General features: G+C 73.1%; 89 protein-coding genes, 1 pseudogene and 1 riboswitch (1 of these 91 running past the window's edge). Of the genes and pseudogenes, 57 read left to right on the plus strand and 33 right to left on the minus strand.

What is annotated here, in order from left to right:
- Positions 1 to 228: 228 nt before the first annotated feature.
- Together OG310_RS20190 and OG310_RS20195 are read left to right on the plus strand one after the other, a co-directional pair.
- On the plus strand, positions 229 to 657 hold the full coding sequence (locus OG310_RS20190) for an ArsR/SmtB family transcription factor (RefSeq protein ID WP_329457273.1): 429 nt from the start codon (positions 229 to 231) through the stop codon (positions 655 to 657).
- Complete coding sequence (locus tag OG310_RS20195) at positions 650 to 1,495, plus strand: hypothetical protein (RefSeq protein WP_329457274.1); 846 nt, start codon at positions 650 to 652, stop codon at positions 1,493 to 1,495. The genes OG310_RS20190 and OG310_RS20195 overlap by 8 nt, the downstream gene beginning before the upstream one ends.
- A 414-nt stretch (positions 1,496 to 1,909) precedes the next feature.
- Here OG310_RS20195 and OG310_RS20200 read toward each other — a convergent pair whose 3' ends face one another.
- Positions 1,910 to 2,749 (minus strand): GDSL-type esterase/lipase family protein, encoded by an 840-nt coding sequence (locus OG310_RS20200; RefSeq protein ID WP_329457275.1) that lies wholly within the window; start codon positions 2,747 to 2,749, stop codon positions 1,910 to 1,912.
- Between the two features lie 220 nt (positions 2,750 to 2,969).
- Between OG310_RS20200 and OG310_RS20205 the strand changes: the two genes are divergently transcribed.
- Positions 2,970 to 4,049, plus strand: a complete 1,080-nt coding sequence (locus tag OG310_RS20205; RefSeq protein ID WP_329457276.1) for a WD40 repeat domain-containing protein — start codon at positions 2,970 to 2,972, stop codon at positions 4,047 to 4,049.
- Positions 4,050 to 4,216: 167 nt separating this feature from the next.
- Here OG310_RS20205 and serC read toward each other — a convergent pair whose 3' ends face one another.
- A complete protein-coding gene (serC, locus tag OG310_RS20210; RefSeq protein WP_329457277.1) occupies positions 4,217 to 5,335 on the minus strand; it encodes a phosphoserine transaminase in 1,119 nt (372 codons plus the stop codon).
- A gap of 390 nt (positions 5,336 to 5,725) precedes the next feature.
- On the opposite strand from serC, the gene OG310_RS20215 reads away from it, so the two are divergent.
- Positions 5,726 to 6,619, plus strand: a complete 894-nt coding sequence (locus OG310_RS20215; RefSeq protein ID WP_329460274.1) for an EamA family transporter — start codon at positions 5,726 to 5,728, stop codon at positions 6,617 to 6,619.
- A 1,306-nt stretch (positions 6,620 to 7,925) separates the two neighbouring features.
- Entirely contained in the window at positions 7,926 to 9,095 is a 1,170-nt protein-coding gene (locus OG310_RS20220) for a hypothetical protein (RefSeq protein WP_329457278.1), read from the plus strand.
- A gap of 53 nt (positions 9,096 to 9,148) precedes the next feature.
- Here the strand turns inward: OG310_RS20220 and OG310_RS20225 are convergent, their stop codons facing one another.
- Positions 9,149 to 9,892: a TetR/AcrR family transcriptional regulator gene (locus OG310_RS20225; protein ID WP_329457279.1), complete on the minus strand. Its 744-nt coding sequence runs from the start codon at positions 9,890 to 9,892 to the stop codon at positions 9,149 to 9,151.
- A gap of 121 nt (positions 9,893 to 10,013) precedes the next feature.
- Between OG310_RS20225 and OG310_RS20230 the strand changes: the two genes are divergently transcribed.
- The 10 genes from OG310_RS20230 (at position 10,014) to OG310_RS20275 (ending at position 24,587) form a co-directional block, all read left to right on the plus strand.
- The gene (locus OG310_RS20230) at positions 10,014 to 11,018 is read left to right on the plus strand and encodes an aldo/keto reductase (protein WP_329457280.1); all 1,005 of its coding nucleotides are present in this window, start codon (positions 10,014 to 10,016) and stop codon (positions 11,016 to 11,018) included.
- A 339-nt stretch (positions 11,019 to 11,357) separates the two neighbouring features.
- A complete protein-coding gene (locus OG310_RS20235) occupies positions 11,358 to 13,052 on the plus strand; it encodes an acyclic terpene utilization AtuA family protein (protein ID WP_329457281.1) in 1,695 nt (564 codons plus the stop codon).
- Complete coding sequence (locus OG310_RS20240) at positions 13,049 to 14,659, plus strand: acyl-CoA carboxylase subunit beta (RefSeq protein ID WP_329457282.1); 1,611 nt, start codon at positions 13,049 to 13,051, stop codon at positions 14,657 to 14,659. The genes OG310_RS20235 and OG310_RS20240 overlap by 4 nt, the downstream gene beginning before the upstream one ends.
- Positions 14,660 to 14,768: 109 nt before the next feature.
- The gene (locus OG310_RS20245; protein ID WP_329457283.1) at positions 14,769 to 16,979 is read left to right on the plus strand and encodes an ATP-binding protein; all 2,211 of its coding nucleotides are present in this window, start codon (positions 14,769 to 14,771) and stop codon (positions 16,977 to 16,979) included.
- The gene (locus OG310_RS20250) at positions 16,976 to 18,133 is read left to right on the plus strand and encodes an acyl-CoA dehydrogenase family protein (RefSeq protein WP_329457284.1); all 1,158 of its coding nucleotides are present in this window, start codon (positions 16,976 to 16,978) and stop codon (positions 18,131 to 18,133) included. The genes OG310_RS20245 and OG310_RS20250 overlap by 4 nt, the downstream gene beginning before the upstream one ends.
- A gap of 267 nt (positions 18,134 to 18,400) precedes the next feature.
- Entirely contained in the window at positions 18,401 to 19,102 is a 702-nt protein-coding gene (locus tag OG310_RS20255; protein WP_329460275.1) for an enoyl-CoA hydratase family protein, read from the plus strand.
- Positions 19,103 to 19,224: 122 nt separating this feature from the next.
- On the plus strand, positions 19,225 to 19,767 hold the full coding sequence (locus OG310_RS20260) for a TetR/AcrR family transcriptional regulator (RefSeq protein WP_329460276.1): 543 nt from the start codon (positions 19,225 to 19,227) through the stop codon (positions 19,765 to 19,767).
- Positions 19,768 to 19,979: 212 nt separating this feature from the next.
- Entirely contained in the window at positions 19,980 to 20,603 is a 624-nt protein-coding gene (gene pdxH, locus OG310_RS20265) for a pyridoxamine 5'-phosphate oxidase (protein WP_329460277.1), read from the plus strand.
- An 84-nt stretch (positions 20,604 to 20,687) separates the two neighbouring features.
- Positions 20,688 to 22,604: an SMI1/KNR4 family protein gene (locus tag OG310_RS20270; protein ID WP_329457285.1), complete on the plus strand. Its 1,917-nt coding sequence runs from the start codon at positions 20,688 to 20,690 to the stop codon at positions 22,602 to 22,604.
- Positions 22,605 to 23,132: 528 nt separating this feature from the next.
- A complete protein-coding gene (locus OG310_RS20275; protein WP_329457286.1) occupies positions 23,133 to 24,587 on the plus strand; it encodes a PAS domain-containing protein in 1,455 nt (484 codons plus the stop codon).
- Between the two features lie 201 nt (positions 24,588 to 24,788).
- Here the strand turns inward: OG310_RS20275 and OG310_RS20280 are convergent, their stop codons facing one another.
- Positions 24,789 to 25,541: an SIS domain-containing protein gene (locus OG310_RS20280; protein ID WP_329457287.1), complete on the minus strand. Its 753-nt coding sequence runs from the start codon at positions 25,539 to 25,541 to the stop codon at positions 24,789 to 24,791.
- A 243-nt stretch (positions 25,542 to 25,784) separates the two neighbouring features.
- Here OG310_RS20280 and OG310_RS20285 point away from each other — a divergent pair, with 243 nt between their 5' ends.
- Together OG310_RS20285 and OG310_RS20290 are read left to right on the plus strand one after the other, a co-directional pair.
- Positions 25,785 to 26,366 (plus strand): hypothetical protein, encoded by a 582-nt coding sequence (locus OG310_RS20285; protein WP_329457288.1) that lies wholly within the window; start codon positions 25,785 to 25,787, stop codon positions 26,364 to 26,366.
- 587 nt (positions 26,367 to 26,953) lie between these two features.
- Positions 26,954 to 29,635, plus strand: coding sequence for an alpha-L-rhamnosidase-related protein (locus tag OG310_RS20290; protein WP_329457289.1), 2,682 nt, complete (start codon positions 26,954 to 26,956; stop codon positions 29,633 to 29,635).
- A 205-nt stretch (positions 29,636 to 29,840) separates the two neighbouring features.
- Here OG310_RS20290 and OG310_RS20295 read toward each other — a convergent pair whose 3' ends face one another.
- Positions 29,841 to 30,629: an SDR family oxidoreductase gene (locus OG310_RS20295; protein ID WP_329457290.1), complete on the minus strand. Its 789-nt coding sequence runs from the start codon at positions 30,627 to 30,629 to the stop codon at positions 29,841 to 29,843.
- Between the two features lie 119 nt (positions 30,630 to 30,748).
- Here OG310_RS20295 and OG310_RS20300 point away from each other — a divergent pair, with 119 nt between their 5' ends.
- The 6 genes from OG310_RS20300 (at position 30,749) to OG310_RS20325 (ending at position 35,137) form a co-directional block, all read left to right on the plus strand.
- Positions 30,749 to 31,480 (plus strand): helix-turn-helix domain-containing protein, encoded by a 732-nt coding sequence (locus OG310_RS20300; RefSeq protein WP_329457291.1) that lies wholly within the window; start codon positions 30,749 to 30,751, stop codon positions 31,478 to 31,480.
- A complete protein-coding gene (locus OG310_RS20305) occupies positions 31,477 to 31,659 on the plus strand; it encodes a DUF397 domain-containing protein (RefSeq protein ID WP_329457292.1) in 183 nt (60 codons plus the stop codon). The genes OG310_RS20300 and OG310_RS20305 overlap by 4 nt, the downstream gene beginning before the upstream one ends.
- Positions 31,659 to 31,910, plus strand: a complete 252-nt coding sequence (locus OG310_RS20310) for a DUF397 domain-containing protein (RefSeq protein WP_329457293.1) — start codon at positions 31,659 to 31,661, stop codon at positions 31,908 to 31,910. Before OG310_RS20305 ends, OG310_RS20310 begins: the two co-directional genes overlap by 1 nt.
- A 107-nt stretch (positions 31,911 to 32,017) precedes the next feature.
- On the plus strand, positions 32,018 to 32,797 hold the full coding sequence (locus OG310_RS20315; protein ID WP_329457294.1) for an SDR family NAD(P)-dependent oxidoreductase: 780 nt from the start codon (positions 32,018 to 32,020) through the stop codon (positions 32,795 to 32,797).
- A gap of 150 nt (positions 32,798 to 32,947) precedes the next feature.
- On the plus strand, positions 32,948 to 33,640 hold the full coding sequence (locus tag OG310_RS20320) for a metal-dependent transcriptional regulator (RefSeq protein WP_329457295.1): 693 nt from the start codon (positions 32,948 to 32,950) through the stop codon (positions 33,638 to 33,640).
- Between the two features lie 576 nt (positions 33,641 to 34,216).
- Positions 34,217 to 35,137, plus strand: a complete 921-nt coding sequence (locus tag OG310_RS20325; RefSeq protein ID WP_329457296.1) for an alpha/beta fold hydrolase — start codon at positions 34,217 to 34,219, stop codon at positions 35,135 to 35,137.
- A gap of 184 nt (positions 35,138 to 35,321) precedes the next feature.
- On the opposite strand, the gene OG310_RS20330 is transcribed toward OG310_RS20325, so the two are convergent.
- Positions 35,322 to 36,020, minus strand: coding sequence for a TetR/AcrR family transcriptional regulator (locus OG310_RS20330; protein WP_329457297.1), 699 nt, complete (start codon positions 36,018 to 36,020; stop codon positions 35,322 to 35,324).
- A 161-nt stretch (positions 36,021 to 36,181) separates the two neighbouring features.
- On the opposite strand from OG310_RS20330, the gene OG310_RS20335 reads away from it, so the two are divergent.
- Together OG310_RS20335 and OG310_RS20340 are read left to right on the plus strand one after the other, a co-directional pair.
- Positions 36,182 to 36,946 carry an SDR family oxidoreductase gene (locus OG310_RS20335; RefSeq protein WP_329457298.1) on the plus strand — a complete coding sequence of 255 codons (765 nt, stop codon included), beginning with the start codon at positions 36,182 to 36,184 and terminating at the stop codon, positions 36,944 to 36,946.
- 261 nt (positions 36,947 to 37,207) lie between these two features.
- Positions 37,208 to 38,113, plus strand: coding sequence for an SDR family NAD(P)-dependent oxidoreductase (locus OG310_RS20340; protein WP_329457299.1), 906 nt, complete (start codon positions 37,208 to 37,210; stop codon positions 38,111 to 38,113).
- A gap of 89 nt (positions 38,114 to 38,202) precedes the next feature.
- Here the strand turns inward: OG310_RS20340 and OG310_RS20345 are convergent, their stop codons facing one another.
- Together OG310_RS20345 and OG310_RS20350 are read right to left on the minus strand one after the other, a co-directional pair.
- Positions 38,203 to 39,852: a transporter gene (locus tag OG310_RS20345; RefSeq protein ID WP_329457300.1), complete on the minus strand. Its 1,650-nt coding sequence runs from the start codon at positions 39,850 to 39,852 to the stop codon at positions 38,203 to 38,205.
- Positions 39,849 to 40,829: an ABC transporter ATP-binding protein gene (locus OG310_RS20350; protein ID WP_329457301.1), complete on the minus strand. Its 981-nt coding sequence runs from the start codon at positions 40,827 to 40,829 to the stop codon at positions 39,849 to 39,851. Before OG310_RS20350 ends, OG310_RS20345 begins: the two co-directional genes overlap by 4 nt.
- Positions 40,830 to 41,123: 294 nt before the next feature.
- On the opposite strand from OG310_RS20350, the gene OG310_RS20355 reads away from it, so the two are divergent.
- From OG310_RS20355 to OG310_RS20370, 4 genes are all read left to right on the plus strand, one after another.
- Positions 41,124 to 41,729: a DUF1453 domain-containing protein gene (locus OG310_RS20355; protein ID WP_329457302.1), complete on the plus strand. Its 606-nt coding sequence runs from the start codon at positions 41,124 to 41,126 to the stop codon at positions 41,727 to 41,729.
- Positions 41,730 to 41,748: 19 nt separating this feature from the next.
- Complete coding sequence (locus OG310_RS20360) at positions 41,749 to 42,918, plus strand: sensor histidine kinase (RefSeq protein ID WP_329457303.1); 1,170 nt, start codon at positions 41,749 to 41,751, stop codon at positions 42,916 to 42,918.
- Positions 42,915 to 43,574 carry a response regulator transcription factor gene (locus tag OG310_RS20365; RefSeq protein WP_329457304.1) on the plus strand — a complete coding sequence of 220 codons (660 nt, stop codon included), beginning with the start codon at positions 42,915 to 42,917 and terminating at the stop codon, positions 43,572 to 43,574. The genes OG310_RS20360 and OG310_RS20365 overlap by 4 nt, the downstream gene beginning before the upstream one ends.
- 506 nt (positions 43,575 to 44,080) lie before the next feature.
- Positions 44,081 to 47,530 (plus strand): glycosyl hydrolase, encoded by a 3,450-nt coding sequence (locus OG310_RS20370; protein ID WP_329457305.1) that lies wholly within the window; start codon positions 44,081 to 44,083, stop codon positions 47,528 to 47,530.
- Positions 47,531 to 47,627: 97 nt separating this feature from the next.
- Here OG310_RS20370 and OG310_RS20375 read toward each other — a convergent pair whose 3' ends face one another.
- Entirely contained in the window at positions 47,628 to 48,320 is a 693-nt protein-coding gene (locus OG310_RS20375; protein WP_329457306.1) for a bifunctional DNA primase/polymerase, read from the minus strand.
- 337 nt (positions 48,321 to 48,657) lie between these two features.
- Here OG310_RS20375 and OG310_RS20380 point away from each other — a divergent pair, with 337 nt between their 5' ends.
- Positions 48,658 to 50,052, plus strand: coding sequence for a transcriptional regulator (locus OG310_RS20380; protein ID WP_329457307.1), 1,395 nt, complete (start codon positions 48,658 to 48,660; stop codon positions 50,050 to 50,052).
- Positions 50,053 to 50,237: 185 nt separating this feature from the next.
- Positions 50,238 to 51,791 carry a hypothetical protein gene (locus tag OG310_RS20385; protein WP_329457308.1) on the plus strand — a complete coding sequence of 518 codons (1,554 nt, stop codon included), beginning with the start codon at positions 50,238 to 50,240 and terminating at the stop codon, positions 51,789 to 51,791.
- 301 nt (positions 51,792 to 52,092) lie between these two features.
- On the opposite strand, the gene OG310_RS20390 is transcribed toward OG310_RS20385, so the two are convergent.
- Positions 52,093 to 52,476, minus strand: coding sequence for a hypothetical protein (locus tag OG310_RS20390; protein WP_329457309.1), 384 nt, complete (start codon positions 52,474 to 52,476; stop codon positions 52,093 to 52,095).
- 116 nt (positions 52,477 to 52,592) lie between these two features.
- The gene (locus OG310_RS20395; protein ID WP_329457310.1) at positions 52,593 to 55,967 is read right to left on the minus strand and encodes an ALF repeat-containing protein; all 3,375 of its coding nucleotides are present in this window, start codon (positions 55,965 to 55,967) and stop codon (positions 52,593 to 52,595) included.
- A gap of 522 nt (positions 55,968 to 56,489) precedes the next feature.
- Here OG310_RS20395 and OG310_RS20400 point away from each other — a divergent pair.
- Entirely contained in the window at positions 56,490 to 57,002 is a 513-nt protein-coding gene (locus tag OG310_RS20400; protein WP_329457311.1) for a hypothetical protein, read from the plus strand.
- Between the two features lie 76 nt (positions 57,003 to 57,078).
- On the plus strand, positions 57,079 to 59,283 hold the full coding sequence (locus OG310_RS20405) for a trypsin-like serine protease (protein WP_443078701.1): 2,205 nt from the start codon (positions 57,079 to 57,081) through the stop codon (positions 59,281 to 59,283).
- A 171-nt stretch (positions 59,284 to 59,454) separates the two neighbouring features.
- Here OG310_RS20405 and OG310_RS20410 read toward each other — a convergent pair whose 3' ends face one another.
- Entirely contained in the window at positions 59,455 to 60,747 is a 1,293-nt protein-coding gene (locus OG310_RS20410) for an ABC transporter substrate-binding protein (RefSeq protein ID WP_329457312.1), read from the minus strand.
- A gap of 184 nt (positions 60,748 to 60,931) precedes the next feature.
- On the opposite strand from OG310_RS20410, the gene OG310_RS20415 reads away from it, so the two are divergent.
- Both OG310_RS20415 and purU read left to right on the plus strand, forming a co-directional pair.
- Positions 60,932 to 61,378, plus strand: coding sequence for an SCO4402 family protein (locus OG310_RS20415; protein ID WP_329460279.1), 447 nt, complete (start codon positions 60,932 to 60,934; stop codon positions 61,376 to 61,378).
- 235 nt (positions 61,379 to 61,613) lie between these two features.
- On the plus strand, positions 61,614 to 62,588 hold the full coding sequence (purU, locus tag OG310_RS20420; protein ID WP_329457313.1) for a formyltetrahydrofolate deformylase: 975 nt from the start codon (positions 61,614 to 61,616) through the stop codon (positions 62,586 to 62,588).
- 81 nt (positions 62,589 to 62,669) lie between these two features.
- Here the strand turns inward: purU and OG310_RS20425 are convergent, their stop codons facing one another.
- Positions 62,670 to 64,031 (minus strand): MDMPI N domain containing protein, encoded by a 1,362-nt coding sequence (locus OG310_RS20425; RefSeq protein ID WP_329457314.1) that lies wholly within the window; start codon positions 64,029 to 64,031, stop codon positions 62,670 to 62,672.
- Entirely contained in the window at positions 64,028 to 64,546 is a 519-nt protein-coding gene (locus OG310_RS20430) for a sigma factor (protein WP_329457315.1), read from the minus strand. The genes OG310_RS20425 and OG310_RS20430 overlap by 4 nt, the downstream gene beginning before the upstream one ends.
- Positions 64,547 to 64,777: 231 nt before the next feature.
- Between OG310_RS20430 and OG310_RS20435 the strand changes: the two genes are divergently transcribed.
- The 3 genes from OG310_RS20435 (at position 64,778) to OG310_RS20445 (ending at position 66,923) form a co-directional block, all read left to right on the plus strand.
- Entirely contained in the window at positions 64,778 to 65,152 is a 375-nt protein-coding gene (locus tag OG310_RS20435; protein WP_329457316.1) for an STAS domain-containing protein, read from the plus strand.
- A 287-nt stretch (positions 65,153 to 65,439) separates the two neighbouring features.
- The gene (locus tag OG310_RS20440; protein ID WP_329457317.1) at positions 65,440 to 65,952 is read left to right on the plus strand and encodes an EF-hand domain-containing protein; all 513 of its coding nucleotides are present in this window, start codon (positions 65,440 to 65,442) and stop codon (positions 65,950 to 65,952) included.
- 455 nt (positions 65,953 to 66,407) lie between these two features.
- Positions 66,408 to 66,923: an ATP-binding protein gene (locus tag OG310_RS20445; RefSeq protein ID WP_329457318.1), complete on the plus strand. Its 516-nt coding sequence runs from the start codon at positions 66,408 to 66,410 to the stop codon at positions 66,921 to 66,923.
- A gap of 95 nt (positions 66,924 to 67,018) precedes the next feature.
- Here OG310_RS20445 and OG310_RS20450 read toward each other — a convergent pair whose 3' ends face one another.
- Positions 67,019 to 68,140: a GlxA family transcriptional regulator gene (locus OG310_RS20450; protein ID WP_329457319.1), complete on the minus strand. Its 1,122-nt coding sequence runs from the start codon at positions 68,138 to 68,140 to the stop codon at positions 67,019 to 67,021.
- A 233-nt stretch (positions 68,141 to 68,373) separates the two neighbouring features.
- Here OG310_RS20450 and OG310_RS20455 point away from each other — a divergent pair, with 233 nt between their 5' ends.
- Positions 68,374 to 69,675 (plus strand): MFS transporter, encoded by a 1,302-nt coding sequence (locus OG310_RS20455; protein ID WP_329460280.1) that lies wholly within the window; start codon positions 68,374 to 68,376, stop codon positions 69,673 to 69,675.
- Positions 69,676 to 69,866: 191 nt separating this feature from the next.
- Here OG310_RS20455 and OG310_RS20460 read toward each other — a convergent pair whose 3' ends face one another.
- Positions 69,867 to 71,072 (minus strand): flavin-containing monooxygenase, encoded by a 1,206-nt coding sequence (locus tag OG310_RS20460; protein WP_329457320.1) that lies wholly within the window; start codon positions 71,070 to 71,072, stop codon positions 69,867 to 69,869.
- A 115-nt stretch (positions 71,073 to 71,187) separates the two neighbouring features.
- Between OG310_RS20460 and OG310_RS20465 the strand changes: the two genes are divergently transcribed.
- Positions 71,188 to 71,919 (plus strand): GNAT family N-acetyltransferase, encoded by a 732-nt coding sequence (locus tag OG310_RS20465; RefSeq protein WP_329457321.1) that lies wholly within the window; start codon positions 71,188 to 71,190, stop codon positions 71,917 to 71,919.
- 97 nt (positions 71,920 to 72,016) lie between these two features.
- Here the strand turns inward: OG310_RS20465 and OG310_RS20470 are convergent, their stop codons facing one another.
- Positions 72,017 to 72,850, minus strand: a complete 834-nt coding sequence (locus OG310_RS20470; protein ID WP_443078874.1) for a pyridoxine/pyridoxamine 5'-phosphate oxidase — start codon at positions 72,848 to 72,850, stop codon at positions 72,017 to 72,019.
- A gap of 186 nt (positions 72,851 to 73,036) precedes the next feature.
- Positions 73,037 to 73,684, minus strand: a complete 648-nt coding sequence (locus OG310_RS20475; RefSeq protein WP_329457323.1) for a TetR family transcriptional regulator — start codon at positions 73,682 to 73,684, stop codon at positions 73,037 to 73,039.
- 360 nt (positions 73,685 to 74,044) lie between these two features.
- Here OG310_RS20475 and OG310_RS20480 point away from each other — a divergent pair, with 360 nt between their 5' ends.
- Both OG310_RS20480 and OG310_RS20485 read left to right on the plus strand, forming a co-directional pair.
- Complete coding sequence (locus OG310_RS20480) at positions 74,045 to 75,151, plus strand: VOC family protein (RefSeq protein ID WP_329457324.1); 1,107 nt, start codon at positions 74,045 to 74,047, stop codon at positions 75,149 to 75,151.
- 357 nt (positions 75,152 to 75,508) lie between these two features.
- Positions 75,509 to 78,124: an outer membrane protein assembly factor BamB family protein gene (locus OG310_RS20485; protein ID WP_329457325.1), complete on the plus strand. Its 2,616-nt coding sequence runs from the start codon at positions 75,509 to 75,511 to the stop codon at positions 78,122 to 78,124.
- An 87-nt stretch (positions 78,125 to 78,211) separates the two neighbouring features.
- Here the strand turns inward: OG310_RS20485 and OG310_RS20490 are convergent, their stop codons facing one another.
- Positions 78,212 to 78,805 (minus strand): hypothetical protein, encoded by a 594-nt coding sequence (locus tag OG310_RS20490; protein ID WP_329457326.1) that lies wholly within the window; start codon positions 78,803 to 78,805, stop codon positions 78,212 to 78,214.
- Positions 78,806 to 78,962: 157 nt separating this feature from the next.
- Between OG310_RS20490 and OG310_RS20495 the strand changes: the two genes are divergently transcribed.
- Entirely contained in the window at positions 78,963 to 79,601 is a 639-nt protein-coding gene (locus tag OG310_RS20495) for a hypothetical protein (RefSeq protein ID WP_329457327.1), read from the plus strand.
- A 568-nt stretch (positions 79,602 to 80,169) separates the two neighbouring features.
- Here the strand turns inward: OG310_RS20495 and OG310_RS20500 are convergent.
- The 3 genes from OG310_RS20500 to OG310_RS20510 all read right to left on the minus strand — a co-directional run bounded on the left by OG310_RS20500 (position 80,170) and on the right by OG310_RS20510 (position 85,245).
- Positions 80,170 to 80,343, minus strand: a complete 174-nt coding sequence (locus OG310_RS20500) for a hypothetical protein (protein ID WP_329457328.1) — start codon at positions 80,341 to 80,343, stop codon at positions 80,170 to 80,172.
- 189 nt (positions 80,344 to 80,532) lie between these two features.
- Complete coding sequence (locus tag OG310_RS20505; RefSeq protein WP_329457329.1) at positions 80,533 to 83,499, minus strand: AfsR/SARP family transcriptional regulator; 2,967 nt, start codon at positions 83,497 to 83,499, stop codon at positions 80,533 to 80,535.
- A gap of 339 nt (positions 83,500 to 83,838) precedes the next feature.
- Positions 83,839 to 85,245: an alkaline phosphatase family protein gene (locus OG310_RS20510; protein WP_329460281.1), complete on the minus strand. Its 1,407-nt coding sequence runs from the start codon at positions 85,243 to 85,245 to the stop codon at positions 83,839 to 83,841.
- A 603-nt stretch (positions 85,246 to 85,848) separates the two neighbouring features.
- Between OG310_RS20510 and OG310_RS20515 the strand changes: the two genes are divergently transcribed.
- Positions 85,849 to 86,742, plus strand: coding sequence for a L,D-transpeptidase family protein (locus OG310_RS20515; protein WP_329457330.1), 894 nt, complete (start codon positions 85,849 to 85,851; stop codon positions 86,740 to 86,742).
- A gap of 58 nt (positions 86,743 to 86,800) precedes the next feature.
- Here the strand turns inward: OG310_RS20515 and OG310_RS20520 are convergent, their stop codons facing one another.
- Entirely contained in the window at positions 86,801 to 87,205 is a 405-nt protein-coding gene (locus OG310_RS20520) for a signal peptidase I (RefSeq protein ID WP_329460282.1), read from the minus strand.
- A gap of 320 nt (positions 87,206 to 87,525) precedes the next feature.
- Positions 87,526 to 87,813, minus strand: coding sequence for a hypothetical protein (locus OG310_RS20525; protein WP_329457331.1), 288 nt, complete (start codon positions 87,811 to 87,813; stop codon positions 87,526 to 87,528).
- A gap of 123 nt (positions 87,814 to 87,936) precedes the next feature.
- Between OG310_RS20525 and OG310_RS20530 the strand changes: the two genes are divergently transcribed.
- From OG310_RS20530 to OG310_RS20540, 3 genes are read left to right on the plus strand one after another with little or no spacing between them, the layout of a single operon-like run.
- Entirely contained in the window at positions 87,937 to 88,758 is an 822-nt protein-coding gene (locus tag OG310_RS20530; protein WP_329457332.1) for a helix-turn-helix domain-containing protein, read from the plus strand.
- Positions 88,755 to 88,958, plus strand: coding sequence for a DUF397 domain-containing protein (locus OG310_RS20535; RefSeq protein WP_329457333.1), 204 nt, complete (start codon positions 88,755 to 88,757; stop codon positions 88,956 to 88,958). Before OG310_RS20530 ends, OG310_RS20535 begins: the two co-directional genes overlap by 4 nt.
- The gene (locus tag OG310_RS20540; RefSeq protein WP_329457334.1) at positions 88,958 to 89,125 is read left to right on the plus strand and encodes a DUF397 domain-containing protein; all 168 of its coding nucleotides are present in this window, start codon (positions 88,958 to 88,960) and stop codon (positions 89,123 to 89,125) included. Before OG310_RS20535 ends, OG310_RS20540 begins: the two co-directional genes overlap by 1 nt.
- Before the next feature lie 300 nt (positions 89,126 to 89,425).
- On the opposite strand, the gene OG310_RS20545 is transcribed toward OG310_RS20540, so the two are convergent.
- Together OG310_RS20545 and OG310_RS20550 are read right to left on the minus strand one after the other, a co-directional pair.
- Positions 89,426 to 89,974, minus strand: coding sequence for a hypothetical protein (locus OG310_RS20545; protein ID WP_329457335.1), 549 nt, complete (start codon positions 89,972 to 89,974; stop codon positions 89,426 to 89,428).
- Positions 89,975 to 90,100: 126 nt separating this feature from the next.
- Entirely contained in the window at positions 90,101 to 91,630 is a 1,530-nt protein-coding gene (locus OG310_RS20550; protein ID WP_443078702.1) for a CehA/McbA family metallohydrolase, read from the minus strand.
- Positions 91,631 to 92,070: 440 nt separating this feature from the next.
- Between OG310_RS20550 and OG310_RS20555 the strand changes: the two genes are divergently transcribed.
- From OG310_RS20555 to OG310_RS20570, 4 genes are all read left to right on the plus strand, one after another.
- Positions 92,071 to 94,671, plus strand: coding sequence for a bifunctional FO biosynthesis protein CofGH (locus OG310_RS20555; protein ID WP_329457337.1), 2,601 nt, complete (start codon positions 92,071 to 92,073; stop codon positions 94,669 to 94,671).
- Positions 94,672 to 94,898: 227 nt separating this feature from the next.
- Entirely contained in the window at positions 94,899 to 95,987 is a 1,089-nt protein-coding gene (locus tag OG310_RS20560) for an ADP-ribosylglycohydrolase family protein (RefSeq protein ID WP_329457338.1), read from the plus strand.
- 260 nt (positions 95,988 to 96,247) lie between these two features.
- Positions 96,248 to 96,667, plus strand: a complete 420-nt coding sequence (locus OG310_RS20565; RefSeq protein WP_329457339.1) for a YciI family protein — start codon at positions 96,248 to 96,250, stop codon at positions 96,665 to 96,667.
- Complete coding sequence (locus tag OG310_RS20570; protein ID WP_329460283.1) at positions 96,640 to 97,983, plus strand: RNA polymerase sigma factor; 1,344 nt, start codon at positions 96,640 to 96,642, stop codon at positions 97,981 to 97,983. Before OG310_RS20565 ends, OG310_RS20570 begins: the two co-directional genes overlap by 28 nt.
- Before the next feature lie 182 nt (positions 97,984 to 98,165).
- Here OG310_RS20570 and OG310_RS20575 read toward each other — a convergent pair whose 3' ends face one another.
- The 4 genes from OG310_RS20575 to OG310_RS20590 form a co-directional block, all read right to left on the minus strand.
- Positions 98,166 to 99,779 (minus strand): sodium:solute symporter family protein, encoded by a 1,614-nt coding sequence (locus tag OG310_RS20575; RefSeq protein WP_329457340.1) that lies wholly within the window; start codon positions 99,777 to 99,779, stop codon positions 98,166 to 98,168.
- A gap of 595 nt (positions 99,780 to 100,374) precedes the next feature.
- Positions 100,375 to 100,584, minus strand: a complete 210-nt coding sequence (locus OG310_RS20580) for a DUF397 domain-containing protein (protein ID WP_329457341.1) — start codon at positions 100,582 to 100,584, stop codon at positions 100,375 to 100,377.
- 195 nt (positions 100,585 to 100,779) lie between these two features.
- Positions 100,780 to 101,640, minus strand: coding sequence for a helix-turn-helix domain-containing protein (locus OG310_RS20585; RefSeq protein ID WP_329457342.1), 861 nt, complete (start codon positions 101,638 to 101,640; stop codon positions 100,780 to 100,782).
- Positions 101,641 to 102,232: 592 nt separating this feature from the next.
- Positions 102,233 to 102,982 carry a GOLPH3/VPS74 family protein gene (locus tag OG310_RS20590; RefSeq protein WP_329457343.1) on the minus strand — a complete coding sequence of 250 codons (750 nt, stop codon included), beginning with the start codon at positions 102,980 to 102,982 and terminating at the stop codon, positions 102,233 to 102,235.
- Positions 102,983 to 103,191: 209 nt separating this feature from the next.
- On the opposite strand from OG310_RS20590, the gene OG310_RS20595 reads away from it, so the two are divergent.
- The 4 genes from OG310_RS20595 (at position 103,192) to sigJ (ending at position 110,545) form a co-directional block, all read left to right on the plus strand.
- Complete coding sequence (locus OG310_RS20595) at positions 103,192 to 105,969, plus strand: D-alanyl-D-alanine carboxypeptidase family protein (RefSeq protein WP_329457344.1); 2,778 nt, start codon at positions 103,192 to 103,194, stop codon at positions 105,967 to 105,969.
- 504 nt (positions 105,970 to 106,473) lie between these two features.
- Positions 106,474 to 108,306 (plus strand): MFS transporter, encoded by a 1,833-nt coding sequence (locus tag OG310_RS20600; RefSeq protein WP_329457345.1) that lies wholly within the window; start codon positions 106,474 to 106,476, stop codon positions 108,304 to 108,306.
- 407 nt (positions 108,307 to 108,713) lie between these two features.
- Positions 108,714 to 109,310, plus strand: coding sequence for a hypothetical protein (locus OG310_RS20605; protein ID WP_329457346.1), 597 nt, complete (start codon positions 108,714 to 108,716; stop codon positions 109,308 to 109,310).
- A gap of 227 nt (positions 109,311 to 109,537) precedes the next feature.
- Positions 109,538 to 110,545, plus strand: coding sequence for an RNA polymerase sigma factor SigJ (gene sigJ, locus OG310_RS20610; RefSeq protein WP_329457347.1), 1,008 nt, complete (start codon positions 109,538 to 109,540; stop codon positions 110,543 to 110,545).
- A gap of 369 nt (positions 110,546 to 110,914) precedes the next feature.
- On the opposite strand, the gene OG310_RS20615 is transcribed toward sigJ, so the two are convergent.
- Positions 110,915 to 112,066 carry a HoxN/HupN/NixA family nickel/cobalt transporter gene (locus OG310_RS20615; RefSeq protein ID WP_329460284.1) on the minus strand — a complete coding sequence of 384 codons (1,152 nt, stop codon included), beginning with the start codon at positions 112,064 to 112,066 and terminating at the stop codon, positions 110,915 to 110,917.
- Positions 112,067 to 112,113: 47 nt separating this feature from the next.
- Positions 112,114 to 112,345: riboswitch (cobalamin riboswitch) on the minus strand.
- 97 nt (positions 112,346 to 112,442) lie between these two features.
- On the opposite strand from OG310_RS20615, the pseudogene OG310_RS20620 reads away from it, so the two are divergent.
- Positions 112,443 to 112,784, plus strand: a pseudogene (locus OG310_RS20620) (ArsR/SmtB family transcription factor); the annotation flags it as partial.
- A 209-nt stretch (positions 112,785 to 112,993) separates the two neighbouring features.
- On the opposite strand, the gene OG310_RS20625 reads toward OG310_RS20620, so the two are convergent.
- On the minus strand, positions 112,994 to 113,707 hold the full coding sequence (locus OG310_RS20625; RefSeq protein ID WP_329457348.1) for an SDR family NAD(P)-dependent oxidoreductase: 714 nt from the start codon (positions 113,705 to 113,707) through the stop codon (positions 112,994 to 112,996).
- 119 nt (positions 113,708 to 113,826) lie between these two features.
- On the opposite strand from OG310_RS20625, the gene OG310_RS20630 reads away from it, so the two are divergent.
- Positions 113,827 to 114,729 carry a helix-turn-helix domain-containing protein gene (locus tag OG310_RS20630; RefSeq protein WP_329457349.1) on the plus strand — a complete coding sequence of 301 codons (903 nt, stop codon included), beginning with the start codon at positions 113,827 to 113,829 and terminating at the stop codon, positions 114,727 to 114,729.
- 89 nt (positions 114,730 to 114,818) lie between these two features.
- Here the strand turns inward: OG310_RS20630 and OG310_RS20635 are convergent, their stop codons facing one another.
- A protein-coding gene (locus OG310_RS20635; protein ID WP_329457350.1) for a chorismate mutase crosses the window boundary here: on the minus strand, positions 114,819 to 115,343 show its 3' portion. 150 nt of this gene lie beyond the right edge of the window; 525 of the gene's 675 nt are visible here — the last part of the coding sequence; the start codon falls outside the window, past its right edge; the stop codon is at positions 114,819 to 114,821.

Here is a 115,343-nt window from a genome sequence, read left to right on the forward strand (position 1 = left end):
GTCCGGAGGGCTCCGGCCGCAGAAGCGGCCGCCGAGGGCGGTGAGCCCGCGTGCATGCTGGAGCTGGTCTGCCCGGAGTGCGGACAGGTGCGTGGTGACACGGGCGCGACACGATCCTGCGCCCTGTGCGAGGCGGGCGGTTCGCTGCCTCGGTGATGACGGCAATTGGTTCAGTCTTCACTGTATTAACCAGCGACTGAATACAGCGTTGGCTTTACTATTTGGCCCATGGACATCCCCTCACCGGCGGTCGCGATCGACGTGGCCGCCCTTGAACGCATCGGTCTGGCACTGGCCGACGGCACCCGCAGACGGCTGCTGCTGAGGCTTCTGGAAGGCCCGGCCTATCCGGCCGACCTCGCCGACCAGCTGGAACTCACCCGGGGCAATGTCTCCAACCACCTCGGGTGCCTGCGCGGATGCGGGCTGGTGCGCAGTGAAGCGGTCGGGCGCCGTGCGCTGTACCGGATCTCCGATCCCCGCCTCGCCCACGCACTGGCCGAACTCGCCGCCCTCGTCCTGCTGGTGGAGCACGACACCGGCACGGAGCCCGCCGCTCCGGCGGCCGGGACCGCGGGCGACTGCGTCATCGGTTCGGGCTGCTGCCCGCCCGCGCCGGACGCCACCGATCACGACGAGGAAGCGACCCGTGGCTGAGCGGAGCGGCTCCGACGTCCTGCTGCCCTCGGCCCGCGCCGGCGCCGGGACCCCGTCGCCCGACGCCTGCGCGGACGGCTGCCGCACGCCGTCACCGACCGGCACCGGCACCGGCACCAGTACCGGTACCGGGACCGATACCGGGACCGGAACCGCACCCGTCGCGGTCGACACCTGCTGCGCCCGGGTCGCTCCCGGCGGGGGGACGGACGAGCGCGGTGCCCCCGAGCCCGTCCGGGACGCCGTGTGGCTGCGCGACGCCCGCCTTGCGAGGGTGCTGGCCTGGGCGAGCCTGATCTGGATGACGCTCGAAGGCGCGCTCGGCCTGGTCGCCGGTATCCGGGCAGGGTCCATCGGACTGGTCGGCTGGGCGTTGTCGTCGGTCGTCGAAGGACTCGCGAGCGTCATCGTCGTGTGGCGTTTCACCGGGGCGCGCGTCCACTCCGCGCACGCCGAGGCAACGGCGCGGCGAGCGGTGGCGGTCAGCTTCTGGCTGCTGGCTCCCTATGTCGGGGTGCGGTCCTTCGTCGATCTGGTCGGCGGCAGCCACTCGTCGACGTCCTCGCTGGGCATCGCGCTGACGCTCTCCAGCGTCGTCCTCATGCCCGCGCTCGGTGGCGCCAAGCGCCGGCTCGGCGCCCGCCTGGACTCCGGGGCGACTGCCGGTGAGGGCGCCCAGAACCTCCTGTGCGCCTACCTCGCGGCCGGCGTGCTGGTGGGCCTGCTGGCCGACACGGCGCTCGGCTGGTGGTGGGTCGACCCCCTCGCAGGACTCGCCGTCGCGGGCATGGCCCTCCGAGACGGCCGCCGCGCCTGGCGCGGCGAGGACTGCTGCTGACACGCAGGTCCTTTCGCCGGCACCTGGCCGATCCGCCGGGGCCTGCGAGGGCCGGCCGACGGGGACGGCGGCTTGCGGGAACTCCTCGCGCTGTTCGGTGCCGCGACGCTCGACCCGGTCGCCCGGGAGTCGTCGTCCTGAACGTCGCGTCGCGCCGCGGCTGCGGGGTCTGCGTGGCCCCGCTCACCGCCCGGCTGCGCGCGCTGCACGCCGACGAGGGGCTGATCCGCCGCTGCGGAGAGGGCAGCCCCTGGCGGACGGACGGCCGGAGGCCGTCCGGCGGTTCGCGTCGGCCGGTTCGTGTGTCGGCCGTACTCACGACGGCGGGGACACCGGAGGTGACGCGCTCGCCGACTCCCGCTCGTGCGGCTGCACGGAACGCGAGGCCCTCGAAGTCGCCCTCGGCATTGGCGCCTACACGCTCTCCACGCTCGCCAACAGACTCACCGGCGCGCCCGTCGACCCCGGACCGGCCATGGCAGCCGCGGGAAGGGCGGGCGGCGACGGGGCGGTCGGGTCAGGTGGCGCGTGGAGGGCGTGGGCGAAGGCCGCCGCGAGCTTGCGCGCGCCCGAGGGCGACGGATGCGTGCCGTCGTACGTGTCGGACGCGATGCCGTACGAGACGGGCGGCGCGGTCGGCGACGGTGCGAGCGTCAGCGGTGAACCGGGCAGGGTGAGGCCCGCCAGGGTCCGTGCCAGCAGCCCGTTGAAACGCTCGACCTCGGCGGCGAAGGGGGCGTCGGTCGTGGCCCGTACGTTCGGCACGACGGGCAGGACCACGGCGCGTATCCGGGGCCCGGCGGCGCGGGCCTCGGCGAAGAACCGGCGCACGTTGGCGTCGGTCCCCGCGCTGTCCGTGTAGAACCCCAGGTCGATCAGGCCGAGGGAGACGAGCAGGACGTCGGGGCGGTGGTCGCTCACGGCGGCGCCTATGCGGGACGCCATGTGGAGCCAGCCCTCGCCCCAGGCGGCGAGATGACGGTGACGGCCGGCGGACGCGTCACCGGCTTCCCTGCCGCTGTCCTCCCTGCCGGTTCCGGCCGTACCTGTCACTGCCGTGCCGGTCCCGCTGCCGGCTCCGGTGGAGTCACCGTCGGCGTACTGATGGGTCCAGGGCCCGACCACGGAGGCGGGGCCGCCGCCCGGGCGCACGCACGCGGGGCAGCCGCGCAGGTGCCGGGCCATCCAGTACCGCCACGTCTCCTCCCCGTTGCGGCCGATGGTCATGGAGTCGCCGACGAACAGAAAACGCATCCGGTCATCATCCCGAAGACCGCGCGGGCCCGGCGGACCGGGGCGGACGGCCCCCGCGCCGGGCGCCCTCGTCCGTCCCTCCGGCAAGGGAGCGGTGCGGGACGGCGCGGGACGACAAGGACCCGCAGGGGACGGCCCGATGCCGGCGGGGCGCGGCCGGTGACGGCCGGGAGGCGACCGTCATCGCCCCGCCCGTGACGCGGGATGGCAAGGTGGGGTGATGCGTCCCCCTCGCCCGCAGCCGCCGTCGCGGCCCCACCGCGCCGCCGCCAGAGCCGGGGCCGCGGCGGTCGCCGCCGTCCTCGCACTGGTGGCCGCGGCGCTCGTACTGCCGTGCGCCGCCCCGGCGTTCGCCGACGGTGGTGCCGACCAGAGCTTCACCATCACGGACCCGCGCATCACCGAGTCCAGCGGCCTCGCCGCGAGCCATCTCCACCCCGGCATCTACTGGACCCACAACGACAGCGGTGACGGCCCTTACGTCTACGCCGTCGACTCCCGGACCGGCCGGACCCTCGCGCGGGTCACCCTGCGGGGCGTCGGGGCGCCCCGCGATGTCGAGGCGATCTCGATCGGCCCGGACGGCGACCTGTACGTCGGCGACATCGGGGACAACCTGAACGGCGCCTGGGACCACGTGTGGATCTACCGCTTCCCCGAGCCGAAGCAGTTGCGCGACCAGAGCGTCGACGCGACGCAGTTCACGGTGAAGTACGCGGACGGGCCGCGCAACGCCGAGTCGCTCATGGTCGATCCGACGACCGGCCGCGTCTACATCGCCTCGAAGAACGAGGACGGCGGCGGGCTCTACGAGGGGCCCGCGCATCTCACACCGACCGGGACGAACGTCTTCCGCAGGATCGGCGCCGTGCCCTGGGTGACGGACGGCGCGTTCTCGCCGGACGGGAAGCAGCTGGTGCTGCGCTCGTACCTCGGCGCGTACGGATACGCCTGGAAGGACGGGCACTTGGGGAAGACCTTCCCGGTGAGCGCCCCGTTCCAGCCGCAGGCCGAGTCGGTGACGTACACGCGGGACGGGAAGGCCCTGATGTTCGGCTCGGAGGGCAAGGACAGCCAGGTCAAGCGCGTCGACCTGAACGGGGCGGGTTCCGGGCCCGGTTCGGGTTCCGGTTCGGGCGCCGCGGCCGGTTCCGGGTCGGGGGCTTCGCACCAGGGCGGTGCGGGGCAGGGGTCCTCGTCGTCCGGGTCGAAGGGCAACGTGACGGCGGGCGCGGTGGTGGTCCTGCTGGTGGTGCTGCTGGTGTTCGGCGCGAGGAAGCGGTCACGGCGCTCGTCCTGACGCGGTGGGGCCGGGTACGGCCAGGGCCCGGCTCCGGCGGATGATCCGCCGGGGGCCGGGCCCTGGCCGTATGCCGACGCCGCGTGCGGCGGCCCGCGCCTCCCGCGGCCGGACGGGCCGAGGAGCGACGAGGGGTGCCTACGGGCGGTCGCGCGCGCGGTACGTGCTCAGAGGTGCTCGATGACGTAGTCGACGCAGGCGGTCAGCGCCTCGACGTCCGCCGGGTCGACGGCCGGGTACATCGCCACGCGCAGCTGGTTGCGCCCGAGCTTGCGGTACGGCTCGGTGTCCACGATCCCGTTGGCGCGCAGCACCTTGGCCACGGCCGCCGCGTCGATCTCGTCGGAGAAGTCGATGGTGCCCACGACCGCCGAGCGCTTGGCCGGGTCCGTGACGAACGGGGTCGCGTGCTTGGAGGCGTCGGCCCAGCCGTACAGGGCGCGCGCCGACGCGGCCGATCGGCCGGTGGAGAAGCTCAGGCCACCCTGTCCGTTGATCCACTTCAGCTGCTCGTTCAGCAGGAAGAAGGTCGCGAGGGCCGGGGTGTTGTACGTCTGGTTCTTCACCGAGTTGTCGATCGCCGTCGGCAGCGAGAAGAACTCCGGCACGTGGCGGCCGGACGCGTGCACCCGCGCGGCCCGCTCCAGGGCGGCCGGCGAGAACACCGCGATCCACAGTCCGCCGTCGGACGCGAACGCCTTCTGCGGGGCGAAGTAGTAGACGTCGGTCTCGGCGATGTCCACCGGCAGTCCCGCGGCACCCGAGGTGGCGTCCACGAGGACGAGCGCACCGTCGTCGGCGCCGGGCACCCGGCTGATCGGCGCCGCGACACCGGTCGAGGTCTCGTTGTGCGTCAGGGCGTAGACGTCGACGCCCGGTTCGCCCTTCGCCTCCGGGTGCGAACCCGGGTCGGCGGACAGGACGGTGGGCTCGGCCAGCCACGGGGCGAGCTTGGACGCCTTGGCGAACTTGGACGAGAACTCGCCGAACGTCAGGTGCTGGGACTTGTTCTCGATGAGCCCGTGGGTCGCGATGTCCCAGAAGGCGGTGGAGCCGCCGTTGCCGAGGACGACCTCGTAACCGTCGGGAAGCGAGAAGAGGTTCCGGATGCCGTCGCGGACCTCACCGACGAGGTTCTTGACGGGGGCCTGGCGGTGGGACGTACCGAGAAGGGACGTGCCGGTCGCGGCCAGCGCGTCGACCGCTTCCGTCCGCACCTTGGAGGGGCCCGAGCCGAACCGGCCGTCGGAGGGCTTGATGTCAGCGGGAATCTGAATATCGGCCACGGGGCGGAGCGTAGTCCTTCGGGCAAACCCCGAGGAAACGTGTCCGTCGGATGAGACGAGGAGGCGCCGGGATGTGATAAGCGGACTCCGGTGCTGCGTCCGGTGCTGCTGCGGGTGATAGGGGCCCCGTGCGGCGCTGCGGCGGTGGGCGGACGGGCGCTCGGTCGATCCGTCCGTCGGTCGGCCGGTGGATCGCTCGGTTGATCGCTCGGTCGGTCGGGGAACAGCCCCCGTTCACCCGCCGGGAGGCGCGGTTCGCACGTATGTGTGCTGGGTTGCCCTGTGCAGTACATTGGACTTCTTGTCCAGTGCAATGTACTGCGTTCGCGTTCGGAGGTTCGGGTGAGCTCGGGTTCGTCGTCGTCACCGGTGGCGGCCACCGCCACGACCGTGTCGCGAGGCCGCTCCGGTCCGGGCGGCGGCACGCCCGAGCGGTCCTACGGCGCGCTCGGGCTGGTGCTGTCGGGCTGTGTGTCCGTGCAGTTCGGCGGTGCTCTCGCGGTGTCGCTGATGCCGCGCGCGGGCGTGCTCGGCATCGTCGCCCTGCGTCTGGTGCTCGCCGCTCTCGTGCTGCTCGTCGTCTGCCGGCCCGCACTGCGCGCTCACTCGCGTGCCGACTGGGTCACCGTCCTCGTCTTCGGCACGGTCATGGCCGCCATGAACGGCTTCTTCTACGAGGCCGTCGACCGCATCCCCCTCGGCGCCGGCGTGACCCTGGAGGTGCTGGGCCCCCTCGCGCTGTCCGTGATCGCCTCCCGGCGGCTCATCAACTTCGTGTGGGCCGGCTGTGCGCTCGCCGGTGTCTTCCTGCTGAGCGGGCTCGGGGGCGGTGGCATCGGCGGACTCGACCCGGTCGGGGTCGCGTTCGGGCTGGCGGCCGCCGTCATGTGGGCCACGTACATCCTCTTCAGCGCGCGTACCGGCCGCCGCTTCCCGCAGGCGGACGGACTCGCCCTCGCGATGGCGTTCGGCGCGCTCCTCGCGCTGCCGTTCGGCATCGTGGACAGCGGTCCCGCCATGCTCGCGCCGTCCACCGTCGGACTCGCCCTCGGCGTCGCCGTGATGTCGTCCGTTCTGCCGTACACCTTCGAACTGCTCGCGCTGCGGCGCCTGCCGGCCGCCACCTTCGCCGTCCTGATGAGCCTCGAACCGGCCATCGCGGCGACCGCCGGGTTCCTCATCCTCGACCAGGCGGTGACGGCGGTGGACGCGGTCGCGATCGCCCTGGTGATCGGCGCCAGCATCGGCGCCATCCGCACCCAGTTCAAGGCGCTCGGCAACTAGCACGGGAGTCGGCGCCCGTCACTTCGCGACTCCAGGACCACCGGGTTCACCCTGCGGCCCGTACCTCGCGTCCCGGCCTGCCACGGGGGTGGACTCGCACCGACCGGGCCCATGCGCCGGCTCACCCTCCGCGCGGAAGGCGGCGGGGGCCTGCCCGGTTCACTCCGCGCGGACCGCGCTCTCCCCACGATCTCTGGAGAGGCGATAAACACCGCAATCGCCTCTAAAAGATGATGTGTGATCTTTTAGGAATATGTGAGCGGGGGTATCCGGGGAGACCATGGAGTCCAATGAGGCGGCCGCGAGTGGACAGCCCGTCGAGATGCGCGAAGTCGCCGGCACGGCGGTGGCGATGCTGGGCCCGCGCGGGGAGGTGGCGGCGTGGAACTCCGGTGTCCAGCAGCTTCTGGGATACACGGCGGACGAGACGGTGGGACGGCCCGCGGAGGGCTGCTGGACGCGTCGGTTCCGGCGGCGACGCGTCGGGGACTGCTGGGGGCCGAGGAGGGCGCCGCACGGACCGTGCTGCTCCGGGCGCGGGACGGGCGTCCCGTCGAGGCGGCACTGGTCGTGCAGCCGTGGACCGACAGCGACGGCGCATCGCACAGGCCGTGGGTGGCCACCGGCTCGTCGAGCACCGACTCCCCGCGCCCCGCAGCGCGCCCGGTTCGCGCGTGAGCGGTCGGACGGACCCCGCCCCTGCGGCTCGACGTCCAGAGGAGCACCGGGCGTCCGCCCGTGGTGGGCGCAGTTCGGCGCCGGGTCGGCCAGGGAAGTGAGGGGGACCGGTCGGTGGTGAAGGACCGGCGCGCACCTCACCCCCGCCCGGCCGGGCCATGTCGCGTGCGCGGGCGGCGGCGGGCGGTCCGTGAATCCCGGTGGGTCACAGGCCGGGAGGGCGCCGCGGGGCAAGGGCCCACGGCCGATCCCGCCGGAGTCCGGGGACGGCTTAGACTGTTTCGCCGCGGGGCTTCCGGGGGTGACTTCCCGGAGTTTTGATGATCAGGGGGAGTTCGCTTTCCCTCACGGAATCCGCCGGTCGAAACGTCCGTCAGGAATCGAAAGGACCCTCGAAGAGGGCGGCGGAAAGTTCGACGGGAAAGACCGACCGGAAAGAAAAACCGGAGAGGGACCGGAGAGGGACCGGAGAGGGACCGGAGAGGGACCGGAAGAAAGGCTCCATTTCCGCTTTCTGCGGCGGGAAGACGACACACGGGGTGACCGCGGCGAGGCTCCGTCGGCACGCGCAACCGGGACCGGGGCCTCGCCGTCTCTGCCGTGCACGTCGAGGGAAAAGCGGTCGATCATGCTGCCCAGGGTGGAGCCTGCGGGCGACAGCGCGCCCGTGGTCCCGGCCGGGGTGCCGGTCCGTCCGCCGTTCCCCGCCAGGGGCCTGCTGGCCGGCGTCCTGTGCTACGCGGCGGTAAGGGCCTTCGGCGTGCTGGTGCTCGCGATCTGGTCGGCCGCCGACGGCAAGAGCGCGCACACCCTCCTCGCCGCCCGCTGGGACTCGCTCTGGTACGAGCGTGTCATCGGGCAGGGCTACGAGTTCACGCTCAGCGCGCCGGGCGGGCGGACGCTCTCCGACATGGCGTTCTTCCCGCTCCTGCCGTGGCTCGAAGGGCTGGTGTCGGCGCTCACGGGCCTTGGCCACGGCGACGCGGGCCTCTTCGTCAGCTCGGTGTCGTCCCTGGTCGCGGCGGCCGGCATCTTCGCGACGGTGCATGCCTTCGGGGGTGGGCGGTCCGCGTTCCTCTGCGTCGTCCTGTGGGCCGCGCTGCCGGTCGGCATCGTCCAGTCGATGGCGTACAGCGAGTCGTTGTTCATGGCGCTCGCCGCGTGGGCGCTGTACTGCACGCTCAAGGAGAGATGGGTTCTCGCCGGGGTGCTGGCCTCGTGCGCGGGGCTCACCCGCCCGATAGGACTCGCTGTCGCCTGCGCCGTTCTGGCGGGGGCGATGGGCAGGGCGAGTCGGAGCAGGCCCGGGGCCGATGTCGTCCTGGGCGTCGCCATCGCGCCGTTGGGCGCCTGCGCCTACGTGTTGTGGGTCGGTGCGAGAACCAATGACCTCTTCGGATATCTCCGCGTGCAACGCGGATGGGGCAACGGATTCGACGGGGGACTCGCCTTCGCCGCCTTCGTCCGCTCGCTCCTGCACGGTCCGGCGGCCCTGGCCGCGATCGCGCTCGTCCTCGGCGTCGGTCTGTTGATCTACGCCTATTGCCTCGGCTTCAGGGAGAAGTATCCGCCGCCCGTGCAGGTCTACTCCGGGATCGTTCTGCTGCTCGCCCTGTGCACGTCCGGGTATTTCGGTTCCAAACCGCGACTGCTCATGCCCGCGTTCACGGTTCTTGTGCCGCTCTCGACGCTGCTGGCGAGATGCGGCAGGCGTACCGTGACGGCGGTCTCCGTGACCGTCGTGCTCGGCTCCGCGCTCTACGGCGCCTTCTGGCTGAACGGCTCGGGTCCGCCGTGACGTGACCGGGCCCCGCACGGCGGGACGCGCGGTCACCCGCGCGGAGCAAGCCCCTACTCGTGGGCCTGCTCGGGGCTGCGTCCCGAAGCCTGGGCGGGGCTCTGTCCGGGTGTCGCCGACAGCGCGTCGAGCGCGGCCTCCAGGTACGGCGCGAGGCGGGTCAGGTCGTCGGCGCCGAGGGCCGTGCTGCCCATCACGTCCCGCATGAGCTGCACGCCCGAGCAGACGGCGATCAGCAGGGCGGCCCGGCCGGCCACGTCCGAGCCGGACAGGCCGTCCGCGACCCGCCGCTCGTAGTCGCTCTCCAACTGGGCGCGCATGATCGCGGCCGCGCGCTCGTTGGAGGCCGAGCGCAGGGCCAGCAGCATGCCCTCGGCGGGCGCGGGCCGCCCCGCGAGCAGCGTCATCGACGCGGCGCGGTTGTGGCCGGGGCCCATCATCATCGTCTTCTCGAACGTGACGGCGACGACCTCGGCGAACAGCTTCTCCTTGGACCCGAAGTAGCGGCCGATCAGGCGCCCGTCGACCCCGGCGCGGGCGCCGATGTCGCGGATCCCCGCCCGGTCGTAGCCGACCTCGGTGAACACCTCGATGCCGGCGCGCAGGACGGCCTCCCGGGTGGCAGCGGCGTCGCGCCGCCTGCGCGGGCCCGGATCGGACGCCGGGCCCGGAGCGGATCCCGGACCTGAAGCGGACGCCGGGCCCGGAAGGGCTCCCGCACCCGGATCCGAGGCCGGAGCCGATCGGTCGGCGCTGGTCGCTTCAGTGGTCCGTTCACTGGCCCGTTCGCTGCTCACAGAGGCCAGGATACGGGTCCCGGCCCGGGGGTGTTTGCGATGTCCTCGACTGAGGACTAACGTTGTCCTCAGTCGAGGACTTTCCGTCCCCCGACCTACCCCGCCCGGTGAAAGGCACGTGATGACCATCCCCACCCGCACTCTCGGCGGCCACGTCGACGTGGGAGCCGTCGGCTTCGGCGCCATGAGCTACGCGATGCCGTACGGGCAGAAGCCGTCCGACACGAAGGACACCCCCGAGGGGCTGATCGACCGGGCGCTGGAGCTCGGCGTCACCCTCGTCGACACCGCCGACCGCTACGGCGACAGCGAGAGCATCGTCGGCCGGGCGATCGGCGGCCGCCGCGAACGGATCGTGCTCGCGACCAAGTTCGGCATCGTCGCAGGACCCACGGAGGGGCGCCCCGCCGTGCTGAACGGCACACCCGCCTACGCGCGTGAGCGGATCGAGCGCTCGCTGTCCCTGCTCGGCACGGACCACGTGGATCTGTACTACCTGCACCGCGTCGACCCCGCCGTGCCGATCGAGGAGACCGTCGGCGCGATGGCGGAGCTGGTGAAGGAGGGCAAGGTGCGTTTCCTCGGCCTGTCCGAGGCCGCGCCCGACACCATTCGCAGGGCGCACGCCGTCCACCCGATCACGGCCCTGCAGACCGAGTGGTCGCTGTGGTCGCGGGAGATCGAGGCGGAGATCTTCCCGCTCTGCCGCGAACTGGGCATCAGCGTCGTCCCGTTCAGCCCGCTGGGCCGGGGTGCGCTGACCGGCACCATCGCCTCGCGCGACGACCTGCCGGCGAACGACTACCGGCGCGGCATGCCCCGCTACGCCGAAGGCGCCCTCGACGCCAACCTCGCCACCTTGGAGGTCGTCCGGGACATCGCCGCCGCCCATGGCGCCACCCCCGGCCAGGTCTCGCTGGCCTGGCTGCTCGCGAAGGCCCCCGACGTCGTGCCCATCCCGGGCACCCGGCGCGCGGCCTACCTCGAACAGAACGCGCTGGCCGCCGAGGTCACCCTCACCGGGGCGGACGTGGAGCGACTGGACGCCGTCACGGTCGTCGGCGAGCGGGAGACGGTCCTTGAGGGCAACTGGACCGACGGGGTCACTCCCGCTCAGGTGGGCTGAGGGGACGGTTGACCGACGGGGTCACTCCCGCTCGGGCGGGCTGACGGGACGGTTGACCGGTGGGGTCACTCCCGCTCGGGCGGGCTGAGGGGACGGTTGGCCGGCGGGGCCACTCCTGCTCGGGCGGGCTGAGGGGACGGTTGGCCGGCGGGGCCGCTCCCGCTCAGCCACTCTCCCCGGTGGCCTCCTCGGCGGCCTCCCCGGCAACGTCCGCAGTGCCGCGTCCCGTTGCCGGCAGCCGTCGAGGACCGTCGACGACCGGTCGGCCGGAGGCAAACAAGCACGCATGCTTGTTTCGCGCCAGTGTCACTGCCATGCTCCCGGGGGAAGGGAGCCCCCATGCCAGCGACCGCGCCCGTCCTCCGCGTCGGCAACGCATCCGGCTTCTACGGCGACCGGTTCGACGCCCTCAGATCCATGCTCACCGGCGGCGAACTCGACGTCCTGACCGGTGACTACCTCGCCGAGCTGACCATGCTGATCCTCGGCCGGGACCGCCTGAAGGACCCCTCGGCCGGCTACGCGCGCACGTTCTTGCGGCAGTTGGAGGACACTCTCGGCCTCGCCCACGACAAAGGCGTCCGCATCGTCACCAACGCCGGCGGTCTCCATCCGGCCGGACTGGCGGACGCCGTGCGGAAGTTGGCGGACCGGCTCGGCGTTCCGGCGCGCGTGGCACATGTGGAGGGCGACGAACTCGCCGGTCACGAAGGGACACTGACCGCCCACGCCTACCTCGGTGGCGCGGGGATCACCGCCTGTCTGCGCGCGGGCGCGGACATCGTCGTCACCGGCCGCGTCACGGACGCCGCCCTCGTCACCGGTCCGGCCGCCGCGCACTTCGGCTGGGACGTGACGGATCCCGGTGATCTCGACGCCTTCGCGGGCGCCGTCGTCGCCGGGCACCTCCTGGAGTGCGGCGCCCAGGTCACCGGCGGCAACTACGCGTTCTTCGCGGACCACGACGTGCGGCGGCCCGGCTTCCCGCTCGCCGAGATCAGCGCCGACGGATCCGCCGTGATCACCAAGCACCCGGGCACCGGCGGTGTCGTCGACGTGGGGACGGTCACCGCTCAACTCCTCTACGAGACCGCCGGCGCCCGGTACGCGGGACCCGATGTGACCGCGCGGCTCGACACCGTACGGCTGCGCGGCCAGGGACCCGACCGGGTCGCCGTCAGCGGGACCCGCGGAGAGCCGCCACCGCCCACGCTCAAGGCCGGACTGACCCGGATCGGCGGCTGGCGCAACGAGGTGGTGTTCGTCCTCACGGGCCTCGACGTCGACGCCAAGGCCGCGCTCGTACGCGGGCAGGTGGAGGACGCCCTCGCCGGGCGCCGTCCGGCTGGCGTCCGCTGGGAGCTGGCCCGTACAGACCACCAGGACGCGGACACCGAGGAGGCCGCGAGCGCGCTGCTGCGGCTCGTCGTGCGCGACAGCGACCCCGAGGCCGTGGGCCGCGCCGTCACGGGGGCCGCCGTCGAGCTGGCGCTCGCCTCGTACCCCGGGTTCCATGTCACCGCCCCGCCGGGGAAGGGGTCGCCGTACGGGGTGTTCGAGGCGGTGGGCGTGGCCCGCGGGACGGTGCGCCATCTCGCGGTACTGCCGGACGGCGAGCGCGTACGAGTGCCGGAGCCGGTGGACTTCCTGGAGCTCGCGGACGTCGCGGCGCCGGCGTTGCCCTCTCCACCGCCCGCCGGTCCCACGCGCCGGGCCCCGCTCGGCCGGGTCGTCGGCGCGCGCAGCGGCGACAAGGGCGGCGACGCCAATCTGGGGGTGTGGGCGCGCGACGACGAGGCGTGGCGGTGGCTCGCCCACACGCTGACCACCGAGGCGCTGCGCACTCTCCTGCCGGAGACGGCAGGCCTGCGCGTCGAGCGGCATGTCCTGCCCGGCCTGCGCGCCCTGAACTTCACCCTCCACGGACTCCTCGGCGAGGGCGCCGCCTCGGCCGCGCGCTTCGATCCGCAGGCCAAGGCCCTGGGGGAGTGGCTGCGTTCGCGCCACACGGACATACCGGAGGTGCTGCTGTGACCACCGAGACCGACCCCCCGGGCACGACCCCCCACGAGCCGCCGGCACCCCCCGTCCCGCCCCGCGGCGCCATGCTCGACAAGCTTGCCGAACTGGCCGCCGAGCACGGCAAGGCACTGGCGGGCGGCGGCGAGCGCTATGTCGAGCGCCACCGCCGCCGGGGCAAGCTCCTCGCCCGCGAACGCGTCGAGCTGCTGCTCGACCCGGACACTCCGTTCCTCGAACTCTCCCCGCTCGCCGCGTGGGGCAGCGACTATCCGGTGGGCGCCTCCCTGGTGACCGGCATCGGCGTCGTGTCCGGCGTCGAATGCGTGATCAGCGCCAACGACCCGACCGTGCGTGGCGGCGCGTCCAACCCGTGGACACTGAAGAAGGCCCTGCGGGCGGGCGAGATCGCGTACACCAACCGGCTCCCGCTGATCAGCCTGGTCGAGTCGGGCGGTGCCGATCTCCCGTCGCAGAAGGAGATCTTCGTCCCGGGCGGCGCGCTGTTCCGCGACCTGACCCGGCTGTCCGCCGCCGGAATCCCCACGGTGGCCGTCGTGTTCGGCAACTCCACCGCGGGCGGCGCGTACGTGCCCGGCACGTCCGACCACACCGTCATGATCCGCGAGAGGTCCAAGGTGTTCCTGGGCGGGCCGCCGCTCGTGAAGATGGCGACCGGCGAGGAGAGCGATGACGAATCCCTCGGCGGCGCCGCCATGCACGCCCGCACGTCCGGGCTCGCGGACCACTTCGCCGAGGACGAGCAGGACGCGCTGCGGCAGGCGCGGCGGATCGTCGCGCGCTTCAACCACCGTAAGCCGGGCGGCGATCCGGGTCCTGCCGCGCCGCCCGCGTACGACGCGGAGGAACTGCTCGACATCGTCCCCGCCGACCTGCGCACGCCCTTCGATCCGCGGGAGGTCGTGGTGCGGATCGTGGACGGTTCGGTCTTCGACGAGTTCAAGCCGCTCTACGGGCCGAGCCTGGTGACCGGCTGGGCCGAACTGCACGGCTATCCGGTCGGCGTCCTCGCCAACGCGCAGGGGGTGCTGTTCTCCGCCGAGTCGCAGAAGGCGGCCCAGTTCATCCAGTTGGCGAACCAGCGCGACATCCCCCTGGTGTTCCTGCACAACACCACCGGCTACATGGTCGGCACGGAGTACGAGCAGGGCGGCATCATCAAGCACGGCGCCATGATGATCAACGCCGTCGCCAACTCGACGGTCCCGCACCTGTCCGTGCTCCTCGGCGCCTCCTACGGCGCCGGGCACTACGGCATGTGCGGGCGGGCCTACGACCCGCGCTTCCTGTTCTCCTGGCCGAGCGCCAAGTCCGCCGTGATGGGCCCCCAGCAGCTCGCGGGTGTGCTCTCGATCGTCGCCCGCGCCGCCGCGCAGGCCCGCGGCCAGGCGTACGACGAGGAGGGCGACGCGGCGCTGCGGGCCGCCGTCGAGGCGCAGATCGAGGCCGAGTCGCTGCCGGTGTTCCTGTCGGGGCGGCTGTACGACGACGGTGTCATCGACCCGCGCGACACGAGGACCGTGCTCGGTCTGTGCCTGTCGGCGGTGCACAACGCGCCGGTGCGGGGGGTGCGGGGCGGGTTCGGTGTGTTCCGGATGTGAGCGCGCGCAGTGCTTCGGTGGGCGGCGGGCCCACGGGCGCCGGCGATCCGCCCGCGGGCGGCGAAGCCGGGGGAGAAGTCAGTGGTGGAAGAGGGCGAGAGGTCCGGCGATGATCACATCCGTTCTGGTGGCCAACCGCGGCGAGATCGCGTGCCGCGTGTTCCGCACCTGCCGTGCGCTCGGCATCGCGACCGTCGCCGTGTACTCCGACGCCGACGCGGGGGCCCTGCACGTACGCGACGCGGACTGCGCCGTACGGCTGCCGGGCACGGCGTCCGCCGACACGTACCTGCGGGGCGCCGCGATCGTGCGCGCGGCCCTTTCGGCGGGTGCCGACGCCGTCCACCCGGGCTACGGATTCCTGTCCGAGAGCGCCGCGTTCGCCCGTGCCGTCGAGGACGCGGGGCTGTGCTGGATCGGGCCGCCGCCCTCGGCCGTCGAGGAGATGGCGTCCAAGACGCGTGCGAAGAAGCTGATGGCCGCCGCCGGGGTGCCGCTGCTCGCCCCTGTCGATCCGGCGCGGGCGAGCGCCGCCGATCTCCCGCTGCTGGTCAAGGCCGCGGCCGGGGGCGGCGGGCGCGGCATGCGGATCGTCCGGGACCTCGGTGTGCTGCCCGGCGAACTGGCGGCGGCCCGGGCCGAGGCGCAGGCGGCGTTCGGGGACGGCGAGGTCTTCGTCGAGCCGTACGTGGAGCGCGGCCGGCATGTCGAGGTGCAGGTGCTCGCCGACGCGCACGGCACGGTGTGGACGCTCGGCACCCGGGACTGCTCGCTCCAGCGGCGCCATCAGAAGGTGATCGAGGAGGCGCCGGCACCGGGCCTCACGCCGGAGCTGACCGGGGCGCTGTACGAGGCGTCCGTGGCCGCGGCGCGCGCGGTCGGCTACCGGGGTGCGGGGACCGTGGAGTTCCTTCTCGCACCGGACGGGCGGCCGTACTTCCTGGAGATGAACACCCGCCTCCAGGTGGAACACCCGGTCACGGAGGAGGTGTTCGGGACGGACCTGGTGGCCTGGCAGCTCGCGGTGGCGGAGGGCGCCGCGCTGCCGCCCGAAGCGCCGTCGCCGTCGGGTCACGCGGTCGAGGCGCGGCTGTACGCGGAGGACCCGGCGCGCGGCTGGGCGCCCGGGACGGGGCGGATCGAGGCCCTGGACGTCCTGGCAGGACCGGCCGGGGCGGGGGCGGCCCCCGGGACGCGGGTACGGGTCGACGCCGGGTACGCGGCGGGTGACACCGTCGGTGTGCACTACGACGCGCTGCTGGCGAAGGTCGTCGCCCGGGCGCCCACCCGCGCCGCGGCGATCCGGGCTCTCGCACAGGCGTTGCGGCGGGCCCGGTTGCACGGGCCGGCCACCAACCGGGACCTGCTCGTGGGCTCGCTCTCGCATCCGGACTTCACCGGCGCGGACCGGCTCGACACCGGTTTCTACGACCGCAACCTCGCCGGACTCACCGCTCCGCCGGCCGGGCCGGGCGCCCGCTGCGCGGCCCTCGCCGCGGCCCTCGCGGACGCGGCGGCCCGCAGGGCGGCACCGGGTGCGGGAGCCGGGGTGCCGGCGCGGATCGGCGGCTGGCGCAATGTGCCCTCACGCCCGCAGAGCAAGACGTACGAGGTGTCCTGGCCCTCCGGGGCGGGCGGCGGCGTGCCGTTGGAGGTGCGCTACCGCACGGGCCGCGACGGGTACGCAGTCGATTCCGGGCCGGGCGGGGAGAGCGAGGGCGGTGGCATCCGGGTCGTCGCGGTGTCTCCCGCCCGGGTGAGTCTCGAAGTCGACGGCCTGGTACGGCACTTCGACGTCGCGAGCTACCCGGCCGACGGCACCGGCACCGGCGTCGGCCGTGGTGGCCCCCGGGGCGCCGGGAGCGATTCCGGCACCGGCGAGCACGCGGTGTATGTCGACAGCGCGGGCCTCGGCTCGTACCGCCTGCGGGCGCTGCCGCGCTTCACCGACCCGGGCGGGCCCACCGAGGCGGGCTCCCTGCTCGCGCCGATGCCGGGCACCGTCGTGCGGGTCGCCGACGGCCTGGCGGAGGGCGTCTCGGTGGAGGCGGGTACGCCGCTGGTGTGGCTGGAGGCCATGAAGATGGAGCACCGCGTCACCGCTCCGGCCGCCGGGACGGTCGCGGCGCTGCACGCGGTGCCGGGCCGGCAGGTCGAGATGGGGGCGCTCCTCGCCGTCATCACGCCCCGGGCGCCGAAGACGCCGGACGAGGCGGGCGCCGCCCCCGCACAGCACCGCACGCAGGGCACAGCACCGCACCCCACAGCACACGACGCGGCACCACGAGGCCAGGGAAGCGAACCGGAGGAGACGCCATGAGCGGCGGGAACGGCACGGCGAGCACCGTCATCGAGACGACGGAACAACGCGACCTGCGGGCCGCCGTCGCCCGGCTCGGCGCCCGGCACGGCGCGGGCTACGACCGGGAAGCGCTCTGGTCCGAGGCGGGCAAGCTCGGCTACCTCGGTGTGAACCTGCCCCAGGAGCACGGCGGCGGAGGCCGGGGCGTCGAGGAACTGTCCATAGTCCTTGAGGAGTTGGGTGCCCAGGGCTGCCCGCTCCTGCTGCTGATCGTGTCGCCCGCGATCTGCGGCACCGTGATCGCCCGGTTCGGTTCGAAGGAGCAGAAGCGGCGGTGGCTGCCGGGGCTCGCCGACGGCACGCTCACCATGGCGTTCGGCATCACCGAGCCGGACGCGGGCTCCAACTCGCACCGCATCACCACCACCGCGCGCAGGGCCGAGGACGGCGGCTGGATCCTGACCGGCCGCAAGGTGTTCGTCTCGGGCGTCGACATCGCGGACGCGACGCTGATCGTCGGCCGTACCCAGGACGCGCGCACGGGGAAGCTGAAGCCGTGCCTGTTCATCGTCCCGCGCGACGCGGAGGGGTTCCGGCGGACCCCCATCGAGATGGAACTGCGGGCGGTGGAGAAGCAGTTCGAGCTGCTGCTCGACGACGTGCGGCTGCCCGCCGACGCGCTCGTCGGGGACGAGGACGCGGGGCTGCTCCAGCTGTTCGCCGGACTCAACCCGGAACGCGTCATGACGGCCGCCTTCGCGATCGGCATGGGCAGGTACGCACTGGGCAAGGCCGTCGCCTACGCGAAGGAACGCACGGTGTGGGGCACCCCCATCGGTGCGCACCAGGCCCTCGCGCACCCCCTGGCCCAGGCGCACATCGAACTCGAACTCGCCCGGTTGATGATGCAGAAGGCGGCCCGGCTGTACGACGCGGGCGATGACGTCGCGGCGGGCGAGGCAGCCAACATGGCGAAGTACGCGGCGGGCGAGGCGTGCGTCAAGGCCGTCGACCAGGCGGTCCAGACCCTCGGCGGCAACGGCCTCACCCGCGAGTACGGGCTCGGGCAGCTGATCACAGCGTCACGCGTGGCCCGGATCGCGCCGGTGAGCAGGGAGATGATCCTGAACTACGTCTCGCACCAGTCGCTGGGTCTGCCCAAGTCGTACTGACCCGACGCCGCCGGTCCCGGATCCGACGCGGCCGGTCCCTCCGGGGCAAACGCCGAACCCTTCAGGGAAAGGGGGCAGGAGGGCGTACATTGTCCGTTTCCCCGGAGGCCCGCAGGGGCTCCGCCCGGCGGCACGGGCCCCGGGCCGACCGATCGACACGAAGGAAGATGCTGTGTGACGGGACATTCGGCAGCGCAGGGCACAGGCGCCGGGCCGGCGGGCACCGGCCCCGGGGCTCCCGTCGTACGCTCCGCGCACGAGCGCGGGATCACGACGCTCACTCTCGACTCGCCCGCGAACCGCAACGCCCTCTCGGCGCGCCTGGTACGGGAGTTGAGCGAGGAACTCGCGCGCTGCGCGCAGGACCGGGCGGTACGGGCGGTGGTGCTGACGCACACCGGCACGACGTTCAGCGCGGGAGCGGACCTGAAGTCCCCCGCCAACCCGTACACGTTCGTCGGCCTGATGCGGCAGATCATCGAACTCCCGAAACCGGTGGTGGCGCGGGTCAGCGGCCACGTCAGGGCGGGCGGCCTCGGGCTCGTCGGTGCGTGCGACATGGCGGTGGCGGACCGCACGTCCGACTTCGCGTTCACGGAGGTACGGATCGGGGTCGCGCCGGCGGTGATCTCGATGCCGCTCCTGCCGCGCATCGACCCGCGCGCGGCGTCCCGCTACTACCTGACAGGTGAGTTGTTCGACGCGACGGCCGCCGAGGCGGCGGGGCTCCTCACGGCGGCGGCCGATGATGTCGACGCGGCGCTGTCCGGCCTGCTCGACGGGCTGCGCAGGGCGTCGCCGCAGGGGCTCGCGGAGGCGAAGAAGCTCCTGACACTCGATGTGCTGGAGGCCTTCGACCGGCACGCGGAGGACCTCGTGCAGCGGTCCGCCTCGTACTTCATCACGCCGGAGGCGCGGGAGGGCATCGCGGCGTTCATGGAGCGGCGGGACCCGGCGTGGGTGAGGTAGACGCGCACCGCGGGGAGCCGGCCGGCGCCCCGCCGGCGGCCACGGGAACGCCCCCGGGCGGCCCTGCCGCGACGGTCCCCGGGGAGCCGAAGCAGGACCGCAGCCGGGCCACCCGGCGGCGGCTGCTGGCGGCGGCCGTCAGCTGCCTCGCCGAACGCGGCTGGGCAGGGTCCACGGTCATGGTCGTCGCCGAACGCGCGGGCGTCTCGCGCGGTGCCGCCCAGCACCATTTCCCCACCCGCGAGGACCTGTTCGTGGCGGCCGTCGAGTACATGGCCGAGGAACGCTCCCGTGCGCTCAGGGCGCTTCTCCCGCCGGGCCCCAGCCACCGGGCCGAAGCCGTCGAGGGCCTGGTCGGGCTCTACACGGGCCCGCTGTTCCGGGCGGCCCTGCACCTGTGGGTGGCGGCGGCCGACGAGGAGTACGGCGACCTGCTGCGCCCCCGGGTCGTCGAACTGGAGGCCCGGGTGGGCCGCGAGGCGCACCGCGTCGCCGTGGCACTGCTGGCGGCCGACGAGTCCCGCCCCGGCGTGCGGGAGACGGTCCAGGGGCTGCTGGACATGGCCAGGGGCCTCGGCCTCGCCACCCTCCTCAGCGACGACACGGCGCGCCGCTCCCGCGTCGTCGGCCAGTGGTCGGCGCTGGTGAGCCGCGCCCTGGCCTGAAGGCAACGCGCGACGGGCGGCGGTGAAGGCGGCGCGGCACCGCCGGAAGACGGGGCAGGGGCGCCGCCACGGCCCGGTCTCCGGTGCTGCCGGGCCCCGGATTCCCTGGGCGATCGCGGCCCCGGCGGGGCCCGTTGCAGGTCGGCGCGCGGCGCGGGCCGGGCCTGGGGCAGGATGGTGCCGTGTCTGACGAGAGTCCCGCCCCCGCCACCATGCGCGAGCAGTACCGGTCCACGCCGCTCCTGGAGTCCGACGTGGCCGCCACGCCCATGGACCAGTTCGCCCGGTGGTTCAAGGCCACCGCCGAGTACGGGCTGCCCGAGCCCAACGCCATGGTCGTCTCCACCGCCGACCCGCGCGGGCGCCCGTCGTCCCGTACGGTCCTGCTGAAGCAGTACGACGACCGGGGATTCGTCTTCTACACCAACTACACCTCCCGCAAGGGCGTCGAGATCACCGCGAACCCCTATGTCTCGGTGCTCTTCCCCTGGCACCGGATCGCCCGCCAGGTCATCGTCACCGGGACCGCCGCGCGCGTGGGACGTGACGAGACCGCCGCGTACTTCCGTACCAGGCCCCACGGTTCGCAGTTGGGCGCGTGGGCGAGCGAGCAGTCGGCCGCCATCGCGTCCCGGGAGGAACTGCTGGAGCGCTACGCGCTGCTCGCCGCGCGCTACCCGGAGGGCGAGCAGGTGCCGGTGCCGCCGCAGTGGGGAGGCTTCCGTGTGACGCCCGGGACCGTCGAGTTCTGGCAGGGCCACGAGAACCGGCTGCACGACCGGCTGCGGTACGTGCGGGAGGGCGAGGCCTGGCGGGTGGAACGGCTCTGCCCGTAGCGGGCCGCACGGCGGCCGCGCACGGCGCCCGAACACCCGCCGCCTCAAGGGCCGTTGTCAGTGTCCGCTGGCAGGATCGCCCGCATGACGCAGACGATCGACGACTGGCGTCCCTTCCTGGAGCGGTGGAGCCGGGAATGGGCGGACGTGCGGGCCCCGGGGCTGCGGGAGGACCACCGTGGCCTGGAGGACGAGGAGCCCCGCCGGGCGGATCGGCTGGGGTTCCCGCCCGCGTCCGAGGAGCGGATCGGCGCGGCGGAGGAGCGGCTCGGGCGCCGGCTGCCGCCGTCCTACCGGACCTTCCTGAAAGTCAGTGACGGATGGCGGCACGCGGGCGGCTTCGTGTACCTGCTCGCCGGCGCCGAAGCGGCCCGGTGGTTCGAGGGCGGCGCGGGCCGGGCCGCGTACTACCCGGGGGAACTGCACGAGAACTCCTCTCCCGAGGACGTGTTGCTCGCCGGGATGTGGGGGCGCTCGCTCCAACTGGCCGTGGAGTCGGACATGGCCGACGTCCTGCTGGACCCGGGGGACGTGGGGGACGACGGTGAGTGGGCCGTGTACAGCCACGCGTCGTGGCGCGCGAGTCCACCCAAGCGGTATGCGTCCTTCCGCCTGTTCATGGAGGACATGTACCGGGAGTTCCACCGCCTGACGGCGAACGAGTCGGTGCGCACGGCGGTCGCGTTCGCCAACGCGACCACGCGGGCCCAGGACGCTTCCGTGGAGGCCGCCCGGCTGGACGCGCTGGCCGGGCGGCACGAGCGGGCCTCGGCGGGCCTCGCGCAGGCGGTGTCGTACGGCAGACCCCGGGCCCAGGGCCTGCTGGACCAGATCCACCGGCTGCTCGGGAAGACCTACATGGTGTATTTCCCCGGCCTTGCGGTCGATCCGCTGTACGCGCCGGAGGTGGTGCCCCTGTTGGCGGCAGAGCACGTGCGCAGCAGCCATCTTGACGACAGTGCATGGGGACATCGCCTGCGGGGCGCCACGGACCCGCTGCGGGAAGCGGCGGACGGGATCCTGCGGCAGGTGCGGGGCGGAGCGTTCCGCTACACCGCCGAGGGACCCTTCGGGCGGGCCGTCGAAAAAGCGCGGGAGCAGGCGCTCTGGGGCGGGACGGACGAGGCCTGGGCCACGCTGCGTGCCGCACTGCCCGCGTGGCGGCCGCTCGGCCCCGACCACCTCGCCCCGGTGGGCCTGTGCGCCGACCCCCTCCTCGGACCGCTGATCACACCGGAGCGCGGCGCCGAACTCCTGGCCACGCCCCGGGCGGGCGAGCCGGGTGAGACCCCGGTACCCGCGCCCGACGCCGATCCTCCGGGGCTTGCGTGGCTGGCGGAGTCCGGTGGCGACAGCATGCGGGCGGCGTACCGCTTCGTCCTCGTGGAGGGGGTCGAACCGGCCGAACTGCCCGGCCGTCTCGGCGCCGACGGGACCGCCGCCGTCCTGGAGGGGCCGATGACCCGGTGGGAATCGCGCCGGCAGGGCAGGAGCAGCCCGGGATCCTCGACCTGGCGGGACGAGGGGAACGCGATGGTCGGCCGGGCGGGCCCCGGATGGAGTTTCGCGTTCGAGGCCGAGACCGAGGGCTTCGTCGAGCAGTGGATGGTCTCTCCGGGTACGGCCGCCTCGCACGGCACCCGGGCGGTGACGGTGTGGCGGCAGCCCGCGTCGGGGCAGCACCCGGCTGTCTTCCATCTCTCCTGCGCGGTGGACGGGGAGGAGCGGTACGCGTTCACCGTGCGGGGTACGGACGTCGGCCTGCGGGGCCCGGTGCCGGACGCCCTGGATCCGGAGCGCCTCTTCGCCCGGGACGATCAGGGAGTCAGGCGGGACGAGCGGGACGCGCTGGAGGCCGTCGCGGCCGAGTTCGGCGTCCGGCTGCCCCGGTTCGCCCTGGAGCGCGGGCGCCTGCACGTCCTCCGTACCGGGCCCTGGCGCAGGCTCCCGCGCGAGGGCGAGAGGTACGCGACCCTCAGCTGGAGGCGGCAGCGGCCGTAGACCGCTCTCCCGCAGTGCTCCTGACGCGCAGCGCGCGCCCGGCTCGGATCGCGGGCCCGACGCGGAGCGCGGCCCGGCGCGCGGTACGGGCCCAGGGAACGCAGAGACCCGCGAGCTCGGGTTCCCTCCGGGGAGGGAGCCGGCCGGACGTACCGGCGAGCTCGCGGGTCGGTGACTGCTGGGATTGGCCGGCGGAAGCCGGCACCGCACAGAGTGCGACGAACGGGCCGCTAGCCCGCAGCCACCTCACGCGTCCGGTTGCCATACATCTGACGAACCACCTCCCTTCTCGTGTACCCACACCCTAAAAAACCGCGTGGAGGACGACAAGCGAATTACCTGGATATTGACGCGGGCACCCCGTGGCGCCGCCCGATCCGGCCCCGGCGCGTGCGGCCCGCACGCCCGCTCACCCGCCGCGATACGATTTTCGGGAACCTTGTGTGTGCCGCGTCACGTTCAGTGGAATGATCGCAGTGAGTGGACGTGTGCGGAACAGGCGCGGACGTCCCGCATGGGGGTGGCAGGATGAGTGCTTCCCGGAGTGAGACCACCGACGCGGCGGGACCCGACGAGCCGGGATCGGATCTGCTCGCGGCTCTGCTCGACGGCATGGACGCCGCTCTCTGCGCCTTCGACGCCGGGGGCGTCGTCACGCACTGGAACCGCGAGGCCGAGCGGATACTCGGCTGGAGCGCAGCCGAGGCGGTGGGGCGGCACGGGTTCGCGGGCTGGGCCGCCCGTTCGGCCGACGCCGACGAGGTGCTGGCCCGCCTGATGGCCACCATGGACGGCGAGGGACGGCAGGTCCACGAGTTCGCGATGCTGCGCAAGGACGGCGGCCGGGTGCTCGTACGGACCCAGTCGGCGGGCGTGCGCGGCGCCGACGGGAAGCCCGCAGGGGTGTACTGCGCGTTCAGCGAGGTGCACGCGCAGATCGACCTGGAGCGCTCCATAGCGCTGAGCGAGGCGTTGTTCGCGGACGCGTCCTGGGGTGTGGTCCTGGTCGACGTCGACCTGCGGCCCACGGTGATCAACGCGCACGCGGCACGGGCGCTCGGCTCCGGCCGTACGACGGTGCTCGGCAGGCCGCTGGGCGAACTCGTCGTGCAGGGGTCCGAGGAGCTGGAGGCGGCCCTCCACCACGTCCTCGCGGAGGGCGCGCCGACCGGCCTCACCGAACTGTGGGTCACGGTCCGTACGGCCGAGGGTGAGCGGCGCCGCTGCTGGCGCAGCGGATTCCTGCGGCTCGCCTCGCCACTCGCGGAGGAGCCGGTGCCGCTCGGCGTGGGCTGGCTGTTCACGGACGTGACGGACGCGCGGCTGACGGCGCAGGAGGCGGACCGGCTGCGGTTCCGCTCCAACCAGCTGCACCGCGCCGCACGCTCCGCCGCCGAGTGCGAGGACCCGATGGAGGCCGCCACCACCTACCTGGACTTCGCGCTCGCGGGCTTCGCGGACCACGCGCTGATCGATCTGGTGGCCGGTCCCTCGGGACGCCGGGGCGGCGGGGCGTACGACGCCACCGACCCGGACGCGCCGGTACGGCTGGTCCGCACGGCCGCGACGCCGACCGGCGCCTCGGGGCCGGTCGGCCGGGTCGCGGGCGGCGGCATCCCGGTGGGCTACCTCGACGGCCATCCCGCGCTGCGGGCGATGGAGCGGGCCGGATCGGTGCGGGCGAGCGCCCCGGCGCCGGGACGGAGCGCGCCGGGCACGTCGGCACGGGAGCCGTCCCAGGCGGCCCCGTCACCGGTCCCGGCCCCGCAGACATGGGCCGCCGCGCGGCAGTGGCCCACGGACTCGGTCCACGCGCTGTGCACGGTGCTGCGCAGCCGGGGCCGCTCACTCGGAGTCGTGACGTTCCTGCGGTGCGGCGGGCGGGCGGCCTTCGAGCGGCCGGACGCGCTGTACGCGGAGGACGTGACGGTCAGGATGGCGGCGGCGCTCGACCTGGCGGAGGTCCTGCGCCCGCAGCCGTGAGCCCGGGCCCCGGGCTCTCCTGCGGGAGGCGTGCGACACACGCGCTCCCTACCCGGGGGTAGGCGCGGTGCGTTCCCAGGGACCCGGTGCGCCCTCCGGGACACGGTGCACCTCCGGGACATGGTGCGTCGCCCCGGGACACGGTGCGTTTTCTGCGGGACTCGCTGCGTCGCCGCCGGGGCGCATGGTCCCCGTACGGGGCTAGTGCCAGAAGATCCGGTCGGCGTTCTCCTCGATCACGCGCACGTTCCACTCGGTGCCGCCGTCGATGTTGCCGGACCGCAGCAGCGGCGGCTCGATGCCCCGTGCCGCGAGGTCGGAGGCGGCGGTCGCCATCACGGCCTGCATGAGCGCGCTGGTGACGACGGTGGACGCGGGTGCGAACGGCGCGGCGACGCCCTCGGCGGTCAGTTCGGCGTCCCCGATGGCGATCTTGTTGTCGAGGACGATGTCGCAGTGGTCCTTGAGGAAGGTGCCGCTCGCGTTCCTGGGCGTGGTGCCGGTCGCGTACGCCACGGACGTCACGCCGATCACGGTGAGTCCCCGCTCGCGGGCGTGCCGCGCCATCTCCACGGGCAGGGTGTTGCGGCCGGACAGCGAGATGATCACGAGGATGTCGCCGGCGGTGGCGGGGGAGGTGTCCAGCACGGTGCTTGCCAGCCCCTCGACCCGCTCCAGCGCGGAACCGAGCGTCGCGGGCCGTACGTCGACACCGGTCATGCCGGGCACGGTGAGCAGGTTCATCACGGCGAGTCCGCCCGCCCGGTAGACGGTGTCCTGCGCGGGCAGCGACGAGTGCCCGGCCCCGAACGCGAACAGCCGCCGGCCCCCCGCGACGGCGTCGGCGATCGCGGCCCCGGCGGCGGCGATGCTCGCGGCCTCCTCGTCCCGTACGCGGCCCAGGAGCCCGGCGGCGGCGTCGAAGAACCGGTCTGCGGGGCTGCGGTCGTCCATGAGGGGCCTTCCGTGGGGACGGTCAGTGCGCTGTCTCTGCGGCAGCCTCTGTGCCGGTGCCGCGGATCACCCTCCGGTCGGGAGCGTCCCGGTGTCAACACGACATCGGCACCGGGTGCCGGCCCGCCCGTCACACGACCGGGTGCGCTTTCGGCGGTTCACGTGACCGGGCATGCTCGGCGGTGCCACGATTCCCGGGTGAACGCGCCATCCGCCTGGGCGAGTTCGGACAGGAGCGCGCTCATGACCAGCACTCAGGGAGCGGCCCGTACGGCCGGGATCTCCGTCGCGCTCGCCGTTCTCGCCGCCGTTTTCCTGATCTCCGGCGCGCGTGCCGCGCGGGCGGATACGACGGACCCGGCCTCGGAGTTGGCCCCCGCGCAGGTGCGGGCCGCGGAGCGGTTCGCGGGCCACGACGGGCTTTACGCCCCGCGCGGTCTCCTGGTGGAACACCACAGGACCGGGAAGCTGGAGCGGATCGTCCTGCTGCTCGGCCGCCGGACCGATGGCGCCACCGTGCTGGCCGACCCGACCGGGCGCCTCTACACCGGCGGACTGGACGACTTCCGGGCGCACAACCACCTGCTGACCCCTGACGACACGATGGTGACGTACCGCGACATCACGGCCGTCGCGCCGCACGAGACGGTCACCGTTTCAGGCCACACCCGGCCGGACCGCACGCCCTGGACGGTGGCCGGGATCTCGGCCGGGGCGGCGGTACTCCTGGGCGGTGCCGTCCTCCTCGTCCGCCGGGCACGGCGCGCACGGGGCGGCGCGCAGGGCGAGGAGACGGCGGCGGACGGCGGCGCTGCGGCGCACTGAGGTGTGCGGGCGGCCCGCCGTCCATGGGCCGCCCCGGCCATGGGCCGCCCCGTCCACGGGCTGCCCCGTGCGCGCGGGCCGTCGGCCGTACATGCGGGCCTCTCGCCACGCGGGCCGCCCGCCGTACATGCGGGCCGTCCGCCGTACCGCCGCCCGCCGTCCACGCGGGCCGCGCCGTCCACGTGGGCCGTCCGCCGTACGTAACGGCCACCGGCCGTACGCGTGGCCCCACTTCCCGATGAACCCCCGCGGCGGGTGGGGGCGTTCGCTGACCTGGTGCTCTCCGGTCGCGTGCCGCGTCCCGGCCAGGTCGCCGATGGCAGGCGGGGCGCTCGACCCGTGCGGGGACTCCCGGCCCGCCGGCGAGCGCGGCTGATGCGACGAGTCCTGTGCCATGGGTTGACGCACTCACAGCTTCTGCATACCTTGCGTCTTGCCGCATCGAACTGAAACGTTTCAACCAATGAGCCGTCACGTACCTGATCCGTACCGCCCGGCCCATACCGCTCGTTCATCGGCGGAGCACCGTCGCGCCGGGTCGTCAGTCGTCAGTCGTCAGGGGAAGTACCCACAACCTCGGAGTCCGCATGATCGTTCACGGCAGAAGACGTCCACGCCGCAGGCTCGGTTCGGCGGGCGCGGCCCTCTCACTGGGCCTTGCCCTGCTCCTCGCCCTGCTCGCCCAGCCGACGGCATCGTCCGCCGCGACGCCGGCTCTCGTCTCCGCGCGGTCCACGGCCCCCCGGGCCGCGAGCGACTGGCACACGTACGTACGGGCACCGAAGAGTTCCGACGTGTGCCCGGTGTCCGTGGTCAGTACCTCGGGCGCGGTCGAAGGGGCCCGGAACCTCGTGTGCGGCGGATCGGGCGGGGTGACGCTCACCTACGCGGACGGCGGAGCGGCACCCACCATCCTGCTCGACTACGGCCAGGAGACGGGCGGGCTGCCCTACTTCACCGTCTCCGCCCAGTCGGGGTCGCCGACCCTGAAGGCCGCGTACAGCGAGGGGCTGCAGTACATGAGCCCCACCGGTGACGGGTCGCCGCCCTGGGCCGACGGCGACAGTTCCCGGTCCGACGGCTACCCGGTGTCGGGGCCGGGCACGATCACCAACAGTTCCACGCAGGGTGGCGAGCGGTACGAGCAGATCACGCTCTCGACGCCGGGCCGTCTCACCCTGAGCAAGGTGGGAATCGACTACATCGCCGACCGCACCCAGGCGGCCGGGTACGGGGGCCACTTCCTGTCGAGTTCGAACGAGTTGAACAAGATCTGGTACGCCGGTGCCTACACCTTGCAGACCGATCTCGCTCCGGCCGACTCCCTCCCCGGGACGTGGTCCATCCAGGGCGGCGGCCTGCAAGCCGACGGCTCGAAGATCAATGACGGTGCCGGGGTGCTGCGTCGCGGATCCTCCTGGAGCGACAGCACGACGACCTTCAGGACCAGCATCCTGCACGACCAGGCCGGGTGGATGGTACGCGCGCAGAACGCGCAGAACGGCTACCTGTTCATCCTCGACGACAGCACCGACAGCGGCGGTGCCCCGAACACGCTGCAGAAGTTCGACGTCCAGGACGGCGCCTACACCAGCCTCGGCTCCGTGGCGCTGCCGTCCCCCGTGGACGAGGGCACCTGGCACACCGTGGCCACCACGGTGTCCGGGACGAGCGTGACGATCTCGCTGGACGGCAGCCGGATCGACCGCTTCGACACGACGGCCCTGCCCGCCGGCGCCGTCGCCCGGCCCGCCGGCACCATCGGATTCCGTGAGTTCGGCGACGAGAAGGCGGCCTTCAAGGACCTCACCGTCGTCAGCGGTACGGGCAAGAAGCTCTACGGCAACGCGCTGAGCGGGCCCGCCACGCTCGCCGACTTCACTCCGCCCGGGTCCAACGCGCTGCCGTCGGTCCTCGACGGGGCCAGGCGCGACCGCGCGATCTGGAGCGGCGACATCCTCGTGGAGGGCCTCACCGACTACTACTCGGTGAACAACCCGGAGTACATCAAGCAGTCCCTGAACCTGCTGGGCAGCCGGCAGCTCTCCAGCGGATTCGTGCCGGGCGCCCTCCACCCGGCGAGCGTGCCGCACCTCGGACCGCTCACCCCCGGCGACACGACCACCTACTCGGCCACGTACTCCATGTACTTCGTCGCGGGCCTGGCGAGTTACTACCTCCACACCGGCGACAAGGCTTTCGTCGCGAAGGAGTGGCCCGTCGTCCAGCGCCAACTGGCCTGGAACGCCACGCGGCTCGACGGGAACGGGCTCTTCTCGACCAGGGCCGGGGTCGACGGCGCCGACTGGGACTTCTACGACAGCGACAAGGGCGGCGAGGTCGCCGCCTACAACATCCTCTACTACAAGGCACTCCTCGACGGAGCGGGGCTGGCCACCGCCGCGGGAGAGGCCTCGCAAGCCGCTGCCTACCGGGCGGACGCGCAGGCGTTGAAGGCGCGCATCAACGAACGCCTCTACGACCCGGAGAGCGGCCTCTACAAGATCAGCGACACCCAGTCCGGTGTCGCGCAGGACGCCAACGCCCTGGCCGTCCTGTACGGAGTCGCGCCGTCCTCGAAGCAGGCGGAGATCCTGGGCAAGCTCAAGTCGGCCCTGTGGACCACCCCTTACGGACCGCTTCCCTTCTCCTCCGGCGCCGGCGACAGGGACCTGGTCAGCCCCTTCGTCAGTGGGTTCGAACTCCAGGCGCGCCTGGCGGCCGGTGACACCGCGAACGCACAGGAGCTCTTGCACGATGTGTGGGGCCACATGATCGCTCCGGGCCCGGACCAGACCGGGACCATGTGGGAGAACATCTCCGGAAGCGACGGCACACCCGGCCTGGGGGCGGGGGCGAGTCTGTCCCACGGGTGGTCCACGGCCCCGACCTCCGCGCTGTCCGGGTACGTCCTGGGCGTTCTCCCGGACACGGCGGGATACGCCACCTGGACGGTCCAGCCCCATCCGGGAGACCTCGCCTGGACGCAGGGAAGTGTCCCCACCCCGCACGGTGACATCGACGTCCACTGGACCGCGAAGACCGGCGCCGACCGGTTCAGCCTGACCGTCGACGCCCCCAAGGGCACCAGCGGCACCATCGCCATCCCGGTCTCCGGCCGGGCCCGCACGGTCACCGTCAACGGCAAGGTGGTGTGGCGCCACGGGGACTTCACCGCCGGGGCCGGTGTCACCGGTGGCCACTTCGCGTCCGGCTACGTCTACCTGAAGGTGAAGCAGCACGGCAGCTACCGCGTCACCGCGCGCTAGTTGCCGCCTCGGGCGATACGCGCGCGCCCGGTGACACCACAGTCCGGATGCCGGCGGGCTGATGTCAGCACACGGGGGTGCCTGCCACGGTGGACGGTGGCAGGCACCATCGCGTTCACACCCCCGCAGAGGGTCCGGGGGGAAGATCCGCGTCCACCCCCCGGGACCCGGGACCGGAGCGGGGCGAGGCGAAATCGCGTGGGGCTCAGGTCAACCCGCCATTGCTGACCAGCAGTTGTCCGTTGACCCACTGCCCCTCGGACGAGCAGAGGAAGTCGACAAGGCGGGCGGGGTCCTGCGGGGTGCCGAGGCGGGCCAGCGGGGTGCGGTCCACGACCGTGGCCCGCAGGCGCTCGTCCATCCAACCCGTGTCCACCGGGCCCGGGTTGACGGCGTTCGCGGTGACGCCGAGATGTGCGAGCTCCTGGGCAGCCGCCAGGGTGATGCGGTCCAGGGCGCCCTTGCTCGCGCCGTACGGGAGGTTGCCGACGGTGTGGTCGCTGGTGAGCGCGACGATCCGGCCGGTGCCGAAATCACCGCCGAAGCGGCGGCCGAACTCGCGGATCAGCAGCCAGCTTGCCCGGGTGTTGACGGCGAAGTGCCGGTCGAAGCTCTCGACGGTCGTGTCGAGCAGGCCCGAGTCGACGGACTCGCAGTGGCACATCACCAGCGCGCTCACGCCGCCGCGCGCGGTCTCGACCGCGTCGAAGATCCGCGCGGGAGTGCCGGGATCGGCCAGGTCCGCCTCGACCGCGAAGGCGGTGGCGCCGGCCTCCACGAGCCCGTCGGACACTGCCGCCTCCGCGCCCGGCTCGACGCCCCACGCCATCCGTTCGTCGTACGGGGTCCAGTAGGTGAAGGCAATGTCCCAGCCGGACGCGGCGAGCTGCCGGGCGATCGCGGCGCCGATGCCGACGCTGCGGCCGACCCCCGTGACGAGCGCCAGGGGACGGGGGCTGCCGGACAGGATCCGCTCTTCTTCGCTGAAGGTCACGGGAGGGGATCGTCGGGCACGAACGGGCCCGGTGCAAGCGCATTTCGCCGCGTCCGCCCCCGTCTGCCCCGCCTCACCCATCGGCGCGCGTCCCGACGACGTACTCCGCCCACACCGTCTTGCCCGAGGGACTCGGCAAGCTCGTTGGCTACTCGCCGTCCAGCATCGCGTCGTTCGAGCAGGGGCGGCGCATCCCGACCCCGGCGGCCATCGACAAGGCGGACGAGGTCCTCGGCGCGGGCGGGCTCCTGATCGCGCTGAAGGAAGAGGTCGCGAAGGCGCAGTACCCGGCGTTCTTCAGGGACATGGCGGGGCTGGAGGCGAAGGCGGTCGGCTTGTGCGAGTACGCGGTACAGGTCGTGCCGGGTCTGCTCCAGACCGACGCCTACGCACGGGCGGTTCTGCGGATGCGCCGCCCGGTCCTGGACGACGAGATCATCGAGCAGCGCGTCGTGGCGCGCCTGGCACGGCAAGTCATCTACGCGCGGCGTCCGGCGCCGCTGCTCAGCTTCCTGATCGAGGAGGTGGTGCTGCACCGGCCGATCGGCGGGCGGGAGGTCCTGCGGGGACAGTTGGAGCAGATCCTGGTCCTCGCGGGCGACAGGAACGTCGATGTCCAGATCATGCCGACTGATCGCGAGGAACACGTAGGCCTCGACGGGGCGTTCACTATGATTGACCTGGCCAAGGGCGAGCGTCTGGCGTATGCGGCGGCGCAGGGCGACAGCCGCCTGTACAGCGACCATACAAAGGTCCACGAACTTGGTTCGCGGTATGGGATTCTCCGAGCACAGGCGCTCACTCCGCGTGAGTCGTTGGCCCGCATCGAGGGACTCCTGGGAGAGACATGACCAAGCTGGCCTGGTTCAAGAGCAGTTACAGCGGCGGCGAGGGTGGCGAGTGTGTCGAGGTCGCTGCCTGCGACAGCGCCACCGCCGTGCGTGTCCGGGACTCGAAGCGGGCGAGCGGCCCCGTGCTGACGGTGGCGCCGGCCGCGTGGGAGAGCTTCGTCACCCTCGTGCGGAGCTGATGTCCGTGACCGAACCGGCCTGGTTCAAGAGCAGTCACGGCGACAGTGGCGGCGGTCAGTGCGTCGAGATCGCCTGGTCCAAGAACAGTTACCGCAGCGGCGAGGGTGGCGAGAGTGGCGAGTGTGTCGGGGTCGCCGCCTGCGACAGCGCCACCGCCGTGCGTGTCCGGGACTCGAAGCGGGCGAGCGGCCCCGTGCTGACGGTGGTGCCGGCCGCGTGGGAGAGCTTCGTCACCCTCGTGCGGGGATGATCCCGGCGCAGGTATGACCCGGGGGCCGTCGTACGTTCACGTACGGCGGCCCCCGCGTGCGTACGGCCGCGTACAACGACACAGACGCGGAGCGACAGGGAGCCCCCATGGATCTTCAGTTGGCCGGACGCAACGCCCTCGTGACCGGCGGCAGCCGGGGCATAGGTCTCGCGATCGGGCGGGCGCTGGCTCGCGAGGGCGCCGGCGTGGCGCTCGTGGGCCGTGACCCGGTCACCGTGAAGGAGCGGGCCGACGAGCTGGCGGGGGAGACCGGGGCCCGGGTCGTCGGGATCGCGGCGGACACCGGGGACGACGCTTCCGTCGCCGCCATGGCCGCCGAGGCCGGGCGGCTGCTCGGAGGTGTGGACATCCTCGTGAACAACGCAGCGACGTCCAGCCCCGGCGCGTTCCCCGAGGACGCGCTGGAGGAGCAGATCAACGTCAAGGTCCGGGGCTATCTGCGCACCACGCGCGCGCTCACGCCGGCGATGGCCGAGCGGGGCTGGGGCCGGGTCATCAACATCGCGGGGCTCGCGGCGCGGGGGACGGGTTCGGTCGTGGGGTCCGTACGTAACGTCGCTGTGGCGGCGATGAGCAAGAATCTGGCCGACGAGCTCGGCGCGCGGGGGATCAACGTGACGGTGGTGCATCCTGGAATGACGCGCACGGAGACCCAGCGGGCGAGCATCGCCCGGCAGGCCGCCGCGCGGGGAGTCAGTTCCGAGCAGGTGGAACGGGAGTTCGCGGCCTCCGTGTCCATCGGCAGGATCGTGGAGGCCGACGAGGTCGCCTCGGTGGTCGCCTTCCTCGCGAGCCCGCTGAGTGTCGCCATGAACGGCGACCCGGTGATCGTGTCCGGAGGCGCGCGGGGAGCGATCCACTACTGAGGTGACCCAGCGTCCCCGGGCGAGCGCGTCCGGTCGCCACCCGTCCTGTCCGTTCGCCCAGTCTTCAGGGGTTGGACGGGCACGGCACGGTTGTCGGTGGGATGCGTCAGAATTGAAGCCAGGGCCGCACCGATTCCACAAGGGGCACGTATGTCCGGACTGATCGACACGACGGAGATGTATCTCCGCACCATCCTCGAACTGGAAGAGGAAGGTGTGGTCCCCATGCGCGCCCGGATCGCCGAGCGGCTCGACCAGAGCGGCCCGACGGTGAGCCAGACGGTGGCGCGGATGGAGCGCGACGGCCTGGTCCAGGTCGCGGGCGACCGGCACCTGGAGCTGACGGACGAGGGCCGCATGCTCGCCACGCGCGTCATGCGCAAGCACCGGCTCGCCGAGTGCCTGCTCGTCGATGTGATCGGCCTGGAGTGGGAGCACGTCCACGCGGAGGCCTGCCGCTGGGAGCACGTGATGAGCGAGGCGGTGGAGCGGCGCGTGCTCGACCTGCTGCGCCACCCCACGGAGTCGCCGTACGGGAACCCGATCCCCGGGCTCGACGAGCTGGGGGAGCCGTCGGCGGTGGACCCGTTCCTCGACGCGGGGCTGGTGAGCCTCGCCGACCTCGACGCCGGCGGGGACGGCAAGACGGTCGTCGTCCGGCGTATCGGCGAGCCGATCCAGACGGACGCGCAGTTGATGTACACGCTGCGGCGGGCGGGCGTGCAGCCGGGCTCCGTCGTGAGCGTGACGAAGTCGCCGGCGGGCGTGCTCGTCGGCAGCAGCGGGGAGGCGGCGGAGCTGGGGGCCGAGGTCGCCTCGCACGTGTTCGTGGCCAAGCGCTGAGCGGCCCCTCGGTGGGGGCCGAGCGCGAAGCGGGCGGAAGAAGGCGGTGCCGGGGTGGAGCGGAGCCGTCGCGTGGGGGGTGCGGCGAAGGACACCGCGGGGGACGGGATGTGCTCCCGGTGCAGGTCACGGGGTGTGGAACGGATGAGGGCCCCGGCGCCTCGCGGCACCGGGGCCCGTCCTCCCCTTTGCTGACCCGGAGCCCCGAGCTCCCAGGGTCAATCCCCTCGGACCGTCATCCCCGAGCGGTCCGCCTCCCGGAGAAAGATCTCCCCTCGGCGGGAGCGGTCAATCCTGCGGGGTGGTCACTCGAATGAGCGATGTTGGGCCGGAGAGGCCCGTGTTCGAATAATCGTTCGATAAGATCCCATGGGAACCGACACAGGTTCGACGGCATGTGCGACCGGTCGCGGGGGCGGGGTCGTGGAGCCGTCCGGAACACGGGACAGTGGGGGCGTGAGGAGCGCGGCAGCCTTCGGGAGGCCGTCGGCCCCACGGTCCCCGGCCGTCATCACCACGCGACGGCCACGACGGAATCTGACTCGACCATCAGAACCGAGGGGGGTGCCAGGACACATGCTGGAGAACGACACGGAGCACGCGGCGCGGCGCACCGATGTGATCGGTGCCGACGGGGTACGCCTCGCGGCCTGGGAGTACGGACGCGGTGGCGGGCCCGAGAGCCTGGCGCCCGCCGGGGGCGGCCCCCAGGGAGCGGGCGCCGCCGAGCCGGGAGTGCTGCTGCTGCACGGGCTGATGGGCCGGGCGTCGCACTGGGCCGGTACGGCGCGCTGGCTGGCCGAGCGGCACCGGGTCGTCGCGTTCGACCAGCGGGGGCACGGTGACAGCGAGCGCCCCGCGGACGGACTGCTGACGCGCGAGGCGTACGTGGCGGACGCGGAGGCGGTGGTCGAGGCCCTGGGGCTCGGACCCGTCACGCTCGTCGGCCATGCCATGGGTGCGCTCACGGCCTGGCAGCTCGCGGCGCGCAGGCCCGACCTGGTGCGCGCGCTGGTGATCTTCGACATGCGCGCCTCGGCGCTCGGAGCCGCGTCACAGCGCCGGTGGGAGGACTGGTTCCGTACGTGGCCGGTGCCCTTCCCGTCGCTCGGTGAGGCGCGCCGGTGGTTCGCCGAGGAGGATCCGTGGCTCGCGGGCGGCCGGGCGTCGGCGCGCGGTGACTTCCACGCGGAGATGCTGGCGCGGCGGGAGGACGGCTGGCGGCCGGTCTTCTCGCGCCGTCAGATGCTGCGCACGCGTGAGACATGGGTGCTGGACGCGCACTGGGACGAGCTGGCCCAGGTGGGCTGCCCGACGCTGGTGGTGCGCGGGATGGACGGCGAACTCGGCCGCGCCGAGGCGATGGAGATGGTGCGGGTGCTGCCGCGCGGGGAGTACGCGGAGATCCCCGACGCGGGCCACCTCGTCCACTACGCGGACCCGGACGCCTGGCGCACGGCGACGGAACCGTTCCTGAACGGGGTTCTGACCGGCTGACGCCGAGGGGAAGCCCTATCGGGCGAGCGTGCGTACGGGGCCGCGGGGCAAGTCGCGGGGGATTGGGGTCGCGTGCCTGGTCGCGCGCAGGCGGGGGCCCGGCCGCGCACCTGCCTGCCCGTGCGCCCGCCTGCCTGCCTCGTGCGTACGCGCGTGCCCGGCCGCCGGCCCGCGGCGGGCGACGTCAACTCCGGTCGGCGGTCAGCTTCGCGAGCCACTGCAGGAGCAGCGCCGTCTCGGCCGCCGTCAGGCGGTCCTGTTCGGTGGAGTCCAGCAGGGCCCGCAACTGCCTCGCCGCCGCCGAGGTCGCGTTCGGACCCGGGGTCGGCACGGTCGCCGGATGGTCCCGCAGCAGGGTCGAGTGCACCGCGTCCCGGACCCGGACGGACAGGCCGGAATCGGTGTAGACCTCGGGCTGGGTCACGAGGTTGAGGGACACCCCGATGTTCGCGGACATGATCGCCTGCGCGGCCTGTTCCGGGTCGGTCGTGAGCAGACCTGCCGCCGCACAGCGGACCAGCACCTCACGCAGCAGGCCGAGTGCCTCGCCCGCCGCGCTCGGGACCTCGGCGAATCCGGGTGAGTACATCAGCCGGTAGACCGCCGGGTGTGCGAGTGCGAACGCCACATGCGTGTCCCAGCCCGTGCGCAGGTCGGCCACGGGGTCGCTGGAGGACCGCGCCTGGCGCTTGGTGGCGAGGTAGCGGTCGAATCCGTGGTCCACCACGGCCTTGAGCAGGCCGTTCTTGTCACCGAAGAGCCGGTAGAGCACCGGGGCCCCGACGCCCACCGCGTCACAGACGGCACGCGTCGCGATGTCCCGGGTCGGGGACTCGTCGAGCAGTTTCTCCGCGGCTTCGAGCATCTGGGTCCGTACGTCCATGAGTGCACGGTAACACCCGGCGTAGCCGCGTTATGAACCCTGATACGAGAAAGGGGTAGCGCTGCTACGCGTGATCGGGTAACTTCGTTCTGGCCGGAGCGAAACACCGTTACGGCGTCCGACGCGGTGGCCGCTGCCGCGCTTGAAGACCGGAGAAAACCATGACCACGTCACTCACCACCCCCGGGGCCACCCCGGTCGCGGACCGTGTCGCCCTCGTCACCGGTGGTTCGGGAGGCATGGGCCGCACCGTCGCCGAACGCCTTGCGGCCGACGGCATGAAGGTCCTCGTGCACTACGCAGGGAGCCGGGCGAGGGCGGAGGAGACGGTGCGGACGATCACCGAGGCGGGCGGCACCGCCACCGCCGTCAGCGCGGACGTCGCCGACGAGGCCGAGGTCGCCGCGATGTTCGACACGGCGGAGGAGCTCTACGGCGGCCTCGACGTGGTCGTGCACACCGCCGGGATCATGCTGCTCTCGCCCCTGGTCGACCAGGACCTGGACGTCCTCGACCGCATGCACCGCACGAACATCCGGGGCACCTTCGTCGTCGACCAGCAGGCGGCCCGCCGCCTGCGCGCCGGCGGCGCACTCATCAACTTCTCCTCGTCCGTCGTGAAGATCGGGCTCACCGGTTACACGGCCTACGCCGCAACCAAGGGCGCCGTGGACGCGATCACGCTGATCCTCGCGAGGGAACTGCGCGGCCGTGACATCACCGTCAACGCCGTCGCTCCCGGCCCCACCGCCACCCCGCTCTTCCTGGACGGCAAGGAGCAGGCCGTCGTCGACCGCCTCGCCAACATGGCGCCGTTGGAGCGGCTCGGCACCCCGGACGACATAGCCGAGGCTGTCGCGTTCCTCGCCGGACCCGCCCGCTGGATCAACGGCCAGATCCTCTACGCGAACGGCGGGGTCATCTGACCCGGGAGCGCCCCTGCCGCCCCGCCCGTCACCAGGTCCCCGGACCGCCGCGTCCGCCTCCTCGCCGCGTTCTGTCCGTCGCGCTGCCGCCCGGTGGCTCCACCGCACCGCCGCCACCGGGCCGTTCTCCGTCGTCCCGTGGTCCCGTGGTCCCGTCGTCGCATATCACCGGCCCGCTGGACCCGCCCGCCTGGCGGCAGCTCTCCGCCCCCACGGCACATCGCCCGCCCGCCTCGTACGTCACACCGCAGGAGCCCCTTCATGAACAAGACGATCGTCATCACCGGTGCCGGTTCCGGATTCGGTGCCCTGGCCGCACGCGCACTCGCCCGTGCCGGCCACACCGTTTACGCCGCGATGCGTGACACCGCCGGCCGCAACGCCGGACGCGTCGCCGACGCCGACGCCTACGCCGCGCAGCACGACGTGGACCTCCGCACGGTCGAACTCGACGTCCTCTCGCAGGAGTCGGCCGATCGCGCCATCGCCACCATCGTCGAAGAGACCGGCTCGCTCGACGTCGTCATCCACAACGCCGGTCACATGGTCACCGGCCCCTCGGAGGCCTTCACGCCCGAGGAGATAGCCGCCGTCCACGACACCAACGTCCTCGGCACCCAGCGCGTCAACCGGGCCGCGCTCCCCCGGTTGCGCGCCCAGCAGGACGGGCTCGTCCTGTGGGTCGGCTCGTCCAGCACGAAGGGCGGCACCCCGCCCTACCTCGCGCCCTACTTCGCCGCCAAGGCGGCCATGGACGCCTTCGCCGTCTCCTACGCCGCCGAACTGGCCCGATTCAACATCGAGACCTCCATCGTCGTGCCGGGGGCGTTCACCTCGGGGACCGACCACTTCGTCACCGGTGGGCATCCCGCCCAGCAGGACGTGGTCGCCCAGTACGAGCAGCGGTACGCCGGAATGATGGAGCAGGTCTCCGAACGCCTCGCCGCCCTCGCTCCCGCGAACGCCGATGTCTCGCTCGTGGCGGACGCCATCGTCAGAATCGTCGACACGCCGCACGGAAGCCGCCCGTTCCGCGTCCACGTCGACCCCGCCGACGACGGCTCGGAGGAGGTCAGCTTTGTGGCCGACCGTATCCGCGCCGAGTTCCTGACACGCATCGGCCTCGACGACGTCCTCGTGCCCCACACTCCGGGGGCCGCCTCCTGAGCCCGTCGGTGAGGGCTTCCGCCGGGTTCGCCCGAAGGGCCGGGGGCCGCCCCCGTGCCGGGATACCCGGGCGGGGACGGTCCGGACCCTCAGCCCTTGCTGACCGCCGCCAGGATCTCCGGCAGCCGCTCCGCCGTGGGGCCCGCCGCCAGGCGCAGCCCGAGCCAGGCGACGAGAGCCCCGTACGCCGTGCCCGCGGGCAGCAGCAGCCAGGTCCAGTCGGTGTGGCCGGCGACGTGCAGCCAGATCGTGAGGGCCAGGACGGGCGCGGCGAGCAGGGCGGCCACGAGGAGACCACCCAGCATGGACATGGCGGCCAGGCCCGTCTGACCCGGAGCCACGTTCTTCCGGCTCTCCTGCGGGATGGAGTACGGCAACCGCGCGGACGCCACGGAGCCCGCCGCCAGCAGGCCGCCCAGCAGCGCCCAGGACAGGCCGATCACCTCGGGCAGCGCCCGCCAGTCGTGGGTGAGGGCCGCCATCACCACACTGACCAGCACCGAGTACGGAAGCGTCACCACCAGCAGTGCCAACGCCCGTGCCCGAAGCTCCAGATACGCGTCACGCTTCGACGCGATCGTCATGGCCACCATCCAGAACGCGGAGGTGTCCTGGCCGAACTGGTTGTACATCTGGGTGCCCAGCAGGCCCGCGGCGAAGCAGCCGAAGTAGATGGTGCTCGCGCCCTGCAGCGCGTTGAACACGGGCACGATCAGCCCGATCGCCAGTGACGTGACCCACGCGGTCTTCGTCTTCGGGTCCCGTACGACGTAACGCAGCGTGCGCAGCATCGACGTACTCGTGCGGCCCTCCGGCAGCAGCCGCGATCCGCCCGAGCGGCGCCCGCGCCGCTTCGGCGCCGCCGCGGCGATCGTCGAACTGTCCGGCGCGGTCATGAGTTTCACCATCGAGCGCTGCCAGAGCGCGATCACGCCCGCGAGCAGGGCGAGCGCGAGGACGAGTTGCGCCGCCATCCGCCCGTACGCGCCCTCGCTCGCCGATGTCACCGCGGCCATCGCGGACGCGGGCGGGATCCAGCGCACCACGGCCGCCGTGGGGTCGAGGGACGACAGGCCCGATGTGGCGCCGAGGCGCTGCACGAAGAAGTTGACCAACTGGATGCCCACGGCGACCACCAGACCGCTCAGCACGGCGAGATCGCGTCCCCTGCGAGAGCTCAGCAGTCGGGTGTTGGCCGTGGCGATGGCTCGTGCCAGACCGACGCAGGTCAGCAGCGACACGACGACCGCCACCACGGCCACGGCCACCGCGACCGCGCCGTGCGCCGTCGCGACGGCCGCGCCGACGAGCACGCAGAGCGCGAACACCGGCCCCATGCCCACGAGCGAAGCCGCCAGCAGTGCGACCGTCAGCGGGCGGGGCCGCAGCGGCAGCATGGCGAGGCGGGTGGTGTCGAGGGTCTCGTCACCGCTCGGGAAGAACAGCGGCATCACCATCCACCCGATGGCGAGCAGCAGCGTCACCAGGACGACGGGCGCCACCGCGTCGTCAACGGCGCGCAGCGCGGCCAGGCCGAGCAGCACACCGGCCGACAGCAGCAGGACGACGACCAGCGAGGTCACCCACACCGCTGTCCTGCTCGACGACTGGCGCAGGCCGTTGCGCAGGAGGGACAGCTTGAGGCGTACGAAGAGGGACGTCAGCCCGCCCGGGGCGGGGCGGGCGGGGCTCGCTCCGGCCGGGAAGGGTGCCGGCTCGGTGACTGCCGGGGCGGTCATCGGGTGCCCCCGCCCAGCCAGTCGAGCGAGCCGCCGGTCCCGCGCCCCTGCGCACCGACGAGTTCCAGGAACGCGCTCTGCAGCGAGGGCGCGTCGCCCCGTACCTCCGCGAGGGTGCCCTGCGCGCGGATGCGGCCCCCGGCCATCACGGCGACCCAGTCGCACAGCGACTCCACCAGCTCCATCACATGGCTGGAGAAGATCACCGTGGCGCCCGAGCCCGTGTACCGCTCCAGGACCTCGCGGATGGTCTGCGCGGAGACCGGGTCGACGCCCTCGAACGGCTCGTCCAGGAACAGCACTTCGGGGTTGTGGAGCAGCGCGGCGGCCAGTCCGATCTTCTTCCGCATGCCCGTCGAGTAGTCCACGACGAGCTTGTCCCGTGAGCCCGTCAGGTCCAGCACGTCGATCAGCTGGTCGGCGCGCTTGTCGACCTCGGCGCCGGGCAGGCCGCGCAGCCTGCCGGTGTAGCCGAGCAGTTCGCTGCCGGAGAGCCGCTCGAACAGCCGCAGCCCCTCGGGCAGGACGCCGATCCGGGCCTTCACCTCGGCGGGGTCCCGCCACACGTCGTGCCCGGCCACGCTCACTCGTCCCTGGTCGGGCCGGAGCAGGCCGGTGATCATCGACAGTGTCGTGGTCTTGCCCGCTCCGTTGGGTCCGACGAGCCCGATGAACTGGCCTGCGGGCAGGGTGAGATCGATCCCGGCCACCGCGACCTGGTCGCCGAAGCGCTTCCACAGGCCCTCGACGCGTACGGCGACCCCGCCGGTACCCGTGCCCTTACCGGTCCCCGTGCCCGTGCCCGCACCCGTAGCCGTTCCCGTGCCTGTGCCCGTACCCGTACCCGTACCCGTACCCGCGCCCGTACCCGCCCCTGCCTCGCCCGGACGCGGCGGTGCCACCGGCGGTGTCCCGGGCCGTGCCTCGGGCGGCCCTGCCTTCGACAGTGCCTCGGGCTGTGTCTCCTGGTCCCGCATGGTCCGCACCTGCTCCCCGTTATGTGGCTCGCCCCGTGAACGGCCCAGCGTAGGGGGCGCGGCCCGGCCCGGTCATCGGCTCGTAGGCGGAGAGATCCCGCGAGTGGCACAACCGGCTGCCGGGTGGAGACGGACTCCACCCGGCGGCCCGTTACGCCCCGCCCCTGCGGCGCTGCGCGGTCCCGGGTGGAGAGGGATCTCCACCCGGGGATACGGCCCTCGCCCCACGCCATCGGCGCTGGTCAGGCCTAGTTTTTACCCATCGCAACGACATCGGATTGAAGGTCATCGAAAATGAGCGGTCCCGTTGAGGTCGTGTTGATCCTGGCAGCGATCGGCTACGTGCTGGTCCGGCGCATGGCGGGTGAGCCGGCGCAGGCGAAGCGGATGCTGCTGCTGCCCGTGCTGCTCTGCGCGATCGGCCTGTCCGACCTGTCCGGGGAGGTGAAGACGTCGATGTCGCTGGTGTTCCTGGTGGCCACCGCCGCCGTCAGCGTCGTCCTCGGCATGCTGCGCGGCGCGAGCGTGCACATCTCGCAGCGCGACGGGGTCGCCTTCGTCCGCTACTCGGGGATGACGGTCGTTCTGTGGGTGGTGAACCTGGCCATCAAGTTCGGCGCGAACATCGCGCTCGGCGCGCTCGACTCCAAGGACGCGGGCGGCGTCAGCAACAGCCTGATGCTCACCCTCGGGCTCGGCATCCTCGCCGAAGGCCTCGTCGTTCTCGCCCGCGCCCTGCGCGACGGCCACCAGGTGGTGTGGGCCCAGGGCCAGGACGGCGCCCCGCACCGCACGTCCCCCACGCTGGACAACCTGCGGCGCAACCTGTCCGACCGCGACGGCTACACCCCGGCCCCGAGGTGGGAGACTCGGCGCGACAGGATTCGCCGCCGCCGATGACGACCGGGACACCCGCATCATGACCGAGACGCACCAGCGGCCCCCGGCAGGAGCCCTGTACTTCCGGGACGAGCTGATCCGGCCCTTCCTCGCGATCGCCGCGATCGCGGGGACCATCGCCCAGTGGCCCTCCACCCACATCCTGTACCCGGCGGTCGCCCTGCCGTTGTTCATCGTCCTCTCGCTGGCCACGATCGGCGGGCTGCTGCCCTGGACACGGCTGGGCGAGCGCCCGCAGATCGCTCTGATGAGCGTGTACATACTGCTCGGCTCGCTGCTGCTGCCGTTCGCGCACGAGACGACGACGGCGGCGCTGTTCCCCTACCTCGCCGCGTCGACGGCGGGTGCGCGACTGGCCTCCCGCCGGGCCGCGATCGGCGTGGCCGTCTTCGGCTCGGTCGTCGCGGGCACCGCCGTCTTGGTCGCCGACGCGTTCGCGCCCCACGAGTCGCAGTGGCCCTGGTGGGTGTCGCTGACGGTCGGGCTGCCCGTGCTCGTCGGGATCTCCGGCCGGGACCGGCTCGACGCCGTGCGCAGCGCCCAGCGGGCAGCCGAGGAGGCCCGGCGGGCCACGGAGTCCGAGGCGCGTGAGGCGGCACTGCTCGAACGCGGCCGCATCGCCCGCGAGATCCACGACGTGCTCGGCCACTCGCTGTCCGGCATCGCGATGCAACTGGACATGGCCGACGCGCTGCGCGAGGGCGGCCGCGACGAGGAGGCCGCAGCGGTCATCCGCAGGGCCCGCGCGCTCGCCGTCGACAGCATCAGCGAGACCCGGCGCGCCGTGCACGCACTGCGCGAGGACACCCTGCCGCTGCCGGAGACCCTGCGCCGGATCGCGGAGCGCAACGCGGCCGGTTTCACGATCGCCGGCGAGGTCGGCGAGGTCGGCGAGGTCGGCGCCGAGGCGACGCACACGCTGGTCAGGGCGGCGCAGGAGGCGCTGACCAACGCCGCCAAGCACGCACCGGGAGCGAGCCGCGACATGCGCCTGGCCTTCACCGCCGAGCACGTCACCCTGACCGTGCGCAACGGGCCCCCGACCGAGGCCCCGCGCACCGGACTGGCCGGCGGCACCGGGGTCGGCCTCGTCGGCATGGGCGAACGCGCCGCCCTGCTCGGCGGAACCCTGCAGGCCGAGCCGACCCGCGAGGGTGGCTGGAAAGTCGAACTGGAGCTGCCCCGATGACCGAGAACGCCACGATCAGCCTGGTCGTCGTCGACGACCAGGCCACTGTCCGCGAGGCCCTCGCGGTCATGCTCGGCCTCGCCCCCGACGTGAGTGTCGTGGCCACCGCGACCAACGGGGCGGAAGCCGTCGAGGCCGCCGAGCGCCACCGCCCCGACGTGATGCTCATGGACCTCAACATGCCCGTCATGGGCGGCGTGGAGGCGACAGCCCGCATCCGCCAGGCCCGTGCCGACGCCACCGTCCTCGTGCTGACCACCTTCGACGACGACGAGTCGATCCTGGCCGCGCTCCAGGCCGGCGCGAGCGGCTACCTGACCAAGGACGCCGACCGCAACACGATCCTGCACGCCGTGCGCATCGCCGCCGAGGGCCAGACCGTCCTCGCGCCCGAGGTGCAGCGCCGGCTGCTCGCCCTCGCGTCCCGGCCCACGCCGGCCGCGGTGCCCGAGGAGCCGGCCGTCAACCTGACCGCGCGCGAAGGTGAGATCCTCGCTCTGATCGGGGAGGGGCTGCGCAACACCGAGATCGCGGCCCGCCTGGTGATCAGCGAGGCGACGGTCAAGACGCACATCAACAACCTGTTCGCGAAGGCGGACTTCCACTCCCGCGCGGACGCGGTCCGCTACGCCCTGCGCAGCCGGCCGGCCCGCTGAGGACCCGCCGGCCGAAGCCGCAGCCGTAACGGCGGTCGCAGCCGTACGGTCCCGTGCCTCCGTACCCGTACGGGCGGCCGTCTCCGTACACCTGCGCGCCGTCTCCCTGCCCGTACTGCTTCCGGCTCCGCGTTCGTCAGCGCACGCGCACCCGTGTCCGTAGGCGCGCCTCCGCGCCCGTACACGCACTTACCTGTCTTAACCGTACGCGTTCCCGTTCCTGTACCCGTACGCGGCCCTGTGCCGCACCGCGCCCGCGACCGGCTTCCCGGGTGCTGGCGTTCGCGCGCTCCGGGTGCCGGGCGCGACGCAGCGACTCCCCGTCATGAAACGTTTTATGACGGGGAGTGCGATGCGTTCCGCGAATCCGTGCCCGGGCATTGACGCTCGGCGAGCGCCTGTCCTAGCGTCTGCGCCACGGGAGTTGAAACCTTTCACATCAGACGGCCGCGCACCACTCAGCCGCAGGTCAGCCCGGATTCGAAGCGACCCCTTGAGGAGATTCGATGAACGACCGCGCGCACACGGCGACGGACGGCGCCGAGAGCCCCGGGCCCGCGCCCACCGGGGCCGGGCGCCACGAGGTGACCCGCAGACACGCCCTCCACCTCGCGGCGGCGGCAGCGGCGGCCGGTGGTGCCGCGACCTTCTGGGCACCCCTCGCGTCGGCCGCGACGCCCGCCCCGGCAGACGCGCTGTCCGCCGCGCGGTTCGCCCGGCCGGCCGCCGACAGCATGCCGTTGATCCTGTGGTTCTGGAACGGCACCGTCACCCCCGCCCTCGTCGAGTCGGCACTCGCCGACATGCGGGACAAGGGGGTGAGCGAGGTGCTGGTCTTCCCCTTCGACACCACCGCCCTGAAGCCCGCCTTCTTCACCGAGGCCTGGTTCGACATCGTCGAGCACACGCTGCGCGAGGCGGACCGCCACGGCATGCGCCTGTGGCTGTTCAACGACGACTTCTTCCCGAGCGGCCGCGCGGGCGGCTTCGTCGTCAACGGCGGCACGGTGGGCAGCACGACCTACCGGCCGCGCCCGGACCTGCGGACGAAGTGCGTGCGCAGGAGCACCGTCGATGTCGCGGGCGGCACCTCCGTCGCGCTGTCGGGCCGCGCGCTGGGCGTGGTGGACGGCCGGCTGATCGTCGACGCCGCCACGTACGACGGTGTCCGTGTCCTCAAGGAGGGAACGGACTGGGCCGATGGCACGGTCACGGCCGTGGTCCGCGTGGAGCGGGGCACCGCGGGGCTGATGGTGCGCTGCGCCGACGCGAAGAACGGATACCTGGCGGACCTGCGCGCCGATGGTGGCGTCGACCTGTGGCGGCAGGCGGACGGCGCGTTCACGCTGCTGCGCTCCGGCACGGCCGCCGAGGGCTTCGACGCCGGGGCCGACCACCGGCTCGAAGTCGTCCTCCGGGGCCCGGACATCACGCCCTCGCTGGACGGCGAGGCCCTCCCGGCGGTGAGTGACGCGACCTACGCGCGAGGCACCGTCGGGGTCCGGGCCACGGCCACCCAGCGTTCGTCCTGGGACAGCCTGTCCGTCGTGGACGCGGCCGGGGGGACCCTGTACGACCAGACGTTCGACGCGCCGTCGTCCGTCTCCGACTTCGCGACCCCCGCAGACCTGGGCGAGGTGGTCGCGGCAGTGGCCAGGCCCGCCGGTGCGAGCGGCGCGGGCGCCCTCGCGCAGATGATCGACCTCACCGCGCTCGTCGGGGGTGACGGTACATGGACGGCACCCGCGGGCCGGTGGCAGGTGGACCTGCACACGGTGGGGCTGCTCGCCGACGCGACGGGCAGCCGCCGCGCCTACCTCGACCTCTTGGACGACGAGGCGGTGCGGCTGTTCATGGACATCGTGCCCGGCGAGTACGTCCGCAGGTTCCCCTGGGCGGTGGGCGGCGTGCTGCGCGGATTCGCCGACGACGAGCCGTTCGTGGCGTCCGCCGACGCCGAGTGGGCCCAGGTGCCCTGGTCGGCGAGCCTGGCCGACGAGATCGGCCGGCTGCGCCCGAAGACCGGCCTCGGAACGGTGCTGAGTGCGGTCCACGACGACCTCGGCGAGGAGGGCGCCGAGCTGCGGGGCGCGTTCTGGCGGGCCGTGTCCAACCGCTTCTCCGGCGCGTACTACCGGGGCGTGGGGGACTGGATGGGGAGGCACGGCCTCGACCTGATCTCCAACCCGCTGTGGGACGAGTACGGCCCCGCCGAGCAGATCAAGAGCACCGGCAACCTCAACACCGCGCACCAGTGGGCCCAGGTGCCGGGCACCGACCTGATATCCGACCAGTACCAGCGGGGCTACCACCGCATCCTGCCGCGCTGGCCGGCCAGTTCGGCCCACCAGCGGGGAAGGGAGCGCGTGTATCTGGAGGCCATGGGCGCCACGGGGTGGCAGGTCACCCCGGCGTTCACCCGTGAGGTCGTCGGGGCGTTCGTCGTCCGGGGCATCAACAAGGTGCTGCTGCACGCCCGTTTCTCGAACGAGGACGACATCGTCTTCGCGCCGCCGTTCCAGCCGGCCAACCCGTGGTGGGACCTGTCGGCGCCGCTCAACGACTGGATCGGACGGCTCGTTGAGGCCGCGCGCGCCACCCCGTGCGCCCCCACCGCGCTGCTCCAGCCGCAGCGCGCGGCGGAGACGTACCAGGACACGCCGGAACAGGACGCTCTGGATGACGCGTTCATCTCCGTCGTGCACGCATTGGAGGACGTTCAGAGCGACTTCGACTTCGTCGACGAGGGTGCGCTGGACGCCGACCCGGCCCTGGCCGAGCGCGGACGGCCCCGGGGCCCCCGGCTCGTCGTCGGGCACCAGAGCTACGGCATCGTCGTGCTGCCCGAGACGCCCCTGCTGTCGGTGGGCGCGGTGGAGTCCCTCACCGCCTTCGTGGACGGCGGCGGGACACTCGTCGCGGTGGGCGAACTGCCGGCCAGGGAGGCGTCGGGCCGGGACGACCGGCTGGCGCGGGCGCTTCGCCGGCTGTTCTCCGGCGCGCGGGCGTCCCGCGCGCACCGGGCCGTGGACCCGGCGCACGCCGCCGCGGCCGTCGTCGCGGCGGGCGGCGCCGCAGCGGCCCTGTCGCCCGCCACCGCGGAGGTGCGCGTCCTGCGCCTGCGACGGGACGACGACATGACGTTCCTCGTGACCAACGAGAGCGCGGCGGCGGTGGAGGTCACCGCGACCTTCCCCGCCACCGGGGCACCGGAGGTGTGCGACCCGGACACGGGGCGCGTCACGCCGGCCGGCATCTGGCGCGCGGCGCCGTTCACCGGCCGGCCCGCGGGAGGTACGGCGGTGGCGCTGCGGCTGGAGGCCAGGGCCGCCCTCGTGGTGGTCTTCCGCGCGGCCGCGCCCGGCGGGCCGGCGCACGCCACCGAGTCGACCGCGCCGGTGGAGCGCCTGACCGTCCGGCAGGGCTTCGGCCACGCCACCGCCACCGTACGGGTCTCCTCGGCGGGCACCGTCCGTGTGGCCGCGCAGGACGGCGAGCGCCGGTACGCGGGGAGCGTCACCGCGCCCTCGCCGGGCGACGCCGTGCCGCTGGACGGTGACTGGAGCTTCCACTTCGACCGTGACGGCGCCGGGACCAGCGCCCGCCCGCTGGGCTCCTGGACCGGCACGGACGCCTCGTACTCCGGATCTGCCGTCTACGAGCGGAGGTTCACCCTCGACGCGCGGACCCTGTCCGGGCATGTGTGGAGCCTCGACCTGGGCGACGTGCGCGACGTCGCGGAGATCACCGTGAACGGCACCGCGCTGCCGGCCCGGCTGTGGCCGCCCTACCGGGTCGACGTCACGTCGGCGCTGCGGGCGGGCGCCAATGCCGTACGGGTGCGGGTCACCAACACGGGCGCCAACGCGCACGGCGACACGATCGCGTCGGGCCTGCTCGGCCCGGTCGCGCTGCGCCCGGAACGGCTCGTACAGGTGCCCCTGGCGCCGCGTTGAGACCCGGGGGCGGGCGTCGCGAGGCCGCCGCCCGCCCCGGCATGTCACCGCGGGGGCGCTCCGCGCCTGCGAGCGCCCCCGGGCCGCGGGGGCCCGCTCAGTCCGTGCGTACTTCCTGACCGCCCGTGCGTACTTCCTGACCGCAGGCGTACGCGAGCGGGTTGATCATCTCGTCGGCGTCCGGCAGCCAGCGGTTCGCCTGGGTGGGCCTGCGCGCCCACTGCACCGCGCCCATCCCGCCGATCCTCGTCGGCGGCGCCGGCACGTAGTGCCCCTCGCCGCGCGCGATCAGGTCGAGCGACGCGGGCGACCAGCCGACGGCGCGCACCAGGCCCCCCGCCTTCGCCGCGCCTCCCGGCAGGACGAAGAACAGCATCCGCCGATCCGGCGTGCACGCCACAGGCCCGGGCGTCACCCGCATGCGCTCCATGCGCGCGAGGGCGAGGAACCCGGCCGAGTCGGACACGTCGAGGACGTCGAACGCGCGCCCGGTGGGCAGCAGAACGGATGCCTTCGGGTGCTGTGACCACAGCCTGCGCGCCGTGCTGCCGCTCCCGGTCGCCTCCGTGGCCCAGTCGGGGCGCGCCGGGTGTGCGCCGGGCGCGGAGCAGTCGGGGAGGCCGCAGGAGCAGGTCTCCGTGCGGTCGCCCGCCTCCAGCCAGGTGCCGGGGAAGACGTCCCAGTGCCGCTCCTCCGCATACATCACCGCGCTTTCGACCGGGAGTTCCGTGCGCTGGCGGGGGATCGGGGCGGCGTTCTGGACACCGGTGCTGTCTTCCACGCACAGCACAACTCCCGCCGCCTGGCCGGGTTACGGGCGTGCGCCCCGGCTCGCGGAAAGCCCGGATGGGACATCTGGGGCGCACCGGTGCAATGCCGGGGGCGCGCGCTGGCCTGTGCCCTGCCAGCGGGTAACCCTCTGCGGGGACACCGGCACGGAACGCACACGGCATGGCGAATGGGCGGGACGCCGAAGGGCGGACCGGTGCCCGCAGCATGCCAGGCGGAACCGCCGACACACCCGGTGAACAGCGCGAACGTCATCAATAACGCTGAACTTCCGCATTCTCCGCATACCAGCAGGGCAGTGTGACGGAAATGATCACTGCGGCCACAGGGGGTTTTCATTGGCAGCCAGACCTCTCGTCGCGCGCCAGCCGAACGAACGGCTCCAGGCGCTCATCCAAGAAGCGGCGTGTTCCAACGCGGGCCTCGCCCGCCGGGTCAACATGGTCGGCCACGAGCGTGGCCTCGACCTGCGATACGACAAGACGTCCGTGGCCCGGTGGCTGCGCGGTCAGCAGCCGCGCGGGCGTGCGCCGGGCATCATCGCCGAGGCACTCGGCCGCAAACTCGGCCGTACGGTCACGATCGACGAGATCGGCATGGCCAACGGCAAGCACCTCGCGTCCGGCGTGGGGCTCCAGTTCGCGCCGACGGTCGTCGGCGCGATCGAGCAGGTCTGCGAGTTGTGGCGCAGCGACGTCGGCAGGCGCGACTTCCTGACCGGCTCGTCCGTGGCGTCCTCCGCACTCGTCGAACCCAGCAGGGACTGGCTGATCACGGGCGCCGACTCGGCGGTCGAGCGGTCCGTGGGCTCGCGTGTCGGTGATGCCGACGTGGACGCGGTTCAGGCCATGACCAGCGCGCTCAACGGCCTCGACCACCGCTTCGGCAGCGGGCACGTGCGCCCCGTCGTCGTGCACTATCTCAACAGCGTCGTGTCCGGCCTCCTGGCCGGTTCGTACCGGGACGCCGTGGGGCGGCGGCTGTTCGCCGCGGTCGCCCGCCTGACCGAACTCGCCGGATACATGGCCATCGACACGGGCCAGCCGGGGCTGGCCCAGCGGTACTACATCCAGGCCCTGCGCCTCGCCCAGGCCGCGGGGGACCGGGGGTACGGCGGTTACGTGCTGGCCGCGTCCATGAGCCACCTCGCCGCACAGCTCGGCAACCCGCGCGAGATCGCCCAGCTGGCGCGCGCGGCACAGGAGGGCGCACGGGGGCACGTACCGGAGCGCGCGCTGGCGATGTTCTACGCGGCGGAGGCCAGGGGCCACGCCCTCATGGGTGATGCGCACCTCTGCCAGGAGGTCGCGAACAAGGCGCAGACGGCTCTCGACCAGGCGGGCGACGACCCGGCCGGCGACCCGGACTGGATCGCCCATTTCGACCAGGCATACCTCGCCGACGAACTCGCACACTGCTACCGCGACCTCGGCCGTCCCGAGGCGGCGGCGCAGCACGCCCGCGACGCGCTCGACGGGCACCCCGCGACCCGCGTCAGGCGCCGGGCGATCGGCTTGGTCGTCCTGGCGACCGCGCAGGTCCAGCAGCGCGAGGTGGAGGAGGCGTGCAGAACCGGTGCGCAAGCGGCCGAACTTCTCGGCTCGCTGCGCTCCAGCAGGGGCACCGAATACCTGGAGGATCTGCGCCTGCGGCTGGAGCCGTACGGAAACGAGTCCGTGGTCCGGGAGTTCGCCGCGCACGTGGACGGCCGGGTCGCCTGGGAGGTCGCGTGAGGTGAGGCGGGGGCGCGGGACCTCCCGCGCCCGCCGGGGGAGGGGGCCGCGGCGAGCCGGGGGCGCCGTTTTCTCTGACGGGGCGTTCGTCACGTCACAGGGGACGCGTGGCAGATCGCTGGATTCACCCGGTAGCGTGAACCGACGATTCCGAAGGTCCACACGTTCCTCACGTAGGAGTCCTGGTGACGCACCGCAGGCAAGGGAATGAACAGGTCACGCCTGCCGACGGGCAGCCATGGGGGCAGCCCTGGCGTCCGGCGGACGACGGCCTGAACGGCCCGGGCGGTGGAGCGTTGCCCCCGTACCAGGACCAACAGGACGAACGGGACGACTATCTGAACTACCAGGGCCAGCAGAACAACCGGGGCCGGCCGGCCTACCAGGACCAGCAGGACTACGCCGGGCAGCAGGACCAGCAGGGGCAGGGCGGCTACGCGCCGGACCAGGGGTCCTACGGCTCGGGGCCGGCGTACGGCTACGGCGGCGCGCAGCCGCTGCCCGCAGAGTCCTCCGCGCCCGGCGGCGGTGACGCGACGCAGTTCCTGCCGCCCGTACCCGGCGCGAGCGGCCCCGTGCCCGGGGGTGGCGACGCGCAGGCCACCCAGTTCATCCCGCATTTCCCGCAGCAGAGCGGTGCGGACGGCCACCCGGACGCGCAGGCGACCCAGTTCATGGCGCCCGTACCGGCCCACGACCCGGGCGGCCCGCACACACCCCCGCCGGGCGCGCCCGCGTCGTACGACATGACTCCGGCCGACGAGGACGCGCCCCGGCAGCCGCCCGCCGAGTTCGACAACCTCTTCCGCAGCGACGACGGCGGCGCCACCCGTGGCGGCCGGATGAACCAGTCGCGCGGGGTCTCCCTGACCCCGTCCCCGGGCCAGATACCGGACTCCACCCAGCAACTGCCCCAGGCGGGCGGCTACGACGGCTACAACGCCGGATACCAGCAGCCCGCTGGATACGGCACCCCGCCCGGCCAGGGCTATGGGACCCCGCCACCGGGCACGGGCTACGGCACCCCGCCGCCCGGCACGGGTTACGGCACCCCGCCGCCCGGCCAGGGCGACACGTACCACGACGACCGGACGGGCGGCAGACCCAGCGGCAAGAAGTCCCCCGCGATCCTGATCGCGGCCGTCGCCGTCGTCGCGGTCGTCGGCCTCGGTGTCGGCGCGCTGCTCAGCAGCGGCGGAGGTGACGACAAGAAGGGCGACGCGACGGTCGCGGCGGACTCGCCCGCGGCCTCCCCCGGCGACGGCAAGTCACCGGCGGCGGACGCCGGCGCGGGCCAGGCGAAGTCCCTCGACTCGCTCCTCGCCTCCAGCAACAGCAGCCGGGAGTCCGTGATCGGAGCGGTCGCCGACATCAAGTCCTGCAAGAACCTCGACGGCGCCGCGACCGACCTGCACAACGCGGCCACCCAGCGCCAGGGCCTGGTGGACCAGTTGGGGAAGATCACCATCGACAAGCTGCCGGACCACGCGGAACTGGCCGCGTCCCTGACGCAGGGCTGGAAGGCCTCGGCGGCGGCCGACGACCACTACGCGCAGTGGGCGAAGCAGGCCAAGAGCCGCAAGGTGTGCAAGCACGGCAGCGCGCGCAGGACGTCGGCGGCCGGAGAAGGCGACACGTCGAGCGGCCAGGCGACCACCGCCAAGACCCGCGCGGCCAAGCTGTGGAACGCCGTCGCGACGCAGTACGGACTCAAGCAGCGCTCGTCGTCGGACCTCTAGGACGATCAGGACTCCCGGCAGGACGACCAGGAATTCCGGGGGTCCGGGGCTCTTGAGGTCTTCGGGACCTCGCGGGGCGGCGTGCGGTCCAGCGGGGGCGGCACGACGGCCCGGGCCGTCGGTTGCGCCGGTGCCTCACCTCTCCGGCTCCCCGGCCGCCCGCGCGGCGGCCGGGGAGCACGGGACGGACCAGGACCACCAACGGCGCCACCCCCCCATCGCCCTGGGGGAACGGCTCACGCGCGCGGACCAGGTCGCGTGGCGTGAACGCCTTCTGCTGGGCGGTGCGCGCCGGTTCGCGTCAGTGGACGAGGAAGGCCACGGCCGCGGTGACGGCCGCGAAGAGGAGCAGGAAGACCGAGATCTGCCTCGCGCCCACCACGGTCACCGGCCGGCCCTCCCGGTACAGGGCGAGCTGCCGTTTCATCCACGGCGCGTAGACGAGCCGCAGTACCACCAGGTCGAGTGCCGCCAGAGTGAACAGGTACGACACCTCCCGTCCGGAGTCCCCGTCGACCGTCGACTGGAAGGCTGCGGCGGCGAAGCCCGCGAGCGGGGGCAGCAGGAGGAGCGCCCACTGCCTGCCGCGCGTCGTGGCCATGGTCATCCCCGCCACGCCGAGAGCCAGGCCGGCGAGAACGGCAAACAGGGACCATCCGGTGTCGGACATGTCGGGTGTCAGCATGTGCGTTACCTTCCCTGGACCGAGAGGACCGCGAGGATCCGCCGCACGGACGAGAACCGTCGGGTGGGGGGAGGGGAGGGGCAGGACGGCCGCCCCTCCCCTCCCCGACCGGGCGACTACCAGGTCAGCCAGCCCACGACCGTGGTGGCTGCCTCGGTGCCGACGTGCACCAGTTTGCCGCCGAGCTGCTCTGCCTCCTCGCCGCCGAACTTCCGCAGGAGGGCCCCCTGGCCCATGAAGATCCCGTCGACCAGGAACATCCCGAGCGATGACTGGAACTGGCTGCTGGTCCAGCCGTAAGCGAATCCGTCCAGGACGGTACTCACCCCGTGGATGCCCCAGGAGGCCTCCCCCACGCCGAGGGCGACCGCTTCCGCGCCCGCGTCGAGGGGCGGCGGGAGGAACAGGCCGCCGACGGCGATCGCGACACCGGCGGTGCCCACGAGCGAGCTCCAGTGGTGGGTGACCTCCGCCCAGTCCTCCGCGCTGCCGATGTCCTCGGGCCAGATCCCCCAGTCCGCGTACCAGGGTTCGTCGTTGTCCTCGGTCTGCGACGGGTTCGTGCCGTCCGCCTGGTGCTGCTTGGCCGCCTCCGCGGCCTTCTTCGCCGCGGCGGCGGCCTCGGCCCGGGCCTTCGCCGTGGCGATCTGACGAGCCTGGGTCGCGGCGTCGGCGGCGGCCTTCGCGTCTTTGCCCGCCTGGACCGCGGAGGCCTGCGCCGAGGCGGCCGAGGCCTGCGCGCTCGCGGCGGACGAGACCGCCTGCTGGGCGGACGTCGCGGCCTGGCGCATCGAGTAGTTCGCCGTACGGGCCGCGCCCTGCGCCACGACCGCCGCCTGCTTGGCGGTGGCGGCCGACTTCGCCGCGTCGGCAGCGGACTTGTCGGCGGCGTCCGCGTTGTCCTTGGCCTCCTTCGCCGAATCGGCGGCGTCGTCCGCGTAACCCTGCGCCTTCGACGCCCAGTCGGCCGCCTCCTGAGCGGCCTGGTTGGCCTCAGCGGCCGCCTTGGACGCCAGCGCGGCGTCCTGCTGGGCCGTCGCCGCGACATTCGCGGCGTGGGCGATGGCGGCACGGATGGCGGCGACGTGGGTGGCGTCGTCCTGGTCGAGACGGGCGATGTCGAACTGGTCGTGGATGATGAAGTTCCGCCGCATGCGGGCGGAGCTTTCCAGGACGATCTGGGCCGCGGAGCGCATGTAGGGGCCGCCGGTGCCGAGCAGGCGGAACACCTCGACCTGGTCGTCCTGCTTGATCGCGGCCAGCAGGTCGATCGTGAGGAACTGGTGCAGCGCCTGGGCGCTGCCGTCGGCGAGTGCCGCCTGCGCCCCCGCCTTCACGGCCTCGCCGGGGTTGTTGCCCAGCAGCGAGAAGACCTTGACCCGGTTGTCGGTGGCCCCGGCCTCGGTCGCGCCGGTTTCCAGGAAGGTGCGCAGGGCGTCGGGGTCGTCACTGGCCAGCGCGTCGGCGGCGGCCTCGGCGACGGCGGACGTGGACACCTGGGCGACGGCGAGCACCGTTTCGCGGTCGTCCTGCTGCTCGGCGATCGCGCGGTCGGTCTCCAGCCAGTTGACCACGTCCTCGTCCTGGCCGGCCAGGGCGAACGCCGCGGCCTCGCGGGTCCAGGTGCCGGTGGAGTCAAGGAGCAGGAGCGCGGCCTTGCGCCCGTCGGTCGCGGCGGTAGCGGCGTCCTGGGCCCCGAGGGCCGTGGCGGCGGCGGCGAGCGCGTCCTTGACGTCCTGGGAGGTCTTCTCCGCCTGCGTACGCTGCTTGTCGGCCTTCGCCGTGTCGTCGGCCTCGCTCTGGGCGGCCAGGCGCGCCTGTTCGACCCCCAGTTCCGTGTCCTGGGCGATGCGGTCGCTCTCCGCGGTTCGCGCCGCCTCCTCCACGTCCATGGCCTGCTTGACCGTGTCCGCCGCCGTGTCGGCGGCCTCCACCGCGGCCTTGGCATAGGCGGTCGAGCGCTTGGCGTACTCGACTGCCTCGCCCGCGTGCTCCGCCGCCTCGTCGGCCGCGTCCGCGGCGGCGTCGGCGTGGTCGGCGGCGCTGTTGGCGGCGTCGCGGGCGACGCCGGCGAAGGAGGCGGCCCGGTTCGCCAGGGTCTGGGCGGTGTTCGCGGCTCTGGTGGCCCGCGCGGCGGCGGCCGATGCCTCGGCCGCGGCCTGGCGCGCGGCGGCGGCCTGTGAGGTGGCGACGCCCGCCGAAGTGGCGGCGTCGGCAGCCGCGTTGGCTGCTGCCGCCGCGTTCTGCGCGGCGTTCGCCGCGGACGCGCCGGCGGAGGAGGCCTGCTGTGACGCGATGGCGGCCTGACCGGCCGCCGCGGCCGCGGTGCGGGCACGGCTCGCGGCGGTCCGGGCGCCCTGTGCGGCCTGGCGGGCGGCCGAGGCCGCGGAGGCGTCCTTGGAGGCGGCGATGGCCGCGCGGTAGGCGCGGGAGGCGGCACTGCCCGCGGAGGCGGCGGCAGCTGCGGCTGCCTGTGCCGCCTGCGCGGCGCGGCTGGACGCGGACTGGGCGGTGCGGGAAGCGGCGATCGCGGTGTTCGCGGCGCCGGCGGCACCGCGCGCGGCGCTGGCGGCGGCCCCGGCGGCCGCGGCCGACTTGGCCACGTCGTCCTTGGCCGCGGCAGCTTCCGCCGCGGCCTTCTGGGCCGCGGCCTTGGCCTCGGCGGCGGCCTTCTTCGCCTGGTCGGAGGCGGTGACGGCCTGTTCGGTCTGGAGCTTGGCCTGCTGGCCCTCCCGTTCCACGATCGCGACCAGCTGGTCGATCGTCGCGGACTCCTCGTCGCGGGCGCGGGCTATGTACTGGCCGGAGACGAGGAACTGGTGGATCGCCTCGGGGGATCCGTCGCTCAGGGCGCGCTGGGCGTACGTGGCCACCTCGGGGGACGCGGTGGCCAGGATCGTGAAGACCTCGACCCGCTCGTCCTGTTGCTGCGCCGTGTACTGCGTCTCCTGCAGGAAGGTCCGCAGGGACTTCAGGGTGTTGGTGGACAGCGCCGTGTTCGCCGCGTCCTTGACGGCGGTGCCGCTGTTGTTGAGAACGGTGAACACGGACACCCGCAGGTCCGTCGTGACGGCCTGCTGGTACCCGTCGGCCAGGAAGCCGGCGATCGCGCTGTCCCCCGCGGACAGCGCCGTACTCGCGGCCTCCTGGGTCGAGGCGCCCGCGTAGGGCAGGGAGGAGACGACGGCGAAGCGGTTGTCGTCGGCCGTGGCGGCGGGAAGTCCGCTGGTGAGGAAGGTGGATACGGCCGCGGGGGAGGCGACCAGGGCTGCCGCGGCGGCGTCGCGGACGGACTGGCCGCCGGTCTGGTAGGCCCAGACGGCCTTGCCCCGGTCGGTGTCGGGCAGGCCGGTGCCGGTGTCCCCGTCGCCGGTGGCGTCGGCCCACGCGGGCGTGGCGGCCAGGGTGGCGAGGGAGGGCAGGGCGGGGAGGGCGGCCCCCGCGGCGAGGACCTTGAGCAGCTTGCGTCTGTCCCACAAAGGCGCTGACAAGAGGTGACCCTTTCCGTGTGGATACGACGGTGTGGAAACGCGCGTGGCGCCTTCCTGCCCGCTCGAAAGGAAAGGGGGCGGGGCGCCGTTTTCGAATCCGACCCTACAGAGGCTCGGGGGCTTGTGAGGGCGGAATTCTCGGGGACGGGGAGAATCTTGCCGGATTACTTACCTATGACCAGTTTTTGAATCTCCGGTGACCTTCACCCGAACTCCACAGGTGGACTTAACCTTTCCATCAGGTGACATGGGCCACAACGGGTGTTGGGCCTTTCTGCCGCTTTGGACAGTTTTATTTGACTGGACAGACCGTGAACTGTGGAGATTTGATGCATCAGGCCGAGAGTGCCGGGGGGTGATCGGCTCGGCGGACTCCCAAGAATGACGCTGCCCCCTGGACGGAATTCCGGAGGGACGCACGGCCATGCCCATTTATGGGCGCGTGTGTGAGGGTCAATTTTTTATCGGGAACGACCGTTGGGGGCTGCAATGAATAAACGTGGCAGAAAGAATCCGGGACCGATGCGTCTCGTGGCGCGCACGCTGGGCGCCGCCCTGGCCGCCGGTGCCCTCGCCTGGCTCGGGATGAGCGGCGGCACGGCGGGAGCGCCGGCCGCCCACGGTGACGGCGCCGCCCTGGGGGCCGTCGCCGACGATGCCCCGGGCTACGCCGTGGAGGATTTCGCCTACCCGGGGGCGGACAAGATCCTCGCCGAGAAGAACATCGTCCTCAAACGCGGCGACGGTCACATCACGCTCGCCGACTGCGAGGACGGCACGGGACAGCTCCAGTTCTGGTCCCGCAAGAACGAGGAGGTCTGCTTCGAGGTCAAGGGCGACTCCGGCTGGCTGACCCTGGAGATCCCCTCGGTCTACGGCGTCAACGGCAACGACTACGCGACCCAGGTCGACATGACCACGGGCGACGAGACGAAGACCTTCGACGTTCCGAAGAACCAGTTCGCCCCCATCGGGCAGAGCGCGGACCCGGACGGCCGCGACTTCGTTCTCGTGGAGATCAGGTCCTCCAAGTGACCCTTGAAAACGCCATGTTGATCCGTTTCCGGCGCCCCTTCGCCTTCCGCAGACCCCCCGTCCCAGGAGTCATGGCATGACACACAGCAGACGCATGCGCTTCGGCGCGGCGGCGACCGCCCTGGCCGCGGCCTCGATCGCGCTGGGCACCGCGCCCGCGTCGGCGGTGACCGGCGACCCGGTCGCCGGCACCACGTTCAGCTACAGCGCCCAGCTCGTCGTCGGCGACCACGACCGCGGCTGCTCGGCGGTTTTGGTCGACCCCGAGTGGCTGCTGACCGCCGCGAGTTGCTTCGCCGACGACCCGGCCACGAGCCTCGCGGTGCCCGCGGGCAAGCCGAAGCTGAGCACGACCGCGACCATCGGGCGCTCCGACCTCACCAGCACCGCCGGCGCGGTACGCGATGTCGTCCAACTCGTGCCGCGTACCGACCGCGACGTGGTGCTGGCCCGCCTGAACCGGCCGGTCACCAACGTCGCCCCCATCGCCCTCGCCACCGCCGCGCCGACCGCGGGCGAGGAGCTGCAGTTCGCCGGGTACGGGCGCAGCACGACCGAGTGGGCACCGCTGGCGCTGCACGCGGGCACGCTCTCGGTGGATGCCACCGGTGCCACCAGCGCCACGTTCACCGGCAAGGACGCCGCCGCCTGTATGGGCGACACCGGCGGCCCCGTGGTCCGCACGGCGAACGGGACGCCCCAGCTCGCGGCCCTGACCAGCCGGTCCTACCAGGGCGGTTGCTTCGGCACGGACCCGGCGGAGACCCGCACGGGCGGTGTCGCGGCCCGCGTCGACGACCTGGGGTCCTGGCTGGAGAGCACGGTGGGCGCGAGCCGCGTCACCGACTTCAACTGCGACGGCATCGAGGATGTCGCGGTCTCCGACCCGAAGGCGACCGTGGGCGGCCACGCGGGCGCGGGCCTCGTCCGCATCGTCTACGGCGGCGGGAAGGGCACCGACGAGATCACGCAGGACCTCGACTGGGTCCCGGGCGCGTCCGAGGCCGACGACTGGTTCGGTGAGGCCCTCGCGACCGTCGACTACAACGAGGACGGCTGCGGCGACCTGGTCGTCGGCACCCCGTCCGAGGACCTGGGCAGCGCTGCCGACGCGGGGATGGTCGACGTTCTGTACGGGGCCCCCGGCGGTCTCGGTACGGGAACGACGAAGTACAGCCACTTCGAGCAGGGTTCGGGCACCGGTTCCATCAAGGCGGGCACGAACGAGGCGGGCGACCGCATGGGCCAGGCCCTCGCCGCCGGGACCACGGCCGCCGGTGAGCCCTACCTGGTGATCGGCGCGCCCGGCGAGGCCATCGGCTCCGTCGCGGGCGCGGGCGACGCGTACTACGTGCACGGCGACACCAGCGTCACCATCGACCAGGACAGCCCGGACGTCCCCGGCGCCGTGGAAGCCGGTGACGCCTTCGGCACCGCCATCGCCGCCGACGCGAACCACATCGCCATCTCGGCCCCGCACGACGCCATCGGGGCCGACAAGGACGCGGGCAACCTGCAGGTCTTCGACCAGAAGCTCACCAGCGCGGGCCTGCCGACCCCGCTGTTCGGTCTCGACCAGGACTCGGCGGCGGTCTCCGGTGGCGCCGAGCCGGGCGACCTGTTCGGCGCGTCCCTCGCGATGGTCCCGTACCGCACGCAGGGCGAGGCCGCGGCCACCGACTCCGTCCTCGTGGCCGGTTCGCCAGGCGAGGCCCTGACGATCGCGGGCGCGGACAAGGCGGGGGCGGGCATGGTCGAGTCGTTCGACCTCACCGCGGCCGGCACGTTCAGCCAGCTCAACTGGTACTCGCAGGGCACCGGTGACGACGACGTGTCCGGCGCCGCGGAGGCCGGCGACCACTTCGGCCAGACCGTGGCCGCCGTGAACACCGCGCCGCGCGCGGTGAGCACGGGGGCGACCCTCAAGATGGCGGTCGGCGAGCCGGACGAAGCCATCGGCGACCTGGCCGGTGCGGGAGCCGTCAGCACCTTCTCCCTCCTGGGCGCGCCCGGCGCGAACGACAGGTGGCTGGAGGCGGGCGACGGGGACGGCATTCCCGGGACTCCGGGCGCGAAGCAGTACGTGGGGCAGAGCCTGCACTACACCGGCTCGGCGCTGGACGTCGGCATGCCCTACGGTCCGGCCAGTTACGGCGCCGTGTACGCCCTGCCGCTGTCCAATGTGACCGCGGGCGGCGCGGTCGCCCCGGTCACCGCGTACGAGCCGGGCAAGGGCGGCCTGCCGGCCGCCGGCGTCCGGTTCGGCTACGTGGTCCGCTGACGGACCGACGGACTGACTGACGGACCGACGACCGGCAGGCCGACGACCGGCAGACGAGGGGCTCGCGGGCCTCTCGCCTGCCGGTGACAGGCTGCCGTGCACCCCGGCACGCCCGACGGGACGGGCCCGCCGCTTCGAGGAGACCCTTCGAAGCGGCGGGCCCGTCCCGGGTCAGCCGGTCGGCAGGTCCGAGCCCACCAGCGTCTTCGCCACGTTCACGAAGCCCTTCTTCTGCGCCACGAGCCGCCCGTCGCGGACCACTTGGTAGGTCACGTCCGCGTTGACGATCCGGGGAAAGCCGGGCGCGCCCAGCATGTCCGCGTAGCGCCAGCGCAGCGGCGGGGTCAGCCCGCCCGTGCGCACCGTCGTGCCGTCGTCGAGGGCGTCGATGATCTTGCCCGAGTCGACCTGGTCGCCCTTGATGGACGAGACGACCTGCTGGAGCGCGGTGTAGGCGATCCACGTGGTCTGCACGCCCGCGTTGGCGGCGTCGATCGTGTTGTCCTCGAACGCCTCCTTGGCGATGACCTTCTTCATCGGGTTCCACACGGGGTCGGAGGAGTCCGGGTACCAGCCGGTCACGAGGGCCTTCTCGAAGAGGCCGTCGGCGCCGCCCGACGCGTCGATCAGCGGCTGGTCGATGCTGCCGACCACCGAGGAGACGCGGACGTCGCGGCCGTCGTCCGTGAGGCGTCTGAAGGAGTCGAAGAAGGTGGACGTGTGGTCGCCCAGCTGCGCGGTGACGCAGCCGCCGTCCCCGGCGTCGTCGCGGGCCTTCTCGGCCTGTGTCTCGTAGCCGGTGGCGTCCTCGGGCGCGCGGACGTCCGTGGCCTTGTGGCCGTGCCGGCTGGCGAGCCCGGTGTCGAGCAGCTGCGCGAGGGTGTCGCCCGCGCTGGTGTCGGGCCGTACGAGGGCGGTGTGCGCGCACGCGGAGTCGGCGAGCTGCTGCCCGTTCCCGGCGAGGAGCGTGGCCTGGCCGCCGTTGACCGGGTAGGAGAGGTAGCTCGTGAACTCCTGGCTGCTGAGGCCGAACCCGCCGATGTAGGGGATCGAAGCGGCCTCCAGCGGCGCCATGAACTGCTGGCCCCACTGGCTGTACGAGCCGACCACGGCGTCGACCTTCTTCGAGACGGCCTCGCGGGCGCAGGCGGCGGCGCCGGCCGGGGTGTTGCGCTCGTTGCAGGTGAGCACGGTCAGCTTGTGCCCGGCCAGACCGCCGGTGGAGTCGACCCAGCGGGCGTACGCCTTGGCCATGCCCGGCATGCCGGGCATGTTCGTCGCGTTGGTGCCGACGGGAGCCCACGTCATGACCGTGATGTCGTTCTTGCCCCCCGGGCTGCCCGGCAGCGCCCCGCAGCCCGCGAGGACGGAGACGCCGACGACCGCCGCGCACAGGGCCCGCAGCTTCGCGGCGTGTGCCGGACGGGGCAGTTGGGCAGAAAGAAGACGTAGCCGACGACTCATTGGCCGAACGCTTCCGGCCACCGGGGAACACCGCTCCGGGCTTGACTGCACGTGAAGTGGCCGGAAGGTGAATAGCGGGGGGTCGAATGAGGGATTCTGTGCCGAAGATATGGTCGACGTACGATCGACGACCGTGCAGCAAGCTACCGAGAACTCTTCCCGTCGTGCCCGTCGCTCCTCCACCATGGGCGGCATGCCCTTGAATGACATGCCGTGGTGGCGCTGGCGCAGCAATGTGCGCTCGGCGCTGCACATGCTTTCCGATCCGGTCTTCCACCAGGAGTGCTGGCTCGCGGGCCGCGAGGGGTACGGCGACATCACCGACGCCGTCTACCGTCTGGTCGAGGACACCTGGCTGGACAACTGGTCCGCGGAGAAGTACGTCGGCACGATCTTCCGCGACTCCGGCGAGTCCGCCCTCGTGGACGTCGCGGTGCTGCGCGTGCTGCGGATCATGCACCAGGTGGGCCCCGACGCCCAGGTGTCCGCGTACATGCAGCACCACGGCTGGCCGGAGGCCGTACGGGCGGCGCGCGAGGCCCACGCACTGCTGGCGACGAACGACGGCGACGACCCGGACACCCCGCCCCAGTCCCTGGACGTCCTGCGGATCATCACGCGGGCGGTCTGAGGTACCCGGGGCCGGGAGCCGTCCGGATACCCCCGCGGCCTCCGTCCTGAAGCCGTCCGGATCCCCGGGGCCTGGCCCCGCATCCGTACGGGCGGGTGTGCCGTGCCCCGGCCCGGGTGTCGGGCGGGATCCCTGTCAGGCGGGATCCTGAGCCGCCCCGGGCCCCCGGCGAGGGTCCGGGGCCGGGCGTGGACTGCGGGGACCCCTGTGGGCCGCGTGTGGGATCCTCCGGTGTATGAACGAGCCGACCGCAGCCGCCGCCGGGAGCGCGGGCGACAGCGCCGGGCGTGAGCAGTACGTCCTCACCCTGGCCTGCCCCGACAAGCAGGGGATCGTGCACGCCGTCTCCAGCTATCTGTTCATGACCGGCTGCAACATCGAGGACAGTCGCCAGTTCGGCGACCGTGACACGGGTCTGTTCTTCATGCGGGTGCACTTCTCGGCGGAGGCGGCGGAGGCGGCGGACGGCGCCGGCCGCACGGACGGCACCGGCGCCGCGGAGGCGGGTGCGGCGGACGCGGGTGCCGCGGTCTCGGTGCGAAAGCTGCGGGCGAGCTTCGCGGCGATCGGCGACGCGTTCCGGATGGACTGGCAGATCCACCGGGCGGACGCGCGCATGCGGATCGTGCTGATGGTCAGCAGGTTCGGGCACTGCCTCAACGATCTGCTGTTCCGCGCGAGCATCGGGGCGCTGCCGGTGGACATCGCCGCCGTCGTCTCCAACCACACGGACTTCCAGGGCCTCGCCGCCTCGTACGGGATCCCGTTCCAGCACATCCCGGTCACCAGGGACACCAAGGCCGAGGCGGAGCAGCGGCTCCTCGACCTCGTACGGGACGAGGACGTCGAGCTGGTGGTGCTGGCCCGCTACATGCAGGTCATCTCCGACGACCTGTGCAAGCGGCTGAACGGCCGGATCATCAACATCCACCACTCGTTCCTGCCCAGTTTCAAGGGCGCGCGGCCCTACCACCAGGCGCACGCGCGCGGCGTGAAGCTGATCGGCGCGACCGCGCACTACGTGACGGCCGAACTGGACGAGGGCCCGATCATCGAGCAGGAGGTGGAACGCGTCGGCCACGAGGCCACCCCGGAGCAACTGGTGGCGATCGGACGGGACGTCGAGTGCCGGGCACTCGCGCGAGCCGTCACGTGGCACGCGGAGCACCGGATCCTGCTGAACGGTTCGCGGACCGTCGTCTTCGCCTGACACGGCGGACCCCCGAGGGCCCGCCCGACCGACCGGGCCGGGCCGGACCCGGCGCGCTGAGCCGGTCCGGGGCCGCCCCGGTCACAACCGGCTGAGCCCCGCGGCGGCGTAGAGCACGTCTCGCACGGCCGCCTGGTCGCCGCGCTGCCCCGCCGCCGCCTCCTTCGGGGCGACGTGCCCCGCCACCAGCAGGCAGAACTCCACGTCCTCGACGGCGAGATGGGCCACGGCGCGTTCGGGGGAGCCGAGGGCGGCGGGGGAGTCCAGCGGGATGTACCAGTCGCCGCCGCCGGGGCCCTCCACCTCCAGGTGCAGCGACCGGCCGGGTGAGCCCGCGGCGACCAGTTCGGCGGGCGGCCCCGCGAGGGAGAGCCGCCTGCGGTGGGCGAGCGCGGCGGGCAGCAGCCGGGCCGCCAGGTCGATCATGTCGTGCCGGTGCGGACCGCCGGGCGCGTCGTAGGGGTACGAGACGGCGTCGGCGATGTCGGCGCCGTGGATCCAGCACTCGAAGGCGCGGTCGATGAGCGCGTCGCGCAGGGGCAGCGCGAAGTCCCCGTACGGGACGGACAGGTCGGCGACGCCGCCCGACGCGAACGACACCCGCCGGATCAGCGCGTGGTTCTGCTCCCGCCAGGGCGCGTGCACACTCCGCGTGAGGGGTGCGGCCGCCGCGCCCCACAGCCGCTCGGTGCGCTCGTCGGGCGTGAGGGGCGCGGCCGGGAAGAGCGGATCGTCCAGGCCGAGCGGCACCGCGACGAGGCCGTCCACGACCATGAGGTGACCGATCACGCCCGCGACGGTGGTGCGGCGGACGACGGGTTCGTCCTCCTCGCACCAGCGCAGCCGCACGGGCGCGTGCCACTCGGCCTCCCCGATGTCGCGCAGCAGCGCGTCGAGCCGCGCGGTCTCGGCGTCGTAGGGCCGGGCCCAGTCCGGTACGGGCGTACGGGCCGGCCTGCGGTCGAGGCAGTCCCGGAGCACCTGCGAGCGCAGGAGCGGATCGAGGTCGAGGCCGCGTTCCGTCTGGAGCAGCCCGACCGCGTCCCGCAGCCGCAGCGCCTCCTCGGCACAGGTGTCGCACTCGGTGAGGTGCGCCTCGACGTACAGGGTCTCCTCCGGCGAGCACACCGCGAGGGCCCACGCGCCCAGCAGCGACATCAGCACGCTGTGGGAGGGGCCGGCGGCCACCGCCCGCGTCCTCGCCCCGGGCGCCGGGGCCGCGGGCGCCCGCGACGCGGGCCCTGTGACCTCGGCCGGGCGGTCCCGGCCCGCCGGTCGCTCCTCGGCCGGGCGGTCCTGAGCTGATCGGTCCTCGGGCGGTCGTTCCTCGGCCGGCGGCTCCTCGGCCGGTGGCCCGGGAGCCGGGCGGCCCGGGTCCGGGACCGTGCGGTCCGGTTCCCTGTTTTCCGGCGGCGGGTGGCCGGGATCGTGCCGGGCGGTCACGACGAGCTTCCCGTGCGGGTGTCCGCCGAGGACAGGAGCTGCAGGCCCAGGCGCAGGCGGCGGCGGGCCTCGTCCTCCGTCACGTTCAGGTCCCGCGCGGTCTGGCGGTAGGTACGGCGCTGGTGGTACGCGCTGTCCAGCGCGTCCCGCAGCGACGAGGGCATCGACGTCACGATGAAGTCCGCGCGGGCCGCCGTGGCCGCCCGGCGGATGCGGCTCTCCGGGGCCGCACCGCCCTCCCGCAGCCGTACGACCGCTCGGTCGCTGGCGAGGCGGGCCAGCCAGCTGCGGAGTGTGCCCCGGGCCGGATCGAAGTCCTCCGGGTGCTGCCAGACGTGCGCGAAGACCTCGCGGGTCACCTCGTCCGCCGCGGCGTCGTCCTCCAGGACGCGGTGGGCCAGGCTGTGCACCGTGGAGGCGTGCCGGTCGTACAGCTCGCCGAGCGCGGCCTCCTCGGCGCGCGCGAGCCGCTGCTGCATCCTGCGGTCCCAGCGGGGCGATGTCTCCGCCGCCATGTGCTCCCCCCGTTCCGCCCGGCCCGGGAGCCGGCCCCGTCCCGCACCGCCGCAATCCGAATGTAGTCGTCGGGGCCCACGGCGCACGCCCCTTTACCGCAAGTGCGCCCCTGCTCCCGCCCCGCTGCGGCTGTCATGTTTCGGAAGGGAGTGATGGGGCAGACCCCGATGAATGGCGACCCGAGGGACGGGCGCGCCGCACGCGGTGGGGGCGAGGGAGGTTCTGAGCGCGTGACACTCAGTGTGGAAGAGGCGGCACAGGGCCGTTGGACCGTGCTCCAGGTCACAGGCGAGCTCGATCTGGTGACGTCGCCGGATGTGCGCCGCCGCGTCCACGACGCCGTGGCCGAGGGGCACCGCGAGGTCGTCGTCGACCTTTCGGACGTGTACTTCTGCGATTCGAGCGGTGTGGGCGTCCTGATCGCCGCGCGCCGCCTGCTGAGATCCTGCCAGGGCTCCTTGCGGATCGTCCTGCCGGCCGGCGGCATGACCGACGGCTCGCACGTCAACCGCGTGCTGACCGCGCTCGGTGTGCGGCGCCTGTTCGAAGTCTTCCCGGACGCCGAGTCCGCGATCGACGACGAGGCCGAACCGCTCTCCGCGTAGTGCGCGGAGTGCCGCTCTCCGCCGAGCGCCCGGCGGCGGCCGGAGTACCGGCCGCGTCGTCCCTGCCGCGACCGCCGCGGGACCGCCCCCGAAGCGACTCTGTCGGCCCGTGCGGCCCGGTCGGAGGAGCGCGTCCTCGTCGGCGGTGCGCGTCGTGCGCTCGGCGCGCGCCGTGGCACGCGGCGCCCGTCGCGTGCCCCGCGTCGTGCGCCGTGCGTGCTTCGCCGCGCGGTGGTGTCCGGCGGGAGTGAACGCCCGGTGATGTCCGGGCGTCGTACGCTCCCCGCATGGACAGCGCAGAGTACGACCGCAAGGTCACCTCCCGGTTCGCGGCCTTCGACCAGGACCATGACGGCTCCATCGACCGCGAGGAGTTCAGCGGGGCTGCTGCTGCGCTGCTCGCCGAGTTCGGAGTCAAGGCCAGGTCCGACAAGGGCCAGGCGCTCTACTACGGCGCGGAGGCGTTCTGGCAGGGCATGGCCGGTATCGCGGACGTCGACGGCGATCAGCGCGTCACCCGGCAGGAGTTCCTCACCGGGGCGGTGAAGCGGCTGCGGGACAGCCCTCAGCGGTTCGCCGAGATCGCCCGTCCCTTCCTGCACGCGGCGATCGCCGTCGCCGACGAGGACGGGCGCGGGGTGACCCCGGCCGCGCTGGAGCGCGCGCTGCGTGTGCTCGGCGTACCGCAGGAGACCGGCGTGCGGGTGGCCGCCGCGCTCGACGCGGACGGTGACGGCCGCATCGGCGAGGACGAACTCCTCGGGGCCTTCGCGGAGTACTACGTCACGCCGGAGCCCTGAGCGGGGCGGTGGCCCGCCACCGCCAGGTGACCCTGCGTGCACGATGCGGCCAAGGCCGTTGCCGATACCGGGTTGTGTCCTCGCGCCGCGCCGTCACGGGGGGGAGTCGTCCCACCGCTCGGGTACGCTCCGTGGGGTGCGAGACGGTCCTGATGCGGGAGTCGGCGGAGTCGCCGGTGAGGCGGCTGCTGCGAACCGCATGTGCCCCGCCCGCACGGCTGAAAGGGCGTCAGGGGCGCCTCTGTTCGACTCCCCGCGGCGAGCGTCGCACAGTATGCACCACGCGTACTCCTTCGCGCTGGAATATGCCCGAAGCGCTTGTCGCGGTGACTGTACGTCAACCATGCTGTCCCGTAAGGGAATCACGGTCCGTGACCCCGATCCCGCCACGCTGCGGGTCGAGGCACTTGTCGAGGCGCGAGGCGATGTGTCCGCCGGTTCGGATGGTGTGAGCGGTGCAGGTTCTTCAAGTGCAGCTGGAGATCGGCCCCGACCCGGCGGAGGTCGGCCGGGCGAGACGGTGGGCCCGTTCCAGACTGGCGGGTTCGGGGATGGACCGTGACGAGCAGGCAGCGGAGATCCTGGTCCTGATCGTCTCCGAGCTGGTCACCAACGCGGTGGTGCACACCGGGTGTCCGGCCGTCCTGCGGATACTGTTCGGCCTGGGTGCCGCCGAGGCGGGCACCGTACGGGTCGAAGTCGCGGACGGCTGCGCGACGCCGCCGAACCCGCGGCACGCGGGCGGCGAGGATACCGGCGGGCGCGGCCTCGAACTGGTCGACGGCCTCGCGGACCGCTGGGGCTGGCAGCCGGAGGGCGCGGGCAAGCGCATCTGGTGCGAGGTCGACCGGGGCGAGGAGTGCGGCGGGGACGCGGCGCCGGTCGCGATGGTGGTGACCGCCGCGGCGACGGACGGACATGCGGGGCATCCGGCGCACCGGACGGCGTGCGCGCTGCCCCGCCCCGCCTGAGTACCGGGCCCGCCGCGTGCCCGCCCGGAGCGGCGTGTCCGTGCGGGCCGTCCGAGGTGTCACGGTGGAGCCGTCGCGGTCCCGCTCCTCGCGTGTCAACGGCCCCCGGGCGTCGTCCCCGTACGCACACCCGTGCGTGCGGTCGCGCCGGAACCGTTCCCGGCCGTGGTGTCCCTCGCGTCCTCGGTGGCGCCCCCGTTCACGCGGAAGGTGCGGCGGTACGCCGTCGGGGCCACCCCCAGGACCGCCTGCAGGTGCGCCCGCAGGGACTGGGCCGTGCCGAACCCGGCGTCTCGCGCGATCCGGTCGATGGACAGATCGGTTGACTCCAGCAACTGACGCGCCCGCTCGACTCGTTGGTGGACGAGCCACTGGCCGAGGCTGATCCCGGCCTCCTCGCGGAACCTCCGGGTGAACGTGCGCACCGACATGGCCTCCCGTTCCGCCATGTCCCGCAGGGTGATGGGCTCGTGGAGCCGGGCGAGCGCCCAGGCGCGGGCGGCGCCCGTGCCGGCCTGCCGGGGCTCGGGCAGCGGGCGGGCGATGTACTGCGCCTGCCCGCCGTCGCGGAACGGCGGTACGAGGGTCCCCCTGGCGACCTCGTTGGCGACGGCGGTGCCGTGGTCGCGGCGGACGATGTGCAGGCACAGGTCGATCCCGGCGGCGACCCCCGCCGAGGTGAGGACGTCGCCGTCGTCGACGAAGAGGACGTGGGGGTCGACCCTGACGCGCGGGTAGAGCCGCTGGAAGTGGTCGGCGCTGCTCCAGTGCGTGGTGGCGGGCCGGCCGTCGAGGAGCCCGGCCGCCGCGAGCACGAAACTGCCGGTGCAGATGGACACGAGCCGGGTGCCGGGGCGGATGTGGGCGAACGCCGACGCGATGTCCCCGGGCAGCGTGCCGTCCTCGAAGGCGGACCCGATCTCGTACGAGGCCGGGACGACGACGGTGTCGGCCTCGCCGAGGGCCTCGGGGCCGTGCTCGACGAGGATCGCGAAGTCGGCGTTGGTGGCGACCGGTCCTGGCGCCACGGCACCACAGGTCGTGACCGTGTAGAGGGGCTCGTCCGCCGATCCCCTGGCGCGGCCGAAGATGCGCTGGGCAATGCCGAGTTCGAAGGGGATGACGCCGTCGAGCGCGAGGACGACGACCCGGTGGGGCCGGGTACGGGCAGGGTCCGGGTCCGGTGCGGGGGCCGGCGTGCGGGGTGGCGTGGCCATGGCCCGATCCTAACGAACCATGTCCATCGGGCCACTGTCCCGGGAGTCGCCCCGTGAGGATGCTGGCTGATGTGAATCCGACAAGGACCGGAAACGGGCACGAGAGCGAGTTCGGGCACGGGAGTTTCGACGGGAGCGGGAGCGGGAGCGGGAGCGGGGGCGTGGCCGCCGGCGCCGCGCACCTCCGCACGGACGAGGCGGCCCCGGGCCCCCGTACCGACGGCCGGACGCCGGTGGCGCCCGTGGCCCCAGGGGCCCCCGTCCCGGGACGCCGGCCGCGACGGCGCATCCACCGGGCGTGGTTCGTCGCCGCCGTCACCTTCGTGACCATCGTCGGCGCCGCGGCGTTCATGTCCCTGCCGGGCCTGCTGATCGACCCGCTGCACACGGAGTTCCACTGGTCGCGGGGGACGATCGGCGCCGCCGTCTCCGTCAACCTCGCCCTCTACGGGCTGACCGCGCCGTTCGCGGCGGCGTTGATGGACCGGTTCGGCATCCGGAAGGTGGTGGCGATCGCGCTCGTCGTGATCTCGGCCGGTTCGCTGCTGACCGTCTCGATGCACGCGGTGTGGCAACTCGTCCTGTACTGGGGCGTGCTGGTGGGGCTCGGCAGCGGCTCGATGGCGCTGGCCTTCGCGGCGACGGTGACGAGCCGGTGGTTCGTGGCCCGGCGCGGGCTCGTGACGGGCATCCTGACGGCGGCGAGCGCGTCCGGCCAACTCGTCTTCCTGCCCGTCCTGTCGTGGCTCGTCACCCATCACGGGTGGCGGCCCGCCGCGATCACCGTGGGCCTGTCGGCGGCGGCGGTCGTGCCGCTGGTGCTGCTGCTGATGCGCGATCACCCGGCGGACATCGGGCAGTCGGCCTACGGCGCCCCCGCCTACGAGGAGAAGCCGCCGCCGGTGACGGGTGCGGCGCGGCGGGCCCTCGGCGCGCTCGCGTCGGCTGCTCGTACGGGCCCGTTCTGGCTGCTGGCCGGGTCGTTCGCGGTCTGCGGGGCGTCCACGAACGGGCTGGTGAAGACCCACTTCGTGCCGGCCGCGCACGATCACGGGCTGCCGGTGACGACGGCGGCGTCGCTGCTGGCGGTGATCGGGGTGTTCGATGTGGTCGGCACGGTCGCGTCCGGCTGGTTCACCGACCGCCTCGACGCGCGGCGCCTGCTGGCGGTGTACTACGCGCTGCGCGGTGTGTCCCTGCTGTTCCTGCCGATGCTGCTGGGACCGACGATCCATCCGACGATGCTGTTCTTCATCGTCTTCTACGGACTGGACTGGGTGGCGACCGTGCCGCCGACCCTCGCCCTGTGCCGGGAGCACTTCGGCGAGAACAGCTCGATCGTCTTCGGCTGGGTCCTGGCGGCGCACCAGGTGGGCGCCGCGGTGGTCGCCTGGGTGGGCGGCGTGGCACGCGACGTCTTCGGCTCGTACGACGTGGTCTGGTACGGCGCCGGTGCCCTGTGCGCGGTGGCGGCGCTGATGGCGCTGGTGGTGCGCCGGGCGGCCCCCGGGATCGGCGCGGTGGCGGTGGCGTAGGACCGCGACCGGTGGCGTAGGACCGCGGCCGGAGCGGGAGCCGGCGCCCGCACCGGCCCCGGCGCGGGCTCGGGACAGGTGTCCGCGGCCCGCCCCGCGCGGCTCCGGCGGCACCGCACGGCACGGGCCGGGCCCGGCCTCCCGTACGGCGCCGGCCTCCCGTACGGCGCCGGGCGCCCGGGCGGGGCGTTTCAGCGCCCGCGGGCCAGGGACTTGGCGATCTTCGGTGCGTCGCGCGCCAGTTCGCGCAGCATGCCGCTCAGCGGGGTCGTGTACCCGGTGAAGTACAGGCCCGGCGCCACGGGGTTGCGGCCGAGCGGCCTGCCCTCGGCCGTCAGGACGTTCAGATGCCCCACGAGGGGCGACAGCCCCCGCTCGTACCCGGTGGCGGCCACGACGACCTCCGGGGTCACCACCGAGCCGTCGGCCAGTGTCACCGCGTCCCCGTCGAACGACTCGACCGCCGCGACCGGTTCGACGCGCCCCTCCCGTACCGCCTTCACCAGGCCCACGTCCTGTACCGGGATCGCACCCTCACGCGCCCGGGTCGCGAGGCCCTTGCGGGGGCGCGGGATGCCCGGCGCCCGCAGCACCACACCGCGCGCCACGCGGTCCACCAGCAGCCTCGGCAGGCGGCGGCACAGGATGCCGCTCGCCTGCGCGGGCCAGCCCAGTGTCGAGCGGCGCAGGATGTGGGGCGGTGTCCGGATCGCCAGGCGCACCCGGGAGGCCCCGCCCTCCACCAGGTCCACCGCGATCTCCGCGCCCGTGTTCCCGACCCCGACCACGAGCACGTCCTTGCCGCGGTACGGCTCGGCGTCGCGGTAGGCGCGCGCGTGCAGCAGCTCCCCGGTGTACGTGCCGAGACCGGGCCAGGCCGGAAGTCTCGGCGTGTGGTTGTAGCCCGTCGCCACCACCACGGCGCGCGCCCGCAGTTCGCGTCCGCCCGTGGCCCGCAGCAGCCACTTCGCGCCGTCCGGGGGGACGGTCATGGAGCCGTTCCGCGTGTCCTGCGCGCCGCCGCCGGTGCCTTCCTGGCCGTCCCCGGACAGCCGCTCGACGCGCGACACCTCGACGCCCGTCACGACGTCGAGGCCGTGGAACTGCGCGTACCGCTCCAGGTACTTCACGACCTTGTCGCGCGGCACCCACCGTCCGAAGGACCTCGGTATCGGCAGTCCCGGCAGCGCGGACCAGCGCCGCGTCGTGTGCAGGCGCAGCCGGGAGTAGTGGCCGCGCCAGGACGCGCCGACCGCGTCCGACTTCTCCAGCACCACCGCCCGTACGCCGCGCCTGTGCAGGGCCGCGGCGACCGCCAACCCGCCAGGACCGGCGCCGATCACGTACACGGGCAGTTCTTTCGCGGGGCCTGGAGCGGCAGTTGTGTGGTCGGGCATGACAAAAAGCTCTCATCCCGGGCGCGCCCGGCAGGTCTCGCTTGGATATCGGTCGCGACCTGAATCGGTTTCGAAAAGATCACACACGCAAAACCCTCACACGCACAATGGGCTGATGACCACCCCTGCCGCGGACCGCGACGACCTCTCCCGCCCCCGTCCTCTCGACCAGGCACGGCTGCCGCCCGCCGGGTCGCTCGTCGTCACGGACAGCGCCCTGCGGACCGGTACCGGCCCCGGGCCGGGTCCCGGAAGCGGCCCGCTCCCCGGCCAGCTCCCCGGCTCGGGCCCCGGTGGGCCGGGGCTGCGCCTGCGGCCCTGGCGCCCGGACGACGCGCCCGCGCTGGTGCGGGGCGCCACCGATCCCGAGTACCGCCGGTGGAACACTCCGAAGCTGCTGGTGGGGACCGAGGCCCAGGCACTGGAGTGGATCCGGCAGCGCGCCGAGGACTACGAACGCGGCACCGGCTGCGTGCTCGCCGTCGCGCCGGGCGGGGGCGGCCGGGCGATCGGCAGTGTCGGTCTCGGCGTCCTCGACCTGTGGATGAGGCGCGGCACGGTCGGCTACTGGGTCCTGCCCGAGGCACGGGGCCAGGGGGTCGCCAGCGGCGCGCTGGACCTGTTCACCCGCTGGGCGTTCGGCGTGGTGGGGCTGCACCGGCTGTCGCTCGGCCACGCGGTCGGCCACGACGTCTCCTGCCGGGTGGCGGAGCGGTGCGGTTTCCGTTACGAGGGGACGCTGCGCGGAGAGATGTTCGAGGCGGGGGACACGAGCTGCTTCCGCGACGCCCATCTGCACGCGCGGCTCGCGACCGACCCGGCCCCGGAGCCCGGGGCGCCTGCCTGAGCGCGGGCCCTCCCGTCAGGAAGCCCGGACCTTCGGCGACCGTCGGGCTCTCGGCAACCGTCGGGTGCGGTCCGCCAGGGCCGGGCCCCCAGGGCGGTCAGGGCCAGAGCAGGTCCGTGTTCCACAGGTCCGTGTCCGCCGCGTCGCGCCGGTAGCGGAGCCGTACGTGCTGCCGGTGCGCGTCGCCCTGGAAGAACTCGACCTCGTCCGGGACGACCACGTAACCGGTCCAGGTCGTGGCCTCCGCCGCCGGATCGCGCCGGGCCCGCTGCCAGGCCGCCTCGTACGCGCGGTTCAACGCCTCGCGTGATTCCAGGACTTCGCTCTGGCGGCCGGCGAGTGCCGCGGCCAGCGCGCCCGTCGAGCGGGCGTGCAGGTCGGCGCTGGTCTCGGCGGCGTAGGCGGGCACGACACGGCCCCGCAGGCGTACGGCGCGGGCCCGCGCGTTCCAGTAGAAGGAGAGCGACGCGTACGCGGTCGCGGCGAGTTGGCTGCCCTTGGCGCTGGTCGAGTGGGTGGCGAAGTGCCAGCCGCGGGCGTCGGCGTCGTGCAGTATCACGATGCGCGCGTCGGGCCGCCCGTCGGGGTCGACGGTCGCCAGGGTCATGGTGTGGGGTTCTGCCTGCCCGGCCTCGGCGGCGTCGGCGAACCAGAGGTGGAACAGCGGGAGGGGCCCAGCGGGGGCCTGCTCGGGGTCGAACGGGGGGAGACCCGCGTCGCCGGTGTCCCAGACACGCTGCTCCCGCAGCAGGGCGTGGAACCGTGCCGCGGCATCCTGTGCCGATGGGGCGGGATCCGCCGGTGCGGCGGACCCGGTCGAAGCGGCGGGATCAGCGGATGCGGTGGGCCCACTCGGCGCGGCGGATGCGGCGGACGGGCCGGATACGCCGGAACGCGAGGCGTCGGAGGAAACGGAGGCGCTGTCGTCCATCTGCATACGTCCTATTCAACGCGGAACGCCGACGGGGACGGGACGGGGACGGGGACGGGGCCCGGGCCCCGTCGGCGCGACAGGACGTGCCACGGCCAAGGGCGTGCGGGACGCCGGCGCGGCGGGGCAGCGGAACGGTGGGGCAGGGGGCGCTGGGGCGGTGAGCGGGGTGTGTGCCACGCGTGATTACCGCGTCGGCTTCCGGCCCGTCACACCGAGATGGACCAGAAGCGCCAGATTGGGCTTGAGATCCGCCTGTTTCACGCCCCAGCTCTGAAAGCCCTTCTGGTGCGAAGCGACCGCGGAGAGCATCACGACGAGTGATCCCGCGATCGCCGCCGGTACGACGTCCTTGTCGACCCGGCCCTTCGCCTGGAGTTCTTTCACCGATTCCGTGAGGGAGTTGGTGATCGAGTTGAGGATCTTCATACGGATCTTGGAGAACCGTTTGTCCCCTTCCGCGTCACCGAGATCGATCACCCGGAGAATCGCGTCGTGTCTGCGCCAGAAGTCGAGGAATCCGTCCACCAGTTCCTCGGCCGACTGCCAGCCCGCCCGGCCCGTCCAGGAGCGTCCGGAGACGAGTTCCGTCAACCCGGTGCTCTCCCTGGCCATTTCTTCCGCGAGCTCCAGTACCGCGCCTTCCACGTCCGGGAAGTACTGGTAGAACGTCGCGGGAGAAGTGCCCGCCTTCCGGGCCACGTCGATGACTTTGACGTCCCGGTACGGCGAGGAGCTGAGCATCTCGCTGAGGCAGTCGAGCAGCTTCTGCCGCGTCGCCTGGCCGCGTCGACCGGCCACGCGGCCGTCGACCGTTCGTACTTGTCCTGTCATGCCGTCAGCTTACCGACGGGTGATCGGCGCGCGATTTGGCCGACTGCAAATGGGGACATGCGCGGTGTGTACCGGGTCTTCCGAGCACTACTGCCGGGTGGCATGGGTGCCTGGCACATTCCCTTTGTGCTGATGTCGTGAGATGCGCCGCGCCGCCTTGCCGCGCCTATACGAAAGTGGTGGGCGGCGGGAACCCGCAGGGCACGTGAATCGGCGGTGGGGCAGGCCCTGACGAGGTCAATAGTTCTATTCCCCCCGCTGCGGGGTGCGCGTTCACCCATTAGCTTTGCCGGTAGGACGACGGCACCGTGGAGCGGGACCGGCTGCACGGATCGGATACGGAAGGTTCGGGAACTGATCATGGCCGCATTCGCCGAGGGCACCCCGTGCTGGCTGGATGTGTCACTTCCGGACCTCGAAGCGGGCAAGCGGTTCTACGGCGACCTGTTCGGCTGGACGTTCGGCCGTGGTCCCGGGCCCGGCCCCGCACCCGAGCGCGGGACCGCCGCGTACGTGGCGGCGTTCAGTGACGGCAGCCGGGTCGCGGGCCTGGTCGCGAAGCGTGACGGGCGGATGCCCACCGCGTGGGGTGTGTACTTCGCGACGCCCGACGTGGTGGACGCCGCGCGGCGCGTGGTGGCGGCGGGCGGCCGGATGGTGCGGGAACCCGTACGGATGGACCGGGTCGGTGTGGTGGCGCTGGCCGCCGACCCGGGCGGTGCGGTGTTCGGCCTGTGGCAGAGCGAAGGACAAGCGCCAGGACAGGCGCTCCGCGACGTTTCCGGCGATGAGGGCGCCGGGGGCGCCGAGGGCGATGGGGGTGCCGAGGGTTCCGGGAGCGCCGTCGGCGCGGGCGCGGCAGGGAACACGGGCGCGGCGGGGAGCGCCGGCGAGGACGTGGGCTTCGAGCGGCAGGGCGAGCCCGGGTCGTTCTGCTGGACGGAGGTGTACACCCGCGCCCCCGAGGCGGTCGACGCGTTCTACGAGCGGGTGCTGCACGTCAGCGGCAGTGACGCCACCGGGACCACTGTCGAGGCGGTCCCGTTTCGCCTGTGGTCCCCGAAGGGTGCGACACCCGGCCCCGGCACGGCGATCGGCGGGCGGAGCGTCATGACGGACGTGTTCCCCGCGGAGCTGCCCGGGCACTTCCTGAACTACTTCGCCGTGACGGACTGTGACGCGACCGCGGCGGCGGTGGTGCGTCTCGGCGGGCGGGTGCGGCAGGCACCGTTCGACATCACGTACGGGCGGATGGCGGTCCTCACGGACAACCAGGGCGCGGACTTCGCGGTCCTGGCCGAGCGCGCGCTCTCGGCCGAGGCGGCGGGCGAGGCGCGAGGGCCGGAGGCACCCGAGACGGCGGAGGGGCCGGAAGGGGCAGCGCGCCCCCAGGAGGCGGCGGAGACAGAGGCGGGAGAGGAAGGGGCGGCGGCCCCGAAGCGCCGGTGGGGGCGGAGAAGGTCGTAGCCGTCCCCGGCAGCGCATCCGGGCACCGCGCGGGACGCGGACACCGCGCCGGATACGCGCACCGCGCGGGACGCGGACACCTAACGGGATACGCACGCCGCGCGGGCCGCGGACACCTAACGGGATACGCACGCCGCGCGGGACGCGGACACCGCGCGGGTCCCCGGCGGCGCGGGCGGGCGGGGTGTGCCGGGAACGGGGAGAGACAAGGGTAGGGGCACGCGGCGCCTCGTGGGGGCGTACGCGACGACACGCGCCCCTGAACGCACCCCGGTTCGCAACGCGGGCCCCGTACAGGAACAATCGGGGGGCACGAGGCCGTACCTTTGTGGCCCGTACGGGGAGGTGGCACTCACGGTGGAGCAGCTGACACAGCACGACCCGAGACGTATCGGACCGTTCGAGGTACTGCGCAGGCTCGGTGCGGGAGGCATGGGCCTCGTGTACCTCGCGCGGTCGGCGTCCGGGCGGCGGGTCGCGATCAAGACCGTGCGCACCGAGCTCGCCGAGGACCAGCTGTTCCGTGTCCGCTTCACGCGTGAGGTGGAGGCCGCCCGCGCCGTCAGCGGCTTCTACACGGCCGCCGTCGTCGACGCCGATCCCCGTGCCGCCGTGCCCTGGCTCGCCACCGCCTACGTCCCGGCGCCGTCCCTGGAGGAGATCGTCGGCGAGTGCGGGCCGATGCCGGTGCAGGCTGTGCGCTGGCTGGCCGCGGGCATCGCGGAAGCGCTCCAGTCGATCCACGCGGCGCACCTCGTGCACCGCGACCTCAAACCGTCGAACGTGCTGGTCGTCGAGGACGGGCCCCGCGTCATCGACTTCGGCATCGCGTCCGGCGTCTCCAACACCCGCCTGACCATGACGAACGTCGCCGTCGGAACCCCCGCCTACATGTCGCCCGAGCAGGCGCGCGACTCGCGCAGTGTGACCGGCGCCAGCGACGTGTTCTCGCTGGGCTCCACGCTGGTCTACGCGGCTACCGGGCACGCCCCCTTCCACGGGGCGAACCCCGTCGAGACGGTCTTCATGCTGCTGCGCGAGGGCCCCGACCTGACGGGGCTGCCCGACGAGCTGCGTCCCCTGATCGAGGCGTGCATGGCGATGGCCGCCGACCAGCGGCCCACCCCCGCCGACCTCCAGTCGCAGCTCGCGCCCTACCTCTTCGCGGCCGACGCCGACGACACCGGCACGGTCTCCGCCTGGCTGCCCGACTCGGCGGTCGACATGATCGCGCGCCGGCAGAACGAGGGCCACAAGTCGTTCTCGGTGCCCGGGGGCGGGCGGGGCGCCGGCCGCCCGGCACCCGCGGCGTCCCGGCCCGCCGCGGGGCCCGGTCCTGCGGTCCCGCCGATGCCCTCCCGGCCCCCGCAGGCGCCGCAGTCGGGCCCGTACCGTCCCGCGGGACCCCTGTCGCAGTCGCAACCGCAGCCTCAGCTCCAGCCGCAGAGCCAGGAGCCGCAGAGCCGGCCGCTCCAGCCGCAGAGCCAGGTCCGCAGTCAGGCGCAGCTCCCGCCCCAGGTGCCGTCCGCGTCCGACCCGGTGCGCAGGCCGCAGCACGCGGCGCCGTCCCACTCCTCGCAGTTGTTCCCGCACTCCGGCCCGGCCGGCGGGCCCGTGCTTCTCGGGACGTCACCCGTGCCGATCGGACCCGGTCCGCTCGCCGGCACCGCGCACCACCCGGGGGCCCCGGCCACCCGGGACGCGGGTGCGGCCACCGGCTGGATCGTTCCGCCCGCCGGGCTCACCGGTGCCGGAGCGGGCCCCGGCACCTCGGTGGCCGTCGCCGGCCCGGTGCCCGCGCCCGCTCCCGCGCCGGACGAGGACAGCGGCCATCCGCACTGGCGGCCCTGGCGTTTTCGCATGTCGAACGACGTGTGGGGCACGCCGGTCGTCGACGGGGACCTGTTGTACGTGACGTCGTTCGAGGTCCACGCGCTGGACGTGGCCACCGGCAGGCGCCAGTTCAAGACGCGGGACGTCGCCTGGGCGATGGCCGTGACCGGCGGCCGGATCCACGCCTCCGACGGGCCGACGCTCTACGCCCTCGACGCGAAGGACGGCGCGGAGCGCTGGCGCCTGGGAACCGACGGCTGGGTGTACTCGCTGGAGGTCGACCGGGGCACCGTCGTCACCGGCACGCGCGGCGGCGGCGTGCAGGCGTGGGAGGCGTCCACCGGCGAGAAGCTGTGGGAGGTCACCGGGGCGCAGACGGAGTTCGAGACGCCCGAGGCGGGCCCGGCGATCCACGACGGCACGGTCTACGTGTGGAAGGACGCCCGGCTGCGGGCGCTCGACGCGCGCAGCGGCACCGAGCGCTGGTCGTACCCGGTGGGCGACGGGGCGTCCTGCGGTGGGGTGCCGGTGCGGATCACGCCCGCGCCCGACGGCCAGTTGTACGTCGCCGCCGGCACGCGCGTCCTGTCCGTCGACATCGCGGGGGGCCATGTGCGCTGGCACTTCGAGGCTCCCGCCGTCTTCCTCTCGCCGCCCGCCTTCGCGCCGGGCCCCGCCGTCGCGGGCGGCGGTGTGTACCTCGCCGACTACCTGGGCACCGTGTACGCGCTCGACGCGGCCACCGGCAAGGACCGCTGGCGCATCGCGACGGAGTCCCGTGCGTCGGTGGAACCGGTGCTCGTCGCGGGCGGCAACGTGCACGTAGGCAGCGGAAGCGCCCTCTACACGCTGGACGCCGTCGCCGGTACCCCCAAATGGCGGTTCGCGGCGGGCGGCGACATCATCGGCGCCCCCGTGGTCGCGGAGGGCAGGCTGCACTTCGGCTCCGCCGACCACGTGCTGTACACACTCGACGCGGGCGGCGGCCAGTTGCGCTGGAAGCTCGCGACCGGCGGCGAGATCACCGGTTCGCCGGTCGCGGAGCGCGGTGTGGTCTACGCGTGCAGCAAGGACCGCTGCGTGTACGCGCTCGACGCGATGAAGGGCACAGCGACGGGCCGGGGCGGCGCGGGACGCTGAACACCCGCGCCGGGCCCGTCACTCGGCCCGCCCGGGATGCCTGCCCTTCGCACGCGGCCGGCCCCGGCGTCCGGCGCCGGGGCCGGGTCAGCGCCCGTACGGTCCGGGATCCCCGCCCGGCCCGCCCGGGTCGCCGTGCCCGCCATGGCCGCCGGGCCCGTCCTGCCCGCCGTGCCCCTCGTCGTACCAGCCGCCGTCCCCGTACCCGTACCCGTACGGCTCCTGCTCCGGACCGCGCCCCGGCGTCCCGGACCCGGCGCGGCGCCCGCGCCCGCTCATCACCACCGCCGCGAGCAGCAGCGCGATCCCGCCGCCCGCGCTGTACGCGACGCCCTGACCGAGCCCCGAACCGTCGCCCTCGATGGCGAGGCTGCCCGCCGCCTGGCCCTGACGGACCATCCACAGCACGGTGAAGCCGATGACGACGAACCCGGCGAACGCGATGAGCCCGCGCGACCGCAGGGCGAGGCCGATCAGCGTCACCAGCGCGGCGAACAGGAAAGGCGTGACGAGCGAGGTCCACACGCCGGTACCCGCGCTCGTCACGCCCTGGGACCCGAAGAGTTCGGAGATGCGGTAGTGACGGCCCAGCCGGCCGTTGTACCAGGAAAGGAACGGCCCGAGGACGGCCGCGGCCGCTCCCGCGAGGGCGACGATCCCGCCGATGACATTGCGTACCACCGTCGGCCTCCTTCTGAGGTTCGGCCCGGTGGCGAGGCTACGCCGTGCGACGCGTCACCGCCACGGCGTGACAGCCGTCCTTGTTAGGGTGTCCGGGCCTTTGTTGACAGGTACCGGGAAAAGCCGGGTTTCACACGGGGACGGGGAAGAACGGGCCATGATCAGACAGCGTCTGAAAGTCGTCGCGGTCGCGGGAGTGGTGGTGCTGGCCCTGACCGGGTTCTCCCACCACGGCCACAGCCACGGGTCGGGCGGCACGGGAGGCGGCTGCTCGGGCCCGTCGCACACGAGCGACAGCGGCACCTCGGACGCCACCGGCGGTTCGTCCGGCAGCGGTTCCGGCAGTGACGACTCGTATGACGACGACACCGACGGTTCGTACGGAGGGAGCAGCGGTTCGTACGACGACGACAGCGACCTGCCCGGATCGACACCCGGATCGCGCTACGGCTACGACAGCCGCCCGACCGGCCGTTCCGCGGACACGGCGTCGGACGGCGGCGACACGGCGGCGAAGGCGGTGGCCACCGTGAGGACCGTCAGGTGCGCGAGCCCCGCCAAGGGCGGCAGGAAGGCGGTGACGTCCTCGAAGGTCGAGGTCACCGCGAGCCTGGACAACGGGGGCACGGCACGCTTCGACGTCGACGTCGTCTTCGACGACGCGGGCGCGAACACGGTGGACACGGGCACGGCCGCGGTGCGCCTGAAGCCCGGTCAGCGCACGACGGTCACGGTCCCGATGAACACCCCGTCGCAGGTCTCCCGCGTCGCGGAGTGCGAGGCGTCGGTCCTCTAGCGGACCGGGCGGCGGCAGGACCACCCCATGACGGTCTTTGGACAAGCGGGTCGAAACACAGCAGGAGACGGGCAGCCGTCGAGGGGGCTCGCGGTGGCGTCGGCCGTACGCGGGGCAGCGATCGTGCCGGTCACGTGCGGGTGCCGATCGTGCTCGCCCTCGGGCCGGCGCCCCCGCCCGAACACGGCCGTCACTCCGTCCACTCCCCGGCGAGCGTGGGCCTGCGGTGGGCGGCCACACTGTCGGTGCCCTCCGTGGCCCATCGGCCTGAGAGGGCACGGCACCGTCGCAGCCCGGCGGGGTCCCGTAGCACCGGAGCCTCTCCCACCGGACCCTGTGCAACGACTTCCCGTGGCGCGCCCCGAACCGCGCGCCCCGAACCGCGCGCCCCGAACCGCGCGCCCCGAACCGCGCGCCCGCGCGGCACACATACGGCAGCGGGCCCTCGCGATCCGCGAGAGCCCGCTGCCTCTGTGCTGGTGGTGCCCCGCCACGGCCGCGACGGCTTCCCCTCCGCGCCGTCGCGGCCGTGCCCCCGCCTGGCGGTCCTTGTGGACGTACGTCCCGCTTACGGGACGTGACGGTCCAGAGGCTTGATGGGCGTGGTGTCGGTGGCGGCCTCCGTGGTCGCGGCCTCGGTCGGCGCCACGACGGCGCCGGCGTCCGTCGCGCCGTCGGCGGGCGGTGCCGGCACATGCCTGTCGAGGGTCGTGATGTCCTCGTCCTTGCTGATCTCGCTCATAACCTGCTGGCTCCTGTCACAACGGACTTCCGGTGGAACGGCGCTCGCCCGACACCTCCCCCGTGCCGTGCCGAGCGAGCGCCTGTGACCATCCGTCCTTCCCCCGTGCGACGGACTGTCGTTGCGTTGAGCATGCCAGGGGGCGTTAAACGTTCGATGAACGACCCCGTTCGCGGCGTCCGCGCGGGGTCAGGAGGCCAGCGGGACGAGGAGTACCCGTACCTCGGCGGCCTCGTCGGCGCCCGCGGCGTCGTAGATCTCGAAGGCCTCCTGCCAGCAGGCCCGCGCGCGCACCGGCTGGCCGAGCGAGTCGAGCGACTTGCCCAGCGTCGTCAGGATGTTGGCCCGCATCCACTCGCCGCCCATGGAGCCCACGGTGAGTGCCTGCTCGGCGAACCGGGCGGCCTGCGCGGGCCGCCCCGCGGCCAGGTGCACCTGCCCGATCCGGTAGTACGTGGTGCCCTGCCACAGGCGCTGGCGGTTCTCCTCGAAGACCTGGACCGCCTGGCTGAACTGGTCGAGCGCCGCCGGGTGACGGCCCGCGTGGAAGTACGCGATGCCCAGTGCGAAACGGGCGTTGGCGAGCCGCAGTGTCAGCCCGAGGGCGTCGTAGATCTCCATGCCCTGCTGCACCAGCTCTATCGCGGGCGCGATCCTGCCCATCGCGACGAGCGCGCGGGACAGGTTGCACAGGGCGCTGGCTTCCCCGGGCCGGTTGCCGTCGGCGGCGAACGCCGCCGTCGCGCTGCGGAAGTACCGCTCGCTGTCCGCGTACCGGCCCTGGCAGTGCGCGATGATGCCGCGTTCGTTGGTAGCGCTGCAGTTGGTCCACACGTCGGCCACCGCGTCGCCGAGTGCCATCGCGCGCTCGGCCTCGTACTCTGCCTCGTCGAAGTGCCCGGTCGTGCTGTAAACCTGCGCGAGCGCGGTCCGTGCCCTGCCCTCGGCGCGGGCGTCCGCCGCGGCCTCCGCGGCGTCGCGTGCGGCGAGGGCGGCCGACTCATACGCGCGGGAGTCCGTGCCCGACTCGGCCAGGTCCTCCGCCGCGAGCAGCAGGTCGACCGCCCGCCGCAGCAGGTCGGGCGCCGTCAGGGACTGCTGGACGCAGGCCAGGATGGGCGCGGCCTCCGCGTAGAGCCAGTCGAGCGCCGCGGCGCGGGTGGTGAAGGACAGGCCCGTGCTGCGGGTGGTCTCCAGGTGCGCGACGGTGCGGTCGCCGGGGCGTTCCATGCCGTACACGCGGGACGCCGTCGCCAGGTAGAAGTCGAGGAGGCGGTCCAGTGCCTCCCCGCGCCGGGCCGGGGGCCGCTCGTCGCGTTCCGCGCACGCACGCGCGTAGAGCCGTACGAGGTCGTGGAAGCGGTAGCGGCCGGGCGCGGCCGACTCCAGGAGGGAGGTGTCCACGAGCGATTCGAGGACGTCCTCCGTGGCCTCGACCGGCAGGTCCAGTACGGCGGCGGCGGCGGGCAGCGAGATGTCGGGCCCGTCGGCGAGCCCCAACAGCCGGAACGCGCGCGCCTGCACGGGCTCCAGCTGGCCGTAACCCAGCTCGAAGGTGGCCTTCACGGCGAGGTCGCCCGCCTGGAGCTCGTCCAGTCTGCGCCGCTCGTCGGCGAGCTTGGAGGCGAGCACGGACACCGTCCAGGTACGCCGTGCGGCCAGCCGGGACGCGGCGATACGGATCGCCAGGGGCAGGAACCCGCAGGCGGCGACGACGTCGAGGGCGGCCTCGCGCTCGGACCGCACCCGCTCCGCGCCGACGATCTTGGTGAAGAGGGCGAGGGCCTCGTCCGGCGACATCACGTCCAGGTCCACGAGGTGCGCCCCGGCGAGGTCCACCATCCGGGTCCGGCCGGTGACCAGCGCGGCGCAGCCGGGTGTGCCCGGCAGCAGGGGCCGCACCTGCGCGGCGTCGCGTGCGTTGTCCAGCACGACCAGGACGCGGCGCCCGTCGAGTGTGGAGCGGTACAGCGCCGACCGCTCCTCCAGCGTGTCCGGGACGGCCCGGTCGGGGGTGCCCAGCGCCCGCAGGAACGAGGCGAGCACCGTCTCGGGTTCGGCGGCTGAGGCCGAGGACCCCTGAAGGTCCACGTAGAGCTGCCCGTCGGGGAAGTGCGGGCGGGCCGCGTGCGCCACGTGCACGGCGAGGGTCGTCTTGCCGACGCCGCCGATGCCCGCGAGGGCCGATACCGCCATCACCGACCCCGAACCCTCCGACAGGGACAGCAGTTCGCCCAGCTCGGCCACGAACGCCGCACGGCCGGTGAAGTCGGGTACGGTCGCGGGCAGTTGCGCGGGGCGTGGCGCCGCGAGGTCGGGGACCGCCTCCAGGGCGGGGCGTGCCAGTTCCTCGTCCGCGTTGAGGATGGAGTGCTGCAGCTCCGTCAGTTCGGAGCGCGGGTCGACGCCCAGCTCCTCGGCGAGCAGCCGCCGGGTGTCGGTGTAGACGGCGAGCGCCTCCGCTTGCCGCCCGCTGCGGTACAGGGCGAGCATCAGCAGTTCGCGCAGCCGCTCGCGCAGCGGGTGCGTGGCGGTCAGCGCGGTCAGCTCGGACACGGCCTCCGCGTGGCAGCCGAGCTCCAGGTCGAGGTCGAGCCGCGTCTCGACGAGGCCGAGCCGCCACTCGCCGAGTCGGGCGCGCTGCGTCTCGGCGAACGGGCCCGGCAGGTGGGCGAGCGGTTCGCCGTCCCACAGTCCGAGCGACTGCTCCAGCAGGGTGCGGGCCGCGCGGCGGTCGCCCGTGGAGCGCGCCTTCTCGGCCTTGGCGGCGAGGTCGTGGGCGACCTGCAGGTCGAGGGCGCCCGCCGGGGTGCGCATGGCGTAGCCGCCGGCCTCGCTGACGAGCGCGCCGGGACCGAGGATCTTGCGCAGGCGGGAGGCGTACGTACGGATCGCTGCGAGCGCACGTGCCGGTGGCTCGTCGCCCCACAGGGCGTCGATGAGTTCCGCCGCCGTGGCCGTACGGCCCTCGCGCAGCAGCAGTGCGGCGAGCATGGCCCGCTGTTGCGGTGAACCGGGCGGCAGGGTCTCGCCGTCGCTCCATGTCCGGACCGGACCGAGCACGCTGAAGCGCAGGCGGCGGCTGTCGTCCAGCCCCGCTTCCCGCTTCTCCGGAACCCGCTGTTCCGGTACGCGTGGCCCGTGGTCACGGTCCATGGCTCTCCCTTGCCCCCCGGCTGGCGGTATCACTGCTCCACCAGTCTGCCTTGTCCCGGGCGGGCGCGTCAGCCACGGGTGGCGGTCTGCACAAGGCCTCGACAGGTTTCGGGCGCGGCCTCCTTGACGTCCGGTCAGCGAGGGGTCGCGGAGACGTCCGAGGTCTGCCGCGGCCGGGGGAGGCGTGCACTTGGCCCGGGGTTGATGCCGGGCGGCGGGGCGGGTCGGGAGGGGCGACGGAGGGAAAGCGAGGCGCGGAGATGTCCGCGGGGCGGGTGGCACGGGCGGGGCGCCCGGCGGCTGCTGATCTCCCCCGGGCGCCCCTGTGACTCGGAAGGGTCAGGAGATGTGCGGCCGGGTGCCCGGCTCCTGCCGCGGCACGCGCTGGCCTGCGGTCGGCGGCTTCGGCAGCGGGAACTGGCTCCCCTGGTACTGCGCGAGGTTGAAGGCCGCGTTGGTGTCCGGCAGCGCCGGCGCCTTCTTCGTCGCGTCGCTGAATCGGAAGGCGGACGTCAGGTCACCGGTCTTCCGGCGGCGCCAGGCCGAGATGTTGGACTCGCGCACGCCGGTGATCTGCTCCAGGAAACGGATCTGCGAGGTGTGGTCGAAGACCTCGGAGCTGACCCAGCCGCCCGCGGTCCACGGCGAGACGATGATCGCGGGGACCCGGAAGCCGAGACCGACCGGCAGGCCGCCACCGTCCACGCCGGTCGGCGAGGTCCTGGTGACGAACTCGTCGGCCGTGCCGGCCTTCGGAGTCGGCGGGACGACGTGGTCGAACATGCCGTCGTTCTCGTCGTACGACAGGATGAACACGGTCTTCGCCCACACGTCCGGGTTGGACGCGATCGCGTCGATGACGCTGGAGACGAACTGCGCGCCGGCGGCGGGTGTGCGCGCGGGGTGCTCGTCGTTGGCGGCGGGCGGCATCAGCCAGCTGACCGTCGGCAGCCTGTCGTTGAGGCAGTCGTACTCGAACTGGCCGATGGGGGAGGGCGCCAGCGTCTGCTGGTAGAGCGGCGAGTCGGGGGACAGGCCCTGGAACTGCTTCATCTTCTGGTAGACGGCGAGCCCCGTGACGCTGCCGGGCCCGTGGTACCACTTGAAGCTGACGCCCGCGTCGAAGAGGCGCTCCGCGTACGTCGTCCACCCGTAGACGTCGTTCGCCGCGTTGTTGTCGAGCGCGGGGCCGCCCGCGGTGCCGTTCGGGTCGATGGTGCCCGTCATCCACATGTACCGGTTGGGATGGGTGGGGCCCATGACCGAGCAGTGGTAGTTGTCGCAGAGGGTGAACGCGTCGGCGAGCGCGTACTGGAACGGGATGTCCTCACGGGTGAAGTACCCCATGGTGAAGGGGCCTTTGCTGTCACCGTCGGACGCGCGGTGCGCCGGCAGCCAGTTGTCCATGGCGCCGCCGTTCCACGCCTGGTGCTGCACGTCCCACGCGTGGCTCATCGACGGGATGACCTGGCCGGCGGTGGTCCGGGTGTCCAGCCGGTACGGCAGGAGCTTGCCGGTGGGGCTCGACGGGTCGGGCTGCTCGAAGACCGAGTCGCCGTTCGGGAGCCGGACGGCCTTCGGGTCGTCGAAGCCGCGCACGCCGGACAGTGTGCCGAAGTAGTGGTCGAAGCTGCGGTTCTCCTGCATCAGGAGTACGACGTGCTCGATGTCCTTCAGCGATCCCCGCCGGGCGGCGGCGGACGGCGTCGCGGCCAGGGCCTTGCGGACGTTGGAGGGCAAGGCCATGTCGGTGGCGGCGAGCGCCCCGACGGCGGCGGCGGACCCGAACAGCCTGCGGCGGGTCAGGCCGGACCGCCCGGCGGGGGCGGGAGTACCGGGACGTTCGGGTGCGGCGGCGGTGCCGGGTGTGTCGGATCTGTCGGGACGGTCTTCCGGGGCGTCGTTCACCGGGGTCCTCTCGGAGTTGGTCACGCTGGCTCCGACACCGTCGCGCCGCGAGATGGCCGGTGGTGCTGCTGGGCAAGTGGCCACCGTTTGAACAGTGGTTGAAGGTGTCTACCGGTGACGGCCCGTCGCCCGGGACGGTCGCTACGGCCGCCACCGTCGTGCCCCGTGTGCCCCCCGACACCCCCGGCGCCCGGTTACGAGCAGCGGCGCGCGATGCCCCGGTGGCCCGGGGTCCGGCGCGTTCCACAGGTCCGTCCGGGGCCGCCGGAGGCGCGCGCGGCGCTCGTGACGTAGGGGAGGGGGACCCGGTACGGCCAGGAGGGTGAGCCTGCGGCAACCACCGCGCGGGCGGCCCGCCCGGCGGGTAGCAGAAACGGTTGACGTGGTGTGAGGGACCATCCCCCGCCCGGCGTAACAGCCCGGACTACCGAAGGTGAGCTCATGCCCGTACGCCTCGTGCGCCCCGCGCGACGATCCCCGGCCCCGCGTCGCCCAGGACGCGCCGCCCGCCCGCTGGCCGCCGTCCTGGCCGTCGCCGTGCTCAGCGGCCTGTGCGGCTGCGGAAGCGGCGGCCACGCGTCCGCCGGACACCGGGCGGGAGCGGTGGGGGCGGCCTCGGCCGCCGCGGGACCGACCGAGGACCAGGCCGACAAGCGGCCCGGCGCCGCCCCGCTCGCGGCCCCCGCCGCCGGTGAACCGGCCGCCCGGGTCGCGTCGGGCCCCCTGGAGGCGGGCGGCTCCCTGGTGCGCCGGCAACTCCCGGACCTCGGCCCCGCGACGCTCGCCGAGATCCCGGCGAACGCGCTCCAGGTCGTGGTCGTGACGGGCCGGGACGCCGACTCGCCGAGGTCGCGGCTCGTCGCGTACCGGCACACGGAGGCGGGCTGGGTCACGGACGGCGGCTGGAAGGCGCGCAACGCCCGCGACGGCTGGACCAAGGAGCACTACGACGACGACCTGCGCTCCCCGATCGGCGTCTACGGCCTGACCGACGCGGGCGGCCGGATGCCCGACCCGGGCACCCGGCTGCCGTACGACGAGTCGCCGGACTTCGCCACCGGGGGCAGGGGATTCGAAGGGGAGTCCCTGGCCCACTCCTTCGACTACGTCGTGGCCATCAACTACAACCGCGTCCGGGGCGTCTCGCCGCTCGACAAGGAGCGCCCGTGGGGCGAGGCGAGAGGCGGCGGCATCTGGTTCCACGTCGACCACGGCGGCCCCACGCACGGCTGCGTGAGCATGTCGGAGGACCACATCAAGGAGCTCCTGCGCATCCTCGACCCGGAGCTGCACCCGGTGGTCGTGATGGGCGACGGGGCGTCACTGGCGCGGTAAGCGGCGGCGGGGGCCTTCCCGGTACGGCGCACCGCCCCCGTTTCGCCGCGCGGCCCGTTCAGCGCCCGGCCGGATCCCGGACGGCGTAGCCGGGCACCGACGGCCAGCGGACCGTCAGGACCACCGACTCCTCCTGCGCGTACCAGGAGTGGTCCGTGCCCCGGCCCCACACCACGTAGTCGCCCTGCCGGTCCAGCAGCACCGTGCGGTCCGGCAGCTCCACCCGGAAACGGCCGCTGATGAGCACGAGCAGCGCGGTACGCTCCTCACCCCTCACCCACCGCGCCCTGCGGTCCCCGCGCGGATGAACGCCCCACTTGATCTCGACGTCCTCGCTGTGACGCGGGTCGGCGGAGTCCTTGAAGTGCCCGAGGATCCAGCCATGGTCCAAAGGGGCGTCCACGCCCGCGTTCCCGACGTGGACGGCCGCAGGGGCGGGCGGGACGGGCGGGGTGACGGGCACGGGCGGGGCCGAGGGTGCGGTGGCCGTGGGGCCGGAGCGGGTGTCGGAGCAGGGGTTGTCGGGGTCGTCAGGGTCGGAGATCACGGGACGCGACGCTAACAAGACGCGGGCGCGGCCCCGCGCACACCCGCCTCCCCCGGCGAACCTCGCCTCCGGGGCAGGCCGCCGCCGCACGGACGGGGACCTTCCTCCCGGGGGGCAGGCCGCCCTCGCACCGGATACGGACCAGCCTCTCCGGGGGGCAGGCGGCCCTCGCACCGGATACGGACCAGCCTCTCCGGGGGGCAGGCGGCCCTCGCACCGGATGCGGACCCGTCGGCTCAGGTGCCCCCTCGGCTGCTGCGCCGGTTGCGCTCCGCGACCTTCGTACGCAACGCGTCGTAGTCGGGACACTTCGGCGAACCGCACTCGCACTTCGGCCAGCGCAGCGCCTTCCCAGGGACCACGTCCTCCCACGCGTCCCCCGGCCCGTCCGCGTCCAGGGCCTCCTGGGGCAGGTCCGCCGCCCGCCCGGGCATCTCCTCGTCCTTGTGGACGATGAGGACCCCGTCCTTCCCCATCGTTTCGGTCAGTTCCGTGAGGACGCGTCGCGCCTTGCTCTGTGTCATCGACCTGGTGGCCCTTCGCCATCGACTGATTACCGACTGTGCTCCAAGCATCGGCATTCGTCGCTACGCTCAAAAGGGGGGACCGGTTGACTTCATGACCCATCAACGGGAGAGGTGTCTCTCATGCCCTATGCGGAGGATCTGGATCCGTCCGATTCCGTACTGTCGTTCTACGTAACGGACTTACGCAGAAGGCGCGAGGCCGCCGGAATCACCCAGCGGGACTTCGCCAGGACGGCCCTGATGGCCCCGTCGCTCCTCAACAAGATCGAGGCGGCACAGCGGCTGCCGACCAAGGAACTGTCCGCGTTGGCCGACGAGAAGTTCGGCACAGGCGACCACTTCCGCCGCCTGTGGCCGCTGGTCATCAAGTACGCGTACCCGAAGTGGTTCCGGCCGTACGTGGAGCTGGAGGCGGCGGCGACGATCATCCGGTCGTTCGAGGTACAGACAGTGCCTGGACTTCTTCAGACCGAGGAGTACGGCAGAGAGGTACTCGCAGCCGGGCGCACAAATCGCGACGAAATCGAAGAGCTGCTGAACGGGCGTATGGGGCGGCAGGCGATTCTCGACCGCCCAAAGCCGCCTGAGCTGTGGATTGTCATCGATGAGACCGTGATTCTGCGGCGACCGGGCTGTGTTGACAACATGGCTGGTCAACTTCAGCGGCTGCTTGACGTGTCGGGCATTCCCAACATCGTCATCCAGGTCCTGCCGTTCGACGTGGGAGGACATGCGGGCGTCGACGGACCGTTCACAACGCTGACGATGGATGAGGGGCCGAACGTCGTCTATGTGGACGGCTTTCTCAAAGGCCAGATTCTGGCCGAACCGGACGACGTCAGGACGGCGGAGCGAGCCTATGATCTGCTCACGGCAGAAGCCCTCTCGATCAGCCGCTCCGTCGATCTGATCGCCAAAGCGTTGAAGGAACTGACACCATGACTCCCGCGAAGAGCCTGTCCGACGTGGTGTGGGGTACGTCGAGTTACAGCGGCAACAACGGCGGCAATTGCGTCGAGGTCGGCTCCGGTCTGCCGGATGTCGTGCCCGTCCGGGATTCGAAGCGTCGCGAGGGCCCTGTCCTGCTGCTGTCCGCTTCTGCCTGGTCGGAGTTCGTGGGGTTCGCGGTCCGGGAGGGTTGATGGTCCTCTGGCGTACGTCGAGTTACAGCGGCAACAACGGCGGCGACTGCGTCGAGGTCGGCTCCGGTCTGCCCGGCGTCGTGCCCGTCCGGGATTCGAAGCGTCCCGGCGGGCCCGTCGTCACCGTTCCCCTGGCCGCCTGGGCTCGGTTCGTGCGTCAGTTCTGAGGCGCGGGGTCCTCGCCGACGCCGATGGACGCCCGCTCCTGGTGGGCCCGGTATTCCTGGCGCGCTTCGTGCACTCGGTGAAGTACTCGAACATGCCGTTCCCGCCGGAGGGAGCACCGACAGCGAAGAGCACGGCACCCCCGGGCGGGATGTGCCGTGCTCGGTGTCCGGGTTCCGTGCCCGGCGTCGTATCGGTGCGGTGCGGTGCGGTGCGGTGTCGTGCCTGCCGCGTCCGTCCGGTGCGCTGCCGTGCCTGGGACGTACGTGCCGCGGTGTGACCCGGTCGTACGTACCCGTGCCTCAGACGAGCGCCCCGGCCGTCGGCGCCACTACCGACGCCTGCTCGCTGCGGCGGGCGCGGAGGGAGACGCGGCGGCCCCGGACGACGATGGTGCCGAGCCGGAAGACGACCTCGCCGAAGGCCATAAGGATCAGGGCCACGACCCAGGCCTGGCCGCTGGTGATGTCGTGCGCGGCGGAGAAGTGCCCGACATGGGCCGCGCCGGAGGGGTGCGAGGACCACACGGCGAAGCCCAGCCGGAAGCCCATGCTGACCACCCACAGCGCGGCGGCGCTCACGGTGGCCCTGATCCGGACGTGTCCGTCCGCGTGGCGGACGCGGGTGAGCAGGCCGCCGACGAGGCCGAGGACGGCTCCGGTCGAGGCGAAGACGGCGATCAGTGTGAGGTCGTTGCCCGCGGTGGGAATCGAGTGCAGGTACTGGCTGGCGGCCCAGCCGATGATGGCCAGCGGCAGCAGGACCGTCCGCACGCTGAGGCGTTCCTCGCGCATCTGGCGGAAGACGATGAGGACGAGGGCGATGTCGATGATCCAGTCGGAGAGCGTCATGTTTTCGAGCATCCCCTCGGGGGCTCCGGATGCCTTCAACCCCCGGGTGGAAGATCGGGTGGATATCCGCTCTCCACCCGGCCCGAGAGCCGCTCTCCACCCGGCTCGCGGGCCCGTGCACGGCGGTCAGTCCGCTGCTTCCCCGGTGTCCAGGAAGACGGGGTTGGTGAACGCCGCGACCGCGCCCGGCAGCCCGCCGCCCTGCCCGGACGCCGGGTGGCGGACCTCGGCCCGTACGTAGCTCGCGTGGCGCGGTGTCGTTGTCCACTCCACGACGGCGGAGCCCGGCGCGGGGATCGGCGCCGGCGCGGTGAACAGCGTCCCCTGGTCGGTCACGAACCGCACGGTGCAGCCGGGCGCGCCCGTGACCTCCAGGCGTACGGTCACCTCGTCGTCGGGCCGCACGCCGGTCAGCCGCTCCCCGATGCCCGCCTGCCGGCCCCGGCCCCCGGACACCGTGAAGGCGAGCGCGACCTTGGAGGACTCGGCGACGTAGCTGTGGCCGGCGCGCAGCCCGGCGAGGATCGCCGTGCGGCTCAACTCGTCGGCCAGCACCACCGTCTGGGGTTCGCCGATGACGTCGGGGTCGCGGTGCGCGTCGCTGTTGCCCAGGGCGGGTGTCCAGGCGCGGCCCGAACCCCCTGACTCGATCAGGCTGTTGTCCCAGGCGGCGAGGGAGACCTCGTCGTCCGGGGTCCAGGGGCCGTTCCACACCTCGACGGCGTCGGCGTCCGCGAAGCCGTACTTCCAGGCGCACCCGACGCAGGTCTGGTGCGGGTGGGCGGGCACGACGAGGCCGCCGGCCGCGCGGACCGCCCGGGCGTAGTGGCCGAAGCGCCGGTCACGGGCGCGGTAGCGCCAGTCCACGAACGTGCCGGGGTCGGGGGAGAGCGCGAGGACGTGCCCGTTGCGGGTGGTGACCTCCTCGCCGACGAGGATCAGCAGGTCGTCGCCCCACAGGCCGTCCCACGCGCGGTGCGCCGAGGTGGTGTTGTGGTCACTGCTGTGGAGGAAGTCCAGTCCGGCGGCGCGGGCCAGCGCCGCGATCCGGGCGGGGGTGCGCGTGCCGTCGGAGTGCACCGAGTGCAGGTGGCAGTCGCCCCGGTACCAGGCGGGTCCGCGCCCCGCGACCCGGCCCTTCGCACGCTCCGGCGGGTACACCGGCCGGGGTTCGGGGGCCTGGTCGCCGTACGTGAGGGTGATCGTCACCTCGTACGCCAGGCCTTGTGGCGCGACGGTGTACGGGCCGAGTGCGACGTGCCAGGTGCCGGGGCGCACGGGGCCCGTGAGGTAGCCGGGAGTGGCGTCGCCGGACCGTACGAAGAACTCGGTGCGCGCGCCACCGGACCAGCCCCGGAAGCCCGCGCCGCCGAGCGCGGTGCCGCGCTCGTCGAAGAGGCCGATGTCGAGGGCGTTGCCCTGGGTGCCGACGGGCACGGCGGGCCTGTCGTACGTGTACGCGACGTGGACCTCGTTGACGCCGTGCGGCACCTGGAAGGGCAGGTACACGACGTCGGGGGAGCCGGTGGGGAGGGTGCCGGTGACGGTCTCGCGCACGCGGCGGCCGGCGGCGCCGGAGCCTCCCGCGCCGCCGCTGCCGGGGGTTCCGGGGGTGCCGGACGGGCCGGCGGCCGATGCGTCGTTGGCGAAGGTCACGGTGGACACGGTAGGCGCGGCGGCGGCGCCGGTCACCAGGACACCGCGCCGGACGGTGCGGCGGACCCGGACGGGGCGGCGGACGCCGGGCACAGGCGACGGGCGAGGGCTCTCGGCCCGGGCCGTACGGGCGTGGCCGCGTGTCAGGCACCGTCGGGCCGGTGTCCGCGCGTCACGTCGGGCCAGTTTCCGTGCGGCACCTTCGGGCACCGGCGGGCCGGTGTCCGTGCAGCGCCTTCAGGCCCCGTCGGGCCCGCGTTCCGTGCGGCGGGCGGTGACGCGCGGGTTGCGCCCCGGGGGCGGACACATGACAGGTGGCCGGCCGGACCGGGGCCGCCTCCCGCCGTCAAGGGCCGGGGGCCTTGACCACGCTGACCTCGGGTGCCGTGCCGGAATCACCGCGTCCGGAGGGTGCTTCCACTCCTACGTATGCTCGAAGGATGACTACGTACGTGCCTGACGGGTCAGGGGCCGCCGGCCGGCCCACCACCAACTCCATGCGCCGTGCCCTCAAACGTGCCCGCGACGGCGTCGCCCTCGACGCCGGCGAGGCGGCCGTGCTGCTCCAGGCACGCGGGGACGACCTCATCGACCTCTCCGCCTCCGCCGCCCGGGTCCGGGACGCGGGACTCGAAGCGGCCGGGCGCGCCGGGATCATCACGTACTCCCGCAAGGTCTTCATCCCCCTCACCCGCCTGTGCCGTGACAAATGCCACTACTGCACCTTCGTGACCGTGCCCGGCAAGTTGCGGCGCGAGGGCCACGGGATGTTCCTCTCGCCGGACGAGGTCCTCGCGATCGCCCGCGAGGGCGCCGCGCTCGGCTGCAAGGAAGCGCTGTTCACCCTCGGCGACCGGCCGGAGGCCCGGTGGCCCGAGGCACGCGAATGGCTGGAGGCCGAGGGCTACGACGACACCCTCGCCTACGTGCGGGCCATGGCGATCCGGGTGCTGGAGGAGACCGGGCTGCTGCCGCACCTCAACCCGGGCGTCATGTCCTGGACGGACCTGCAGCGGCTCAAGCCGGTCGCGCCCTCGATGGGCATGATGCTGGAGACCACCGCGACCCGCCTGTGGTCCGAGCCGGGCGGCCCGCACCACGGCTCCCCGGACAAGGAGCCCGCCGTGCGGCTGCGGGTCCTTGAGGACGCGGGGCGCTCCAACGTGCCGTTCACGACCGGTGTGCTCATCGGCATCGGGGAGTCGTACGAGGAGCGTGCGGACGCGCTGTTCGAGCTGCGCCGCACGGCCCGCGCCTACCACGGCATCCAGGAAGTCATCGTGCAGAACTTCCGCGCCAAGCCGGACACGGCGATGCGCGGCATGCCGGACGCGGAACTGGGGGAGTTGGCCGCCGCGATCGCCGTGGCCCGGCACATCCTCGGCCCGTCCGCGCGCATCCAGGCCCCGCCGAACCTCGTCGACGCCGAGTACGCGCTGCTGATCGGCGCGGGCATCGACGACTGGGGCGGGGTGTCGCCGCTCACCCCCGACCACGTCAACCCGGAGCGGCCCTGGCCGCACATCGACGAACTCGCCGCGAAGACCGCCGAGTCCGGGTTCGAGCTGCGTGAACGCCTCACCATCTACCCGGAGTTCATCCAGCGGGGCGAGCCGTGGCTCGACCCCAGGCTGCTCCCGCACGTCACCGCGCTCGCCGACCCCGAGACCGGGCTCGCGCGCGAGGACGTCAAGCCGGTGGGGCTGCCCTGGCAGGAGCCGGACGAGGCGTTCACCTCCACCGGCCGCACCGACCTGCACCGCACCATCGACAGCGAGGGACGTACGGGCGACCGCCGCGACGACTTCGACGTCGTGTACGGGGACTGGGAGGCGCTGCGCGAGGCCGCCGCGCCCGGCATGGTGCCGCAGCGCATCGACGGCGACGTGCGGGAGGCCCTCGGCCAGGCCGCCGACGACCCGACGAAGCTCACCGACGACCAGGCCCTGGCCCTCTTCCACGCGGACGGGCCGGCGCTCGACTCGCTCACCCGTATCGCGGACGAGCTGCGGCGGGACGTGGTCGGCGACGACGTCACGTACATCGTCACCCGCAACATCAACTTCACCAACGTCTGCTACACCGGCTGCCGCTTCTGTGCCTTCGCGCAGCGCCGCACCGACGCCGACGCGTACACCCTCTCCCTCTCGCAGGTCGCGGACCGCGCGGAACAGGCGTGGGAGGTCGGGGCGGTGGAGGTGTGCATGCAGGGCGGCATCCACCCGGACCTGCCCGGCACCGCCTACTTCGACATCGCGCGGGCCGTGAAGGAACGCGTGCCCGGCATGCACGTGCACGCGTTCTCGCCGATGGAGGTCGTCAACGGCGCGACCCGCACCGGGATGTCGATCCGCGAATGGCTGAGCGCCGCGAAGGAGGCGGGGCTCGGTTCGATCCCCGGCACGGCGGCGGAGATCCTGGACGACGAGGTCCGCTGGATCCTCACCAAGGGCAAACTGCCGACGGCGACCTGGATCGAGGTCGTCAAGACGGCGCACGAGCTCGGCATCCGGTCCTCCTCCACCATGATGTACGGGCATGTCGACCAGCCCCGCCACTGGCTGGGCCACCTGCGCACCCTCGCGGGCATCCAGCAGGAGACCGGTGGCTTCACGGAGTTCGTGACGCTGCCCTTCATCCACACCAACGCGCCCGTGTACCTGGCCGGCATCGCCCGCCCGGGCCCCACCGACCGGGACAACCGGGCCGTGACGGCGATGGCGCGGCTGCTGCTGCACCCGTACATCCCCAACATCCAGACGAGCTGGGTGAAACTCGGCGCGGAGGGCGCGGCGGAGATGCTCCGCTCCGGTGCGAACGACCTCGGCGGGACGCTGATGGAGGAGACCATCTCCCGGATGGCGGGGTCGAGTTACGGCTCGTACCGGTCCGTTCAGGACCTGCGGGCCATCGCGGAGGCGGCGGGACGGCCGTCCCGCCCGCGCACCACGCTGTACGGGGAGGTGCCCGAGGAGCGCGTGCGCGCGGCGTCGGTCTCGGACGGGCACCTGCCGGAGCTGCTGCCGCTGGTCTCCGACTGAGGCCGGAGCTGCTGCTGCCGCTGGTCCCCGACTGAGGCCGGGGCCGGTGGCCGCACGGCGTCGATTCGGAGCAACTCGTCCCGTTCCGGGGTGAGTTGGGGTACGCGTCCGGCGACGTGAGCGCCGCTTGCCCGGGCGCGGCGGCGTGCACGACGGTAGGTTTCGCATCGCCGGGGCCGGGAGCGGCCCCGGCGGATCGACGGCTACCTGAGTGTGGGGAGTGACGAGTGAGCACGCTGTGGGGCCGGGCCGAGCAGCTGGACTTCCGCAGCCGTGTGCGCGGATGCCTGCTCGGCGGCGGTATCGGCGACGCACTGGGCGCCGGTGCGTCCGGCGCCGTGCCGGAGCCGGGATCGCTGCCGGAGGAGGTCGACCTCGTACCGGCGTACGGCAGACGCGGCGCGGTCACCTGGGCGACGCAGCTGACGCTGTTCACGGCCGACGGCCTGATACGCGCGCAGATCAGCCGCGACCGCGGCCACTGGCACCCGCCGACCGACGTCCACCGGGCCTGCCTGCGGTGGTACGCCACCCAGCGCGACTGGGGCCCCGACGAGCGGCGCGCCGACAACGGCTGGCTCGCGATGGAGGAATGGCTCTACGCGCGCCGCGACCCGGCACTGCCGCTGCTGCTGGGCCTCGGTGACGAGGTGATGGGCACCCGCGCCGAGCCGAAGAACCCGCGGGCTGCCGACCCCGGTGCGGTGCTGCGGTCGGCCCCGTTCGGGCTGCTGGTGGGGTGGGAACCCGAGCTGGTGGGCCTGCTCGCGGCCGAGTGCGCGGTGCACACCCACGGACATCCGGCGGCCTGCCTGTCGGCGTCGGCGTACGCGGTCATCGTGCACGGGCTGGCCCGGCGCGCGCCGCTGGAGGCGGCGGTGGGGGCGGCGCTGAAGCTCCTGGCGGCGGAACCCGGCCACGAGCCCGTCACCGCGGCGCTCACCGAGGCACTGCAGAGCGTCCGCGCGGGCGTGCCCGACGTGCACCGGGTGGCGGCTCTGGGCGCCCCCGGCGGCGCGGAGAACGCCCTGGCGGTGGCCGTCTACTGCGCGCTGGTCGCGGAGGACCTGCGGCACGGCCTGTCCCTGGCGACGGCGGGCCCCACGGCCCGCGCGGCGGCACCGCTGTGCGGCGCGCTGCTCGGCACCTGGCACGGTGAGACGGCGCTGCCTCCGCTGTGGCTCGCGGAACTGGAGGGCCGGGGAACGCTGCTGGAGCTGGCCGACGACTTCGCCATGGAACTCACCCAGTCACAGGCGCTGCACGGCGGCGGCTCCCACGAGGCGGCGTGGCTGCGGCGCTATCCGTGCGGGTGACGGCGCCCGAGCCGGGTCGCCCGCGTCCCGGTCCTGACGGCCGGCCCGGCCCGCGTCCCGAGTCACCCGCCGTACAGCGGATCCGCGAGCGGACCCGGCGAACGTATCCGGCGAGCGGACCCGGCGCGGGCACGAGAGTGACGGCGGAAACTGGAATCCCGCATCTTCTCCGGTTGCCGTGTCGATCCCTGGCGGCGCCGTTCGACCTGGGGTAGAGAGGGCCGAGAGCCGGCCCGAGCGCAGAGGGGAACGAAGCCCAGATGGCGAAGTACATGCTGATCATGCGGGGGACGGACGAGTCCGTCGCGAAGATGATGGAGACACCGTTCGAGCAGATGCTCGAAACCGTAGGCCGCTTCAACGACGAACTGATCCAGGCGGGCGTGCTCCTGGCAGCCGAGGGGCTGGATGATCCCGGCCAGGGCGTGGTCGTCGACTACAGCGGGGAGGCGCCCGTGGTGACGGACGGTCCCTACGGCGAGACGAAGGAGCTGTTCGGCGGCTTCTACCTGATCGACGTGGCGTCGAAGGAGGAGGCCGTGGAGTGGGCGAAGCGGATGCCGTCGATCGCCGGGTCGAAGTGCGAGATCCGGCGGGTGCCGGGGATCGAGGAGTTCCCGCAGGACAACGAGTGGATCGTGAAGGAACGGGCCTGGCGGGAGCGGACGGGCCAGCTCTGACGGGCACGGCCGCCGGGGGCCCGCCGGACGCCGTCGGGGCGTCGCGGCGGGCCGTCGAGGCGGTGTGGCGGATCGAGTCCGCCCGGATCGTGGCGGCTCTGGCGCGCTACACCGGGGACTTCGAGCTGGCCGAGGACGTCGCACAGGAGGCGCTCGCGGAGGCGCTGACCGCGTGGGCACGCGACGGCACCCCGGCGAGCCCGGTGGGCTGGCTGCTGGCGGCCGGCCGGCGGCGGGCCGTCGACAGCTTCCGGCGCCGCTCGGCCCGGGACGAGCGGTACGCGCTGCTGGCGTCCCCGCTCGTCGAGGGCGAGACGAGTTCGGGCGGGGTGGAGCCGCCCGACCGGGCGGACGACCTGCTCTGGGACCCGGACCGGGTCGACGACGACGTCCTCGCGCTGATGTTCATCGCGTGCCATCCGGTGCTCGCGCCACCGGCACGCGTGGCGCTGACACTGCGGGCGGTCGGCGGACTGACGAGCGAGGAGATCGCGCGGGCGTTCCTGGTTCCCGTGGCGACCGTCCAGGCGCGGATCACCCGGGCGAAGAAGACGATCGCCGCGGCGGGGGTGCCGTTCGAACTGCCACCGGCGCGCGAGCGCCGCGAGCGGCTCGGCGGTGTCCTGAGCGTGCTCTACGTGATCTTCACCGAGGGCTCGACGGCGACGTCCGGGGAGTCCCTGCTGCGGACCGGCCTGGCCTATGAGGCGGTCCGGCTGGTCCGCATGCTGGCCGCGTCGCTGCCGGACGAGCCGGAGGTCCACGGACTGCTCGCGCTGTGCGAACTCACATCCGCGCGGTTCCCCGCGCGGACGGGTCCGCAGGGCGAGGCGGTGCTGCTGGAGGACCAGGACCGCCGGCTGTGGGACCGGTCCGCGGTCCGCCGCGGCCTGGCCGCGCTCGGCCGGGCCCGGGCGCTCGGGCGCGGCCTCGGCCCCTACGGGCTGCAATCCGCGATCGCCGCCTGCCATGCCGCCGCGCCCTCCGTCGCGGACACCGACTGGGACCGTGTCGTGCTCCTCTACGAGGCACTGGGACGCGTCGCCCCCTCACCCGTCGTGGAGCTGAACCGGGCGGTCGCCGTCGCGATGGGCCAGGGCCCGGGCGCCGCGCTGGCTCTGGTGGACGACCTGGTCGCCTCCGGCCGCCTGTCGGGCTCGCATCTCCTGCCGACCGTGCGGGGCGAACTGCTGGCACGTCTGGGCCGCACCGCCGAGGCCCGGGCGGAACTGGAGCTCGCCGCACGGCTGTGCCGCAACACGCAGGAGCGGGCGGTGCTGCTGCGCAAGGCAGCCGCGCTGCCGCGCGAACCGTAGGACCGGCACACGAGGGTGAAGTCCCGGGGTACCCGGCCGTCCCGGCGGCCGGGTACCCCGCCGGTGCAGCCGACGGGCATCGCGGCACCGTGCGGGCCCGGCGGCGAGGGGACGACGCACACCCCGCACGGCACAGGACCCCCGGGCCCTTGCGGCCGCGGGGGTCCTGGCGCCACCGGGTGTCAGGACCGCGGCTCGGACTCCTTGGGGTCGTCCGTACCCGTACCCGCACCGGCACCCGCGACCGCGTCCTTGGCCGGCTGCTGCGGAGGCACCACCGCGGCGCCCGCCGCGCCCGGTTCGGGACCGTCCTCGTTGATCTTCGCCAGCAGCTCGTCCAGGCCCGGTGTCTCCTGCGGCTTGAGGAAACCGAGGCCGATGTAGAGGACCAGCGAGACCGCGCACGGCACGGACACCTGGTACTCCAGGCCGACGCCGCCCTCGACCGCCCAGTTGATCGGGTAGTTGACCAGCCAGAACGCGATCAGGCCGGCCGCCCAGCTGGTGATCGCCGCGAACGAGCCGGAACGGCGGAACGGGCGCAGCATGCCGAGCATGAACGGGATCGCGATCGGGCCCATCAGACCGGCCACCCACTTGATCACGACGGTGATGATGTCCTTGAACGTCGGCGAGTTGACCTGTGTGGCCACCGCCATCGACAGCGCCAGGAACGCGATCGTCGACAGGCGCGCCGCGATCAGGGCGCTCCGCGTGGACCAGGTACGGGCCGACTTCGACAGGACGGGCGCCAGGTCGCGGGTGAAGACGGCGGAGATGGCGTTCGCGTCACCCGAGGCCATCGCCATGGTGTGCGAGAAGAAGCCGACGACGACGAGGCCCAGCAGGCCGTGCGGGATGAGCTGTTCGGTCAGCAGGGCGTACGAGTCCGACGCGTCGGGCTTCACGGCGTGCACCAGCAGCGGCGCGCACCACATGGGGAAGAACAGCACCAGCGGCCAGATCAGCCACAGCGACGCCGACAGCGTCGCGGAGCGGCTCGCGTCCCTCGGTGTGCGCGTCGCCATGTAGCGCTGCGCCTGGTTCCACATGCCGCCGTTGTACTCGAAGGTCTTGATGAACAGGAACGCCACCAGGAAGATCCCGGTGTACGGGCCCGCCGTCGGGTTCCCGTGGCCCGACGGCAGCTTGTCCCACACCGTCCACAGGGTGCTGAACCCGCTGAGCTTCGCCATCACGGCCACCAGCATCGTGATGCCCGCGACGAACTGGATGGCGAACTGGCCCAGTTCGGTCAGCGCGTCGGCCCACAGCCCGCCGACGGTGCAGTAGAGCGCCGTGATCGCGCCGGTGATCAGGATGCCCTGGGTAAGGCTGAGGCCGGTGAACACCGACAGCAGGGTCGCGATCGCCGCCCACTTGGACGCGACATCCACGATCTTCAGCAACAGGCCCGACCAGGCCAGCAGTTGCTGCGTCTTCACGTCGTAGCGGTCCTTCAGGTACTCCAGCGGCGACGCCACGTGGAGCCGCGAGCGCAGCCGGTTCAGCCGCGGTGCGAACAGCTTGATGCCGATCGCGACACCCACCGCGATCGGGAAGGACCACGTCCAGAAGGACGTGACGCCGTAGGTGTAGGCGATGCCCGCGTACCCGGTGAACATCACCGCGCTGTAGCCGGACATGTGGTGCGAGATGCCCGAGAGCCACCACGGCATCCTGCCGCCGGCGGTGAAGAAGTCACGCACATCGCCGACGCGTTTGTGCGACCACACACCGATCGCGATCATCACACCGAAGTATGCGATGAGCACGACCCAGTCGAGGCTGTTCATATGCCCCCTCCAGGGGTCCGCCTTGTGAACGTCCAGTGCTCTCTGCCGGAAGCTCGGCGGGTATCGGCGCGCGGTGGCCGATGACGCGTACGGGCCCTGCACCCCTGCGGGAAGGGGGACTTCGGGGGATTGAACCGTCCGGCGCGGGGGGTGGTCAAGGCCTCTCGCGGTCAGGAATGTGAACCAGAGTCAGGAAACCGAACGATTTTACTATCCCTTGACTTGGTAAAGAGTTGTCGTGCTCGTGACCGCCACCACACCATGGGTGAGCTCTCTGTCGGGCTCATGCCACGCAACTACCGCTGCGGGTACGGAAAACGGCCGAGCGGGATGCGGGTCCCGGGCGGTCGAGGAGGGGGAAGGCGTACGACGACGAGGAATGCGGGAGGGACGCCCGCTGCCGGCAGGACGCGCGGGGCGGAGTGTGCTCCGGGCCCCGCGGCGCGCCCTCGGGCGCCGCGGGCGGGCGCTGCCCGCGTGGTGCCGCGCGGGGGGATGTGCGCCGGACCGTTGTGCCGCGCGGGTACGGCCGAGCCCCCTCGGCCAGGACGGCGGAACCGGTCGAGAGGGCTCTGTCAGTGTCAGTGCGGTCGGGTCAGGCGAGGCCGGGCCCGCCGCCGTTCATCTCGGTCACGAACGACGTCCACGACGTGGGGGAGAAGGCGATCGAGGGCCCCTCGGGGGCCTTCGAGTCCCGGACGTCGACCGACAGGACCTCGGGGGACCTGACTTCGACGCACGCGCCGTTTCCGCCCGAGTAGGAGGACTTCGTCCACGTGTTCGTGGCGCCCTGGAGGATTGCCATGCTTGGTCACTCCGGTTCTGCAAGTGGTGTGCAAACACGCCAACTTTCTGCTGGCAAGATCGACGCTACTCGTCTGACCTGCAGGGCGGGGTGACCGTTCACTCGTTAGAGTGGTATATGCCAGGTGAATGGTCCGATCATCCGGGTATTGGGTGTACTCTCCGTCGGCACATGATCAATACCCCTGTCTGAGCACTACGTGGTCGCGTGGTCCTTCGCGATCGCAGAGATGAAGTCCCTGCTCTGCTCGACGTTGAGGGCCTGGGCACGCAGGTGCTCGTACATCACGCTGTAGCGCTGCACGTCGTTGGCCTTCTCCAGGTACAGGTCGCTCGTCACGCCCTCGATGTACACCACACTGGAATCCGACGCGTCGGGGAACTCCAGTACCGCGTAGTGGCCGCTGATGCCCGGGTGCGCGCCCATCTCGAACGGCAGCACCTGCACGGTGACATGGGGCAGGCGGGACTGCTCGATCAGGTGCTCCAGCTGCTCGCGCATCATCTGGTGGCTGCCCACGACCCGGCGCAGCGCCCCCTCGTCGACGACCGCCCAGAGCCGCAACGGGCTCTCGGCGTCCTTGATCCGGTCCTGGCGTCGCATCCGCACACCGACCCGCTTGTCCACGTCCGTCTTCGCGTACTCCGGCAGCGCGCCCGCGACGAGCGCCTCCGCGTAGTCCCGCGTCTGCAGCAGCCCGGGCACCACCTGCGGCTCGTAGACCCGCAGCGAGGCCGCGTCGGTCTCAAGCCCGATGTAGACGCTGTACGGGATGTCGCCGAAGGCGTGCCACCACCCTTGCTGGCGCGAATCTTTCGCCATCTGCATCAGCGAATCGACGATGCGGCGGTCCTCGACCTCGTACACCCCGCACAGGTCGCGCACATCGCGCTGGCTGATCGAACGCCGCCCGTTCTCCAGCCGGCTGATCTTCGACTGGGAGACGAGCAGGCGCTCCGCGACCTCTTCGGCCGTCATGCCCCGCTGCTCGCGGAGTCTGCGCAACTCCTGGCCCAATCGGCGTCGCCTTACGGTGGGGTTGACGTTGGACGCCACGGGGACTGCACCTCCGGTGAAATGGGGGCCGACGCAGCGGTCGGCAGGGCGCCGAGCGGCCCGCCGGGCTGGGGTAGCTGTACGTATCTACTGCTCAGCAGATTGCCATCGATAGGTCGGACCGCGCTGGAAAACGGGGATACAGGGTCGCTCGGGGCTCGGGCGGGGCACCCGGCGCACACTCCGGCGCGTGCGCCGGTGCCCGTTCGGGCATGTGCGGCCCGGCACGCGCGCGCGGGGCAGTCCGACGGATCGGACTGCCCCGCGCGTGTGTTGCGGCTCCCGGACCGGCTCTGGAGGGTCGGTACGGAGTCACGCAGGCACGCGCGGCGACCGCCCGCGCGGACCGTCGGGACGGATCGCTCCGTCCCCACGCCCGCGCCGCCGGCCACCGACCGTGCCGCACGTGCTCGCTGTGCGTGCCCGGCGTACGCGCCTTGCCGTACGCCGCTGCCCTGCATGCCGTTCATGCCCGCCGCACGCGCCTGTTGGGCCCGCGGCGTTACGAACCCGCCGTGCAGGCACCGCCCGTGCGGGCGGGCCGGACGGGCGCCTCGCGGCGCCGCGCCCGGTCCTGTCGTCTCGCGCGCCCTCAGTGGGCCGGGACGCGGGCCATGCTCCCGCCCCGGCTCGGCTGCGCCGGAACGCCGCCTGGCCGTCCGCCCGCCGCCATGCCGGGTGCCACGGCCCCCTGGGCGGGGTTGCGGCGCGGCTGGACCGCGACGCCGTTCTGCACGTCCATCACGGCGTGCGCGACGAGACCGCCCATCGGGTCGTGCCTGATCAGGTCCCGGAGCCGGGAGCGCGAAGAGCGGCCCTCGTTTCCGGGGTAGAGGTGCTTGCCGAGACCGACCGCGTGGGCCAGTGCGGCGAGCGCCGCGGTCCGCGGGTCCGGCGGTACACCGGTGCGGATCGCACTGTCGAGCCGGGCTTTGATCTCCCGGCTCACCGCCGTTTCCGTCGCCTGGTAGCGCGTCGTCGGCAGCACCCCGCACATCTGTCCCGCCACGGCATGCACCATGCCGCACCGCTCCAGGTGCGAGAGATACGTCTGGCGCAGCCCCAGTCGGGGCCCGCCGATCCAGTGGACAGCCCGAACCGGGCTGCCGCGTCTGCGCAGCAGCTCCAGTGCGGAGTCCAGAGTCGGATCTCCGGTCGGCCGTGGCATCACCACGGCTATACGATCCCCGTCAGGGGCTATCCGGCCTGCCAGCGCCAGCTCCACTAGCTGTGCTCCGGCCAGGCCGAGGTCGAGCGACTGCGGCTGCGCTGTGGTACCCGTGGTCGGGTCCAGAGCGAGCAACAGAAGCTCCTCCGGAATTGTTCTGCGGCTCCTGCCCATCCATGCCTCCCCGCGTGGATGAATGACAGGGTGACCCCTCTCACATTGGTCTGTCGAGAGCGCCTGGGTGCTTTGTATGGGAACCGTTATGTATGTCGTTCTCGTCTAGGACACAGGCGGCGGTCCCGAACAGGAAACTGAGAGACGGTTCGGACAGCGCGGTCGGCGCGCGAAGGCGCCGCACGGCGGAGCGACACGAAGGAGACACGGTGGCGGGCGAGTCCCCCGGCAAGTCGGAACAGCAGAAGTCGTCAGGGGAGACGGGCCCGGACGAACGGGACACGCGCACCGCTGCCCCGGGGGAAGCGGAGGCGGACGGTGCGGGCGTTGCGGAAGCAAACACCGACGCCGGTGCCGCGGCTGATGCCGACGCCGAGACCGATGCCGAAGCGGCCATAACCGGGAGCGGGACTCCGGCGGTGACGCCCGGGGACGCGAAGGACCCCAGGAACCCGAAGGACACCGGGCGCGCCGCGCCGCCGGACGAGGCCCGGGGCGAGGAGCGCGACGAGCGCGCGGAGTCCGCCGCCCCCGAGGCGCGGGAAGCCGATGAGGCCGACGGCGGCGCGAAGCCCGAAGGAGCTCCAGGGACCACGGTGGAGGCCGGGGCCGCGCCCGCAGTCGCAGTCCCAGCAGCGGACACAGACACGGAAGCGGATTCGGACGCGGACACGGCTGTCGCAGGCGAGGCTGTCGCAGGCGAGGCCGGGAAGGCGCGAGAAGGGGCTGGGAAGGCCGCTACGAGCGATAGCGGGAGTGAGGGCCGGGAGCGGACCGCCGGGACCGCCGGGACCGCCGGCGACGCCGCGGACGCCGTCTCCGCCACGCCCGCCTCCGGGAGTGACACCGGGGAAGTGGCCGCCGATGCCACCTCCGAGGACGGGCCAGCCGGCGCCGAAGCCGAGGGCGGGCCCACGGATTCCGGTTCCGACGCCGCATCAGCCGCGGCCACGACCGCCGGCACTGGCGCGGCCACGACCGCCGGCACTGGCGCGGCCACGACCGCGGGCACCGGCGCGGCCACGACCGCCGGTACCGGCGCGGCCACGACCGCGGGCACCGGCGCGGCCACGACCGCCGGTACTGGCACCGGCGCGGTCACCGGAACCGGCACGGGCGCCGGTGCCGAGGACGACGGCGCCTCGGACGGCGGCTCCGAGGGCGACGACAGCGCCTCGGACGGCGGCTCCGAGGGCGACGACGGCTCCGAGCGCGAGGGCGAGGCCGACGGCCCGGCCCCCGGCCCCGGTCGAGGCGCCGTCGGTGGCGTGCCGGCGCAGCCTTCCGGCAAGGATGTGCCCGCCGGGCCCGTCAGGGGCGCCCGTCCGGGCTCCGGTGGCGGTGCCGGTGGCGCCGCGGCCTCCGCCCGTACCCCGGGCTGGGCCAAGGGCGGCGTCGACCAGCCCACCACGGCCATCCGTACGGTCCCGGCGCAGGGCAAGCCGCCCGTCGACCATCCGACCACCGCTCTCAAGCTGCCGGCCCGGCCGCCGCTCAACGGCGGCCCGGGCGCTCCCCCGGCCGCCGGCGGCAGCACGTTCGTCCCGCTCAAGCGGGACGACGCGCCGTCGACGGCGCCGTCGCCCTGGCCGTCGATCCCGACTCCTGCCGCGCCCGGTCCGTCCGGTGCGCCGGGAGCTCCGCGCGCGGCGGGTGCGCCCGGCAGGCCCATCACGCCGGTCATCGACCCGGAGCGCACCACCCAGCAGCCCGTACCGCCCAAGGACCCGCTGGACCTGCTCGCCGAGTTGACGAACACACCGGACACCCCCGTCCGCGTCGTCGCCCGCCGGTTCAAGATCTGGACGCCGCTCGTCCTGCTGCTGGTGATCGTCTACGTCGTCGTGCAGGCCGTGCGGCCGCTGCCGTCGCCGTCGCTCACGATGACCGCCGCCGCCACGTACAGCTTCGAGGGGAAGAGTCCCCGACTGCCGTGGCCCTCCGAGGGGCAGGGCTTCCTGGCCGCGCCCGGTCTCGGCACCATGGACTCGTTCGGCAAGGAGACGCCCGTCCCCGTCGGCAGCGTCGCCAAGCTGATGACCGCGTACCTGGTCCTCAAGGACCACCCGCTGAAGACCGGTCAGAACGGTCCGTCGATCACCGTCGACAAGCTGGCCGAGCAGGAGGGCGGCCTGGACAGCGAGGGCGAGTCGACGCTCAACACCGTCAAGGCGGGCGACAAGCTCACGCTCAAGGACGCGCTGTCCGCGCTGATGGTCCAGTCCGCGAACAACATCGCCCGCCTGCTGGCACGGTGGGACGCGGGCTCCGAGGCCGCCTTCGTCAAGAAGATGAACGCCGAGACGAAGGCGCTCGGCATGGACCACACCACGTACACGGACCCGTCCGGTCTCAAGTCGTCCACGGTGAGCACCGCGAAGGACCAGGTGGTCCTGGGGCAGAAGCTCGTCGGGATCCCGGCGCTGACCGCCATCACCGTCCTGCCGTCGTGGACCGACCCGTCCGGCGAGAGCCACGCCAACTACAACCGGCTCGTCCCGTACAACGGCGCCATCGGCCTGAAGACCGGTACGACCACCGCGGCGGGCGGCAACCTCGTGTTCGCGGCGCACAAGATGGTCGACGGCAAGGACCAGCTCATCGTCGGAGCGGTCTTCGCCCAGCACAAGACGCCGATCATCGACACCGTCAACGCGGTGAGCAAGACCGCGATGATCGCGGCCGAGAACGTGCTGAAGCGCGTCACGGTCGTCCACAAGGGCCAGGTCGTCGGTGAGGTGGACGACGGCCTGGGCGGTACGACGCCCGTCGTCGCCACCGCCGACGCCAAGGCGGTCGGCTGGGGCGGGCTCACCGAGCGGCTGCAACTGTCGGCCGGTTCCGGCGTCCTCCCGCACACGGCGAAGGCCGGCGCCACCGTCGGGACACTGACCGTCGGCAACGGGCTGAGCAGTACGAAGATCCCGGTCGCGCTCCAGAAGGACCTGGTCGAGCCCGGGTTCGGCGCGAAGCTCGCGCACTTCTGAGCCGCGCGCGACCCGTCCTGAGTGCCCCCGGGCCGCCGCGTGCGGCCCGGGGGCACTCAGGCACTGCCCCGGGCCGCCGCGAGCGGCCCGTACCGGCCTCGATCCCGGCGCGGGCCCTCCCTGGCCCCTCCGAACCACCGCTGAGCCCGCCCGGCTGAGCCCGCCCGCAGCCGGTACGAGGACCGTCCCCGGATGGTCACGCGGTCGCGTGCCGTCGTTTGCCGTCGCCCCTCCAGGCACGCACCCCGCGCCCCCGCACCCGGACACCACCGCATCCGGACACCCCCGCACCGGGCACGACACCCGGACACCACCGCGTCCGGCCGTCCGGGCCCGCGCCCGGGCCGTGCGCCCCCCGCCTGCCGTGCGGGGCATCCCGTCACCCCCGGGCCACCCCCGTGCTAGCGTCCCGAGGCGGGGTCGGGGAGCGTTCGGCAACTGTTCGGCGGGTCGACAGCGTCCTTCCATGTGCCGGACCGCCAAGGGGAGACGTGGAGTGCCGCAGTGACCACCGCTGAGCCGCCGCGGGCGGCGCTGCCGCCGACGCCTGCCCCCGATCCCTCGCCGTCCCCCGCCTCGGAACCCGTCGAGCGCCCCGGCACCGGCCTGCGCGCGCTCGCCGTGCGCCACCCCGTCCTGCTGACCGCGGTCGTCGCACTGGCGGCCCACCTGGTCTGGTTCTTCTTCCTCGCCAACAGCGGCGGCGACATCGCCGCGCAGGACGCGTGGGCCGAGTTCGTCGGGCGGCACCCCGACTCCGCGTACAACCTCGCCTGGTACGGGGGCATGCACCCGGTCTCGTACAGCGTCGTCTCGCCGTACCTGATGTCGGTGCTCGGCGTGCGGACGACGATGATCGTGGCCGGCACGGTGTCGGCGGCGCTGACCGCGCTCGTGCTGGTCCGCCTCAAGGCGGTGCGCAACCCGCTCGCGTGCTCCATGGCCGGGGTGTTCGCGTTCTTCTGCAACGCGATGTCGGGCCGTGTGACCTTCGGGCTCGGTGTGATGTTCGGGCTGGTCGCGGTCGCCGCGGTGTTCTGCTGGCCCCGCCGGTGGCGCACCAACCGGTGGGGGAAGGCGGCGGTCGCCGCGCCGTTCGCGGGACTCGCGACCGCCGCGAGCCCGGTGGCCGGCCTCTTCCTCGGGATCGTGGCGGTCGCCCTGTTCGTCTGCAAACGGCGGCCCGGCGCGTACGCGCTCGGACTGCCGCCGGTCCTCGTCGAGGCGCTGTCGGTCTGGCTGTTCCCGTTCTCCGGCACCCAGCCGATGTCGATCGGTACGGCGGCCCTGCCGTTCCTGTTCGCGGCGGCCGTCTTCGTCCTCGTCCCCAAGGACTGGCGGACCGTCCGCATCGGGGCCGTGGTCTACGGGCTCGGCACGGTCGCCACCTGGGCCGTCGACTCGCAGATCGGCTCGAACGTCTCGCGGCTCGCGATGGTCATGGGCGCGGTGCTGCTGCTCGCGGCCATCCCGTACGCGGCCCTCGGCTCGCTGCGCTGGTGGGCGCTGCTGCTGGCGTTCGGGGGCGTGAACGTCTGGACGGGATTCAAGGGCGTCGACGACATGGTGATCACGGCGCCCACCGCGTCCTGGACCCGTGAGCTGGCGCCGCTCGTGCACCAGTTGCAGAGAGCGGGAGCGGCGAAGGGCCGGGTGGAGGTCGTCCCGGCGCGCAGCCACCGGGAGGCGTCCGCGCTCTCGCCGTACGTGAACCTCGCCCGCGGCTGGAACCGGCAGGCGGACATCGCGCGGAACCCGCTGTTCTACGACGACACCCTGACCGCCGACAACTACCGCGGCTGGCTGGACCGGTGGGCCGTGCACTTCGTCGTCCTGCCGAAGGGCAGACCCGACGAGGGCGCGGCACGCGAGGCGATGCTCGTGCGGCACGGCGAGCCGTACCTCACCGAGCTGTGGGGCGACGCCAACTGGCAGCTGTACGCGGTCAAGGACCCGATGCCGATGGCGGACCCGCCGGCGACAGTGGACCGCGCGGGTGCCGGCGAGCTGACGATCCATGTGAAGAAGCCGGGCCGCGTGCTCATCAGGATCCCGTACTCGCCGTGGCTGGGGCTGGTCGACGCGGCGGGCAAGAGCGTGCTGCCGCCGCAGGAGACGGCCGCCTCGAAGGCGCGGGAGGCGCGCGGCGACAAGGACGCGGACCGGCACCGGCAGTACACCAACCCGGCGGGCTGCCTGACGAAGGCGGACAAGGACGACGACGGCGACGAGTGGACGATCCTGCTCGCGCCGAAGGCCGGCGTGTACCGGCTGGCGGCGCCCTACCAACTGCCACGGGGCACCGGTTGCCCGGAGGAACTGCGCGAGGCCCAGTGAATCGCGGCGGCGCCGAGGGACGGCGCGGCGCGGCGGGGCCGGGCGGCGTGGCGCGGACCGTTCCTGATCCGCGCCTTCCCTGATCCGGGCCGTTCCTGATCCGGGCCGTCCTTAAATCCGGGCCCTCCGGGCGGTGCGAGAGGCGTCCGCGCGGGCCGGTGCGAGAGGCCGCGACGACGACCGCGAGTGCCCCGGCGAGGGGCCTCCTCGCCGAACGCGCGCGCACACCGGTGAATGAGGGCGTTATCTACGGATCGCGGCCCCGATCCGCTCAATCGGACGGCCGCGTTCTTCGTCACGTCGCGGAGTGCTTGGGAACAAGGCTTAGGTATGCCTAACCTAATCCCGCACTGGCGCCAGCGGTCCCCTTCTCCTGTGCCCCTCCTCGTCCCCGAACGGATGCTCCCGTGACCACACCGGCCTCAAGCACCGGCAGCAGCACGCTCACCACCCTGTCGTCGTCCTCCTCCGACGCTCTCCTGTCGGCGCCCGCCACCCTCACCCTCGGGCGGCTGCACGGCGCGGCCGTCGTCAGGATCGCCTTCGGCGTCCTGTGGGCCGTCGACGCCACGTTCAAATGGCTGCCGGGATTCATCCACGGCCAGACCCTCGGCGACGAGCTGGGCAAGGCCGCCGACGTCCAGACCCCGGTCTTCCACCAGTGGCTCCAGATGTGGCACGCCATCGGCACGTCCGTGCCGGGTGCGTTCGCCGTGGGCACGGCCGTCATCGAGACGCTCATCGCGCTCGGACTGCTCCTCGGCGCCTTCAGCAACGTCGTCTTCATCGGTAGCGCGGTGTTCTCGTTCGGCATCTGGTCCGGCGCCGAGGGCTTCCATCTGCCGTGGAAGCAGGGCATGACCGACCTGGGCCCGTCGGTCGGCTACATCTTCGCGTCGCTGGCGCTGTACTACGCGTTCGCCGGGTCGTCCTGGAGCCTGGACACCCGGCTGCGGCCGGCGCTCGGCCGCTACGGCCGGCTGTGCGGCAGGCCGGCGGGCTGAGCGCCGGCCGCCCGTACGTCCTTCCCGCACCTTCGCGGTCCCCGCGCGTTCTCCGCCGTCGTTCACCGTCGTTCCGTCGTACTTCCGAACGGGCCGCAGGACATGCCTCATCGTCCTGCGGCCCGTACGCGCGCGCCGCGCTGCTGACGCCCCGCGACCTCGCGCGGGCGGCGCCGGGAGGACACAATGGCCCCCGGTCCCTGCCCGCAGCGACGGAAGGCCCTCCCATGTCCCCGCAGTCCCCGCAACCCGTCCCGGAGAACCGGCAGGCCCCCGGCGTCCCGACGCGTCCGGACTCCGGCCCCGAGGGCGGGGGGCCCCGCAGGGAGCGCGGGCCCGGCGGATACGCGGCCGGCCCCGAACGGGCGCGGGACGACGAGGTCTTCGAGCAGTACCGACCGCTCCTGACCGGGCTCGCCTACCGGCTCCTCGGCAGCATGTGGGACGCGGAGGACATCGTCCAGGACGCCTACCTGCGCTGGACGCGCACCGACACGGCCACCGTCCGCGAGCCGCGCGCCTTCCTCGCCACCGTCACCTCGCGGCTGGCCCTCGACCAGTTGCGCTCAGCCCGCGTCACGCGTGAGGCGTACATCGGCCCGTGGCTGCCCGAACCCGTACCCACCGGTGAACTCGGGCCGCTCGACACGGCCGAGCTGCGCGACACCGTCTCGTACGCCACCGTGCACCTGCTCCAGCGGCTCTCGCCGCCCGAACGCGCGGTGTTCGTGCTGCGGGAGGCGTTCGCGCTGCCGTACGAGGACATCGCCGGGGTGGTCGGCGGCTCGGTCGCGGGCTGCCGGCAGACGTACCACCGGGCGCGCGGCCATCTCGACCGGGACGACAAGCGGTTCACGGCGTCGCGGGAGGACCATGTCCGGCTCCTCGAACGCTTCCTGACCGCCGCGACCAGCGGCGACCTCTCCCAACTGACCGCTCTGCTCAGCGAGGACGTCGTCTCCTGGAACGACGGCGGCGGCCGGGTGCGTGCCGCGCTGCGGCCGATCAGGGGCCGCAAGAAGGTGGTCGCGTTCCTCTCGGCGCTCGCGGGCCGCCACACCGTCTCGGTGGACTCGCTCGTCGACGTCAACGGCGCCCCGGCCCTCTGGCTCGGCGCGGACGACCGGCAGCAGTGCCTGACCCTGGACATCGGCGAGGGGGGCGTGGTGCGGGGCATCTACATCGTCCTCAACCCCGACAAGCTGACCCGGGTGCGGGCGGCGGCGGGGGCCTGACGCCCGCCGCGTCCAGCACCCGGCCCGCGCGGCACGCGGGCGAACTCCCGTTTCCGGGGGGTGGGTACGTGCGCCGGGGCGCCGGGCCACCGGGCCCGACCGACCCCAGGACGTCAGCCCCCGGAGTCCGGCCGACTCCGGGACGTCAGCCCCCGGAGTCCGACCGACCCCGGGACGTCAGCCCCCGGAGTCCGACCGACCCCGGGACGTCAGCCCCCGGAGTCCGACCGACCCCGGGACGTCAGCCCCCGGAGTCCGACCGACCCCGGGACGTCAGCCCCCGGAGTCCGGCCGACTCCGGGACGTCAGCCCCCGGAGTCCGGCCGACTCCGGGACGTCAGCCCCCGGAGTCCGGCCGACTCCGGGACGTCAGGCCTCCGGTGACGGGTTCTCCGCGCCGTCCGGCGCCGCCGCTCCGGCCGCCCCGGCGGCCCGTACCGCCCAGCGCTGCTCCACCTTCGCGAAACGCCAGTACGCGAGCGCCGCCGCCCAGACCGCCACGAACAGGCCGACGATGAGGTAGCCCACGTTGCCGAGGTCGAGCCCCGCCACCCAGTCGGTGACCCCGTCGCGCAGGCCGAGCTTGTCGTGCAGGACGCCGACGAGTTCGATCGTGCCGATGAGGAACGCCACCGCGATCGACAGGCCCGTGATCGCCAGGTTGTAGAAGACCTTGCGGACCGGATTGGCGAACGCCCACTGATAGGCGAAGTTCATGAACGTGCCGTCGAGCGTGTCGAACAGGCTCATACCCGCCGCGAACAGCAGTGGCAGGCTGACGATCGCGTACCAGGGCAGCCCGGCCGCCGCCCCGCTGCCCGCCATGACCATCAGGGTGACCTCGGTGGCCGTGTCGAAGCCGAGTCCGAACAGGAAGCCCAGCGGGTACATCTGGCCGGGCCGGGTGATGGAGCGGGTGAAGCGCTTGAGGATGCGGTTCATGAAGCCGCGCGAGTCCAGGTGCGCCTCCAGCTCCGCCTCGTCGAACCGGCCCTCGCGCATCGCGCGGAACACCCGCAGAATGCCCGCGAGCGCCACCAGGTTGAGCGCCGCGATCAGGTAGAGGAAGCCGCCGGAGACGGACGTGCCGACGGTGCCCAGCGTCCTGTGCGTGCCGGAGTCGTCGTCCATCAGGATCCCGGCGAGGTGCGCGCCGCCCGCGACGAGCGCCGCCATCGCCACGACGACACTGGAGTGGCCGAGCGCGAACCAGAAGCCCACGGAGACGGGCCGTTTCCCGTCGGCCATCAGTTTCCGCGTGGTGTTGTCGATGGCGGCTATGTGGTCCGCGTCGAACGCGTGCCGCATGCCGAGGGTGTACGCGGTGATGCCGAGGCCGATCCCGAAGGCCTGCGAACCCACCTCGTAGTGGTGCGGGACCACCAGTAGGAACAGGACGCCGAACGCGACGACATGCAGCGCGGCTATCACCGCCAGCAGGCCCGCCGTGCGGACGGTGTCCTCGCGCCGCCAGGCGAAGGGCCCCGATGTCCGCGCGGACGCGTCCCTCGGGGCGGACATGGACGTGGGCACGCTCAACTCGGTCACGCTCCAGCACCTCGTGGATCAACTCGTGAGATGCCGTGGCCGGTCTCCTGGCTGACGGGTCCGCCGGCGCGCGCGGCAGCACCGCGTACGCAGGCACGCTCTCCGTCCGGCCTTCCCGGTCGCCCTGGGGCGGCCAGTGGCCTGGGTACCGCGGACGGGGAGCTTCCCGATCACAGTGGCGAGGGCCGCTCCGGCCTCGGACCTCACTGGTCCTCACCGGTCTTCCCGTGCACCACGGCCCGGCCACAGTACGGTTCGCGCAGATCGCTTGCAAGATTGCACAGATGCGCAGGTGTGGAAGATCACAAGGGCGAGCGGCGCGCGCCCCGCGGCTGAGACAATCGGCCCCATGCATCTCGTACCGGCCGAGCGCGCGGATCACCGGATCATCGACGGACACCTCGTCTGCGACGCCATCGCCGCCATCGGAGAGCCCGACGACGTCCACGCGGCCGCGGACCGCTTCTCGCTCCTCGCCGAGCCGGGGCGGCTCGCGCTGCTGCTCGCCCTGCGGGGAGTGGGCCCGATGGCCGTGTCGGACCTGGCCGTCGCCACCGGCATGAAGGACCCCGCCGTCTCCCAGGCGCTCAGACTGCTGCGTTCCGCGGGCGTCGTCGCGGGCGCGAGGGACGGCCGCATCGTGCGCTACCGCCTCGTCGACACCGCCCTGGCCGCACTGCTCGACCAGGTGCGGCCCGCCCAGCCGGCCGAGCCGCCGCACGCGGACCAGCACACCCACGGGACGCGGCCGGCGCTGCCCGCCCCCACGGGCGCGGGCGCCGCCACCAACTGAGCGGGCCCTGACGGACGGTGGCGGAGGCCACCGGGGCGTACGGGCTCAGCCGTCCTGGGCTGCCGTCAACTCCCCGGTGCCGTGCGGGCGGCGAACAGAAGCCGTTATCACCAGGGCAGTTCGCCCTCCGCACTGACGAACCGGGGGCCCGGCGCGCGGTCGTCCACGGCCGCCCCCACGATCGTCGACGCCCCCTCCGTCACGTGCCGGAAGCCCCGGTGCCCGTTGAGGTCGGTGGCGGTGTAACCCGGGTCCACGACACGGAACCTGACGTCGGGGCAGGTCTGCTCGTACAGCAGTGTCAGCATGTTCAGGGAGGCCTTCGACGAGGCGTACGCGGGGAACGGGGCCCACCCCGGCACAGCCGTGCGCAGCTCCGGGTCCGCCGTGAGGCCGACGGAACCGAGCCCGCTGCTGACGTTCACGACGACCGCGCCGGGGCCCGACAGCAGGGGCAGGAACGCGTGGATGGTCCGTACGGGCCCGAAGACGTTCGTCTCGTAGACCCGGCGCAGTGTGTCCGCCGCCGACTCGTCGGGGCCCGCGACGGCGCCGGTGATGCCCGCGTTGTTGATGAGGAGGTCGACACGTCCGGCCTCGGCGCGCACCACCTCGGCGGCGGCGCGCACAGAAGCGTCGTCGGTCACGTCGATCAGCAGCGGTCGGGCGCCCAGTTCCGCCGCGGCGCGCTTCCCGCGCTCGGCGTCGCGTGCCCCCAGATAGACGGTGTGGCCCCGCTCGATGAGCAGGCGGGCGCTCTCGTGGCCGAGGCCCTTGTTGGCTCCGGTGATGACGGTGATGTTGCTGGTGTGGTCGGTCATGGCGTCCACACTCCGCCGGTCCGCCGCCCCCCGACAGAGACCTCTTCGGCGTGGGGACCGGGCAGCGGGGGGACCGGCAGTACCAGGCTGTCGCGGCTCCGGCCGCCGATACTGGACGGGTGAGCGAAGAACCGCACAGTGCCCGGGTCACCGCCGCCGGGACCGGCCACGGTGACCTCGGCCGCGCCCTGCGGCACTGGCGCGACCGCACCCGCCCCGACGACGCCGGCCTGCCCGCCCGGCTGACCTCGGGCACCCGCCGGGCCCCCGGCCTGCGCCGCGAGGAACTCGCGCAGCTCGCCGGGCTCTCCGTCGACTACGTCGTACGGCTGGAACGCGGGCGCGCCACCTCGCCGTCCCCCCAGGTCCTGCACGCCCTCGCCCGCGCCCTGCGGCTGACGCCCACCGAGCGGGACCACCTGTTCCTGCTCGCCGGCCAGGCCCCACCGCCGGACGGGCAGGTGTCCCCGTACATCCCGCCGACCGTGCAGCGCCTCCTCGACCAACTGGGCAGGACGCCGCTCGCCGTGCACGACGCCTACTGGAACACCGTCTCGTGGAACCCGCTGTGGGCGGCCCTCGTCGGCGATCCCTCCGCCTTGCGGGGGCGCGAACGCAGCGTCGCCTGGCGGCACTTCGCCCAGCTGCCCGGACGCGTCACGCACGAGCCGGATCAGCGGGAACGCTTCGAGACGGCCCTGGTGTCCGACCTGCGCTCCTCGACCGCCCGCTACCCGGACGATCCGGAGCTGCGCCGGCTGATCGCGGACCTCCGTCGCGTGAGCGCGCGCTTCGAGGAGCTGTGGGAGTCGCACGTCGTCGGCTTCCACAGCGCCGACCACAAGACGGTCCACCACCCGGACCTCGGACCCGTGAGCGTCGACTGCGACACGCTCACCGTCCCGGGCAGTGACCTGCGTATCGCGGTGTACTCGGCGCCGCCCGGATCGCGGACGGCCCAGCAGTTCGCGCTGCTGGCCGCCATCGGGACGCAGGACATGTCACCGGCGCCGCGCGACTGACGAGGCCGGGGCGGCACGCCGGGGCGGGAGGCTTCGCCGGTGCGTGCGTCCCGGACTTGGTCACCCCTCGCGGCCGAGCCGGGCCCGCGTCACTCCGTAGCCGCCGTGCACACCGACCGCAGCGCCGTCCCCAGCGCCTCGCGGTGCAGCGCGTCGAGGCGGTGCGCGGCGGCGCCCGAGGCGGCGGCCTCCGCCAGGGCGGCGGCGCAGCGCGCGGACGGCCTCCTCGCCCGGTCCGTCGCCACCAGTTCCCGCAGGATCCGCTGCGTGATCGCGTCCAGTTCGGTACGGATCGCGGCGAGGCTCGGGCGCTCCGCCGGCGCCTCGCCGGGATGCGTGTTCCACCGCGCCAGCAGGCCGCGCTGTACGACCTTGCTCGCCGCGATCTGGTCCTCGAAGAACCGTGCCGTCGTGCCGGCATCGAGCCCGAGCTGCTCGGCCTGCTGCCGCACCTTGGCCAGTTCCTGCTCTTCGCGGGCGGGGTCGTCGACGGGCGATCCCGTACCGCGCTTGGCGGCGGCCACCTGGCTGCCGAGTTGGATGCGGCGGATGGCCAGCTCGGTGAGCGGTCCGAGGGGGCCGAGCGATCCTGCCGACCCGAGGGACGCGGCCGC

The organism is Streptomyces sp. NBC_01497 (assembly GCF_036250695.1).
Classification (GTDB): domain Bacteria; phylum Actinomycetota; class Actinomycetes; order Streptomycetales; family Streptomycetaceae; genus Streptomyces.

Bases quoted from the DNA above. Each gene is read 5' to 3' on its own strand.
- OG310_RS20290 (WP_329457289.1), top strand. From the start codon at position 26,954: ATGATCGTTCACGGCAGAAGACGTCCACGCCGCAGGCTCGGTTCGGCG.
- OG310_RS20350 (WP_329457301.1), bottom strand. From the start codon at position 40,829: ATGCGGGACCAGGAGACACAGCCCGAGGCACTGTCGAAGGCAGGGCCG.
- OG310_RS20205 (WP_329457276.1), top strand. From the start codon at position 2,970: ATGCGTCCCCCTCGCCCGCAGCCGCCGTCGCGGCCCCACCGCGCCGCC.
- OG310_RS20565 (WP_329457339.1), top strand. From the start codon at position 96,248: ATGGCGAAGTACATGCTGATCATGCGGGGGACGGACGAGTCCGTCGCG.
- OG310_RS20480 (WP_329457324.1), top strand. From the start codon at position 74,045: ATGGCCGCATTCGCCGAGGGCACCCCGTGCTGGCTGGATGTGTCACTT.
- OG310_RS20250 (WP_329457284.1), top strand. From the start codon at position 16,976: ATGAGCGGCGGGAACGGCACGGCGAGCACCGTCATCGAGACGACGGAA.
- OG310_RS20285 (WP_329457288.1), top strand. From the start codon at position 25,785: ATGACCAGCACTCAGGGAGCGGCCCGTACGGCCGGGATCTCCGTCGCG.
- OG310_RS20545 (WP_329457335.1), bottom strand. From the start codon at position 89,974: ATGACGCTCTCCGACTGGATCATCGACATCGCCCTCGTCCTCATCGTC.
- OG310_RS20270 (WP_329457285.1), top strand. From the start codon at position 20,688: ATGACGCAGACGATCGACGACTGGCGTCCCTTCCTGGAGCGGTGGAGC.
- OG310_RS20190 (WP_329457273.1), top strand. From the start codon at position 229: ATGGACATCCCCTCACCGGCGGTCGCGATCGACGTGGCCGCCCTTGAA.
- OG310_RS20340 (WP_329457299.1), top strand. From the start codon at position 37,208: ATGAACAAGACGATCGTCATCACCGGTGCCGGTTCCGGATTCGGTGCC.
- OG310_RS20280 (WP_329457287.1), bottom strand. From the start codon at position 25,541: ATGGACGACCGCAGCCCCGCAGACCGGTTCTTCGACGCCGCCGCCGGG.
- OG310_RS20495 (WP_329457327.1), top strand. From the start codon at position 78,963: ATGATCAGACAGCGTCTGAAAGTCGTCGCGGTCGCGGGAGTGGTGGTG.
- OG310_RS20555 (WP_329457337.1), top strand. From the start codon at position 92,071: ATGACTACGTACGTGCCTGACGGGTCAGGGGCCGCCGGCCGGCCCACC.
- OG310_RS20415 (WP_329460279.1), top strand. From the start codon at position 60,932: ATGGGCGGCATGCCCTTGAATGACATGCCGTGGTGGCGCTGGCGCAGC.
- OG310_RS20535 (WP_329457333.1), top strand. From the start codon at position 88,755: ATGACTCCCGCGAAGAGCCTGTCCGACGTGGTGTGGGGTACGTCGAGT.
- pdxH (WP_329460277.1), top strand. From the start codon at position 19,980: ATGCGCGAGCAGTACCGGTCCACGCCGCTCCTGGAGTCCGACGTGGCC.
- OG310_RS20580 (WP_329457341.1), bottom strand. From the start codon at position 100,584: ATGGCAATCCTCCAGGGCGCCACGAACACGTGGACGAAGTCCTCCTAC.
- OG310_RS20305 (WP_329457292.1), top strand. From the start codon at position 31,477: ATGACCAAGCTGGCCTGGTTCAAGAGCAGTTACAGCGGCGGCGAGGGT.
- OG310_RS20525 (WP_329457331.1), bottom strand. From the start codon at position 87,813: ATGACACAGAGCAAGGCGCGACGCGTCCTCACGGAACTGACCGAAACG.
- OG310_RS20235 (WP_329457281.1), top strand. From the start codon at position 11,358: ATGCCAGCGACCGCGCCCGTCCTCCGCGTCGGCAACGCATCCGGCTTC.
- OG310_RS20460 (WP_329457320.1), bottom strand. From the start codon at position 71,072: ATGCCCGACCACACAACTGCCGCTCCAGGCCCCGCGAAAGAACTGCCC.
- OG310_RS20450 (WP_329457319.1), bottom strand. From the start codon at position 68,140: ATGGCCACGCCACCCCGCACGCCGGCCCCCGCACCGGACCCGGACCCT.
- OG310_RS20310 (WP_329457293.1), top strand. From the start codon at position 31,659: ATGTCCGTGACCGAACCGGCCTGGTTCAAGAGCAGTCACGGCGACAGT.
- OG310_RS20625 (WP_329457348.1), bottom strand. From the start codon at position 113,707: ATGACCGACCACACCAGCAACATCACCGTCATCACCGGAGCCAACAAG.
- OG310_RS20390 (WP_329457309.1), bottom strand. From the start codon at position 52,476: ATGCTGACACCCGACATGTCCGACACCGGATGGTCCCTGTTTGCCGTT.
- OG310_RS20500 (WP_329457328.1), bottom strand. From the start codon at position 80,343: ATGAGCGAGATCAGCAAGGACGAGGACATCACGACCCTCGACAGGCAT.
- OG310_RS20430 (WP_329457315.1), bottom strand. From the start codon at position 64,546: ATGGCGGCGGAGACATCGCCCCGCTGGGACCGCAGGATGCAGCAGCGG.
- OG310_RS20360 (WP_329457303.1), top strand. From the start codon at position 41,749: ATGACCGAGACGCACCAGCGGCCCCCGGCAGGAGCCCTGTACTTCCGG.
- OG310_RS20515 (WP_329457330.1), top strand. From the start codon at position 85,849: ATGCCCGTACGCCTCGTGCGCCCCGCGCGACGATCCCCGGCCCCGCGT.
- OG310_RS20575 (WP_329457340.1), bottom strand. From the start codon at position 99,779: ATGAACAGCCTCGACTGGGTCGTGCTCATCGCATACTTCGGTGTGATG.
- OG310_RS20400 (WP_329457311.1), top strand. From the start codon at position 56,490: ATGCGTCTCGTGGCGCGCACGCTGGGCGCCGCCCTGGCCGCCGGTGCC.
- OG310_RS20320 (WP_329457295.1), top strand. From the start codon at position 32,948: ATGTCCGGACTGATCGACACGACGGAGATGTATCTCCGCACCATCCTC.
- OG310_RS20345 (WP_329457300.1), bottom strand. From the start codon at position 39,852: ATGACCGCCCCGGCAGTCACCGAGCCGGCACCCTTCCCGGCCGGAGCG.
- OG310_RS20275 (WP_329457286.1), top strand. From the start codon at position 23,133: ATGAGTGCTTCCCGGAGTGAGACCACCGACGCGGCGGGACCCGACGAG.
- OG310_RS20230 (WP_329457280.1), top strand. From the start codon at position 10,014: ATGACCATCCCCACCCGCACTCTCGGCGGCCACGTCGACGTGGGAGCC.
- OG310_RS20330 (WP_329457297.1), bottom strand. From the start codon at position 36,020: ATGGACGTACGGACCCAGATGCTCGAAGCCGCGGAGAAACTGCTCGAC.
- OG310_RS20220 (WP_329457278.1), top strand. From the start codon at position 7,926: ATGCTGCCCAGGGTGGAGCCTGCGGGCGACAGCGCGCCCGTGGTCCCG.
- OG310_RS20440 (WP_329457317.1), top strand. From the start codon at position 65,440: ATGGACAGCGCAGAGTACGACCGCAAGGTCACCTCCCGGTTCGCGGCC.
- OG310_RS20200 (WP_329457275.1), bottom strand. From the start codon at position 2,749: ATGCGTTTTCTGTTCGTCGGCGACTCCATGACCATCGGCCGCAACGGG.
- OG310_RS20475 (WP_329457323.1), bottom strand. From the start codon at position 73,684: ATGACAGGACAAGTACGAACGGTCGACGGCCGCGTGGCCGGTCGACGC.
- OG310_RS20505 (WP_329457329.1), bottom strand. From the start codon at position 83,499: ATGGACCGTGACCACGGGCCACGCGTACCGGAACAGCGGGTTCCGGAG.
- OG310_RS20410 (WP_329457312.1), bottom strand. From the start codon at position 60,747: ATGAGTCGTCGGCTACGTCTTCTTTCTGCCCAACTGCCCCGTCCGGCA.
- OG310_RS20245 (WP_329457283.1), top strand. From the start codon at position 14,769: ATGATCACATCCGTTCTGGTGGCCAACCGCGGCGAGATCGCGTGCCGC.
- OG310_RS20325 (WP_329457296.1), top strand. From the start codon at position 34,217: ATGCTGGAGAACGACACGGAGCACGCGGCGCGGCGCACCGATGTGATC.
- OG310_RS20590 (WP_329457343.1), bottom strand. From the start codon at position 102,982: ATGGGCAGGAGCCGCAGAACAATTCCGGAGGAGCTTCTGTTGCTCGCT.
- OG310_RS20335 (WP_329457298.1), top strand. From the start codon at position 36,182: ATGACCACGTCACTCACCACCCCCGGGGCCACCCCGGTCGCGGACCGT.
- OG310_RS20615 (WP_329460284.1), bottom strand. From the start codon at position 112,066: ATGTCCGCCCCGAGGGACGCGTCCGCGCGGACATCGGGGCCCTTCGCC.
- OG310_RS20370 (WP_329457305.1), top strand. From the start codon at position 44,081: ATGAACGACCGCGCGCACACGGCGACGGACGGCGCCGAGAGCCCCGGG.
- OG310_RS20355 (WP_329457302.1), top strand. From the start codon at position 41,124: ATGAGCGGTCCCGTTGAGGTCGTGTTGATCCTGGCAGCGATCGGCTAC.
- OG310_RS20365 (WP_329457304.1), top strand. From the start codon at position 42,915: ATGACCGAGAACGCCACGATCAGCCTGGTCGTCGTCGACGACCAGGCC.
- sigJ (WP_329457347.1), top strand. From the start codon at position 109,538: ATGTCCCCGCAGTCCCCGCAACCCGTCCCGGAGAACCGGCAGGCCCCC.
- OG310_RS20540 (WP_329457334.1), top strand. From the start codon at position 88,958: ATGGTCCTCTGGCGTACGTCGAGTTACAGCGGCAACAACGGCGGCGAC.
- OG310_RS20530 (WP_329457332.1), top strand. From the start codon at position 87,937: ATGCCCTATGCGGAGGATCTGGATCCGTCCGATTCCGTACTGTCGTTC.
- OG310_RS20465 (WP_329457321.1), top strand. From the start codon at position 71,188: ATGACCACCCCTGCCGCGGACCGCGACGACCTCTCCCGCCCCCGTCCT.
- purU (WP_329457313.1), top strand. From the start codon at position 61,614: ATGAACGAGCCGACCGCAGCCGCCGCCGGGAGCGCGGGCGACAGCGCC.
- OG310_RS20405 (WP_443078701.1), top strand. From the start codon at position 57,079: ATGACACACAGCAGACGCATGCGCTTCGGCGCGGCGGCGACCGCCCTG.
- OG310_RS20315 (WP_329457294.1), top strand. From the start codon at position 32,018: ATGGATCTTCAGTTGGCCGGACGCAACGCCCTCGTGACCGGCGGCAGC.
- OG310_RS20510 (WP_329460281.1), bottom strand. From the start codon at position 85,245: ATGGCCTTGCCCTCCAACGTCCGCAAGGCCCTGGCCGCGACGCCGTCC.
- OG310_RS20470 (WP_443078874.1), bottom strand. From the start codon at position 72,850: ATGGACGACAGCGCCTCCGTTTCCTCCGACGCCTCGCGTTCCGGCGTA.